The sequence below is a fragment of the Bradyrhizobium betae genome, from assembly GCF_050632175.1.
Classification (GTDB): domain Bacteria; phylum Pseudomonadota; class Alphaproteobacteria; order Rhizobiales; family Xanthobacteraceae; genus Bradyrhizobium; species Bradyrhizobium betae_B.
The window spans coordinates 782,395-891,379 of record NZ_CP192576.1 but is presented as its reverse complement, the minus strand read 5'-3'; the positions used below and the strand labels follow the sequence as shown (position 1 = coordinate 891,379).

General features: G+C 61.4%; 121 protein-coding genes and 5 pseudogenes (2 of these 126 running past the window's edge). 90 read left to right on the top strand and 36 right to left on the bottom strand.

Annotated features, from left to right (window positions below; all coding sequences use genetic code 11):
* Both ACQ86E_RS04560 and ACQ86E_RS04555 read left to right on the top strand, forming a co-directional pair.
* Positions 1 to 13, top strand: partial view of a GcrA family cell cycle regulator gene (locus ACQ86E_RS04560; protein WP_431204395.1) — the 3' portion only. The gene continues 521 nt to the left of window position 1, outside the view; the window shows 13 of its 534 coding nt (coding positions 522–534); the start codon falls outside the window, past its left edge; its stop codon occupies positions 11 to 13.
* A gap of 60 nt (positions 14 to 73) precedes the next feature.
* Positions 74 to 649, top strand: coding sequence for a hypothetical protein (locus ACQ86E_RS04555; RefSeq protein ID WP_431204394.1), 576 nt, complete (start codon positions 74 to 76; stop codon positions 647 to 649).
* 46 nt (positions 650 to 695) lie between these two features.
* On the opposite strand, the gene ACQ86E_RS04550 is transcribed toward ACQ86E_RS04555, so the two are convergent.
* The gene (locus tag ACQ86E_RS04550; RefSeq protein WP_431204393.1) at positions 696 to 1,052 is read right to left on the bottom strand and encodes a hypothetical protein; all 357 of its coding nucleotides are present in this window, start codon (positions 1,050 to 1,052) and stop codon (positions 696 to 698) included.
* Positions 1,053 to 1,704: 652 nt separating this feature from the next.
* On the opposite strand from ACQ86E_RS04550, the gene ACQ86E_RS04545 reads away from it, so the two are divergent.
* A complete protein-coding gene (locus ACQ86E_RS04545; protein ID WP_162006213.1) occupies positions 1,705 to 1,890 on the top strand; it encodes a hypothetical protein in 186 nt (61 codons plus the stop codon).
* A gap of 152 nt (positions 1,891 to 2,042) precedes the next feature.
* Positions 2,043 to 2,384, top strand: coding sequence for a phasin (locus ACQ86E_RS04540; RefSeq protein WP_431204392.1), 342 nt, complete (start codon positions 2,043 to 2,045; stop codon positions 2,382 to 2,384).
* A gap of 195 nt (positions 2,385 to 2,579) precedes the next feature.
* On the opposite strand, the gene ACQ86E_RS04535 is transcribed toward ACQ86E_RS04540, so the two are convergent.
* The 3 genes and pseudogenes from ACQ86E_RS04535 to ACQ86E_RS04525 form a co-directional block, all read right to left on the bottom strand.
* Positions 2,580 to 2,897, bottom strand: coding sequence for a c-type cytochrome (locus ACQ86E_RS04535; RefSeq protein WP_431204391.1), 318 nt, complete (start codon positions 2,895 to 2,897; stop codon positions 2,580 to 2,582).
* A 277-nt stretch (positions 2,898 to 3,174) separates the two neighbouring features.
* Positions 3,175 to 4,005 carry an alpha/beta fold hydrolase gene (locus ACQ86E_RS04530; protein WP_431204390.1) on the bottom strand — a complete coding sequence of 277 codons (831 nt, stop codon included), beginning with the start codon at positions 4,003 to 4,005 and terminating at the stop codon, positions 3,175 to 3,177.
* A 153-nt stretch (positions 4,006 to 4,158) separates the two neighbouring features.
* Positions 4,159 to 5,956, bottom strand: a pseudogene (locus ACQ86E_RS04525) (ShlB/FhaC/HecB family hemolysin secretion/activation protein).
* Between the two features lie 131 nt (positions 5,957 to 6,087).
* Here ACQ86E_RS04525 and ACQ86E_RS04520 point away from each other — a divergent pair.
* Positions 6,088 to 7,325: pseudogene (locus ACQ86E_RS04520) on the top strand (FecR domain-containing protein).
* A gap of 62 nt (positions 7,326 to 7,387) precedes the next feature.
* Entirely contained in the window at positions 7,388 to 10,132 is a 2,745-nt protein-coding gene (locus tag ACQ86E_RS04515) for an EAL domain-containing protein (protein ID WP_431204389.1), read from the top strand.
* A gap of 20 nt (positions 10,133 to 10,152) precedes the next feature.
* On the opposite strand, the gene ACQ86E_RS04510 is transcribed toward ACQ86E_RS04515, so the two are convergent.
* Positions 10,153 to 10,413: a hypothetical protein gene (locus tag ACQ86E_RS04510; RefSeq protein WP_015684712.1), complete on the bottom strand. Its 261-nt coding sequence runs from the start codon at positions 10,411 to 10,413 to the stop codon at positions 10,153 to 10,155.
* 252 nt (positions 10,414 to 10,665) lie between these two features.
* Here ACQ86E_RS04510 and rocF point away from each other — a divergent pair, with 252 nt between their 5' ends.
* The gene (rocF, locus tag ACQ86E_RS04505; protein WP_431204388.1) at positions 10,666 to 11,649 is read left to right on the top strand and encodes an arginase; all 984 of its coding nucleotides are present in this window, start codon (positions 10,666 to 10,668) and stop codon (positions 11,647 to 11,649) included.
* 211 nt (positions 11,650 to 11,860) lie between these two features.
* A complete protein-coding gene (locus ACQ86E_RS04500; protein ID WP_431204387.1) occupies positions 11,861 to 12,145 on the top strand; it encodes a hypothetical protein in 285 nt (94 codons plus the stop codon).
* 6 nt (positions 12,146 to 12,151) lie between these two features.
* On the opposite strand, the gene ACQ86E_RS04495 is transcribed toward ACQ86E_RS04500, so the two are convergent.
* Positions 12,152 to 13,366, bottom strand: coding sequence for a mandelate racemase/muconate lactonizing enzyme family protein (locus tag ACQ86E_RS04495; protein WP_431204386.1), 1,215 nt, complete (start codon positions 13,364 to 13,366; stop codon positions 12,152 to 12,154).
* Positions 13,367 to 13,461: 95 nt separating this feature from the next.
* On the opposite strand from ACQ86E_RS04495, the gene ACQ86E_RS04490 reads away from it, so the two are divergent.
* Together ACQ86E_RS04490 and ACQ86E_RS04485 are read left to right on the top strand one after the other, a co-directional pair.
* Entirely contained in the window at positions 13,462 to 13,731 is a 270-nt protein-coding gene (locus tag ACQ86E_RS04490; RefSeq protein WP_431204385.1) for a hypothetical protein, read from the top strand.
* A gap of 642 nt (positions 13,732 to 14,373) precedes the next feature.
* Entirely contained in the window at positions 14,374 to 14,547 is a 174-nt protein-coding gene (locus ACQ86E_RS04485) for a DUF3606 domain-containing protein (RefSeq protein WP_431204384.1), read from the top strand.
* Positions 14,548 to 14,576: 29 nt separating this feature from the next.
* Here the strand turns inward: ACQ86E_RS04485 and ACQ86E_RS04480 are convergent, their stop codons facing one another.
* Both ACQ86E_RS04480 and ACQ86E_RS04475 read right to left on the bottom strand, forming a co-directional pair.
* Complete coding sequence (locus ACQ86E_RS04480) at positions 14,577 to 14,762, bottom strand: hypothetical protein (RefSeq protein WP_431204383.1); 186 nt, start codon at positions 14,760 to 14,762, stop codon at positions 14,577 to 14,579.
* A 188-nt stretch (positions 14,763 to 14,950) separates the two neighbouring features.
* Positions 14,951 to 15,202: a hypothetical protein gene (locus ACQ86E_RS04475; RefSeq protein WP_431204382.1), complete on the bottom strand. Its 252-nt coding sequence runs from the start codon at positions 15,200 to 15,202 to the stop codon at positions 14,951 to 14,953.
* 326 nt (positions 15,203 to 15,528) lie between these two features.
* Between ACQ86E_RS04475 and ACQ86E_RS04470 the strand changes: the two genes are divergently transcribed.
* Complete coding sequence (locus ACQ86E_RS04470; protein WP_431204381.1) at positions 15,529 to 15,777, top strand: hypothetical protein; 249 nt, start codon at positions 15,529 to 15,531, stop codon at positions 15,775 to 15,777.
* 151 nt (positions 15,778 to 15,928) lie between these two features.
* Here ACQ86E_RS04470 and ACQ86E_RS04465 read toward each other — a convergent pair whose 3' ends face one another.
* Together ACQ86E_RS04465 and ACQ86E_RS04460 are read right to left on the bottom strand one after the other, a co-directional pair.
* A complete protein-coding gene (locus ACQ86E_RS04465; protein ID WP_431204380.1) occupies positions 15,929 to 16,357 on the bottom strand; it encodes a hypothetical protein in 429 nt (142 codons plus the stop codon).
* On the bottom strand, positions 16,350 to 17,507 hold the full coding sequence (locus ACQ86E_RS04460; RefSeq protein WP_431204379.1) for an ImmA/IrrE family metallo-endopeptidase: 1,158 nt from the start codon (positions 17,505 to 17,507) through the stop codon (positions 16,350 to 16,352). The genes ACQ86E_RS04465 and ACQ86E_RS04460 overlap by 8 nt, the downstream gene beginning before the upstream one ends.
* A gap of 23 nt (positions 17,508 to 17,530) precedes the next feature.
* Here ACQ86E_RS04460 and ACQ86E_RS04455 point away from each other — a divergent pair, with 23 nt between their 5' ends.
* Entirely contained in the window at positions 17,531 to 18,025 is a 495-nt protein-coding gene (locus tag ACQ86E_RS04455; protein ID WP_431204378.1) for a hypothetical protein, read from the top strand.
* Between the two features lie 14 nt (positions 18,026 to 18,039).
* On the opposite strand, the gene ACQ86E_RS04450 is transcribed toward ACQ86E_RS04455, so the two are convergent.
* The 3 genes from ACQ86E_RS04450 to ligD form a co-directional block, all read right to left on the bottom strand.
* Entirely contained in the window at positions 18,040 to 18,735 is a 696-nt protein-coding gene (locus tag ACQ86E_RS04450) for an SOS response-associated peptidase (RefSeq protein WP_431204377.1), read from the bottom strand.
* Between the two features lie 36 nt (positions 18,736 to 18,771).
* A complete protein-coding gene (locus ACQ86E_RS04445; RefSeq protein WP_431204376.1) occupies positions 18,772 to 19,197 on the bottom strand; it encodes a hypothetical protein in 426 nt (141 codons plus the stop codon).
* A 145-nt stretch (positions 19,198 to 19,342) separates the two neighbouring features.
* The gene (ligD, locus tag ACQ86E_RS04440) at positions 19,343 to 20,260 is read right to left on the bottom strand and encodes a non-homologous end-joining DNA ligase (RefSeq protein ID WP_431204375.1); all 918 of its coding nucleotides are present in this window, start codon (positions 20,258 to 20,260) and stop codon (positions 19,343 to 19,345) included.
* A 136-nt stretch (positions 20,261 to 20,396) separates the two neighbouring features.
* On the opposite strand from ligD, the gene ACQ86E_RS04435 reads away from it, so the two are divergent.
* Entirely contained in the window at positions 20,397 to 20,600 is a 204-nt protein-coding gene (locus ACQ86E_RS04435) for a DUF3606 domain-containing protein (protein WP_431204374.1), read from the top strand.
* 141 nt (positions 20,601 to 20,741) lie between these two features.
* Here ACQ86E_RS04435 and ACQ86E_RS04430 read toward each other — a convergent pair whose 3' ends face one another.
* Positions 20,742 to 21,086 (bottom strand): response regulator, encoded by a 345-nt coding sequence (locus tag ACQ86E_RS04430; protein WP_431204373.1) that lies wholly within the window; start codon positions 21,084 to 21,086, stop codon positions 20,742 to 20,744.
* A gap of 123 nt (positions 21,087 to 21,209) precedes the next feature.
* Complete coding sequence (locus ACQ86E_RS04425; RefSeq protein ID WP_431204372.1) at positions 21,210 to 21,530, bottom strand: hypothetical protein; 321 nt, start codon at positions 21,528 to 21,530, stop codon at positions 21,210 to 21,212.
* Positions 21,531 to 22,188: 658 nt separating this feature from the next.
* Between ACQ86E_RS04425 and ACQ86E_RS04420 the strand changes: the two genes are divergently transcribed.
* Together ACQ86E_RS04420 and ACQ86E_RS04415 are read left to right on the top strand one after the other, a co-directional pair.
* Positions 22,189 to 22,572 (top strand): hypothetical protein, encoded by a 384-nt coding sequence (locus tag ACQ86E_RS04420; RefSeq protein WP_431204371.1) that lies wholly within the window; start codon positions 22,189 to 22,191, stop codon positions 22,570 to 22,572.
* A 212-nt stretch (positions 22,573 to 22,784) separates the two neighbouring features.
* The gene (locus ACQ86E_RS04415) at positions 22,785 to 23,174 is read left to right on the top strand and encodes a hypothetical protein (protein WP_431204370.1); all 390 of its coding nucleotides are present in this window, start codon (positions 22,785 to 22,787) and stop codon (positions 23,172 to 23,174) included.
* Between the two features lie 324 nt (positions 23,175 to 23,498).
* Here the strand turns inward: ACQ86E_RS04415 and ACQ86E_RS04410 are convergent, their stop codons facing one another.
* A complete protein-coding gene (locus tag ACQ86E_RS04410; RefSeq protein WP_431204369.1) occupies positions 23,499 to 23,888 on the bottom strand; it encodes a hypothetical protein in 390 nt (129 codons plus the stop codon).
* Positions 23,889 to 24,216: 328 nt separating this feature from the next.
* On the opposite strand from ACQ86E_RS04410, the gene ACQ86E_RS04405 reads away from it, so the two are divergent.
* On the top strand, positions 24,217 to 24,630 hold the full coding sequence (locus tag ACQ86E_RS04405) for a hypothetical protein (protein WP_431204368.1): 414 nt from the start codon (positions 24,217 to 24,219) through the stop codon (positions 24,628 to 24,630).
* A complete protein-coding gene (locus ACQ86E_RS04400; protein WP_431204367.1) occupies positions 24,627 to 25,001 on the top strand; it encodes a hypothetical protein in 375 nt (124 codons plus the stop codon). Before ACQ86E_RS04405 ends, ACQ86E_RS04400 begins: the two co-directional genes overlap by 4 nt.
* Before the next feature lie 145 nt (positions 25,002 to 25,146).
* Here ACQ86E_RS04400 and ACQ86E_RS04395 read toward each other — a convergent pair whose 3' ends face one another.
* Complete coding sequence (locus ACQ86E_RS04395; protein ID WP_431204366.1) at positions 25,147 to 26,061, bottom strand: hypothetical protein; 915 nt, start codon at positions 26,059 to 26,061, stop codon at positions 25,147 to 25,149.
* A gap of 626 nt (positions 26,062 to 26,687) precedes the next feature.
* Here ACQ86E_RS04395 and ACQ86E_RS04390 point away from each other — a divergent pair.
* The 32 genes from ACQ86E_RS04390 to ACQ86E_RS04235 all read left to right on the top strand — a co-directional run bounded on the left by ACQ86E_RS04390 (position 26,688) and on the right by ACQ86E_RS04235 (position 52,114).
* Entirely contained in the window at positions 26,688 to 27,974 is a 1,287-nt protein-coding gene (locus ACQ86E_RS04390; protein WP_431204365.1) for a PBSX family phage terminase large subunit, read from the top strand.
* A gap of 191 nt (positions 27,975 to 28,165) precedes the next feature.
* Positions 28,166 to 28,438: a hypothetical protein gene (locus ACQ86E_RS04385; RefSeq protein ID WP_431204364.1), complete on the top strand. Its 273-nt coding sequence runs from the start codon at positions 28,166 to 28,168 to the stop codon at positions 28,436 to 28,438.
* A 26-nt stretch (positions 28,439 to 28,464) separates the two neighbouring features.
* On the top strand, positions 28,465 to 29,031 hold the full coding sequence (locus ACQ86E_RS04380) for a portal protein (RefSeq protein WP_431204363.1): 567 nt from the start codon (positions 28,465 to 28,467) through the stop codon (positions 29,029 to 29,031).
* A gap of 58 nt (positions 29,032 to 29,089) precedes the next feature.
* On the top strand, positions 29,090 to 29,464 hold the full coding sequence (locus tag ACQ86E_RS04375) for a hypothetical protein (protein ID WP_431204362.1): 375 nt from the start codon (positions 29,090 to 29,092) through the stop codon (positions 29,462 to 29,464).
* 12 nt (positions 29,465 to 29,476) lie between these two features.
* Positions 29,477 to 30,232: a hypothetical protein gene (locus ACQ86E_RS04370; protein WP_431204361.1), complete on the top strand. Its 756-nt coding sequence runs from the start codon at positions 29,477 to 29,479 to the stop codon at positions 30,230 to 30,232.
* Positions 30,233 to 31,599: 1,367 nt separating this feature from the next.
* Positions 31,600 to 33,222: a portal protein gene (locus ACQ86E_RS04365; RefSeq protein WP_431204360.1), complete on the top strand. Its 1,623-nt coding sequence runs from the start codon at positions 31,600 to 31,602 to the stop codon at positions 33,220 to 33,222.
* A 312-nt stretch (positions 33,223 to 33,534) separates the two neighbouring features.
* Positions 33,535 to 34,209: an HNH endonuclease gene (locus ACQ86E_RS04360; protein WP_431204359.1), complete on the top strand. Its 675-nt coding sequence runs from the start codon at positions 33,535 to 33,537 to the stop codon at positions 34,207 to 34,209.
* A gap of 13 nt (positions 34,210 to 34,222) precedes the next feature.
* Positions 34,223 to 34,678 carry an SMI1/KNR4 family protein gene (locus ACQ86E_RS04355; RefSeq protein WP_431204358.1) on the top strand — a complete coding sequence of 152 codons (456 nt, stop codon included), beginning with the start codon at positions 34,223 to 34,225 and terminating at the stop codon, positions 34,676 to 34,678.
* A gap of 217 nt (positions 34,679 to 34,895) precedes the next feature.
* Entirely contained in the window at positions 34,896 to 35,570 is a 675-nt protein-coding gene (locus ACQ86E_RS04350; RefSeq protein WP_431204357.1) for an HNH endonuclease, read from the top strand.
* 14 nt (positions 35,571 to 35,584) lie between these two features.
* Positions 35,585 to 36,043: an SMI1/KNR4 family protein gene (locus tag ACQ86E_RS04345; RefSeq protein ID WP_431204356.1), complete on the top strand. Its 459-nt coding sequence runs from the start codon at positions 35,585 to 35,587 to the stop codon at positions 36,041 to 36,043.
* Positions 36,044 to 36,364: 321 nt separating this feature from the next.
* Positions 36,365 to 36,520, top strand: a complete 156-nt coding sequence (locus tag ACQ86E_RS04340) for a hypothetical protein (protein WP_431204355.1) — start codon at positions 36,365 to 36,367, stop codon at positions 36,518 to 36,520.
* Positions 36,521 to 36,977: 457 nt separating this feature from the next.
* Positions 36,978 to 37,229 carry a DUF4926 domain-containing protein gene (locus ACQ86E_RS04335; RefSeq protein WP_431204354.1) on the top strand — a complete coding sequence of 84 codons (252 nt, stop codon included), beginning with the start codon at positions 36,978 to 36,980 and terminating at the stop codon, positions 37,227 to 37,229.
* A 158-nt stretch (positions 37,230 to 37,387) separates the two neighbouring features.
* A complete protein-coding gene (locus ACQ86E_RS04330) occupies positions 37,388 to 37,687 on the top strand; it encodes a hypothetical protein (RefSeq protein ID WP_431204353.1) in 300 nt (99 codons plus the stop codon).
* Complete coding sequence (locus tag ACQ86E_RS04325; RefSeq protein ID WP_431204352.1) at positions 37,641 to 38,738, top strand: HYD1 signature containing ADP-ribosyltransferase family protein; 1,098 nt, start codon at positions 37,641 to 37,643, stop codon at positions 38,736 to 38,738. The genes ACQ86E_RS04330 and ACQ86E_RS04325 overlap by 47 nt, the downstream gene beginning before the upstream one ends.
* Positions 38,735 to 39,010, top strand: a complete 276-nt coding sequence (locus ACQ86E_RS04320; RefSeq protein WP_431204351.1) for a DUF6881 domain-containing protein — start codon at positions 38,735 to 38,737, stop codon at positions 39,008 to 39,010. The genes ACQ86E_RS04325 and ACQ86E_RS04320 overlap by 4 nt, the downstream gene beginning before the upstream one ends.
* A 459-nt stretch (positions 39,011 to 39,469) precedes the next feature.
* Complete coding sequence (locus ACQ86E_RS04315; RefSeq protein ID WP_431204350.1) at positions 39,470 to 39,880, top strand: hypothetical protein; 411 nt, start codon at positions 39,470 to 39,472, stop codon at positions 39,878 to 39,880.
* A gap of 299 nt (positions 39,881 to 40,179) precedes the next feature.
* On the top strand, positions 40,180 to 40,479 hold the full coding sequence (locus ACQ86E_RS04310; protein WP_431204349.1) for a hypothetical protein: 300 nt from the start codon (positions 40,180 to 40,182) through the stop codon (positions 40,477 to 40,479).
* A 103-nt stretch (positions 40,480 to 40,582) separates the two neighbouring features.
* Entirely contained in the window at positions 40,583 to 41,695 is a 1,113-nt protein-coding gene (locus ACQ86E_RS04305) for a WD40 repeat domain-containing protein (RefSeq protein WP_431204348.1), read from the top strand.
* Positions 41,696 to 42,071: 376 nt separating this feature from the next.
* Complete coding sequence (locus ACQ86E_RS04300; RefSeq protein ID WP_431204347.1) at positions 42,072 to 42,911, top strand: hypothetical protein; 840 nt, start codon at positions 42,072 to 42,074, stop codon at positions 42,909 to 42,911.
* Positions 42,912 to 43,744: 833 nt separating this feature from the next.
* Positions 43,745 to 44,707: a DUF5309 domain-containing protein gene (locus tag ACQ86E_RS04295; RefSeq protein WP_431204346.1), complete on the top strand. Its 963-nt coding sequence runs from the start codon at positions 43,745 to 43,747 to the stop codon at positions 44,705 to 44,707.
* A 67-nt stretch (positions 44,708 to 44,774) separates the two neighbouring features.
* On the top strand, positions 44,775 to 45,137 hold the full coding sequence (locus tag ACQ86E_RS04290) for a hypothetical protein (RefSeq protein WP_431204345.1): 363 nt from the start codon (positions 44,775 to 44,777) through the stop codon (positions 45,135 to 45,137).
* 1 nt (position 45,138) lies between these two features.
* Positions 45,139 to 45,450 carry a hypothetical protein gene (locus ACQ86E_RS04285; RefSeq protein ID WP_431204344.1) on the top strand — a complete coding sequence of 104 codons (312 nt, stop codon included), beginning with the start codon at positions 45,139 to 45,141 and terminating at the stop codon, positions 45,448 to 45,450.
* Positions 45,450 to 45,782, top strand: coding sequence for a hypothetical protein (locus ACQ86E_RS04280; RefSeq protein WP_431204343.1), 333 nt, complete (start codon positions 45,450 to 45,452; stop codon positions 45,780 to 45,782). The genes ACQ86E_RS04285 and ACQ86E_RS04280 overlap by 1 nt, the downstream gene beginning before the upstream one ends.
* Entirely contained in the window at positions 45,779 to 46,432 is a 654-nt protein-coding gene (locus ACQ86E_RS04275; RefSeq protein ID WP_431204342.1) for a phage adaptor protein, read from the top strand. Before ACQ86E_RS04280 ends, ACQ86E_RS04275 begins: the two co-directional genes overlap by 4 nt.
* Positions 46,433 to 46,441: 9 nt before the next feature.
* Positions 46,442 to 46,873 (top strand): hypothetical protein, encoded by a 432-nt coding sequence (locus ACQ86E_RS04270; RefSeq protein WP_431204341.1) that lies wholly within the window; start codon positions 46,442 to 46,444, stop codon positions 46,871 to 46,873.
* A gap of 10 nt (positions 46,874 to 46,883) precedes the next feature.
* A complete protein-coding gene (locus ACQ86E_RS04265; RefSeq protein ID WP_431204340.1) occupies positions 46,884 to 48,119 on the top strand; it encodes a glycine-rich domain-containing protein in 1,236 nt (411 codons plus the stop codon).
* Complete coding sequence (locus ACQ86E_RS04260) at positions 48,082 to 48,483, top strand: hypothetical protein (RefSeq protein ID WP_431204339.1); 402 nt, start codon at positions 48,082 to 48,084, stop codon at positions 48,481 to 48,483. The genes ACQ86E_RS04265 and ACQ86E_RS04260 overlap by 38 nt, the downstream gene beginning before the upstream one ends.
* A 3-nt stretch (positions 48,484 to 48,486) precedes the next feature.
* Positions 48,487 to 49,110, top strand: coding sequence for a hypothetical protein (locus ACQ86E_RS04255; RefSeq protein ID WP_431204338.1), 624 nt, complete (start codon positions 48,487 to 48,489; stop codon positions 49,108 to 49,110).
* Positions 49,110 to 50,582, top strand: coding sequence for a hypothetical protein (locus tag ACQ86E_RS04250; RefSeq protein WP_431204337.1), 1,473 nt, complete (start codon positions 49,110 to 49,112; stop codon positions 50,580 to 50,582). Before ACQ86E_RS04255 ends, ACQ86E_RS04250 begins: the two co-directional genes overlap by 1 nt.
* Positions 50,579 to 50,893 carry a hypothetical protein gene (locus ACQ86E_RS04245; protein ID WP_431204336.1) on the top strand — a complete coding sequence of 105 codons (315 nt, stop codon included), beginning with the start codon at positions 50,579 to 50,581 and terminating at the stop codon, positions 50,891 to 50,893. Before ACQ86E_RS04250 ends, ACQ86E_RS04245 begins: the two co-directional genes overlap by 4 nt.
* Positions 50,894 to 51,227: 334 nt before the next feature.
* Positions 51,228 to 51,611, top strand: a complete 384-nt coding sequence (locus ACQ86E_RS04240; protein WP_431206393.1) for an HNH endonuclease — start codon at positions 51,228 to 51,230, stop codon at positions 51,609 to 51,611.
* A gap of 5 nt (positions 51,612 to 51,616) precedes the next feature.
* Entirely contained in the window at positions 51,617 to 52,114 is a 498-nt protein-coding gene (locus ACQ86E_RS04235) for a DUF4265 domain-containing protein (RefSeq protein WP_431204335.1), read from the top strand.
* Positions 52,115 to 52,298: 184 nt separating this feature from the next.
* Here the strand turns inward: ACQ86E_RS04235 and ACQ86E_RS04230 are convergent, their stop codons facing one another.
* Positions 52,299 to 52,775, bottom strand: coding sequence for a hypothetical protein (locus ACQ86E_RS04230; RefSeq protein ID WP_431204334.1), 477 nt, complete (start codon positions 52,773 to 52,775; stop codon positions 52,299 to 52,301).
* Between the two features lie 348 nt (positions 52,776 to 53,123).
* Here ACQ86E_RS04230 and ACQ86E_RS04225 point away from each other — a divergent pair, with 348 nt between their 5' ends.
* From ACQ86E_RS04225 to ACQ86E_RS04205, 5 genes are all read left to right on the top strand, one after another.
* On the top strand, positions 53,124 to 53,495 hold the full coding sequence (locus ACQ86E_RS04225; RefSeq protein WP_431204333.1) for a hypothetical protein: 372 nt from the start codon (positions 53,124 to 53,126) through the stop codon (positions 53,493 to 53,495).
* 146 nt (positions 53,496 to 53,641) lie between these two features.
* Complete coding sequence (locus tag ACQ86E_RS04220; protein ID WP_431204332.1) at positions 53,642 to 54,136, top strand: hypothetical protein; 495 nt, start codon at positions 53,642 to 53,644, stop codon at positions 54,134 to 54,136.
* 202 nt (positions 54,137 to 54,338) lie between these two features.
* A complete protein-coding gene (locus ACQ86E_RS04215; RefSeq protein WP_431204331.1) occupies positions 54,339 to 55,202 on the top strand; it encodes a tail fiber domain-containing protein in 864 nt (287 codons plus the stop codon).
* 2 nt (positions 55,203 to 55,204) lie between these two features.
* Positions 55,205 to 55,882: a hypothetical protein gene (locus ACQ86E_RS04210; protein WP_431204330.1), complete on the top strand. Its 678-nt coding sequence runs from the start codon at positions 55,205 to 55,207 to the stop codon at positions 55,880 to 55,882.
* A gap of 92 nt (positions 55,883 to 55,974) precedes the next feature.
* Positions 55,975 to 56,400 carry a hypothetical protein gene (locus ACQ86E_RS04205; RefSeq protein ID WP_431204329.1) on the top strand — a complete coding sequence of 142 codons (426 nt, stop codon included), beginning with the start codon at positions 55,975 to 55,977 and terminating at the stop codon, positions 56,398 to 56,400.
* 596 nt (positions 56,401 to 56,996) lie between these two features.
* Here the strand turns inward: ACQ86E_RS04205 and ACQ86E_RS04200 are convergent.
* The gene (locus ACQ86E_RS04200) at positions 56,997 to 57,149 is read right to left on the bottom strand and encodes a hypothetical protein (protein ID WP_431204328.1); all 153 of its coding nucleotides are present in this window, start codon (positions 57,147 to 57,149) and stop codon (positions 56,997 to 56,999) included.
* A gap of 574 nt (positions 57,150 to 57,723) precedes the next feature.
* On the opposite strand from ACQ86E_RS04200, the gene ACQ86E_RS04195 reads away from it, so the two are divergent.
* The 4 genes from ACQ86E_RS04195 to ACQ86E_RS04180 all read left to right on the top strand — a co-directional run bounded on the left by ACQ86E_RS04195 (position 57,724) and on the right by ACQ86E_RS04180 (position 59,889).
* Positions 57,724 to 58,155 carry a hypothetical protein gene (locus ACQ86E_RS04195; RefSeq protein ID WP_431204327.1) on the top strand — a complete coding sequence of 144 codons (432 nt, stop codon included), beginning with the start codon at positions 57,724 to 57,726 and terminating at the stop codon, positions 58,153 to 58,155.
* Positions 58,152 to 58,640 carry a hypothetical protein gene (locus ACQ86E_RS04190; protein WP_431204326.1) on the top strand — a complete coding sequence of 163 codons (489 nt, stop codon included), beginning with the start codon at positions 58,152 to 58,154 and terminating at the stop codon, positions 58,638 to 58,640. Before ACQ86E_RS04195 ends, ACQ86E_RS04190 begins: the two co-directional genes overlap by 4 nt.
* Positions 58,612 to 58,827: a hypothetical protein gene (locus ACQ86E_RS04185; protein WP_431204325.1), complete on the top strand. Its 216-nt coding sequence runs from the start codon at positions 58,612 to 58,614 to the stop codon at positions 58,825 to 58,827. The genes ACQ86E_RS04190 and ACQ86E_RS04185 overlap by 29 nt, the downstream gene beginning before the upstream one ends.
* A gap of 180 nt (positions 58,828 to 59,007) precedes the next feature.
* Complete coding sequence (locus ACQ86E_RS04180) at positions 59,008 to 59,889, top strand: phage tail protein (protein ID WP_431204324.1); 882 nt, start codon at positions 59,008 to 59,010, stop codon at positions 59,887 to 59,889.
* Between the two features lie 116 nt (positions 59,890 to 60,005).
* Here the strand turns inward: ACQ86E_RS04180 and ACQ86E_RS04175 are convergent, their stop codons facing one another.
* Complete coding sequence (locus ACQ86E_RS04175) at positions 60,006 to 60,671, bottom strand: hypothetical protein (RefSeq protein WP_431204323.1); 666 nt, start codon at positions 60,669 to 60,671, stop codon at positions 60,006 to 60,008.
* A 97-nt stretch (positions 60,672 to 60,768) separates the two neighbouring features.
* On the opposite strand from ACQ86E_RS04175, the gene ACQ86E_RS04170 reads away from it, so the two are divergent.
* The 9 genes from ACQ86E_RS04170 (at position 60,769) to ACQ86E_RS04130 (ending at position 66,423) form a co-directional block, all read left to right on the top strand.
* The gene (locus tag ACQ86E_RS04170; RefSeq protein WP_431204322.1) at positions 60,769 to 61,455 is read left to right on the top strand and encodes a hypothetical protein; all 687 of its coding nucleotides are present in this window, start codon (positions 60,769 to 60,771) and stop codon (positions 61,453 to 61,455) included.
* A gap of 2 nt (positions 61,456 to 61,457) precedes the next feature.
* Positions 61,458 to 61,607: a hypothetical protein gene (locus ACQ86E_RS04165; RefSeq protein ID WP_431204321.1), complete on the top strand. Its 150-nt coding sequence runs from the start codon at positions 61,458 to 61,460 to the stop codon at positions 61,605 to 61,607.
* On the top strand, positions 61,604 to 61,858 hold the full coding sequence (locus tag ACQ86E_RS04160; RefSeq protein ID WP_431204320.1) for a hypothetical protein: 255 nt from the start codon (positions 61,604 to 61,606) through the stop codon (positions 61,856 to 61,858). Before ACQ86E_RS04165 ends, ACQ86E_RS04160 begins: the two co-directional genes overlap by 4 nt.
* Positions 61,849 to 62,232 carry a hypothetical protein gene (locus ACQ86E_RS04155; protein ID WP_431204319.1) on the top strand — a complete coding sequence of 128 codons (384 nt, stop codon included), beginning with the start codon at positions 61,849 to 61,851 and terminating at the stop codon, positions 62,230 to 62,232. Before ACQ86E_RS04160 ends, ACQ86E_RS04155 begins: the two co-directional genes overlap by 10 nt.
* Positions 62,233 to 62,234: 2 nt before the next feature.
* Positions 62,235 to 62,528 (top strand): hypothetical protein, encoded by a 294-nt coding sequence (locus ACQ86E_RS04150; protein ID WP_431206392.1) that lies wholly within the window; start codon positions 62,235 to 62,237, stop codon positions 62,526 to 62,528.
* Between the two features lie 64 nt (positions 62,529 to 62,592).
* Positions 62,593 to 63,021: a GNAT family N-acetyltransferase gene (locus ACQ86E_RS04145; protein ID WP_431204318.1), complete on the top strand. Its 429-nt coding sequence runs from the start codon at positions 62,593 to 62,595 to the stop codon at positions 63,019 to 63,021.
* A gap of 246 nt (positions 63,022 to 63,267) precedes the next feature.
* Positions 63,268 to 64,536 (top strand): CaiB/BaiF CoA transferase family protein, encoded by a 1,269-nt coding sequence (locus tag ACQ86E_RS04140; protein WP_431204317.1) that lies wholly within the window; start codon positions 63,268 to 63,270, stop codon positions 64,534 to 64,536.
* A 108-nt stretch (positions 64,537 to 64,644) separates the two neighbouring features.
* Complete coding sequence (locus tag ACQ86E_RS04135; protein ID WP_431204316.1) at positions 64,645 to 65,850, top strand: acyl-CoA dehydrogenase family protein; 1,206 nt, start codon at positions 64,645 to 64,647, stop codon at positions 65,848 to 65,850.
* A 9-nt stretch (positions 65,851 to 65,859) separates the two neighbouring features.
* Positions 65,860 to 66,423, top strand: coding sequence for a flavin reductase family protein (locus ACQ86E_RS04130; RefSeq protein WP_431204315.1), 564 nt, complete (start codon positions 65,860 to 65,862; stop codon positions 66,421 to 66,423).
* Between the two features lie 26 nt (positions 66,424 to 66,449).
* On the opposite strand, the gene ACQ86E_RS04125 is transcribed toward ACQ86E_RS04130, so the two are convergent.
* Positions 66,450 to 67,358 carry an NAD(P)-dependent oxidoreductase gene (locus ACQ86E_RS04125; RefSeq protein WP_431204314.1) on the bottom strand — a complete coding sequence of 303 codons (909 nt, stop codon included), beginning with the start codon at positions 67,356 to 67,358 and terminating at the stop codon, positions 66,450 to 66,452.
* Positions 67,359 to 67,526: 168 nt separating this feature from the next.
* Between ACQ86E_RS04125 and ACQ86E_RS04120 the strand changes: the two genes are divergently transcribed.
* The 6 genes from ACQ86E_RS04120 (at position 67,527) to ACQ86E_RS04095 (ending at position 73,885) form a co-directional block, all read left to right on the top strand.
* On the top strand, positions 67,527 to 68,510 hold the full coding sequence (locus ACQ86E_RS04120; protein ID WP_431204313.1) for an ABC transporter substrate-binding protein: 984 nt from the start codon (positions 67,527 to 67,529) through the stop codon (positions 68,508 to 68,510).
* A gap of 79 nt (positions 68,511 to 68,589) precedes the next feature.
* Entirely contained in the window at positions 68,590 to 70,284 is a 1,695-nt protein-coding gene (gene ilvD / locus ACQ86E_RS04115) for a dihydroxy-acid dehydratase (protein ID WP_431204312.1), read from the top strand.
* A gap of 125 nt (positions 70,285 to 70,409) precedes the next feature.
* Positions 70,410 to 71,255 carry an ABC transporter ATP-binding protein gene (locus tag ACQ86E_RS04110; protein WP_431206391.1) on the top strand — a complete coding sequence of 282 codons (846 nt, stop codon included), beginning with the start codon at positions 70,410 to 70,412 and terminating at the stop codon, positions 71,253 to 71,255.
* The gene (locus ACQ86E_RS04105) at positions 71,252 to 72,037 is read left to right on the top strand and encodes an ABC transporter permease (protein ID WP_431204311.1); all 786 of its coding nucleotides are present in this window, start codon (positions 71,252 to 71,254) and stop codon (positions 72,035 to 72,037) included. Before ACQ86E_RS04110 ends, ACQ86E_RS04105 begins: the two co-directional genes overlap by 4 nt.
* Positions 72,034 to 72,801 (top strand): ABC transporter permease, encoded by a 768-nt coding sequence (locus ACQ86E_RS04100; RefSeq protein WP_431204310.1) that lies wholly within the window; start codon positions 72,034 to 72,036, stop codon positions 72,799 to 72,801. Before ACQ86E_RS04105 ends, ACQ86E_RS04100 begins: the two co-directional genes overlap by 4 nt.
* A gap of 37 nt (positions 72,802 to 72,838) precedes the next feature.
* Entirely contained in the window at positions 72,839 to 73,885 is a 1,047-nt protein-coding gene (locus ACQ86E_RS04095; RefSeq protein WP_431204309.1) for a peptidase M29, read from the top strand.
* Here the strand turns inward: ACQ86E_RS04095 and ACQ86E_RS04090 are convergent.
* The 5 genes and pseudogenes from ACQ86E_RS04090 to ACQ86E_RS04070 form a co-directional block, all read right to left on the bottom strand.
* Positions 73,882 to 74,874 (bottom strand): 3-hydroxybutyryl-CoA dehydrogenase, encoded by a 993-nt coding sequence (locus ACQ86E_RS04090; RefSeq protein ID WP_431204308.1) that lies wholly within the window; start codon positions 74,872 to 74,874, stop codon positions 73,882 to 73,884. The two genes, ACQ86E_RS04095 and ACQ86E_RS04090, sit on opposite strands and share 4 nt — an antisense overlap.
* Positions 74,875 to 74,877: 3 nt before the next feature.
* Positions 74,878 to 75,966, bottom strand: coding sequence for an NAD/NADP octopine/nopaline dehydrogenase family protein (locus tag ACQ86E_RS04085; RefSeq protein WP_431204307.1), 1,089 nt, complete (start codon positions 75,964 to 75,966; stop codon positions 74,878 to 74,880).
* A complete protein-coding gene (locus ACQ86E_RS04080) occupies positions 75,963 to 77,489 on the bottom strand; it encodes a class I adenylate-forming enzyme family protein (RefSeq protein WP_431204306.1) in 1,527 nt (508 codons plus the stop codon). The genes ACQ86E_RS04085 and ACQ86E_RS04080 overlap by 4 nt, the downstream gene beginning before the upstream one ends.
* 2 nt (positions 77,490 to 77,491) lie before the next feature.
* On the bottom strand, positions 77,492 to 78,781 hold the full coding sequence (locus ACQ86E_RS04075; protein ID WP_431204305.1) for an acyl-CoA dehydrogenase family protein: 1,290 nt from the start codon (positions 78,779 to 78,781) through the stop codon (positions 77,492 to 77,494).
* Between the two features lie 12 nt (positions 78,782 to 78,793).
* Positions 78,794 to 79,608, bottom strand: a pseudogene (locus ACQ86E_RS04070) (alpha/beta fold hydrolase).
* A 200-nt stretch (positions 79,609 to 79,808) separates the two neighbouring features.
* Between ACQ86E_RS04070 and ACQ86E_RS04065 the strand changes: the two are divergent.
* The 4 genes and pseudogenes from ACQ86E_RS04065 to ACQ86E_RS04050 all read left to right on the top strand — a co-directional run bounded on the left by ACQ86E_RS04065 (position 79,809) and on the right by ACQ86E_RS04050 (position 85,207).
* A pseudogene (locus ACQ86E_RS04065) lies at positions 79,809 to 80,569 on the top strand (SDR family NAD(P)-dependent oxidoreductase).
* Positions 80,570 to 80,613: 44 nt separating this feature from the next.
* On the top strand, positions 80,614 to 81,450 hold the full coding sequence (locus ACQ86E_RS04060) for an enoyl-CoA hydratase family protein (RefSeq protein WP_431204304.1): 837 nt from the start codon (positions 80,614 to 80,616) through the stop codon (positions 81,448 to 81,450).
* A 99-nt stretch (positions 81,451 to 81,549) separates the two neighbouring features.
* Positions 81,550 to 83,901 (top strand): bifunctional salicylyl-CoA 5-hydroxylase/oxidoreductase, encoded by a 2,352-nt coding sequence (locus ACQ86E_RS04055; protein ID WP_431204303.1) that lies wholly within the window; start codon positions 81,550 to 81,552, stop codon positions 83,899 to 83,901.
* A 55-nt stretch (positions 83,902 to 83,956) separates the two neighbouring features.
* Entirely contained in the window at positions 83,957 to 85,207 is a 1,251-nt protein-coding gene (locus tag ACQ86E_RS04050) for a flavin-dependent oxidoreductase (RefSeq protein ID WP_431204302.1), read from the top strand.
* Between the two features lie 9 nt (positions 85,208 to 85,216).
* Here the strand turns inward: ACQ86E_RS04050 and ACQ86E_RS04045 are convergent, their stop codons facing one another.
* Both ACQ86E_RS04045 and ACQ86E_RS04040 read right to left on the bottom strand, forming a co-directional pair.
* Positions 85,217 to 85,672 (bottom strand): cupin domain-containing protein, encoded by a 456-nt coding sequence (locus ACQ86E_RS04045; protein WP_431204301.1) that lies wholly within the window; start codon positions 85,670 to 85,672, stop codon positions 85,217 to 85,219.
* A 29-nt stretch (positions 85,673 to 85,701) separates the two neighbouring features.
* Entirely contained in the window at positions 85,702 to 86,877 is a 1,176-nt protein-coding gene (locus ACQ86E_RS04040; RefSeq protein ID WP_431204300.1) for an ABC transporter substrate-binding protein, read from the bottom strand.
* Between the two features lie 248 nt (positions 86,878 to 87,125).
* On the opposite strand from ACQ86E_RS04040, the gene ACQ86E_RS04035 reads away from it, so the two are divergent.
* The 3 genes from ACQ86E_RS04035 to ACQ86E_RS04025 all read left to right on the top strand — a co-directional run bounded on the left by ACQ86E_RS04035 (position 87,126) and on the right by ACQ86E_RS04025 (position 89,962).
* The gene (locus ACQ86E_RS04035; RefSeq protein WP_431204299.1) at positions 87,126 to 87,644 is read left to right on the top strand and encodes a MarR family winged helix-turn-helix transcriptional regulator; all 519 of its coding nucleotides are present in this window, start codon (positions 87,126 to 87,128) and stop codon (positions 87,642 to 87,644) included.
* Between the two features lie 148 nt (positions 87,645 to 87,792).
* Positions 87,793 to 89,484 (top strand): benzoate-CoA ligase family protein, encoded by a 1,692-nt coding sequence (locus ACQ86E_RS04030; RefSeq protein WP_431204298.1) that lies wholly within the window; start codon positions 87,793 to 87,795, stop codon positions 89,482 to 89,484.
* Between the two features lie 19 nt (positions 89,485 to 89,503).
* Positions 89,504 to 89,962 carry a RidA family protein gene (locus ACQ86E_RS04025; RefSeq protein WP_431204297.1) on the top strand — a complete coding sequence of 153 codons (459 nt, stop codon included), beginning with the start codon at positions 89,504 to 89,506 and terminating at the stop codon, positions 89,960 to 89,962.
* A gap of 8 nt (positions 89,963 to 89,970) precedes the next feature.
* On the opposite strand, the gene ACQ86E_RS04020 is transcribed toward ACQ86E_RS04025, so the two are convergent.
* Complete coding sequence (locus ACQ86E_RS04020; RefSeq protein ID WP_015684744.1) at positions 89,971 to 90,699, bottom strand: CBS domain-containing protein; 729 nt, start codon at positions 90,697 to 90,699, stop codon at positions 89,971 to 89,973.
* A gap of 212 nt (positions 90,700 to 90,911) precedes the next feature.
* On the opposite strand from ACQ86E_RS04020, the gene ACQ86E_RS04015 reads away from it, so the two are divergent.
* Positions 90,912 to 92,738: a PHA/PHB synthase family protein gene (locus tag ACQ86E_RS04015; RefSeq protein ID WP_431204296.1), complete on the top strand. Its 1,827-nt coding sequence runs from the start codon at positions 90,912 to 90,914 to the stop codon at positions 92,736 to 92,738.
* On the opposite strand, the gene ACQ86E_RS04010 is transcribed toward ACQ86E_RS04015, so the two are convergent.
* From ACQ86E_RS04010 to ACQ86E_RS04000, 3 genes and pseudogenes are all read right to left on the bottom strand, one after another.
* Positions 92,735 to 93,709, bottom strand: coding sequence for a CHAD domain-containing protein (locus ACQ86E_RS04010; protein WP_431206390.1), 975 nt, complete (start codon positions 93,707 to 93,709; stop codon positions 92,735 to 92,737). The two genes, ACQ86E_RS04015 and ACQ86E_RS04010, sit on opposite strands and share 4 nt — an antisense overlap.
* A gap of 25 nt (positions 93,710 to 93,734) precedes the next feature.
* A pseudogene (locus ACQ86E_RS04005) lies at positions 93,735 to 95,257 on the bottom strand (AAA family ATPase).
* 8 nt (positions 95,258 to 95,265) lie between these two features.
* Positions 95,266 to 96,249 (bottom strand): zinc-dependent alcohol dehydrogenase family protein, encoded by a 984-nt coding sequence (locus tag ACQ86E_RS04000; RefSeq protein WP_431204295.1) that lies wholly within the window; start codon positions 96,247 to 96,249, stop codon positions 95,266 to 95,268.
* Between the two features lie 173 nt (positions 96,250 to 96,422).
* Here ACQ86E_RS04000 and ACQ86E_RS03995 point away from each other — a divergent pair, with 173 nt between their 5' ends.
* Complete coding sequence (locus tag ACQ86E_RS03995; RefSeq protein ID WP_431204294.1) at positions 96,423 to 97,259, top strand: universal stress protein; 837 nt, start codon at positions 96,423 to 96,425, stop codon at positions 97,257 to 97,259.
* A gap of 70 nt (positions 97,260 to 97,329) precedes the next feature.
* Positions 97,330 to 100,023 (top strand): GNAT family N-acetyltransferase, encoded by a 2,694-nt coding sequence (locus ACQ86E_RS03990; RefSeq protein ID WP_431204293.1) that lies wholly within the window; start codon positions 97,330 to 97,332, stop codon positions 100,021 to 100,023.
* 19 nt (positions 100,024 to 100,042) lie between these two features.
* Here the strand turns inward: ACQ86E_RS03990 and ACQ86E_RS03985 are convergent, their stop codons facing one another.
* The gene (locus ACQ86E_RS03985) at positions 100,043 to 100,531 is read right to left on the bottom strand and encodes a phage holin family protein (RefSeq protein WP_431204292.1); all 489 of its coding nucleotides are present in this window, start codon (positions 100,529 to 100,531) and stop codon (positions 100,043 to 100,045) included.
* The gene (locus ACQ86E_RS03980; protein ID WP_151649115.1) at positions 100,532 to 100,807 is read right to left on the bottom strand and encodes a hypothetical protein; all 276 of its coding nucleotides are present in this window, start codon (positions 100,805 to 100,807) and stop codon (positions 100,532 to 100,534) included.
* A 180-nt stretch (positions 100,808 to 100,987) separates the two neighbouring features.
* Here ACQ86E_RS03980 and ACQ86E_RS03975 point away from each other — a divergent pair, with 180 nt between their 5' ends.
* The 3 genes from ACQ86E_RS03975 to ACQ86E_RS03965 are packed head-to-tail and all read left to right on the top strand — an operon-like array spanning position 100,988 to position 104,001.
* Positions 100,988 to 102,124, top strand: a complete 1,137-nt coding sequence (locus tag ACQ86E_RS03975) for an ABC transporter permease (RefSeq protein ID WP_431204291.1) — start codon at positions 100,988 to 100,990, stop codon at positions 102,122 to 102,124.
* 2 nt (positions 102,125 to 102,126) lie between these two features.
* Positions 102,127 to 102,894, top strand: coding sequence for an ABC transporter ATP-binding protein (locus tag ACQ86E_RS03970; protein ID WP_431204290.1), 768 nt, complete (start codon positions 102,127 to 102,129; stop codon positions 102,892 to 102,894).
* Positions 102,895 to 102,897: 3 nt separating this feature from the next.
* Positions 102,898 to 104,001, top strand: coding sequence for an ABC-type transport auxiliary lipoprotein family protein (locus tag ACQ86E_RS03965; protein WP_431204289.1), 1,104 nt, complete (start codon positions 102,898 to 102,900; stop codon positions 103,999 to 104,001).
* Between the two features lie 6 nt (positions 104,002 to 104,007).
* Here ACQ86E_RS03965 and ACQ86E_RS03960 read toward each other — a convergent pair whose 3' ends face one another.
* Positions 104,008 to 104,325, bottom strand: a complete 318-nt coding sequence (locus tag ACQ86E_RS03960) for a c-type cytochrome (protein WP_431204288.1) — start codon at positions 104,323 to 104,325, stop codon at positions 104,008 to 104,010.
* Positions 104,326 to 104,476: 151 nt separating this feature from the next.
* On the opposite strand from ACQ86E_RS03960, the gene ACQ86E_RS03955 reads away from it, so the two are divergent.
* Complete coding sequence (locus ACQ86E_RS03955; protein WP_431204287.1) at positions 104,477 to 105,190, top strand: helix-turn-helix domain-containing protein; 714 nt, start codon at positions 104,477 to 104,479, stop codon at positions 105,188 to 105,190.
* A 502-nt stretch (positions 105,191 to 105,692) separates the two neighbouring features.
* Entirely contained in the window at positions 105,693 to 106,421 is a 729-nt protein-coding gene (locus ACQ86E_RS03950) for a Crp/Fnr family transcriptional regulator (RefSeq protein ID WP_431204286.1), read from the top strand.
* Positions 106,422 to 106,430: 9 nt separating this feature from the next.
* Here ACQ86E_RS03950 and ACQ86E_RS03945 read toward each other — a convergent pair whose 3' ends face one another.
* Positions 106,431 to 107,207, bottom strand: a complete 777-nt coding sequence (locus tag ACQ86E_RS03945; protein ID WP_431204285.1) for a cyclase family protein — start codon at positions 107,205 to 107,207, stop codon at positions 106,431 to 106,433.
* Between the two features lie 263 nt (positions 107,208 to 107,470).
* On the opposite strand from ACQ86E_RS03945, the gene ACQ86E_RS03940 reads away from it, so the two are divergent.
* Positions 107,471 to 108,442, top strand: a complete 972-nt coding sequence (locus ACQ86E_RS03940; RefSeq protein ID WP_431204284.1) for a TRAP transporter substrate-binding protein — start codon at positions 107,471 to 107,473, stop codon at positions 108,440 to 108,442.
* Between the two features lie 64 nt (positions 108,443 to 108,506).
* A protein-coding gene (locus ACQ86E_RS03935) for a TRAP transporter small permease (RefSeq protein WP_431204283.1) crosses the window boundary here: on the top strand, positions 108,507 to 108,985 show its 5' portion. Its footprint extends 70 nt past the window's final position; the window shows 479 of its 549 coding nt (coding positions 1–479); its start codon is at positions 108,507 to 108,509; its stop codon lies off the right edge, out of view.

The window sequence follows — 108,985 nt, the reverse complement described above, 5'->3', positions numbered from 1 at the left end:
CTCGGCGGCCTGAGGAGGCTGCCACCCGTTCAATCGTCAATCTCCAATCGTCAATTTTGCAAGGAGTATCCGAGTGGCACGTGCCCGACGCAACAAATCCTACAGATTGGCTGAGATCTACGACCGGCGGTCGCGCGAGGTGCCGTTCAATGCCGAAGTGGCGGAGGTCGAGGTCGACAATCCGCTGGCGCTCGATCCCGGCGAGAAGATCGTGGCGATCCGGTCGGTCCGCAGCGATCCGCTCGGGCGGCTGCACGCGCATCACCAGATCGACGAGGCGCAATATCGCGGTGGGCGCGCCTTCCAGAGCGATTGGGAGACGGCGGAGCGCGGGCCCCAGGCGGTGGACCCGACGCGCGAATATGTCGATGGCGCGCGTTCGCGCGAGCCCGTCACCGAGAGCCAGCGGCAGGCGGTGCTGCGCCTGAACCGGGTCGAGCGGGAACTCGGCACCGACGGCGCGGCGCTGGTGCACGACGTGCTGGTGCTTGGGTTGACCATGGACCAGATCGGGCAGCGCCGCGCCGTCCGGACCCAGCGCTGGAACGACTATTTTGCGCGCCGCTTTCGCGAATGCCTTGACCGGCTGGCGCAGGTCTACGGTTTTGCAACGGAGGGGATGACTCAGCGCGGGGAGCGGCGCCGATGATGGCGGCGCGCCAGCGGTCCCGGCCGCCGGCGCGCCGATTCGCTGCTTACGGGTGCGGCACGATCTGGTAGGGCGTCGTATAGGGCTCGACACGGAGTGAGGCGTTGGCCAAGAGCCCGATCTTGGCAGTCGGCGCCTGCTGCATTTCGCCGTTCGGGCCGCGATGTACGTTGTATTGCCAGACCGTGAGATCGCCCTTCTGGGCGAGCGCGTGGGCAACCGCGCTCGCATCGTTGCCGCCGAGCGCTTTAAGCTCCTCTGCCGACAATCCGACGACGATTTCGTCCTTGATGGTGACGATCTTGAACAGGTTCATCTTCGTCTCCTGCGCCCATGCGCCTTGTATCGAGAAGGTGAGAAGCGCGACCGCGGCGCCCTTGATGAGATCGCAGCGAGAAAGCATGCCGTCGTCCTTTGGTGCTGAGGTGCGCCCGAATCGAAGAGTCCGTCAGCCAGGGCGCCCGTGGTCTGCGTGGCCGTGTCGCAACCGCTTGGTCGTTCGACCTCGAACATCGGTTCACCGGCGGAGGCATATCGGAGCGATGAACTCCGGCGCCCCGGATCGGGACCTTGGAGACCGGCTGCGAGATGGATGTTCAATTCATCGGCGGCACAACCGCCGAGGCTGCACTCAACAATTACGTGTATACTCTGAAGAAACCTTAATCTGCGTTTGCCGATCTCCGTTCATAGCGGAAACACGCCGAAACGCTGTGCCGGTTGACAGTGATCGAGGCTTTAAGCTTGGGTGATGCTGCTTCTTGACGCAGGCGGGTGACGGCAGTCCATATTCCTGTTATCCGGAATTGCCGTGGTGCGATGCAGATGAAGCATCGCTGCAGCGACGGCTTGGGCTTGCCGGAGGGGTTGTTCCTTGACATAGTTGCAACCTGTTCTGGTTGAGCCTGTCCTTCTGGAGATGTAGTTCAACGGGGTGGCTCTCAGGGTATCCCGACCGAGATGTTCGTTCTCACCATGGCGGCCAGTCATGGTGGTCGGCTTGGGGACCGACCAGATGTCTGATCAGGAAGCCCGATGCTTGTCATAGGTGCGAGATGAAGAACCTCAATTTCGCGGCCGAACTGCACCTTAAGCTCGGCGCGCCTGCAAGCAGCACGGTCGAAAGTCTGCGCCTGCTTCGCGCGTTCCTGAAACTCGCGCCGCGACAGCGTTTCGAGGTCATCAAGCTCGTCGAAGACCTCGCTAGCGAAGAAACGCTTCCCGAGCATCCCCTGTTCTGATCCGGCTGCACCCAGGCCTTACGCCTTCTGCCTTGTTTTCCTGCCAGATCTGGCCGCTGGGTGAAGCTTGTCCCCGAGTATCTTCGCGGCTGACCGCTGGAACGAAATCCCGCAAGTGTGGTATTCAGTTGGAAAAGGGGAGGAGTGCGACCATGATCGAACCGAAACTCGAAGTTCCAGCTGAACTGCGCGACCTGGCCGAGAAGACGATCGACCAGGCCGAAAAGGCATTCGGCATGTTTTTTGACGCCGCGACCAAGTCGGTGACGTCGGTTCCTGGGGCCGGCACCGAGGTCTCGAAGCAGGCGCTTGCCTTTACCGAGCAGAACATGAAGTCGGCTTTCGAGCACGCGCGCAAGCTGGTGCATGCCACCGACATTCAGGAGGCGATGCGAATCCAGTCCGACTTCCTGCGCAGCCAGTTCACCAGCGCGGGGGACCACATGCGCCAGATGACCGGCAGTTTGATGCAGCCCGGCAAAGGAAAGCCCTGATTTCCGGTGCTGACGCTGTGTGCCCACAAATTGATCTTGCGCGGCGTGGAGATCCGCTCTTCGCTGCTAGCGCAGGTCCATGATGGGCCACCGAATGGACTTCATTCGCCGTCCATCATCCTTTCTGCTGATCCCTGTCGGTCCTCCGGCAGGGATTTGCATTTGGGGCATCTGTCGCCACTGATCGGCACGCTCCTAACGCAGTGATCCGATGTAGGCTGCGATGTCGCCAGCTTCGGTGCGGCTCAAGGGAAAATTCGGCATCTTCGGATGCGGATCGAGAAGGAAGAAGGCGAGCCTCTCCGGACTGAAATCCGGCCTGCGTGCAACCGACGCAAAAGAGGGAACGTCGGCGCTCGCCGTGGCTTGGCCGTTCGCCACGACATGGCAGCTTGCGCACCAGCGTTTGGCGAGATCGGCGCCGTGATCAGCATCGGCGGCGAGGGCGGAGGACTTGCCGAAGCTCGAGGCGGCAGCAAGCAACAGGCAAATTCGTCTCAAATGCTGACGCATGGGCATCCCTCATGTATTGGCTTGCGGCTGCGGGCTCACCCGCAGCACGACCCCGGAAATTGCGACAGATCGATGCGGGCGATAATCGATCGCAGCAGCCTGCGGGTCGAACGATAGAGATGCCGCGCGAATCCCGGCGCCCTTGCCGCAGGCAGGCCAAGACTTTTCATATCAAGGCGTTCAATATACTGCGGCACGTTTCTCTCCGGGAGATTGTAAAGCCCTGTTTAGCGTAGCAGGTCCGGAGCCTCCTTGATCTGCCGCAAAGCGTTCCGGGCTAGTAGTCGCCGGGGTTCATGATCATGGGGCTTTTCGTATCGGCCGGCGCGAGCGCGCTGCTGGCGCTGTCACGCAGGAAGCGGTCGAGCGTCGCCTGGATCTTCTCCTTGACCGCATCGGGACCGCGATCGCTCATCTCGGTGTGCTGCGCACCGGTGTGGACGATATCGATGCCGCGCGCCTTGGCCTCTTCCGGCGTCGGCAGCACGCCGGGATCGGTCTGGAAATGCGGATCCTTGGAGCGAAACGACAGGATCTTCATGTTGTCGCTGATCACGAAGGGGACCCGCAGGTTGTCGAGCGTGATCACCTTCGACACCAGTTCCGGATGCTGATGGGCGACATACATGGAGACATCGCCGCCATTGGAATGACCGACGAGGGTAACGTGGTCGTAATCGGCGTTTTCCTGCCGCCTCTTCAGTTCGGCCAGGGTGAAAAGGATGTTGGCCTCGCAGCGGATATAGACTTCGCGCCGGCCGACATATTGCTGGCCGACATGGGTCATCAATGGCGGATCGCTCGGAAGGTCCTGCTGGATGCTGGCAACCAGATAACCTCGCGCAGCGAGCACGTTGGCGAGAAAGGAATACTCGGTGGCCTTGACGGTGTTGCCGTTGCTGATGATGGCGAGCGGCAGCTTCCACAGGCCGAGATTGGCCTTGGTCTCGTAGTCGCGCCGCACCGCGATTTCGACCGAGATCGGGCGCTGCCGCGAGGCATCGAACAGGAGCAACATCTCATGGCGGATCGCGAACCGGCTGACGACAAAATACTGGCCTACGCCGAGGACGCAGAGAAAAGCCAGGATTGCAAACACCCTTTTCATGGTCCCGTCTCAAATCACTTTAGGCTGAACATGGTCATTGGAAACTCCCCAATCGAGCGATCGTGAGCAGGTTAGGGGATTAAATTTCGGCAAGTCTGTGCGCAAGGCCGCACATGCAGCGCATCGGGCGCTGCAGCGGCCAAGGCCGCGCGGCTAGAGGCAGCCACCCCTACCGCGCTCCGGGCAAAGCCGGAACGGGCTCGACAACGTGAAGAGGAAGCGAGGGCCGCGGCGCGCGTTGTCCGGCGCCCGATAGCTCAAAGGGGCGGCCACGCCGAGATCGAGCTGGAGTTCGTCCGGCAGGAAGAACCGCACGCCGGCTCCAGCGGAGGTCAGCGACAGGCCGTCGCTCAGACGGTACCCGTCATTCCAGACAACGCCCGCGTCGCCGAAGGCGTAGAACTGATAGCCGGTCCAGTAGCGGAAATTGAGCTTCTGATCGAAACGCAGCTCGAGCCGAGCCGGCAAGGCCATTGTCGCCGCTGATCTCGGCCGCACCATAGCCCCGGCCAAAGGCCGCACCGCCGAGATAGAATTGCTGCGAGGTGAACAACGGCCGCGATGCGGTCTGGCTCGCCGCCGAGAGTTTGAGCGACCAAGCGTCGTTGAGTGTCTGGTAGCGCGTGAACCAGACGTTCAGCACCGAGAAATTCGACGAGGCGCCATCGCGCGACAGCAGATCGTCGTCGAAATCCGAGGCGCCGAAGATGTCGAGCCCCTGGCGATAGGTCAGCGTCGCGAAATTGGTGCCGCCGAAGCGATCCAGGAGCCGGTAGTCGGCGGTCAGGCTCGCGGTCCTGATGTGGTCGTTGTACCAGGGACCGTAGATGTCATGCTCGGACACGTTGCTGAAGGTCCCGGCGACGGTGAGCGTCAGCCCCGAGGATTGCGACATGAAGGGCACGGTGCTGGCGCGCACCTCGAAAGCTTCGGTCGTGGTGATATCACTGTCGAGGCGGCGGGCATCGCCGGGCCGCACCGCGCTATAGAGGATGGAAGCTCCAAGACGCACGCCATCGACGCCAACGGGCGCGTCATAGGACAATCGTGCAAAGCCGAGCTCGCGAGGATCGTTGCCGATGGTCGACAGGTTGACCGCCAGCGTGTCGCCCGGCCTGAGGTAGGAGTTGAATGCGCCGGTTGCATAGGTCTGCCAGGGGCCGACCGAGGACGAGCCGAGGTTGTCCAGACCGAACGACGAGAACACGTGCCAGGTCTTCAAGGAGACGATGAGGCGGAAGCGACCGGTCGCGCCGCCAATCTCTTCCAGTGCAGTGTCGGTGATGCGGACGCCCGGCCTGCCGTTGACGAGGAAGAGTTGGCGTTCGAGCGTTGCCAGGCGCGACGGCTGCTCGGCTAGGACGGGCCCGAGCATCGGCCGCACGCCGAATTGCTCGGCGCCGTCGCCTTTCAGCTCGGCTTGCACGATCGCGCCCTCAATCACCTGGATCCGGACGTGGCCGTCCGCAATGTCCTGCGGCGGAACGATCGCCCGGCTCAGATGAAAGCCGTCGGCGCGGTAGAGATCGCTGATCGCGCCGGCGATCGCGGCGAGGTCCGCCTGCGAGACCTTCTTGCGGAGATAGGGCTGATAGGCCGCGGCGATGCGGTCGCGCGAGACGGCATGAGCTCCGCTGACATTGACGCCGCGCAGCACGAATTGCGGCTTGGTGTCGCCGCCGGTGTTGGGTTGGCCGACCGCCGGCAGCTTGACCGGAGGACGGCTCAGCGTCTCGTGCTCGGATTGGTTCTCAAAGTATTTCTCGGGCTGACGCGGATCGAAACCCGGCTGGTTCGCCTGTTGCGCGAGAGCCTGCGCAATGCCCCCAAACGTAGCGGCGAGAAGCACCAGTGCGGCAACCAGACACCGTGCGGCTACGCCCCGCGCGAGCCGTTCTCCGTAGTTCGACGGAGAGGTCCCCAAGGGACGGTAAGGAAACGTTAGCCGCATGATTTCTCTTAAGTTTTTATGGTCAATGAAAGGTTAATGCGGTCGTTCGGATTGCCCCTTCCGGCTAATCGGATCTTGAGTGATTTCGGATACGCCTCATGTCCGGCTGTTAAGCGGGACTGAGGATCGTCATGTTCGGCAAGATTGGACTGTTGCGCGCCTTGATGGCTGCGCTGGTGCTGGGAGCGGCTTCCGCCGCTTCTGCCGCCGACGATGGCGTCTGGTCGGTGAGCAAGGCCTCCGGCGAGGTCTGGGTTGCAACCGACGGCGCGCAGCCCGTATCCCTGAACCAGGAAGAGACGCTCAAGCCGGGCAATACCATTCGCACCGGACGCAGCGGCCGGGTGCTGCTGGTCCGCGGCGAGGAAACGATCCTGATCTCTCCGAACTCGGTGGTCGGCTTGCCGGCCGAGAAGAAAGAGGGGCTCTCGACCACCATCATCCAGCAGGCCGGTTCGATTTTGCTCGAGGTCGAGAAGCGAAACGTCAAGCATTTCGAGGTCGAGACGCCTTATCTCGCCGCCGTGGTCAAGGGAACGCAGTTCAGCGTCACCGTGGGTGCGGGCAGCACCAAAGTCGGCGTGGTCCGCGGCCAGGTCGAAGTCTCCGACTTCAAGACAGGACAGATCGCGCGGGTCATGCCGGGACAAGCGGCGACCGCTTTTGAGCACGGCAGGCCCGGCCTCAGCCTGAGCGGTGCCGGGACGTTCAATCCGATCGAGCACGGCAAGCCGCGCGCCTCGACGATCGAGCGTGTCCCGGTGCCGAAATCTGGCCTGTCCGCGCCACGCAATGCGGCCAACGGCCATGCGATCCACGCGCTCGGTCCGATCGACAAGGGTACCAAGTCGGCCGGTGTCTCGACGCAATCGCATCAGGCGGCGGGAGGGCAGGCGCCCAAGGGGGCATCGTGCGCATCTCCAGCTCGCTCGGCGAGGTCAAGCTGAACGTCCACAAGGTCACGAATGGGCTCGCCCATGGCGCCGTCGCGTCCAGTCGGGTACGCAATACGAATACCGGCGCCACCACCGCTACGGTGTGGAGCGATAGCGCGACGAGCACGACGACCACAGCCTCCAATAGCTCCAACGTAACGGCGGTCGCCATAAGCAGCGGCGCCTCGCCAGCCAGCGCCACGTCGGCGTCGTCAAGTGTGACGACCACCGCTGCGATCACTGCCGATTCAACCAGCAATGTGTCCAGCGGAAGCTCGGGAAGTGGCAGCAGCGGGACCGGTGCGACCGGCAACGGAAGCAGCGGCACCGGCAATAATGGCAACGGTGGAAACGGGAATAACGGCAACAACGGAAATGGCAACAATGGTCACCACTACGGCTGGTGGTGGGGCTGGGGTAGGGGCCATCACTAGGGCCGCGCCGTTGTCCTAGGGGGAGCATCCAGCGGTAAGCGCCGCGAGTGCAGGGGAGCAAAGTGAAACGTTATCGGCCGCATATCCTTGTCGTGATCGCGCTGGCGATCGTGCTGTCCACCGGATGGCATGGCGCGCTCCGCAATGCGCTCACCGATCTGCGGTTTGCCTGGAAATCGCGCGCCGCCGGCGGCAATGTCGTCGTGGTGGCCATCGATGCGCCGTCAATCGACCAGATCGGGGTGTGGCCTTGGCCACGCCGGCTGCACGCCGAGCTGTTGCACCGACTTGAAGCCGCGGGGGTGCAGGACGTAGCCTTTGACGTCGATTTCAGTACGCCTTCGGATCCCGCCTCCGATGAGGCGTTCGTCAATGCGCTTCGGGAGGTCGGGGGCTCGACGATCCTGCCGTCCTTCAAGCAGCCGATGCCAAATGGTGGCGCGGCTCACATCAATCGACCTCTCAAGCCGTTCAGCAACCAGTCGTGGCCGGCCGTCGTCAATGTCACGGTCGAATCCGACGGGCTTGTCCGCCGCTATCCGGTCGGCGAGAAGCTCGGTGATGCCGTGACGCCGTCGATGGCCGTCGTGCTGGCTGGGCAGGATGCGAATCGGCGGCCGCCCTTCCTGATCGATTTCGGCATTCGCACGGCCTCCATCCCGAGTGTCTCCTACTTTGACGTGCTGCGCGGCGATACCGCGGCACTGGACAAGTTGAGGGACAAGAAAGTCATCGTCGGTGCCACGGCACTCGAGCTGGGCGACCGGTTCAGCGTTCCAAACGGCAAGATCATCTCGGGTCCCGTCCTCCAGGCACTGGCGGCGGAATCGATCCTCCAGAATCGAATGCTGCGTTGGACCTCTGACGTCGGCATGATCGCCGGCCTGGGACTGATCTGTCTTCTGATGATGTATTCGTGGCGCCGTTTTGCACCGGGCATCCGTGTCGCGATCCTGGTTGCTGCGGGCGCGAGTGTCGAACTGACCGCGACCTTTGTGCAGGCAAGGTGGCCGCTGATCATCGACACGTCGCTGTTTCACATCGCCGTCATCGCCTATCTGACGGCGATCGCGCTCGACGAGATCGACTTCCGCGGCCTGTTGGGGCGCATTGCCGAGAGCCGATTTCATCGCATTGCGATGTCACTCGGCGATGGTCTGGTCTGCACCGACGAGGAACACCGGATCATCGTGTGGAATCCCGGCGCCAGCGCGATCTTCGGTTATATGCCGACAGAAATGATCGGGCGTCCGTTCGAGACTCTCTGTGCGTTGCCCGCAGCCGGTGGCGCAAGGCCGTTTGCCATGCGCGATGCTGCGCGCCAGGCGCTGTTGGTCCCCGGTGGCGCCGTCGTCGTCGAATTCGAGGGGCGTCGCAAGAACGGCGAGACGTTTCCGGTCGAGGCAAGCTTCTCGGGTTGGCAAGGAACTGAGGGGTTCCAGTACGGAGCGATCCTGCGCGATATCTCGGTTCGCAAGCGCGAGGCCGAACGCATCAGGTATCTCGCCGAACATGATGCATTGACGGGTCTTGCGAACCGCAACATGCTGCATGCGGGTCTCGCCAATCTGATTGCCGCGGCGGAACGACGCCCCTCCGACGTCGCGCTGCTCGTGCTCGGCCTCGACGGCTTCCAGCAGATCAACGACATGCTTGGGCATTCGGCCGGCGACCTCGTGCTACGGGCCGTCGCCGAACGTCTTCGGACCGAAGTCGATGGTCAGGCAATCGTCGCCCGGCTCAGCGGCGATGAATTCGCCATCGCCCTTGATTGCGGCGAGACTGGCCAGCCGATTGCGGAGTTCGCGGAACGGATCGCGCAGGCGTTCCAAGCGCCGCTCGCGACGGGCACACGGCAGCACCGCGTCAGGATCAGCATTGGCATTGCCCTTTATCCCGACGGAGGACATAGCGCCGACGATCTCCTGAGCAACGGCCATCTCGCGCTGAGCCGCGCCAAGACGACACGGCGGGGCAGCCATGTGATCTTCGAGAGTACGATCAGGCAGGCTCTGGAGAACCGGCTGACGCTGGAGACTGAACTGGCGCTCGCTGCGGATCGCTGTGAGTTCGAACTGTTCTACCAACCCCAGGTCCGTCTGGTCGACGGCGGCCTGGTAGGGGCGGAAGCACTCATCCGCTGGCGGCACCCGGTGCGCGGCTATGTGTCGCCCGGAGAGTTCATGCCGGTGGTCAATACCTCCGCACTGTCCGAGCGAATCGCGAACTGGGTGATGGAGACCGCTTGCCGTCAGGCGCGTGCGTGGGAAATGTCCGGCAACAGCGTGCGCGTCGCGATCAATCTGTCGCCGTCGCAGCTTCATTCCGGCGATCTCGCGCATACGGTAGCGGCACTGCTCGAAGCGACGGGGCTCACGCCGTCACTGCTCGAACTCGAGGTCACCGAAGACATCCTGCTGCACGACGAAAGTCGTGTGCTCGACATGTTCAAGCGGATCCAGCAACTCGGCGTCCGCGTCCTGTTCGATGATTTCGGCACCGGCTATGCCAGCCTGAGCTACCTGAAGAAGTTTCCGCTGGACGGGCTCAAGATCGACCGGTCGTTTGTGCTCGATCTGCTTTCCGATTCCGACGACGCTGCGATTGTCGGCTCGACCATCGGTCTCAGCAAACAGCTCGGACTTACGGTCGTAGCCGAAGGCATCGAGAATCGTGCCACGGCGGACTTCCTGGTGGCCATGGGATGCGAGGAAGGGCAGGGCTATTTCTTCGGTCGTCCTATGCCGGCCGAGGCGTTCGAGACGCAATTTCTGGCGTCCGAACTCGACGCTGTCAGCGCAGCCTGAGCCGCCTTGCTTCTGCTCGCTCAGCGCCGGCGCGCGACCGCCACACCTAACAGGAAAGCGACGAACAGGCTGGCCAACGGCGCTTCGCGCGTGATGGCCGCTACCGTCGATAGCGGTCGGCCGGGTTTTCGCGCTTCATCGATCACGGTGGTCAGGCGATCGACAGCCGCGCGGACGCCTCCGGCAACCTCGCCGATCGTATGGGATACGTCGGACGCGGCGTCGATGGCTCGTTCAGCCATGCCGGGCTGCGGAGTGGGCTGCGGAATTTCCGTGCTCAAGTTCGTGAACTCCGCTTCTGGTGATATGAATAAGGCCGGCACCTTTGGCTATCCGCGCGAGCGCTAGTTTTGAACAGCGGGCCCGAAGACCTTTGGCTATCCGCGACGGGCGCCGTTTTGAACGGCGGGTGCCGGCCTTGCAGAGAGAATGCGGCGTGCGGGAATTTGTTCCAGCATGAAGCATCCCCGTGAAACGACGGATGCGAATCTCTGTTAGGCTGGGCACAGCCTTGCTGATCTCAGGAGATTGCTATGCCCGATCGGATCGTGACGGATCGAGCCCGGCGCATCGCCCTGATCGGCGCGCCTATCGACATGGGCGCTTCGCAACGCGGCACCTTGATGGGCCCCGCGGCGCTACGCACTGCGGGTCTTGCGACGCTTCTGGAGGGCCTCGATTTCGAGGTCGTCGACTACGGTGATCTTTCGGTCTCCGAGGTTCGGGATCTTTCCGACCGGCCGCCCGGGAAAGCCAATCATTACCGCGAAATCCAGCGCTGGACGCGCATGCTAAGCCGCAGAGGCTATGAGATCGCCAAGACCGGCGCGCTGCCGATCTTCCTTGGCGGCGATCACTCGTTGTCGATGGGATCGGTGAATGCGATGGCTCGGCACTGGGAGGAGCGCGGTCGAGAGCTGTTCGTGCTCTGGCTCGATGCGCACGCCGATTACAATACGCCGGAGACGACGATCACGGCCAACATGCACGGCATGTCCGCGGCGTTCCTATGCGGCGAGCCCGGTCTCGACGGATTGCTCGGCGATGATCCGCGTGCCTCGATCGATCCGGACAGGCTCGATCTGTTCGGCGCGCGTTCGATCGACAAGCTCGAAAAGGAATTGATGCGCGCGCGCCGGATCAGGGTTGTCGACATGCGCCAAATCGACGAGTTCGGCGTCGCCGTTCTGATCCGCCGCGTCATCGAACGCGTCAAGGCGCGCAACGGCGTGCTGCATGTCAGCTTCGACGTCGATTTTCTCGACCCTTGTGTGGCCCCCGGCGTCGGCACCACGGTACCGGGCGGCGCGACCTATCGCGAGGCGCATCTGATCATGGAATTGCTGCACGATTCCGGCGCGGTGGGATCGGTCGACATCGTCGAACTCAATCCGTTCCTCGACGAGCGCGGTCGCACCGCGCGGACTGCAGTCGAACTGATCGGCAGCCTGTTCGGACAGCAGATCACCGACCGTCCGACGCCGAGCAATGCGATCGCTCCGGGCGAGTGTCAGTGAGAGCGGACACGCTGCGCGGTACAAATCGCTCGCGATTGGCAGGAGCGAACGTCTCCAGAATCGTCGGCGATGCGCGGGCTGGTCTCCAAAAAGTGAGCGCGTAAAGGCTATCGGGTTCCACCCGCTGGCTCGCAATTTGCTTAAGCGAGAGGCGGAACTCGCGGGACGCATTCGAATTGACCCGCGAGAGGAAAACATACGGGTCCCTTCGATGGCAACTGACCGCTTCGCAAACTCCATGTCCTCCGCGCTCCGCCATCCCGGCGTGATTGCGCTGATTGTGGCCGGCGTGACGATTGCCGCCATGTTGATCGTCGATCACGGGCCCTGGAACAAGGCCAAGACGCAGCCGGCTCATGTCGCAATGTACGCGAATACGGGCGAGGCTGCGCATGCTGTTGGTGCCAAGGTGCTCCCGACCGAACCGAGATCGTCGGTCGAGCCGGAACGGCCGGGGCCGAAGACGTCCCCGACCGTAAATCCCGTGACGCCGTAATACGCCTCAGCTCTTGCGGCCGTAGTTGAGAAGCCCGCCGCTCGTCTTTGGCGGATGTGCGCGGAGTGCTTCCTCGTTCGGCTCGGTACCCCAGCCGGGACGGTCGGGGATGATCAGGTGCCCGTTCTGAATCTCCGGCTCGTACGTGAAGAGCTCGCGGTCCCAGGCGAGGCGGTCGATGTCGATCTCCATGATGCGCAGGTTCGGCACGGCGGCGCAGAAATGCGCGTTCATCATCGAGCACAGATGGCCGTAGAAATTATGCGGCGCGACATTGACTTCGAAGGCTTCTGCGGCGGCCGCGATCTTCATCGACTGCCAGAGGCCGTTCCAGGGCGTGTCGATGATCGCGACGTCCATCGCCTGCTCGTGAAAATAGGGCAGGAATTCGCGCAAGCCCAATAGCGTTTCGCACGAGGAGATCGGATGCGGGCTTTGCCTCCGGATGTAGCCGAGCGCCTCCGGATTGAAAGTGTCGATCTCGATCCAGAACATTTCGAGGTCTGCGATGGTGCGCAGGATCTTCAGATAGCCTTCGGTCTTGGCGTTGAAGTTGCAGTCGAGCAGGATGTCGACATCCGGGCCTGCGCCGTCACGGATGGCCTCGAGATGCATGCGCAGGTCGCGCAGGATCTTTCGGTCCACATTGATCTCGGGCGCGAAAGGTGAGCCGAAACCCGGCCGCCAGCCGCTCGGCTTGCCGTCGTCATAAGAGAAGATGTTGGTCTTGAGCGCGGTGAACTTCTTCTCGCGCACCTCGCGTCCCATCGCCTTGACGCCATCCAGGTTCTCGATCGGCGGCTGGTACCAGGAGGGGTGATTGATCCGCCAGGTCGCGCAGTGCGACCAGTAGATCCGGACGCGGTCGCGGATCTTGCCACCAAGCAGCTCGTAGCAAGGCACGCCGAGAGACTTCGCCTTGGCATCGAGCAGCGCGTTCTCGATCGCGCCGAGCGCTTGCGCCACAACGCCGCCTGCGGCGGGGCGGGTGGCCGCGAACAGCTCGGCGTAAATGCGTTCGTGCTGGAACACGTTTTGCCCGATCACGCGAGCCGACAGGCGCTGGATCGCGGCGCCGACGCCGGGCGAACCAAAGCCTTCGTCGAACTCGCTCCAGCCGACGATGCCGTCTTCCGTCGTCAGCTTCACGAAGTGGTAGTTTCTCCAGCCAGCGTCGCAGGCAAGGATTTCAAGACTTGTTGCTTTTGAGGATTGGGTCATATCGCTCCCTGTCGCCCGGCCGGGCGTTGTTTCTTTTGAGGCCCGGATCACAAGCCCGAGGTCAGCCACAATTGTTAGGCTAACGGCCGATCACCGTGAAGCCCGCCCAGGTGCGGCAGCAAGCGTCATCCGACCGGGTTTGCTGGGCGACTCCGTGGAATCCGATGTGGATAGTCAAGATCATTCCCGGGATCGTCCCGAAATTGCGCCAGTCTCTGACATTTTTGGCCACAATCGGAATCGATCTTCCGGCCATGAAATTTCTGGCCGTGATTTCGTTCCTGGCGGTGCTCACAATGAGCGGGGCCGCTATTTCCGATCGGTTTCTGACGGCCGATCAGCGCGTCGCGCAAGGGGTGGAGTAGCGCGGCGGGCGCGGCCGTTTTGTCGTTGCAGCGTGTCTTGGGGAACAGATCTTGGGGGACGGATGCTTTCGATAGACCAGTTCTTGCGGTTCATCAGTGTGCCGGCCGTCTTCGCTGCCTTCGTCATCGCCTCGCAGATCTCGGCGGCATTGTCGCCGGTCTAGTCGATCCATCGGTATCCCGCCGCCTGCGAGCGCTGATGGTCCGGCGTTCGTTGACACGTCGGGCAAAACACCTGTAGAGTTGTATCATCACAGAAATCGTTGATGCCCGCGCCGCCGCCCGTCGCGGTTTTTTTGTTGCGTGTGTCCACAATGGCCTGCCGCCCACGAAAGGCGAGCCGCTGATGGCGGAGCACGCTGCCGCGCGACCGCTATCTCATCCTGCGAGGCGCGTCGTTCCGCGCCATCTCGATCAAAGCCATCGCGATCAGAGACCTCCTGATCAAGCCCAGCCGGAAGAGACCCCTTGCCTGACGACGGCGGGCGAGGCCGGAGACGTCCTGGTGTTCGCCTCCGATCGGCCGCATGAAGCGACCTGCAAGCACTCCGGCGCGCGGCGGCGTTCGCTGCTGCTGAGCTCGCCAAGGAACGGCCTGTCGCCAACGACGTTTTCTGTTCGAGCAAGCGAGGGAATTGGCCGATGGACAATCTGACGAAGCGCGAGCAGCCCGACCGCAGCAAGATCAACATGCACGAAGCCTTCGAGGTCAAGTACTGGACCCACGCGCTAGGCGTGTCGAAGGAGGAACTGCAGAAGGCCATCGACAAGGTCGGCAACTCCGCCGCGACCGTCCGCAAGGAGCTCGGCGTGTAGCGGCTTCGGCGGCGCCGGAATGGCCGCTGCTACTTGATGCTGACAAACATGCCCCAGGCGGCGGCCAGCGCCGCGCCGGTGAAGACAACCACCGGATTGTCGCAGAACGCGCCGCCATAGCTGCACATGTTCGCGCCGAACTGGCCGAGCTCGTGATGGCTCGCGGAATAGAACAGTCCCGACAGCACCAGCAATGCAGCGGCGACGTAGTACATCGACGTCTCTCCTCTTGCCCATGCACCCTTGCATGGGATCTGTCCCAACGTGGCGCGGAGAGATTTCAATCCGCCGAATCGGCTTCAGTGCATTTGGGTAAAGTTTGACCCGTCGGGCAAAAACACCGGCTGGAAGACGGCATCAGGCCTCGTCGGTGCGCGGACGCGGCTGCGAGACCGTCCATTGTTCAGGCAACAGCAGCATGCGCGATGGCAGCCCGCTCGTTCGAAATACAATGCTCCTGGCAGGATGCGCAGGCAGCACGGCCGTTCAGCGCGTTGCTTGTGGCGCACAGTTTGGCGGCTTCCCCGGCCAGCCACTGCCACCTGGCGGCCAGATCGATCATGTCCGAACGCGTTGTCCGGTCGAGGCCAGGCAGCCTGGCCTGGCTCTCGGTCTCGTCGGCGATTTTTCTCAGGCGTGCAATTGTCTCGATCATGCGGGTCTCTCCTCGCGTCTGCCTCAAGCTGTGCGGTCATTTCAAATTTGTCACAACTCCGGGGAAATGCGGAACCCGGCGTCATGGTGAATGATCTATGACGCGTGTGGGCGACTGCACGGCGAAACACGCCTGAAACAATCCTGAAACCCGATTGTCCTGAACGCCTTGTCCGCTGGCCTCGACCAACCAAGCGAAAAGGAGATCATCATGATCCAGATCGGTTCAAAGGAAGAAGTCGCGTTTCTCTTGGCGCTGTTCGGCACCCACACCCAGCCGGTCAGGCGTCCGAAGCCGACATCGCAGCAGCGCTGAAGGCCGCTGCCATGCCGGGTTTGGCCGAATGCCAGAGCCTGCTGCGGCTCCTGATCGCCAGGGGCGATCCGAAGGCCATCCCGCTCGCCAAGGGTGCGATCGATCAGTATCTCAACACGGCGCCGGCCAGCGCCCGCGGGCGCGGCCTGCGCGTGCTCCAGCGCGATGCGCTGGACCAGCACGGGTTTGCGGTCGGCGTGCAGCGCTCGTTCGCCGAGACGGTGGATGCGTATATCGAGGGGAAGCTGGCGGAGGAGTGAGGTCGTTATCTCTGCCGCGCGCGTTGCGTTGAGGCGGAGCAGCTGTCTAGGTTTGCTGACGGTCCGGGCTGCGGCCGGGCGGGAATTGGCGCTCGCCCGCCGAAACGGTCAGAGCCGACACGGTCCGCAAACTATACTATTTCGAAACGCATTAGTCGTGACCCTCGACGTACTCCGCAAAGGTCACGGCTTTTATGCCATCGATTTTTGAGTACCTTTTCTTTCCCCTCTCATCCGTAACGACGACTAGCCCCTCGCAAGCGGCCACCCCGGCAATCTGCCATTCTACAGTTTTGTCGTACGGCCCCTTCCATCCGAAGGTCGCTTTCGCGGTGTCAGCTATCGCGACCATGGTCTCCCGGTGCTCGTCGGACAACGGCTCTCGCTTGAAGTCCAAATTCTGAAACGCTTTAGCTTCGTCATCGTACACGGCATTCATCTCGTTCCAAGCGCAGCTAAAAATTCGCACTTGGCCGCTTTCAATATCGGCCGCGGGAATGGCAAATTCGTTGGCCGAGGCATGGCTCCAGGCAAGGAGTCCGCGCACGTCGAAAGTGTACCCGGGGCTCTTTTTAGGCATCGGCGCCGTCTTCGGCGTCGCTGAGGGCTGCTAGCGGGGCGTTCGTCAAGTAGTCCGACTGGTACTTGGGCTTTATTCCCGAAATTCGATAGAATTCATAATCGTCAATTCTATCTTGTTCAAAGGCGGCGGAATAGGCCTCGGCGAAACGCGTCCCATATTTGGAAAGCTTGTACTTCCACTCTTCGACCCGGCGTCCACCCTGCTTCTGCGAAAAGTCAGGGTTCGCGTTCGTCCTCAAATATGACATCCACTGGGCCACAGCGGTCTGTTTGTAGTGGCCAGTTTCAACTAGCCGATACAGACTCGCGGTGAGGGACAGCTTGATCAATGAAGAAAAGTTGCGGAGTTGTTCAAGGTCTAGGGTGTTGCTTTTTATAGTCTGGCCGGCGACCTTCTCGACTAGTGATTCAGGAGCGAGAAATTCGGCTGCAAACTGATTGCATTGCTGCTCGACATTGTTTCTGACTATTTCCGGGTCGGAGACGCCAGTCAGATTCAATTTGCAATGGTAAACTTCGTGAGCGAGCGTGAAGAGCCGACGAGCTGGAATTTGCGAAGTAGTATTTATGACGATGGAGTTGAATTTTGTCTTGCTTGTAAGGGCGAGGCCGATCCCGTCTTCTTTAGGAAAGTGCATCTGAAAGACAAGTGTCTCGCACTCCTCTACCTTGCGCCTGACATGAGCGTAGAAAAGGCGAGCATCCTTGAATTCTATCTGGTCAGTTTCGGATAGTTTAATGATATCGCGAAAAGCCGCGGCCGCCTTCGACGGAGTCTTATACTCCTCCAATTTGCTAGCCAGACTGTTCGAAGGCTTGATTTCGTTTTTGATCGCAGGATCATCCTGCACCTGACGCGCAAATTCTATTGCTCGGATTGTAGCCCGTTGATATCCATTGGGTGCCGGCTTCGCTAACCTGAAATCCGGTATGCTCTTCTCAGGCGTCAGGTTCTCGGCAAACAGATAGAAGTCCGGTACGACCAAAGCCGTGGCTATTTGCTTAATGATCCCTTCCTTACGCTTGGGAGGATCAACGAGCCACTCCGTCAATTCTCTCTTTGATTTTTTCAACCGACGCGCAAGTTCAGTTTCGCTGATGCCTCGCGCTGCGAGGAGCCGATCTACATTATTTCGGAGCGTAGCCACGACCTATCCCAAAGGTGATTCTTATGAGTTTAAGCGACTTCTCAAGTGTATTACAACTAGGAGTTGGCTTTCATGCGGGGACTGCCCTGCTTCAGCCTATCCTTGAGTTCGCGAGTGCGCCGATCGTTGCGCGCGCCGAACGGTTGGCGCGCGTTGCTGAGCTTCGCGTTGTGCGACTGCAGCGAACGGGAAACCCGCATTCTGGAGCGGAGGCATTGCTCAATGATCTGAACGACTTAAGGGGCGTGCTCGCACTCGACCGGGTTCTGTTTTTCCAAGAGTACAGAATTGCCGCGGGCGCGAATGCGATCTTCGCGCTTGTTTTGTATGGTCTGCTGTCGTGGGCGGCTATGAAGCCAGATCACAACGTCGGGCCCCTCTTGGCCATCTTTTTGATTGGACTTAGCGCGGGGCCAGCCTTGGCGTCGCTTTCAATTCTTTGGTGGAGGTGGCGGACTAACACATCTTCAATCGAAAAAAAGCTAGATATCATTCAGAAAGCGATTGGAAATTCTTAGCCGTGGTAGCCTCGTCATGCCTGCAAAGTCGAGCAGCAGGCGTATATTGAAGACGCTCTATCTTCCTTTTCAGTCCCCCGCGCAACAATCTTAATCTCTGCGTCTGGGAGCGGCCGTTGTAGAGCCTTTGCTTCATCCCACGGCGCCCTTAGCCACACATCTGTTTCTTCGCCTGTGGTCAGGATAACCGGCATGGCCTTCGGATGGATTGGCTCCACAACCGCATTCGGCGTCGTCGTGAGAAACCCATAAACCTTATGCGGCCCCGGAACGGGTTTTGATTTTGTGCCACGATCACCGTTAAACGTGGTCCAAATGCCGGCGAACGCGAACAACGGTCTTGTCTCTGTGAGTGCAAACCACACCACGTCCTTCTTCTTCGTCTCCGGGTTCGGCTCCGGCGCGTATTCGGCAAAACTGTTGGCTGGGACGAGGCAGCGATGCTCCGGCTTGAGCCAGCCGCGCCAGTGCGGCGATGTGGTGTTGCGGATGTTGGTCACGGGCGGACCGCCGGTGCGTGGCGGCGGCGGCATGCCCCATCGCATCATCACCATCTCTCGCTCGCCGTTGCCGGCATCGCGGATGACCGGTGCGGGGTAGTCCGGGAACACACCAGGCATCGGGGCCAGGTTGCCTTCGTAGCGACGAACGACGCGGAAGAGCTCCGCGATGGCTGCCTGATTGGTCGTGATCGAATAGAGATTGCACATAGCTCGCCTGCTTGAAGTTCTTAGGCCTTGTCGATACTAACGCTCTTCGCTCGGATGAACCCACTTGTATCGCGTGATGCTTTGCGTCTCGGTCAGCTTGATCATGTGGACCGGCGGCGCATAGCGACCTTTGCGGCATGACCGACATTTAAGCGACGCTTCCAGCTTCCAGATCGGCGTATCGCGCGGACGGCGGATCGCATCGAGCGGCAGGCTTGCGCGCGTCTTGCACTTGTTGCACTCGACCTCGAGCCAGCCCATGCCGCCGTTCAGGCATTGGCCGATGGTTGGAGACGGCTGCGAGGGACCGCCGTACCCCTCCATTCGGACCGACCAAGCTTGAGCCTCGGCACGATCGGCCTCGCGCACAGCTCTCGTGGCTTCTTCACGAGCGTGCTTGGCACGAATCTTCGCGCCCATGATCTGGCCGCCCCAGATGACTTCTCGTGATTTGGTCCCCATGCGCCCATAAAGCGACGTGCGAACGCGTTGGCAAATTGTCGATTCCTAGTGGGCTGGCATCGCGCTCAGCTACTGCCAGTCGTGGGTGTGGACAACTGATGGCATCGGACCGCCGGCCGCTGGAGGCCTGGGCTCAAAGCAACCGCTACAGATCTTCCCTCAATCCCTTGAAAAACGGGTGCCGTACCTTGCCCGCCGCAGATTTCGCGCGGTACTCGATCTCCGCGAGCAATTTCGGCTCAACCCAGATGCCCTTGTGCGCGATTCGCTTGGCGTAAGGTTGGGTCTTGCGGATAAGTGGCTTCAACCGCTTCTGCAGTTCGGCCGCTGACGTTTTGTCGAAGCCGTGATCGACCTTTCCGGCATAGATTAGATCATCGCCGTTGCGGCGGGCGAGATACATGCCGTCCCATCTGCCCTCGTCGAGCGAGAAGCCCGCAATAGTGAGTGTCTCGCGTTGGGCGCAAGTCTTCTTGACCCAGTTGTTGCCTCGGCCGCTGCCATATGCGCTCTCGCGAACTTTGGAGACGACGCCCTCCAGTCCAATCTTGCAAGCGTGGGCAAGCATTTCTTGGCCGTCAATTTCAAAGCTTTCGCTGAACTGCACATGGGTGCCGGAAATGATCTTCTTCAGCTCCGCCTTGCGCTCGATCAGCGGCTGGCTGCGAATGTCTCTTCCATTGAGATAGAGCAGGTCAAACGCGACAAGGACAATCTTCGAAGAGTCTCCCTTGAGTTCGTTTTGTAAAACTGAGAAATCGGTCGTCCCGTCAGGGGCAGGGACGACGATTTCGCCATCGATGATGGCCGAACCTGCCTTGATGTGCCAGCCATCGGCGGCGATCTTCCTAAAGCGTTTCGTCCAATCGTAGCCGCGGCGCGTGAAGATGGTGACAGCCTCGTTGGCCAGGTGGAGCTGGACTCGATAGCCGTCGAACTTGATTTCGTGAATCCAGCGTTCTCCTGAAGGCACGCGGTCGATCGCCGATGCAAGGGCTGGTTCTATGAAGCCGGGCAGGGGTGCCTTCTTCCCAATCACCCGCGACTTACGCTGCAACGCCACTGACAACCTCGCACACCGAATACCTTGATTCTGAATCCCAGGCGTCAGATTCGTTCCAGCGAATCCGGGGCGTCGAGCGGAAAAAGGAACCGATTGAATCGTCTCGCGTTTCAGAACTGCAAAGAGGAGATGCAAGATGGCTAAAAAGGCTAAGAAGCAAACAGCTCGGGGGCGTAAGCAGGATCGCGCGCGCGTTGCGGGCGGTCAGAAATACGAAGTCAGCTACGAGGCCAAGAAGACCCGTCGCTCAGCTTCGGCTGTTAAAAAGACGGTGAAGAAGGTTGGCAATAGCCGGAAGAAGGTCGAGAGCGGATTGGGTCGGGCAAAAAAGAAGAATTAGGAACGTCCGTCCCCGGCGTATGATATATGCCGGTATTCTCGCCGATTTGCCGGCTGAAACGCCCCGCGCGAAGTGCCCCCAGCAGCGCGCCGGGGCCGTTTTAGTCTGACGACGCAAGTAGCGGCACCCGTCATATGCGCGCTAGCAAACACCGGTGGTTTGCCGCATCTTCTGCGCGAGATCGTCGTGGTTAAACGGCTTCCTGATAATTGGGTAGCCGTCACGCCGCCGCTCACGACCGGATAGCTGCAGGATTTTCAGCTCCGGTCGCCGCCGCTTCGCGAGCTCGGCGAGCTCGTGCCCGTCCATACCGGGCATGTTGATGTCAGTGATCAGAATAGAAATGCGCTCATGCAGCCGGAGTTGTTCGAGAGCTTCCGATCCACTCCCGGCAGAGATGACGTCGCAACCGAGTTCTTCCAGCATTCCCGCGACGACTTCGAGAACGCTTGGGTCGTCGTCGACTACAAGGACCAAGTGGGTCATTGCAGGATCATCCTCTCAAAAACGATTAACATCTGTTTTGACAAACGGTTCCTGCGCTCGCGAAGGCACAATCTGCTGTCTGGGATCTATTGAGGGAGTGCGCGTTGGTCCAATGCTTGGGCTTCAGACCAAGCGCAAGCTGAACTGTCGCAAGTCCTGGGCGGCGTAGCGATCGACGAATTCCTGGAGATGCGAGGGTACATCGCTCAGTTGCAAGTCGCAGCGATGCTGGATTTCGCGCGCCACATCCGCGGAGACGTCTTCGGACCAACGTTCAGAGGTGTTGAAGGCAATAACCTTGATCGGCCTGCGATATTCTCCGGCAATCAGATCGCAAATGACGGTTTCGAGGTCCGTCGTTTCAAGGTCGGCCTCGCGCCATGCGCTGCCTGCACGGCCGAAATCGTCCGCAACAAGATAGACGCTGGGTTCGTCACCTGGCACCAGAGAGGGGACCCACCGAGACCGACGCATAAGCAACTCCACACACAGAACCGGGATTCAAGCGGACTTCAGCCGATTGGTTCCAGCGCGCGGTGACGTTTGCTAATCCGCTTTTCGGCGACCAGTTCGGGGATTTAGCGGGCTCGTGCGGGGCTTTCGAAGTCCATCAGGCAAAACGGGCTCCGTGCCCGGCAACGCTTCCGCCCTGACGTCAGCGCCCCATTGGCCCTTCTCGTGAGTGGTCGACTTATCTTTGACCTGGTCCGGTTGCGGCAAACCGTCCTTGCTGACGGGGTCGTAAGCGCCGCTGCGAATATCTCTGTTGTCTGCCATAGGCGTATAATGCAATCGGCGTGACCTGGTTGCTATCGACGCTTGGACCGCGGCAGCTAAAGTTGACACGTCGGGCAAAACACTGGCAGAATGTCACCATCGAAAAGAGTTGGTTCAGCCCGCACGGAGACATCCGAGGCGGGTTTTATTTTGTCCGAATGCTTGATGTCACCTGTTGGGGATTCAGCAGACGGGTTGGTAGTTTGTGCTTGAGGTCAGGTTCTAACCCAAAGCGGACCTTTGCGCGGTAGTTCCTCGGCAGCTATGATGCCAGCCCATGAGGTCACCACAGCAACGAGGCCTGTCGTCGATGAGACTAGTGTGCGTGTTCCTGTTGCTTGCATCGATGCAGTCCGTCGATGCGCAGCAGCAAAGCTCTAAAATAACTTTACGCTGCACTGGAACGAGTAGGTTTGTGGGTAAGCCCGGAGCAGAGTTGGAATTCACACCCCTCTCCAATCTTAGCATCATTGTGAGCGACCTCGATCAAACAGTGTCGTTCCAGGACAAGATCGTACCGATCACGAAGATTACTCCGTTGCTTGTCGGGTTCAGCAGCCAACACGCGAGTGGGAGGCCAACCATCTCTGGCCGGATCGATCGGCTGACCAAGAGCGTCGAAATCGATTGGAAGTACGAAAACGTCGGCGAGAACACCCATTGGGAGCTTGAGTGCAGTCCTGAAGGCCCCTTTCGTGATTGGGGGTGAGCAGCTTTACCTAGGGAGTCGGTTCATCCTGACCGGGCACCATTAGGCCGACGTGCCACTTTCCGCTTATGGCCCGAAGCGGACCGATCGCGGCTCGGCGCTCGACGACAGCTTTTGAGACAGAGCAGACCAGAGTTAAGCCCGCTCGGAGCGATCCGCTGCGGGCTTTTCATTTCTTAAGACGCAAATGCATATTGGGAAAGGATTTGGAAATGGCTAACCTGAAGAGAGAGATGCGGTTTTATCAGCCAGTCGCGGAGCAACCCAACAGCGAGCACTTTAGGACTCCAACACTCCTCGCAATTCAGGACTTGGCGCGGAGCAGGACGGAGAGCGCGATCAACGTGCTTTCAGCAATCATGCTGAGAGAGACCGCGAATGCCTTTGCGCGGGTGGCCGCCGCAAATGCCATTCTCGATCGGGGGTGGGGCAGGCCGGTGCAGCCGTTGGCGACCGATCACGGCCCAATGGAATTGCTTCATCGGATCGAGCGCGTGATCGTGCATCCGGACAATCCATCGGCAGCCGTCAATCAGATCGAGATATCCGATCTTTCGCAGGGATCACAATCGATCTCGCGGCTAGAGGAGGAATTGCGATGAGTGTTTTGACGCGAACAACCGTCGCAAGGCCCGTGACCGCATCGTCAGCAAAGCTTGAGCAGCAGTCGATTGCCTGGCCGCGATGGATGCAGGAGGCACGCGCGTATGAACCTGAGACGGGAACGCCACAGGCTGTCGCCACAGTTGGCGAGCCAGCATGTGCCAATCCCGCGAGCATTCGGATTTTAAGCCGAGTCTCTCCACGCTCCTGATGTGTACCGGACAGCTAGCGCGGCTTCGTTGACACGTCGGGCAAAACACTGGCAGAATGGCATCATCGAAAATCCGGTCATGCCCGCGCGGAGCAATCCGCAGCGGGCTTTTTCATTTCGGTGTCGGATCGGAACTGGCTTCGCGAAGCCCTTTGGCTTTGCTCTCGTCGATCCAGGAGTCCGGATCGCGCGAACAGCGGTGGTAGATCAGCCAGGCGTCGGCGACATCCACCCGGCGCAGGCCGATCTCGGCGTCCGACACGACCTTGAACTTCGGATCGCCGGCGATCGGCGTGTGAGCAATCAACGCCGGGCTGCCGCAACCGCCGGGGCCGCAGAAGGCGACCGAGAGCTGGTAGTCGTCGTTGCGCCAGATCTTCAGGCCATAGGTCTTCGCGCAGTCGCGCTTCCAGGCGCCGGAGAAATCCGGCGCCGCGGTCTCCGCGGCGACAGCCGGGGTGATCGTGATCAGGAGCGAGAGCAAGAGTCGAGGGAGGCGCATCGGTGAATTCCTGCCGCGTGTCCCTCTGAAGAGACGCGTTGCGCACGGTCGATGCCGTGATCGGAAGCGACGCTAAGGCAATTCGTTCTTCGCCTGCGTGACCGCCGGCACATTGCGATGTCTCGGTGACGAACGATCCTGCGCGACGCGGAGTTTGACACGTCGGGCAAAACACTGGCATAGTGTCATCATCGAAGAGTTCGTTCAGCCCGCGCCGGGACATTGGCCGCGGGCTTTTTCGTCCCGATCATTCGTTCGGCTGCTTGCTGGCGATGGGGCTTTGGTCGAACGCGGTGCCGCGTTGAGTTCGAAAAAATCGAAATAGAGGTTGACCCGTCGGGCAAAACACTGGCATAGTGGCATCATCGAAAAGTTCGTAACACCCGCGCGGGTCGCAGCCGCCGCGGGTTTTTTCATGTCCATTCGGGAATCGGACGGCGGGCGCGCATTGCGGCCACGCCTCGTTGAAACGCGTTCATGGAGCGCCGATCGGCGCGCCGCCGTCCGTACCATTGCTGGCCGTGCACGCGCGAACGTGCCGGCCCGCGGCGCTGAGCCGGTTGCTCGCGCCGCTGCGGTCTCCGGAATCACGGAGATAGGGTTCGCGCCCGAAACGATCGCGCGTCGCCGCGCGATCTGCCGCGCATTTGCTTTTTGGGAGGGAGAGACGATGACCGCCTATCTGATATCGCTCGCGCTTGCGGGCCTGGTTGCGATCGTGCTGTGGGAGATGTTTGCTTGAGCGACGAGATCGAAAGCGAATGCGTGCAGGAGCCCGTCCGTTTGCCCGCACGACGGACGACGTCCGGGGGAACATCCAAGGAAACGTCCAAGCGACCGTCAAGGGCGCGGACGCTGACTGAAATCCGATCGGTTGCGCGCAGCCATACCAGAACGGCCATCCGCGTTCTCGTCGGCATCATGCGCAGCGAGGACGCGACGCCTGCGGCGCGGATCTCGGCGGCGAACGCCATTCTCGATCGTGGCTGGGGCAAGGCCGCGCAGCCGATCGAGAACGACGAGGACGGCGTGCTCGAATTGATCCACCGGATCGAACGCATCATCGTGCGGCCGGGAGAGACGGGCGGTGGTGATGTAGGGCGCGATGCTTAAGGTGCGGCGATCCCGATCGGTCATTCGGTCGGCCTTGCCGTTTGACACGTCGGGCAACACACCGGCATAATGGCATCATCAGGAAGAGTTGGTTCAGCCCGCGCAGAGCAATCTGCCGCGGGTTTTTCGTTTCCCCTGCGGTGTTCTAGTTCTTCGTCTGCTTGCTGGTCCGGACTTGCCCGGCAAAGGCGCGCTGCACCTGGTCGCTGCAATAGGACAGCTTTCGGCCGTCGCCGGTGAAGTGTCCGTTGTTGATGATCCAGAGGATGACGGTCTTGTCGTCGATCTTCTTGAACATCAGATTCTCGCGATCCGGCGTAAGGTCCATATGTTGCACGCTGACGGCCTCCGGACCAGCAGCCGCCGGCGGTGTGCAGGTCGCACCGATCCGGACGGTGTCGGGAAGCTGGACGCGGGTCTTTTCGATCTTGCAGATGTTGGAGGCCGTCGTGATCGACTTTCCGGAGAATGAAACGGCAGTGTCGTCTGTCTTCGAGCAGCGCTGCTCGAAATCGGCGCCTGCCGCCGCATAGACTCCATCCCGGGGGTGGGCGTTCGCTTCTGCCTTGGCTCTCAGCTCGGGTTCGGCGAGAGCTTGCTGTGCCTCCAGGGGGCAGTAGGCGACACGCAAGGGAGGGCCTTTGAGCTTCCCGTTCAGGCTCTTCTGGACGGAGACCGTCGCATCATCGATCCGCTTGATGAACATGAATTCCTTGAACCTCCTGGTCTCCCAATCGGAACCGCGAGGGTTGACGTTCTGCGCCAGATTGTAGTCATCGCAAATCATGTCGAGCTTCATCGAACCGGGCGAGGGAGTCGTTATTTTTCTGACGTGGCAGCCCCATTCGTAACCGTGGACCGACTTGCTGCGAAGATCGAGTGTCATGTCGTTGAGTTCGTAGCACTCCGCCTGGAAGTCTTTGCCGGGCGAGGCATAGGCACCGTCCCTGGGACGCCATCCGTCGAACGCGGCCTTGGGAGTTTCCTGGGCGTCGGCAGACAGGCCGGCAGACGATAGCAAAAGCGTGGCGAGCATCGACAACGTGGTGAAACGCTTCATCCGATTCACTTTCAGTCTCACGTATCCATTCCTGAACAAAATATGTTGGTCGGTTGGCCGAGCGGCAACCTCAGAATAGTGGATCGATCACAGGTTGAGCAAGTGATGTGCAGCTTCAGATTGTCTGGTTCGCTTCAGTCCATTTGAAAAGGTAGGAAATTCATATGTCCTGGGAAGATGCGCTGCGACGCATATTGCCGCCGACCGACGGCTTTCAACCGCACACCACCAGCCCATACGCGATCCGGAGCGTCGGTGCCCGCTCCGAACCCTCCCGCGTACGTTTCGGAGCATCAGCGCTATCTCGAGGACGCGAACCTCGTCCCAGCGACCCGTGCCGAAGATGTGCGGGTTCTGAGGAGGGGCCTGCTGGAAAATCGGATCGATCCGCCTTCAATTCGAGCGATGCTGTGGCGGTGCCTTTCATTCCTCCCGACGCGTCGTTTCCGACCTCGCCGCACAGCGACTTCGAGCGACGTTTCGGATCGTGGCCCAGCTCTTCCGGCGGCGTCCTTGCTGGTCTCAATCAAGCTCCGCAAGGACAACCCGAAACCCCGGACAACGAAGACTGGTCCGCGATGTGGCAAAGGCGCACCGGCCTGCCCTGAGCCGAGCGAGCGCATCCATTGTCCACCTTGAAAATTCCAACCGCCAAGATCTTCGAACCGCTACTCGAGCCCGCGCGCTACAAGGGCGTCTACGGCGGGCGCGGCTCCGGCAAATCACATTTCTTCGGGGAGCTGCTGGTCGAGACCTGCCAGGCCGAGCGCGGCACGCTCGCGGTCTGCATTCGCGAGGCGCAGCGCACGCTGGCCCAATCGTCCAAGCGGCTGATTGAAGGCAAGATCGCGAGCCTCGGGCTCGGTCACGGATTCAAGCTGTTCAGCGACAAGATCGAGACGCCCGGCGACGGGCTGATCATCTTTCGCGGCCTTCAGGATCACACGGCCGACTCGATCAAAAGCCTGGAGGGATTCCGGATCGCCTGGATCGACGAGGCGCAGAGCTTGAGCGCACGCAGCCTCGCGCTGCTGCGGCCGACGATCCGCGCCAGGGAGTCCGAGCTGTGGGCGAGCTGGAATCCGCGTCGCAAGAGCGATGCGATCGACGATTTCCTGCGCGCGCGCCGGCCGGACGGGGCGCTCGTCGTCAAGGCGAACTGGCGCGACAATCCGTGGTTTCCCGACGTGCTGGAGGAGGAGAGGTTGCTCGACCAGAAACTCTATCCGGAGCGGTACGATCACGTCTGGGAAGGCGACTATGCACGCGCCTTCGAGGGCGCCTATTTCGCCGCGCTGCTGTCGGAGGCGCGGACGCAGGGACGGATCGGAAGGGTCGCCGCGGATCCGCTGCTGCCGCTGCGCGCCTTCATCGACATCGGCGGCGCAGGTGCCGCGGCGGATGCGTTCACGATCTGGATCGTGCAATGGGTCGGGAGCGAGATTCGCGTTCTGGATTATTACGAGAGTGTCGGCCAGGTTCTGGCGTTTCACGTCAACTGGCTGCGTTCGCGCGGCTATGACCGTGCCATTCTCCATCTGCCGCATGACGGCATCGCCGCCAACAACATCACCGGCAAGCGTTATGAGGATCATCTGCGCGAGGCCGGTTTCACGGTCGAACCTCCGGTGAAGAACCAGGGGCCTGGCGCGGCGATGATGCGGATCGAGGCGCTGCGGCGGCTCGGGCCGCAGCTCTGGTTCAACGCGGACACGACGGAGCCCGGGCGCGAAGCGCTCGGCTTCTATCACGAGCGCAAGGACGAGACGCGCAACATCGGCCTTGGTCCCGAGCACGACTGGTCGAGCCATGCTGCCGATGCGCTCGGCCTGATGGCGATCTGCTATGAGCAGCCAGGCAGGGTGGCCGCGTTCAACCGGCCGATCCGCTATGCCGAGCAGGGGTGGGTTTGAGGGACGGGGCTGCTTTCGATAAAACCTGTGGTTGACAATGTTCTTGTTATGTTCTATAGAGTGCAATCGCTACCGCTGCGTGAGTCTTGCAATGTCGGCGTTTGGAATACTGGTCGACCTGATTGGATATTCGATCGCGCGAGCTGCGTTGCCGTTCCTTTCATTCGGCTGGATTTACGTCGAGCCCTTCAATGCAGATCCGCAGCGATGGCCCTGCTATCGCCGCGATGCGTCAGGCCGGGTCGAAATACGGCAGGCAGTCGCTGGCTGGATCGGGCTTGGCATTTGTCTCGTCATGCTCGTTGCGATCGCGCTCCTCATCAGTGCATTTATCCGCCCACATCCCGCTTGAGGCTCTCCGCAAACGCCGTGTATCGCGGATGACCCTTGAGTCGATCGCCGATGCGACCATGAGTGTTCCGGCTGCTGCGTTGTCGATCCGCTTCCTGGACGAACTCAGATAACGAACCGAGAAGTTTAAATGCCAAAAATGTCGATCTCCGAAGTAAAGGCGATGCTCGCCTCCGAGAAGGCCAACGCGCTTGCCGCGATGTCGGCGGCGCGGCTTGCCGAGGAGCGAGCCGACGCGATGGACTATTATCTCGGTGACATGCGCAAGGACATGCCGGCGCAGGATGGCCGTTCGCGCGCGGTCTCGACCGATGTCGCCGACACCATCGAAGGCCTGATGCCGTCGCTGATGGACATCTTCGCCGGGTCCGACGAGGTGGTGCGTTTCGAGCCGGTCGGTCCGGAGGACGTCGCGGCCGCGCAGCAGGAGACGGACTACGTCAACCACGTCTTCATGCAGCAGAACGGCGGCTTCATGGTGCTCTACTCCTTCATCAAGGACGCGCTGTTGTCGAAGGCCGGCATCGTCAAGGTGTGGTGGGAGGAGCGGGAGGAGGAGAGCCGCGAGACCTACTACGATCTCTCCGATGACCAGTTCGCGCTGCTCGCCCAGGATGTCTCGGAATCAAACGGCGCGATGAAGATCGTCGCGCACACGGTGCATGACGGGACTGATCAGCGGGATACATCGCAGGCGACGTCTTAGTGTTCAAGGCGCGGCGAACGGGAGCCCACCGACGAGCCTGGTTTACCGAGAGGACATCATGACAGCTCTCTTCACGGTCTTGACGGGGATAGCCCTCATCTGGACAACCATCACGTACCTGCACGTCTCAAACGCCGTGAACGAGTATCTTCCGCCTCAGTTTCAGGACTACGAGAATTCGCGTTATGCATTCTCGGAATGGGCGCTCCGGCATCCGACGCCACTCTCTGTGCAGGCGGAGTATGTCCGGTTTGTCAAAGGATCCATCTTTATGTGGCTCGGCGGAGGACTAGCCCCTCCTTTCAACCGGAAAGCCGGCCAATATGGTCTTAGGCTGCGTGCTTCTGGTGGCTTTTCTCTGGGGCGTGTTTTTCGCAATCAGGTGTTCGAGAATTTACGAGCAGAATTGCAAGAGGGCCGAGGCCCAGAATGATGAGCAGAACCGATGAGCGACAAGGGGACTTATGGCGGGTTCACGGCGGGATTTCCGACGCCGCTGGGAGGAGTGGGCATTGGGGCCTATATAGATAATTCCGGCAGGCTTTATCCGCAGCTCTATTACGGTACCCCTCGCTTCGGTGCCTCGGCAGGATATACCAATGATCTGGGGGCTCTGCTGACAGGGCCGTCGGCCTCAGGGACCATTGGCGGAGGATGGATCGGAGCGAACGTGGCGACTGTGGGCAACGAGACGGGTGTCGGATTCGGCACGCCCGGCGTTGGCGTTACCTATGGGTATGGTCCCCTCGAGTTCTCGGAGGACTACTCGCAGCCATGGATCAAGGGTCTGATTGAAGACTCCGTTGATGGTGCAGGTCTGCCCAGTCCCCGCAAGGTGTGGGAATATGGCTACCCTGAACCGGAGAGCGGGAAGAGCCCGGAAACGAGTGCCATTCCCGTTCGTCGTCTCACGCGTGTGGGCACCTCAGATATTGGCGCTGTCTCCGCGTCGGGCAGCGCTCCAGCGCCGTATCCTTCGACGTTCAACGACCGATTTGGCGACTGGGGCGGATTGCCTGGCGAGCCTCGACCGCCGCAGGCGAGCCGGCCGATCGGCGTGTTCGCAAATGAGCCCACTTCTTCCATGGCATCGTCAATGCGAGGATTTGATACTCGCAGTGACACGAGGAGTGCGACAAGCGGCTCGGCCGGAGGCCTGCTCGGCATGATTCAGGACTATATGCGCAACAACGCCTACTAGCGCGATTTTCCGACCTGCGTCGGGCGCTGGCATACCGATTGAAAGCTCAATCAAACATGCCCGTTCCGCTGCTAGCCCCCGGCGCCGCCCGCCCCGATGGGGCTCGCGTCACGCACGACGTTACCATCGTCACCACGCGCAAGCTTGCGCAGGCGCGGGTCATGGGGATGCCCCGCCCGAAGGATTCGGCATCGAGCGCGGTGCGCGCAGCATCCGCGACTGCAATTACTGCTTCCATGAGGTCAGGGAGCAGGCCAGGACAATCGCCACGATGCCAGCGACCATCCAAGCGAGCGCGAAACGCTCGTGCCTGGCGGCGTTTGGGAGATGAAGGCGGCCGGCGTTGGTCAGGCAGCTGGGGTCGCATTGGAAGATGAGCACGACGCGAAGATCGTTGAGATACAGGCCTCAATAAGCAGGAGTCAAATACCCAGATCACATGTTGGAAATTGCTCGCATCGCGAAACTGCTTCAAGCATCGCCAAAGGCTGGACGGTGGTCAACATAGAGAGTTTGATGGCAGAAAGGTCCGACGTCGCCGGGCACGCCGAACTCTAGATCTGCACCGGCCTCGGCAAGCAGACGTAGGGCGTCGCCGCCGACGCGCTGCAACATTCAAGGGCGCGGCGAACCGGGAGGCCACCTGTGCAATTTCCCTTTTCCGTCCACACGAACAACCTCAGCGGGCCAGTCGACAAGTTCGGGATCCGAGCCGACGCGCCAGGTTACCTTTACCGATAGACGGTCGTCACTTCCCAGCGGACATACTCCCAAAGCTCGTAGCCCTCGGATCTGTAATGAAAGGCAGGCTCGTTCCAATCGCCGTTCGCGGGCAAGATGTCGATGCCGTTGTTTCCATCGGAAGGGCCATCGATCCAGAAGACTGATGCGAGCCACGTTTTGCCGGGCGAGTAGCGCGGGGAGCGACGATATTTTCTTCCTCTCCATCCTGCTGCCGGACCAAAACCCATTCGTCGCTTTCGTAGTACATCACATGGACAAGAAACAACCGGATGCATTGCATGCGCCAATCGATGCGAAGAGCATCCCAACGATCATTGTGCGAATCATGATCTCTCGAGCTGACCTGAGAGCGGCTGAATTGAATCGCAACGTGCTGTCTCCATGGGCGTGAGCGTCTTTGATGCGCACCGCGGCGGATGCCGTAAACAGAATGTGCCCGCAGTGCCAATTCTACGGTTGTTACAGTGAAAAATACTACCTGATGGCTCAGGACATCAAGCCCTATATGCGCAACAGCGGCCAATAGGCCGCCGCACTCTTTCTGCTGTCCGCATCACGCGGCAAACCCAAGAGTTCAAACAAACATGCCCGTTCCCCTATTAGCCCCGGCGCAATCAGCGCCGATGGGGTCTCTCGTCACGCACGACGTCACCATCGTCACCACGCGCAAGCTTGCGCAGGCGCGGGTGATGGGTGTGCCGCCGGAAGAATTCGGTATCGAGCGCGGCGCGCGCAGCATTCGCGATTGCAATTACTGCTTCCACGAGGTCGTGACCAAGACCGAGGCGCAGTTGATCGCGGAAGGCTTTGATGCCGGCCAGATCAGGGCCTTGCAGCCGCACACCGGCACGACCGAGATCGAAACGCTGGCGCGCGACACGGTGGAGGAGCATCTGTCTGCGACCGCTGGAGGCGGCAGCGCCAATTCGGCGGCGCGGCTGGTGCGCATCACCGAGCACTATGTGCGGATGGACTATGAAGGCTCGGGACGACCCTGCCTCTACCAGGTCATCACCGGTGGCGACCAGGCCGAGATCCTGCGCAAGGACGGCAAGGACTGCATCACGCCGTACGACGAGATGCCGTTCGCGGCGACCACGCCGGTGCCTGTGACACATCGCTTCTTCGGCCGCTCGATCGCCGATCTCGTGATGCCGCTGCAGCGCGAGAAGACGGCGCTGAAGCGCGGCGCGCTCGACAATCTCTATCTGCACAACAATCCGCGCGTGGAGGTCGCCGAACAGAATGCCGGGCCGAATACCCTGGACGATCTTCTGGTATCGCGGCCGGGCGGCGTGGTCCGCACCAAGATGGCGGGCGGGCTGAACTGGCAGGTGGTGCCTGACATCACCACGTCGATCTACCCGATGCTGCAATATATCGACGCCGAGCTCGAGATCCGCACCGGCCTCGGCAAGCAGACGCAGGGCATCGACGCCAACGCACTGCAGAACCAGTCGGCGACCGCGGTCGCGCAGGTGTTCTCGGCCTCGCAGATGCGCATCAAGCTGATCGCGCGCATCATGGCCGAAGGCGTCCGCGATATCTTCGCACTGCTGCACGGCACGATCCGCAAGCATGGCCAGCGCGAGGAGACGGTGCGGCTGCGCAACGCCTGGGTCGACGTCAATCCGCGCAGCTGGAAGACGCGGGACGACATGACCATCAATGTCGGCCTCGGCGCCGGCGGCAAGGCGCAGCAATTCGCCCAGACCATGGCGATCGCGAACGTGCAGAAGGAGCTTCTTGCCGGCGGCAAGATCAATCTGGTGGGCGACCGCCAGCTCTACAATACGGCCGCCGAGCTGACGCGGATCATGGGGCACCGGAATCCCGACCAGTTCTTCAACGATCCCATGGCCGTGAATCCGCAGACCGGTCAGTTGCTGAACCCACCGCCGGCGCCGCCGCAGCCTCTGCCCGACCCGAAATTTCTGGCGCTGCAGGCGCGCGTTCAGGCCGACCAGCTTGCCGCCGCGCACAGAGTGCAGATCGAACGTGAGAAGGCGCAGGCCGACGCGATCCATCTCCAGGTCAAGACGCAAGGAGAGATCGAGCTCGCCAAAATCAAAGCCGGGCTCGATGCAAAGATGACGGTGCTCGAGACGCATCTGAAGGCGGCGATCGAATCGGGGAGAGCGCAGCGTTCGTATCCGCCGGGCGCGCGCATGGCGAAAGACGGCCACCACTATCTGCCGGACCCGAACCGTCCCGGAAAGCATCTGTTGGTCGTTCATCGTGGCTGATCATTCTCTGGTGCCGGTCGAGCATCAGCCGGATTTCGAGAATGTCGCTCTCGTTCCAGTCGACCACGATCCGTTCAGTGACAGCGGCACGGTTCAGCCGGCGCAGTTTCAGCAGCCGCAGACTCAACCAGCGCAGCCTCCGCCGCGGCAGCCAGCGCCGGAAGTTCAGCGGCTCTATGTTGGCCCGGCGGCGAAAATCACACAGACGCCAGAGGAGGGCGAGTCCCGGGATCCGGAAAATGAAGCTAACGATACGCCTACACCGGATCGCCCGGCCGCATCGATACCCCCGCAGGGCAGGCCCCTCCTGATTTGTCGCACTTCATATCGCGTGGTGAGCTGAAGCCGGCGACATTCACGCCAACGCAGCAGATCGGCCATCGTGCGATCGACGCGATGCTAGCTCTCGGCGTGCCGCTGCACAATGCCCAAGAGCTGGCGACGCGTATCGGCAACTTACTGACCTTGACCCCGTTTGGAGTTGCTGGCTCCGCGCTTAACCTCATCGATGCGAAGCGTCGCGATGACCTCCCTGGAGTCATTGAGGCCGCGGTCGGACTGATACCGGGTGCGAAGGGCGTCGGACGTGTCGCCGGCCAAGAAGTCCGCGCGCTAACGAGTAAGGATCGACTCTCGCCGGCGGCCTGGGCGGCTAAGAAAGGATACGTCGGTGTCGGAACGACGGTGAACGGTGGGCCAACATTTGCCGGAACGAAGCATCTCTATCCTGCTGCACCGGGACGGCTAAGCGTCGTGAGAATAAAACTCACTGGCAGTCGGAGACGTGACAAGGAACTCGCGAACAAGTGGGGTGGGTTTTCTGAAACGCCGCGTGATTATCGGTGGCACCATGTCGACGACTTCGATCCGGAGAGTGGCGAGGCCTCGCTTGAGCTTATACATAAAGACGTGCACGATGCGACTTTACCGCATGCCGGATCGGTTGCACAGTACGAGGATCACCACGGAGTAAAGTACAAGCGTTGAAAGGAGACCGGCCATGGTTGTTTTTGAGCGGACTGCTTCACCACTTTCTGAGCTAGACATCAAACGCGTTGAGAACCGCCTGGGTATTCGCCTGCCGCAAGATCTCAAGGAACACTACCTCTTGTACAACGGTGGAAGCCCTCGTCCTGAGTTCTTCGTCAAAGATAGAGAGGCTTATGATGTCGACTGTTTCCTTCCCATGAACATTGGTGCGGAGGGAAGAAGCTTTGAGCGGACCTACGTAATGATGGTGAAGCAAACTCCACAGTTTCCTCAAGGGTATATTCCGTTTGCGGATACTACGGGTGCGGGGTTTTTTATGTATAGCGTGAACCCCGAATCTTTCGGGAGCATAATGTTCAATCAACCTGAATATTATGGAGACGACGAACGATATGTATTGTTTCTCGCCCCAACACTGAAGCAATTTATCAAGTCTCTCACCGAACTTCCTGACGGGATGGAGTGATGGTAATGCCCAGTGCCGCACGCCGTCCGACTCTGCGCCAGCTCGGATAGCTTGATCGAAGCCAAGATCGTGATCGTGTGGCTGATAGATTCAGCATCAAAATCACACAGACGCCAGAGGAGGGCGAGTCCCGGGATCCGGAAAATGAAGCTAACGATACGCCTACACCGGATCGCCCGGCCGCATCGATACCCCCGCAGGGCAGGCCCCTCCTGATTTGTCGCACTTCATATCGCGTGGTGAGCTGAAGCCGGCGACATTCACGCCAACGCAGCAGATCGGCCATCGTGCGATCGACGCGATGCTAGCTCTCGGCGTGCCGCTGCACAATGCCCAAGAGCTGGCGACGCGTATCGGCAACTTACTGACCTTGACCCCGTTTGGAGTTGCTGGCTCCGCGCTTAACCTCATCGATGCGAAGCGCCGCGATGACCTCCCTGGAGTCATTGAGGCCGCGGTCGGACTGATACCGGGTGCGAAGGGCGTCGGACGTGTCGTCGGCACCGAACTACGGGCGCTAACCAGCAAGGTTCGGCTCTCGCCGGCGGCCCGGGCTCCCAAAAAGGATACGCCGGTGTCGGAACGACCGCGAACGGCGGGCCGACTTTTTGCGGGAACGGAGCATCTCTATCCTGTGGCGCCGGGGCAGCGAAACATCGTCAAAATACCACTCACCGGCGGACGGAGAGCTGACTTTCGCCTCGCGAACAAAGAAGGTAAGTTCGCTAAAACGCCCGATGGTTATCGGTGGCACCACGTCGACGACTTCGATCCAACGAATGAAGAGGCCACGTTTGAGCTAATCACTAAGGGAGCGCACGAATCCACCAATCCTCATGCTGGTTCTGTTGCCCAGTACTCCAAACACCACGGTGTCTCGTATAGGCGTTGACGAGGAGAAAAGCATTGGTTGTTTTCGAAGGGACTGCTTCCCCGCTTTCCGAGTTGGACATTCGGCGCGTCGAGCACAAATTGCGCGTTCGCTTGCCGCAAGATCTCAAAGAGCATTACCTCCGCTATAACGGCGGAACCCCTCGTCCGGAATTCTTCGTCAAGGACGGAGAGGCTTATGACGTCGAGGAATTCCTTCCGATGAACATACTCAACGACAAAGGATTAACCTTCGAACGTACCTACACATTCCTGGTACATGAGAAGCCAGAATTTCCTCAGGGATATATACCCTTCGCATGCGATTCAGCAGGTGATTATTTCATCTATAGCGTCATTCCTGGATCCTTTGGGAATATCATGTTCAACTCAAGGGCAGATTACGGAGACGACGATCGATACATTTTCTTTCTTGCCCCAAGCTTGAGAGAGTTTATCAATTCTCTCACTGAATGCCCCGAAGGGATGGAGTGATAGGAAAGCCCAGCTGTTCATGGACTTGCTGCACGCAGCTGACTCTACGCTCGTCTAGTCCGTGATTGCTCGGCCAAGTGCATCCAAGCATGAAGGCGCGCTGCTGGGACGTTTGATCGGTTTGATCAACCACTCGCTATCCCCCTGCGGATTCGGCCGAAGTTATTTGTCGTAAAGGTTGAGCCCGGCTCGATTCGGCCGGCGCTCTTCGCCGAGTCCGATCAAGACAACAATAGGGCGCAGGCCGACGCCATCCATCTCCAGGTCAAGACGCGAGGCGAGATCGAACTCGCCAAGGTCAAGGCCGCGCTCGACGCCAAGATGGCGGTGTTGGAGACGCATTTGAAGGCGGCGATCGAAACGGGGGCGGCGCAGCGTTCATATCCGCCGGGCGCGCGCAAGGCGAAAGACGGACACCACTACATGCCGGACTCGAGCCGTCCCGGCAAATACCTGCTGGTCGTCCACCATAGCTGATTATTCCCTGGTGCCGGTCGAGCATCAGCCGGACTTCGAGAATGTCACGCTCGTTCCGGTCGACCACGATCCGTTCAGTGACAGCGGCACGGTTCAGCAGGACCAGTTTCAACAGCCGTAGACTCAATCAGCAGCCGAAGAGTCCGCAGCCGGTGTGGCGGATAAACTGGATCGCTATCTGCTCGATCCGGATCGCGCCAGGGGTGGTTAAAAGGCAAAATGGTTCGAACAGGCGCTTGGCTTCACCCGGGGAAAATGCGGAAGACCTTGCAAAACAGTTGGTCTTCGACAAATCTCAAGCAGTCCAAAAGCTGTTTCGCAACATGGAACGCACTTCAATCAGACCATCCACGTCACTGGTACCAACGGTCGCACGATCCCAGTCGTCACGGGTTGGACGGTTGGACCGGATGAGGTGCCGCGACTCTCAACAGTTTTGCCGAGGAGTAAGTAGTGAATGTTTGAACTGTATGATGTGGTAAAATTGAAAAGAGCGATACCCGAGATTCCGCTGCCGGCGGGTTCAAGTGGGACTATTGTGATCGTGCACGATGCCCATCCAGCAGCCTACGAGGTCGAGTTTCCCGACGCGGTGGATGCGAACGGAGTCGACGCGAACGGGCTGGAGTCGCTGGGGGTCTACACGGTGCACGCCGCAGATCTGGAGCAAGGCGATAACTCCTGGAAGGATGCCAGGAAGCATCGCTGAGCCAGAGATTCTTGGACTCGCTATGGTGAATGTGGTGGCATGTAACCGAGGACGCACGCTGCGGCCGAGCTGACGCGGATCATGGGCCAATCGAACACCGGTCCATTCCTCAGCGATCCCAGTGCGATCGATTTCACGCCAGATTAGGGTTATTGGCCGTGCCGGCGCAGGCCGACGCCGTGCTCGCAGCGCATCAGGCGCAGCTCCAGCAACAAAAGGCGCAGAACGACGCGATCCATCTCCAAGTTAAGACGCAAGGAGAGATCGAGCTCGCAAAGATCAAGGCCGCGCTCGACGCCAAGATGACGGTGTTGGAGATTCACCTGAAGGCGACGATCGAAGCGGGGAAGGTGCAACGGTCATATCCGCCGGGCGCACGCAGGGCGAGAGACGGCCATCACTATCTGCCTGATGCCAATCGTCCCGGCAAATATCTTCTGGTTGTTCATCATGGCTGATTATTCTCTGGTGCCGGTCGAGCATCAGCCGGACTTCGAGAATGCCTCTCTCATTCCAGTCGACCACGATCCGTTCAGCGCCGACGGCGTATCGCAGCAGGCTCAAAGCCCGCAAGTGCAGGCGCAGACTCAGCCGGCACAATTCCAGCAGGCACAAACTCAACAGCCTACGATCGGAGAAGGCCGATCCAGCGCACCGATACTCGGCGACGTTACAACAGAACCCACCGGATCTGTTTTCAGGGCAGGGGCCAGCGACTTCTTCAGGTCCATCCCTCGCGGGGTCGTCTCTGGCTTCAACAGCGCGGCGAGCGCATTGGGACGTGCCACGCAGGCCGAGATGGGGCAAGACGTCGACGCGCCGACTCCACAGCAGGGAATCCAGATTCTCGAGAAGGAAGTCACCGGACCGATGTACAGGCCGGAAGGCCGGGCGGGCCAATTCGGTGCATCAGTCGGGGAATTTCTCGGCAATCCCGCTTCCTATATGGCGCCTGGCAGCGCGCCTCTCAAAGTCGGGGCGGCTGTGTTGGGAGGCCTGGGAAGTGAAGCTGGAGGTCAGCTTGGCGAGGGGACTCCTTGGGAAGGACCTCTCCGCTTCGCCGGCGGCGCGCTCGGCGTGCTCGGTCCGCTCGGTGCAGCCAGGTTAGGAACGGGAGCGCGCGCCGCAGAGACTGTCGCGCACGCCGCGACGGAAGGCGTCCGAGCGGGCCGGACCCTCTATCACTACACCGATGAGGCAGGTCTAAATGCTATCCTGAACGAACAAAAGCTTAATCCTTCTCTGAAGGCTTTAAGACCACGCGATGTCCGGTATGGAAACGGTCAGTACCTTACCGATATTGAACCGGGTGCTACGAGTGCTAAGGAACTTTCGAAAGCCCTCGTAAACAATCCCCACCAAGTAGATAAATTCAGTCATTACCTTGAAATTGACCCGGCCGGTCTGAACGTCATTGAAGGCCGGCCCCGTGTTCATGTTATCCCAAATGAGGTACCTCTGGATTTGAACAACAGAATTCTCAGCCATGGAAAGGTGCCTTACAGATGACCTATCTTAAGGTAAAATGGATTCACGCGCATCCCAATCAACCAGTGCTCATCTACAGCGAGTTAGATCACGACCGTTGGGAGCTTCGTAAGGTCGAGATATTCCCCGACGGAAGGATGTTGTATGCTGATCCTGAAGTCGAATTCAAGGAGACGGGTCTGAGCATGGAGCCATTGCCGTCGCTTGAGAAGATTGCGGCCGATCCCGAATTCGAGCCGGAGGTCATATCAAAAGCGGAGTTCGAAAAAATCTGGGAAAAGGCGACAGCGTGAACTGACAAAATCAAAGGTACGCTTCCGTAGGTTCAGGTGCGACATGCCGACATTTCCATTGCCTCCGTTTCCAGCATACATCCCGACGAAAAGTCTCGAGCTATCTGATGTGCCGAACGAATCAGAGTCGTTGCGGGTCATCGGACGGTTCGCACTGACGTTTGATCGGTCCGAGGATGACCCATACAAGCTTGACTGGCGGGACCTGCCCGCCTTGTCAACCGATAGCGGGCTGGTGCGGCTTCGGGCGCACCTGTTCTTGGCGCAACGGCGCTGGAACAATATGAGCGGCGAGCCGGACGCTAGCACCATCTCGGCCATCCGAAGAGTTGTTGCTTTAATTCGCGCGATCTTGTCTGAGCAAAGCAAAGATGCATCGGAGACCGAAGCATCAATTACCCCGCGCCCACTTGGCGAGGACTCACCCGCGCGGAAGCGCCGGCTTGGTTTGTCGATCGGATGGCGCATTACACGGACCGGCAGAAGAGCTTTCTGGTCTACGAGCATGGGACTGCGGTTTTTGATAATGACTCATCCGAACCGGATATTGCTAAATGTAACGCGGCGTTGCTGGACGTCGTAACGCATGCGCCTGACGTTTCGGTCAGGCCAATGCGCGACGGTAACTTCGTCGTCGATTTCAAAGGGGCGGTATACGGCCTCGTCGATGGTGCGTTCTTCAAGCAGAATCGACAGCAGCTATCGCTAGATGCGAAGAAGTTTGGTCTGTTTCCTACCGAGAGACTTTTGGCTCCGAATGAAGATAGCGTTAAAGCTGGTGAGCATGTCATCGGTCTCTACGCACGCGCAAATCTGTTTCTGGATGTCGAGTACCCGGTTGTCGTAGGACGGTTTACTCCGCCTGTCTGAACCTTGCCGAAGAGCAGCCGGGCGCAAGTCGACGCCGCGCTTGCGGCGCATCAGGCGCAGCTCCAGCAACAAAGGGCGCATTCCTCAACGATCCGCGAGCGATTGATTGCACGCCGGATAATTACAGTATGCACCGCGACGCCCGCCTCGAAATTATTGGCAGTGCCGGCGCGGGCGCAGATCAATGCCGCGCTTGCAGCGCTTCAGCCGCAGCACCAGCAAAAAAAGGCCGCAGAACGACGCGTTCCGTCTCCAGGTTAAAGCGGGTGACGCGACGGCCGAAAAACGAGGATGAAACCATGTCTGAAGAGAGAACACTGGAGACGGCGGCCGCGCGGGCGGCTCGAGCCGAGGCGCTGCTCGATGACGAACTGCTGAGCGAGTCCTTCGACACGCTCGAGAAGAACTACATTGCGGCCTGGCGCGCCACCACGGTCGACGATGCCGCTGGCCGCGAGAAACTGTTCCTCGCCATCAACGTCGTCGGCAAGGTGCGCGATCATCTCGCGGGCGTGGTCGCCAATGGCAAACTGGCGCGGGCGCAGTTGAAGGAGCTTGCGGAGACGGCGGAGCGGCGGAAGCGGTTCGGGATCATTTAGTTGTTGCAACCAAGGCGAGAGTAGTCAACAATGTTCCGTGTTTGTTCTTTACCGAGTGACGGGTCTTCGTACATTTGGCCTCGCCCAACGATTGAGTGACCGCATGCGGTTCTGGCCGATTGATCTTGATCTGCGTTTTTCGTTCTTTTGGATTGCGTTTGGGTGGCTCGCTACGACGACCGCCTGCCACGCCGAGGGAGCTTTGCCTGCGCCGTCAGCGAAGCCTCCAGTCGTTCCGACCTTCGAAAAACTGCCGCACATACCGCTGCCGAAAGGCGACTTCATCGCGTGGTGCGGGGATCGGGAGCGCTATCTGTTCGCGACAGATGGTGAGTATATTGACGCATACGATAGAGGCACGAAAATCTCCGCGCCATCTCCTACGGGGTCCAGGTGGGTCCAATGCGGAACGGATGGCCAGTACGTTGTTTTTCCTGAGGATGATGCCGGGCGCGTGAGGAGGTTCGAGCTCGAGACCGGCAAGAGCGCGATCCTGGCGACGTTCGACGGCCGCTCAGGTCCGGGCATCGGCATAGCATTCTCCCCGGACATGAAGACCGTGGCTTCGGACAAGCCGCTGCAATTGACGGCCGAAGCCGGAGAGTTGCGCACTATCAGCGTCCCCGTGACCACGAGGCGGCCGGTCTCCAAAATCGTTTGGTCTCCCGACAGCTCGAAGTTCTTCGTGGGCTACTCCGATACAGTCGATGTAATGGACGCGCAGGGCAAGAGAATCGGAGGAGGCAAGGTTCGAAAAGATTCGGTTGTCACCGCCGGGTGGTTCGACGCTGAACAGAAGTCACTGTTTCTGTTTCTCTTCTCGGACGATATTCAGGGCATCGGCTCTTTTGTAAGATGCCGCATCGCGGATTGGCGATGTGTACAACTGAAGGAGCGGGTCGAGCAGGCCGCGAGCGGTGGCAAGGGCTTGATCGGCATCGTCGGTCCGATCGATCGACCGAAGCTGCCCGACGACGATTCAAGCGTGCCCTATGCGCGCTACGCGGCGGAGCTTCGCGACAATTCATTTCGTCTGCTGTTCCGGCAAGAGTTTGCCCTGGCAGCCGGTCAAACCAGCCCTCGGCTTTATGTGTCCCCATCGGCTGCCACGGCGGTGCTGTCGTGGCGGCTGACGGAACGCGCGAAATGCCCCGATCCGGCCAACGACAAGTGCCAGCCCGGATGGATACTGGATATTGGAAAGGCCATTAAATGAGTGATCCCTTGGGTTTTCCAAATCGCGACGGTGTCGTTGCCTATCGCTATGGAGCCTGGATGTCCTTTCCGGGTAACTCGACGACTGATCCAGCGGCAATGACACCGCGGCCCGGAGGGTTGCCGGGAATGATCGCCGACAGTTTGCGCCAGAGCCCGGATATAGCGGGCAACTTGCGGGCGTCCCGCGGCTTGCCCGTCGCACCGGCGGTGCCATTCGTGAATGCCAGTGATCCACTGTCAGAGGGTGAGCCGGCCACTTTCCAGGATCGCTTCGGCGACTGGTCTGAAATTCGCAGGTTGTCGTCTCGCCGGGAGTCAAGGTGATGTTTCGCGACAATCCCGTGGCGAACTAATACGAACTTGAGGGTTCGAGAATGGTCCAAATCCGCAATGTGCTCTTGCGCTTGCTTGAACCGGTGCCGTTCCTTGCCTTGTTGTTCCTCTCTTGTGGCCCGTCCCGTGCGGAGGAGAAGTCGTTCGACAGGGAGGTCTTCCATCAAGCGGCTGATTATTGCCGCAGCGTTGCCGCGCGGCCCATCGTGCTCAGCGACGACCAGGCAATCCTGTGCCTCGATGGTCGGGTCGAAAAGGATACGGATCTGTCGCCGGCTGCGAGACTGAAGGAGAGCGGGCTCTTCGTCGTTCGAAGTAGCGGAGGCGACATCGTATCCACAACCTCGCTCTCCAACCTCATTCACAGGCGGCGCGCAACGGTCGTTGTGTATGACCAGTGTCTGTGGAACTGCGCCAACTATCTTCTGATCGCATCCGATCGGGCCTATGTGCTCGAGGGCTCTCTGGTCGCTTGGGACTATGAAAGTAGCGATCCCGCGCTTCCGTCATGCGCCCAATTTGCGATGGAAAAGACGCGAGATGGAGATTACCGCCTGCAGCGTGGCTCCTGTCGGCCTTTGCCGGCTGACGAGGCTCAATGGCGGGAGATCTTGCTGGCCCAGACCGGGTTTTACAAGGAACGCATGGTCGACCCGCACTTTGAGCCGCCGCCGGACAATCGCTATCTACGAAAGATCGTTAAGTCCCTCTATCCCGATACTCGTGCTTATCATCATATCGGGTGGACTCTTCACCCCAGATATTTTGCGAAGTTGTTCAAGACCAGGATTGTCTACGAGTCGTATCCGGAAGGGCAGGCCGAGGTGGACGAGATGGCGGCCCAGCTGCGTCTCGACATGAGGGTCATTTACGATCCTTAGACCGGTACTCGCTCGGCGGCCAATTCGTTTTCCATTCCGTGAATCAGAAAGCGTGGCGTATTGACGATGAATGAGACACCAGCCGACAGCGATCGGCAGAATCCGATCCTCGACGACCCCGGCTACTACATGCCTGGCTTTTCTCATGGCTGCTGGGCGCGATCCCTAAATTCAGTTTGCCGGATTGGGGGCCCATCCCGCAACTGCCGCGTGAGCGGCCGGTTACGCCGCCGTCCCGGAATCCGAATCTTCCGCCGGCGCGCGAAGTCGATCCTCCGGATCGGCCTCCTGAATGGCTGTTCGGTCCGCCGCGCATCGTCCAAGCCTCGCCTGCCTCGCGCAAGGCCATTGCCCAGGCTGTTCCCTCGACTGCGATACGACAGTCTACGGCGCCGCTAGCCGATCTCATCATCGACGGCCTTCGGAGCCTGCAACGCAAAGCTCGAGTCAGACGCAATCTTCTGCTTTCGATACGGGATCTGCGCCACTGCCATTCAGTCCCGCGGCGCCGCTCGCACCGCATGGATACCAACCGCTTGAAGGCGATCCCTTTGAAGACAAGTCGCCCGCCCGGCGCCTAACGCGCGTCCGGCCAGGTTGACGCCGCGCAACAACGCCGATCTGGTCAACCATCGTAATTAGGCCGACCCTGCGTGATACGCGCGGGCGCCCGGCAGAGACGTCTCGCGGATCCGCGAACCGGAAATTCAAATTTCCGCGCTATCGCGTGGGCGAGAACGGAAGACGCCAGCAACTCAGGCCGCAGTTTCCAGGAGAGTCGCGACGACATCGTTGCGCTGTCGGAACAGCTCGGCCATCACAAGGAAACATCGATGACTCTACCGACCTCCACTTTCGTCACCTACTCCGCGGTGGGCAACCGCGAAGACCTCAGTGATATGATCTATCGCATCGATCCGGTCGACACGCCGTTCATGAGCGGCGTCGACAAGGAGAAGGCGACTGCCGTCAACCACGAATGGCAGACGCAGGCTCTCGCCGGCGCCGACGCCAACAACGCCCAGCTCGAGGGCGACGATCCCAACACCAACACGACCACGCCGACTGTTCGCCTCGGCAATCTCTGCCAAATCTCCTACAAGGTCGCGCGGGTCTCGGGCACGCAGCAGGCGGTGGATCACGCCGGCCGCGACAATGAGCTGGCGTACCAGGAGATGCTGAAGGGTCTCGAGCTCAAGCGCGACCTCGAAACCATCCTCTGTGGTGCCAACCAGGCCAAGGTCGTCGGCAACACTACGACGGCGCGCAAGACCGCTTCCGTCCTCTCTTGGATCGTCTCGAACACCTCGAAGGGAACGGCCGGCGGCGCAGCAGACCCCGCCGCCGCCGATGGCTCCGGTACGCGGACGGACGGCACCCAGCTCGCCTTCACGGAGGTGCGGCTGAAGACCGTGCTGTCCTCGATCTGGACCAATGGCGGCAAGCCCGGCACGATCATGACCGGCGCCTTCAACAAGCAGGTTTTTTCGACCTTCACCGGCCGGTCCACCGCGATCGAGGAGTCGAAGTCGAAGAAGATCGTCGCCTCCGTCGATGCGTATGAATCCGATTTCGGCAAGCTCAAGGTGGTCGCCAACCGCTTCCAGCGTCCGCGCGACGTGCTGGTGCTCGAGCTCGACAAATGGGCGGTCGCCTATCTCAACGGCCGCAACATGATTTCCATCCCGCTCGCCAAGACCGGCGATTCCGATCGCCGGCAGATCCTGGCCGAATATGCACTGGTTGCCCGCAACGAAAGGGCCTCCGGCGGCGTGTTCGACAACACCACCACCTGAGCGATCAGGATCATCCGTTTCATCCTCGGGCGGCCTTCGGGCCGCCCTTTGCATTTTGGAGAGCCCAATGCCGCTTCCCGGCAATCGCACCCTCAATACAGCCGATCTCACGGCCTATACGCCATCCTGCGGCGCGAGCCCCGTCGCCGCCTATGTCCGCGTTCCCTTTCGTTGCCGCGTGCTCAAAGTCTCCGGCATCCTGGGCGGCGCGATCACGACGGCTGATGGCACCGTCACCGTCTCGGCCAATGCTACGACGCTGGCGACGTTCACCGTAACGCAGGCGGGATCCGCTGCCGGGCAGCTGTTCTCGACCGTGCCGCCGTCGCCGACCTATCTCAACGAGGACGATGTGATCGTGCTGACGCCTTCCGGCGCTTCCGGCGCGACGATCCCGATGCATTTCTCGATCTCCGTGAGGACCGCCTGATATGGCTTTCTTTTCCAAGCAAAATTCCTCGCGTGTCGGCTCCACCCAGACGATCGCCTATGACGCCAGCGTCGGCGCCTCCAATGCTTTCGGGCCGGAAACCTACCAGCTGCGCTTGGTCACCAACTCAGGCTGTTGCTTCCGGATCGGCGATGGCGCGCAGACGGCGACCGTTTCCGATCCTTATCTGCCGGCCAACACCGTCGAATACGTCACCGTCAGTCCCGGCCAGCGCATTGCCGCGCTGAAGGCCGCGACCAACGGCCTGGTCACGGCGACGGCCGGCACTCTGTGGGTAACGGAGATGTCGTGATGGACGGCGTCCTGATCAGGTCGCATCTCGACAGCAACGGAACCGGGCTTGCGATCGAGCATGTCCAGGACGTGGCGCCGATCCTGGAATGGAACAAGCAGGCGCGCCAGGACGAGCAGCACGGCGACTGGGGGCGGCATGTGGCCCGCATTCCCAACGTGATCTACGTCCAATGGCTCAACGAAGCGCATGCGAGGGGCAACACTTCGCTGCGGCTGTTCACGCCCGAATTCGACGCGATCGTGCAGCGAAAGCTCGACGATCCCGAATGGGCCTATTTGCGAACCGACAGGCCGAAATTGCAGGCCGGCTGGTCAGCGGAGCTCAAATGACCGAGATCACCGACTACACGTCGCTGCAGCTAGCTGTGACCGAATATCTTGCGCGCGACCAGGATACGACGCTGATCGCGCGGATTCCGACCTTCGTCCAGTTCGCGGAAGCCAAATTCAACCGCCAGCTCTTCGTGCGGCAGATGGAGCTGCGAGCGACCGCACTCGTCGACCCCGGCTCGAACGAGCCGGAGTTCATTTCGCTGCCGTCGGATTTCCAGTCCATGCGCAGGGTCCGATTGTCGAGTTTGACGGGAAAGCCGTGCCTTGAATTCAAGTCGGGAACGCAGATGGACGAATACCGCTTCGCGACGTCCGATGTCGCCGCGCGGCCGCGTTATTTCACCGTGTTCGGCAACGAGCTCGAGCTCGCGCCGACCCCCGACGCAGCCTACACGATCGAAATGGTCTATCGGCAGAACATTCCGGCGCTGGCGTCGAACGGCAGCAACTGGCTGCTGACCATGGCGCCCGACGTCTATCTCTATGCAGCTCTGCTCGAGTCCGCGCCGTACATCAAGGAAGACGCGCGCATCCAGACCTGGGGGCTCGGATTCACGTCGGCGCTTGCCGATCTCAACAATCTCGGACTGACGTCGACATTCAACGCCGGGCCGATGACGGTCCGTGTTTCCGGACAAGTCATCTAGGAGGCGACAATGGCAAGCTTCAACAAGTTCTACTGCTTCGTGCAAGACGTCGCCAACGCGCTGCACGACATGAAGACCGGCACGGCGCAAGTGTACAAGGTGTATCTGACCAACGCGGCACCGGTCGCAGCCAATACGGTCTACAACACGCCGGCCGATCTCGGAGCCGGCAATGGCTACACGTCAGGCGGCAACAGCATCGGGACCATCACGGGTGCGCAAACGACGGGGACGTTCAAGTTCACCGGGGGCACAGATCCATCCTGGACGGCCTCGGGCGGTTCGATCGGACCATTTCAATACGCGGTGCTGTACAACGCGACGTCGTCCACCAAGCCGCTGATCGGCTGGTGGGACTATGGCGTTCCCATCACGCTGACCAATGGCAATTCGTTCACTGTTGATCTGGACCAGGTCAACGGCGTTCTGACGATCACCTGAGTGAGGGCGCGTGGTCATTGATCATGTTGGTACCGAGTACCGTGCCCGTCGCGTCGTCCTCTCGAGGGATTGGCTGCGTCGTCCGAATGATCCGCTGTGGTGGGAGCCGCAAGGCGATCTGACCCACTACAAGATCGTTGCGCACGGTATTGGCGGCCGCATCCTGTGGCAGGGCCGTTTTGACGATCTCTCGGACGCTCTGCGTTTCTGGTCGGACCTGCTCGATCTCGGGCCAGCTCCGTCGATTTGGGATTTGCCCACGCCGTCGTGGTTTCCGGGACTGCTGATCCCAGGCGTCGTGTATGCGTTCGCGACTGTCCAGACCTTCTCGACTGTCGGGACCACACAATGGAACGTTCCGGGTTTCGTTTATTCGACCTCTTACCTTGCCGTTGGTGGCGGGGGCGGTGGTGGCGGCGGTCCAGGCAACTCGGCCGGTGCAGGCGGAGGCGGGGCCGGTGATGTTGCGCCTGGCAGTGCTGCGCTCGCGCAAGGAACGAAGCAGGTCTCCGTCACGGTTGGCGGCGGCGGCGCAGGCGGCTCGACCCGTACGTCGCCCGGCAGCAACGGCGGCGCGTCGTTGTTCGGTGGCTTCGGCACGGCGCCGGGTGGCGGCGGTGGCGGCGCGCAAAGCGTTACCGCGAGTAGCGGCGGATCGGGCGGCGGGGACGGGCGCGGCGGTGCGGGCGGAGCAGCGGCTGGGTCTGGCGCGAACGTGCGTGCCGGTGGAGGCTCCGCCAGTTCCGGCACGCTTGGCGGCGGCGGTGGAGGTGGCGCTGGGGCAGTCGGCGGCGGCGGAAGCAGCACACAAGGCGGCTCGGGCGGCGGCGGCATCGCCAACGCGATCTCCGGCTCGTCTGTCGTCTACGGAGGCGGCGGTGGGGGTGGCTTCTACACCGCGGGCAATCCTGGACCAGGCGGTGCGGGTGGCGGCGGCGCGGCCGGAGCATCGGGCGTTGGTAGCAACGGCAATGCCGGCACGAATGGTCTCGGCGGCGGCGGCGGCGGAGCCAGCTTCGGTACAGGCGCGGGCACATTCTTTGGCGGCACAGGGGGCTGGCGTCGTCATTCTCAGTTTCACGCCGGGGCCGGCGATCATTCCCGGAAAATTCATACGTCCTTTGTTGCGGAGGTGACCCTTGGGACAGCGTGTCTATTCAACCATGTTCGAGAACGTGACGATTGCGGCCGTGCAGGATGTCGTTGCGTTGAAGGCGGGTGCCGCGAACGGCATCGAGCTTCATGAAATCGATCTGTCTGCAGGTGGCGTCACAGCACCGGCGGAAATCCGCCTGCGCCTGAAACGCTTGCCTGCGACGGTCACGCTCGGCTCCGGCGGCAGCGCGCCGACTGGTAACGCGATCGATTCCGGCGACACCAAGGCAGCGACGGCGACCGCGCGCGCCAACGATACGACGCAGGCGACGACGTCAGGCACGCCCGTGCTTCTCGCCGCCTGGCAATGGAACGTCCTCACACCCTGGCAATATTTGCCCGCGCCTGAGGATCGCGAAACCATTCAGGCCGGCGAAGCGCTTGTTCTCGACATTCCCGGTACTCCGGCATCGACGATCGTTTCCGGTACCGTCAAGTGGCGGGAGCTGCCCTAAGCCATGGCATATGTGTTTCGGCGTGGCTGGTCGAAGGCGTATCGGCGGCTGCGGCCGCCAGTCGTTGTTTCGGGCGCAATCCAGATCACACTCAATGCGGCGATCGGTTCCTTCGTCGCCGCAACCATACCCGCGAAGTTCAGCGGCAGTCTAGCTCTCGGCGCCGGCGCGTTCGATTTCGCAGCCAACGCCGCTGCGCTGAACACCTGGGCGATCGGCGGCCCGGCAACTTTCGCTTTCATTGGCACGACGGCGGCCTTCAACGTGGCAGAAGCCGCCACGTCCGGGAGCTTTGCTGTTGCAGGGTTCGGGAGCCGAAACGCGCTCAATGCGGTCGCTGCGCCCGGCGGCTTCATCCTGTCGGGCCTTGCAAGTTCGGGTTCGGTAGCGCTCAGCGCCGAGCCGATGGTGCTCGCCGTCGCCGGCACGGCTTCGAACTATGAACGAGATTTCGAGGCCTGGGTCAGACGACCATTTGATGCCGTGACGTGGCAGCCCGATGTGACGACTTCCTCTTCCGAGTGGAGCGACCGTGGCTCTTCCGTCCGTACATGGATGGAAACAGCCGCTGCTGAAACTCCTTGGGCGGCTGCTGCGGTTCACTCAGAGTCATGGACGAACGAATAATGCCCCTCCTATCCTATGGCGAATACCGCCCCGACGTCAGCGACTATGAGGGGCAGGCCACGCGCAACATCCTCAACGTCATTCCGCGCGGTGACGGCTATGGGCCGTTTCCATCCTTCTCGGCCTATACATCGGCGCTGCCGGCGCCGTGCCGGGGTGCGTTCTATGCGCTGAAATCCGACGGCACTGTCATTACCTTTGCCGGGACGAGCACCAGGCTTTACCGGCTCAACAACATCGATTTCACCTGGGTCGATGTCTCCAAGGGCGGGGCGTCCTATTCGGCGCTCTCCGCGACCGCGCAATGGCAGTTTGCCCAAACCGGCAACTTCGTCTTTGCGACGCAGGCCAATGCGGTGCTGCAAATCTTCGACCTCTCGTCGTCGACGGCCTTCGCTGACGCGCTGGGTTCGCCGCCCCAGGCCGCCTACATTAGCGTGGTCGGTCGTTTTCTGGTGCTGTCCGGACTGCTCTCGACGCCGTACCGGATCCAGTGGTCCGGGCTGAATAATTTCAACGCCGCGGATAGCTGGACCAGCGGCATCAAGTCGTCTGACTTCCAGGACTTTCCAGACGGCGGCATCGTTCGCGGCGTCGCCGGAGGCGAATCCGGCGTCATCTTTCAGGACCAGGCGATCCGGCGCATGTCCTACGTGCCGGGCTCGCCGATCATCTTCCAGATCGATCGCATCACCCAGGACAAGGGTCTCTATGCGCCGTACTCGATCATCCGCGCCGGTGAGCGCATCTTCTTCTACGCCGGCCAGGGCTTTCACAAGATCGAGCCGGGCGGCGTGCCGCAGCAGATCGGACGCGAGAAGGTCGATCGCAGCTTTCTTGCCGATCTCGACAAGGGCAACCTCCAACTCTTCATGGGAGCGGCCGATCCGCGCTCCACGCGCGTCTATTGGGCCTACAAGTCTGTGTCAGGCACCGTCGGTACCTACGACAAGCTGCTCGGCTATGACTTCCTGCTCGACCGGTTCTTCCCGGTCGAGGTGACGGGAGAGTATCTTCTGGGCATCTCGCAGACCGGTTTGACGCTCGAAAACCTCGACAGCATCACGTCATCGCTTGATGCATTGACGCTGAGCCTCGACGCTTACGCGACCGCCGTGCAGCCGGAGATCGCACAGTTTTCCAACGCGCATGTGCTCGGCTTCTTCCGCGGCCCCAGTCTCGAGGCGACGCTGGAGAGCCCGGAGCAGGGCACGGATGAGAACCGTATCACTATCCGCGGCTTCCGTCCGGTGACCGATGCGGCAACACTGTTCGGTTCGGTCTCGTGGCGCGACACTCCGGCTGCGTCGGCGATGCCTGGTGCGGAAGTCCTGGTCAATGCTCGCACCGGCCGCTGCGACGTCAGGCGCGACACCCGCTATTCCCGCTTCAAGGTGCGCATTCCGGCTGCGACGTCGTGGTCCTTCTGCGCCGGCGTCGTTCCCGATCTCACGTCGAGCGGCACGTTATGACGGCTTACGTTCCAGGAATCACCGAGACTGACCTGAAGAAGATCGTTCTAGCGATCCAGCAGCTCGCTGCCGGCAGATCGAACGCCGTCGGCAGCGTGACGCTGGCATCGGGCGCTTCGAGCACGACGGTGACGACTGCGAATTGCGCGGCAGGCTCGGTGCCGATCCTGGTGCCGGCGTCAGCGAATGCGGCGACGGAGGTCGGCAACGGCACGATGTTTGTGAGCGCGGTCGCGAACGGCGCGTTCACGATCACGCATGCGAACGCTGCGACGGCGGGGCGGGTGTTTTTGTGGGCGGTGGTGGGGTGAAGGACGGACGACGCGCGCAATCGCGCGAGTTCATGTGCTTCGCCCGGCAACCTAGACGAACGTTTCCATCAACTGCTCGTTTGCAGAGCTCACACTAGCTAGGAATTAGAAAGGCGAGATATTTCGTGCCCAGATCTGATCATCTTCAGTTCGATCCAAACTTCAGACAATTATCGCGAGTGCCCCCCTCGGTTTCAAATACGAGTGCTCCCCTTCCGATGCGTGGATCACCTATTGGTAGCTATGTTGAATCGCTCAGTTTGCCCGGGCCTAAGAGCAAAACTGAACAGCCGCTTTCGCTTGATTATCGGCCTTTCGCCGGCGTCTTTGGTTCATACCCGCCCAATGCGCGGGGATTGGAAGCGACACAGGACGGGCCGACGCAATTTGCGCAATTTTTCCCGCCGACGGTCTTTGTTCGGCCCTTCGTTATACCTCGCTTAGCAATACCGAGAGGCTCGAGCGGGGGGCAAATGCAGGCAAAGACTTTCCACGTTCGTTCGGCAACGAAGGGCCTGAAACGCCCCCTTGCTTCTACTGTGGTACGGAGACTACTCGAAAGCCTGGCCCGAATCAGTTCAATCGCGAGCACAATATTCCGAAGGTTCAGGGAGGGAATAACTCACCGGAGAACTATCTACCGTCCTGTCGGGATTGCAATCTTAACAAGGGAGGTCGATCGGCCGATGAGTGGTACTCCATAAGAGAGGGAGCCTAGAGAGTATGACGAGAGACAAGGTGCGGATCTTGTTTGAGCTAGACCCGAATGATTGGCACGGAGGGGGAAGCGAAAGCATGTGGGCAGAGCCGCTATTTTACAACGACAGGCTTGTGTTCAAGATCAATAACTCGCCGTTCTGTGCAAGAGAAGTTAGCTTTGGCGACATCGTGGCTGCGTCGCCTACGAAGAACAGGAGCGTTTACGAGTTCGCGGAAGTTATCAAGCGGAGCGGACATTCAACATTTGTGCTCCTTGTGAAACCTGGTGACGTTCGTGTCTCGAGCTATTGGCAGCCTATGGAGGACGCCGGTTGTACCTATGAGAGTGGCAACGAAAAATGGAGCGGTGAGATCTGGACTGTCTACTCTGTCGACGTGCCGCCGACGACCGATCTTGCCTTAGTATTCAAGGCTTTGGAGAAAGGTCTGGAGGACGGCATCTGGCTCGTTCAAGAAGGTTACGTGCACGATGCTCATCGCACGTTGCCGCCTTCGGCCTAAGAGCAACTCGGAATTCCCGGGAGGAGTCGTCACACGCTGCTCATATTGGAGCCTCGTTCGGAAGGCGAGGATTGCAACTAACTGGCGAGATTTGGAGTCGGCCAGCGCCTTGCGCCTCGGTCGACTGCGTCGCAGATGATCCCGACGATCCCATGGCTTAAACGATTTAGCGCGCGATCTCACATCACGCCCCGTTATCGCATTCGCGGATGATGGTCTTCTTCGCGGTCCCCAAAGTTTTTCGGAAGTCGAAGAGCGAAAACGTCTCCTGGGTCTGATACTTGGGGAATTCGACGACGAAGGATTTCTGTTTGGTCGTGGCCAGCGGCATGACCAGCTGCCTAAAATCCGATTGGTTCTGACCTCCCTCTGCCTTGAACCGGCTCCCGTCGAGCAGGAAGGGGTGGTTCTTGCCGTCCACGATGATCTGCGCGGTGACCGTCTCTTTGACCTGCGGCTTGATCCGCGTGACCATGATGAACATGCCCGGCGTTTTGTCGTCGCTGCCGGCTGGACAATAGATGCTGAAGGTGGATCCGGCGCTGTTCTCGATGTTGGCTTCCAGCGTGCCCTGGCCATAGCCGAGGGTCCAGCGGAAGTCGACGGCCAGAGCGGCGGTGTTGCTCAACATCATGGCGAACGCAACGAGTAGCAGCTTCATCTGTCACATCCGGCAGTGGCCGGCTCGATAGCTATAGATGGATCGTCCGGCATCGCAACCACGCTTGCTTGCTTCGAGTGGGCAAACTCCGTGCAGATCCCGAATTCTTAGATCCCGATATGGAGGTAGATATGGGTTTTCGCGACGATGATTTCTTTGCTCCGAAGACATACGCGGGCGTCGACGGTCTTCTTGACAGACTGTTGGCTATCACGGGGCGGAGAACCAATCCGGCAGGGCCGGTTCAGCCTCCGATTTTCTTTCTGTTTTGAAATGCCGGACACATGTGATCTCCGGCGCGATCAGTGCGCTGGCAACACGCGGCTCATCTGCATCGATCCGGAGCACGTGCACTCGATCTGGCCGGTGATGGCTCCTCTGCTACGGCAAGCGATTGCGAAGACGGGTCTGTCGACGTTCGCGACGATCGAGCGCGACATCCTCGATGGCACCTCGCTGCTCTGGGTCGCCTGGAACGGAACGACGATCGAGGCCGCCGCGTCGACCAGCCTCCAGCAGACGGAGGCGGGGAAGATCTGTGTCATCACGGCATGCGCCGGCGCTGGCATGACGCGCTGGCTATCACTGATATGCGGGATCGAAGAGTACGCCGCAGCGGAGGGCTGCCAGTGCGTGCGTATCTTCGGACGGAAAGGCTGGGGCCGCGTTCTCGATGGATACAACGAGACCTTTGCGATCATCGACAAGCGCTTGAACTAGCGGAGGGACGCGCGTCGGGGAATGTTGCCGACGCCGCCGGCCGCATGAAGGATTTTTTGCGCTCCACGCGCCACCAGGGGTTGCGCATGTTCTTTATTTGTTCTAGATAAAAAGGGCTGCTTGCTACGCAGGCGTAGAGGCCGAAAATGTCGTGGTTCGAGCGTCATCCGAGTGAGGGAGGCATCACGCGGTTCACGACAGTTGATGGATCGCGATACAGCCTGGCACGTGGAGCCGAGGCCTCGCTCTCCCAATGGTTTGCGAGATATGAGCTTGCGTTTCTCGGCTTGTCGATTTGCATAGGCGGCCATCGAGCAGCAGCACAAGATACGGACTTTGCCCCTTACGCTCGCGCGGCCGACTATCGCGGCGACTTGGCGCGGCCGATCGCGTTGTCGCAAGATAAGCGCATTCTTTGTCTTGATGGCTCGATCGTTTCAGACCTGAATGTTTCGGCCGCCGCAGACTGGCGCACCAGGGCATCGCCATCGTTCGTAGCCGTCGAGGTGCCCCCGCGCGCGCAGTCCAATTGGCGAATGTGCTCAGGTCGCAATGCGGCCGTTGTCGTGCGCGGGTTCTGCTTGTTTACCTGCGCCAGTTTCATCCTTTTTTGCTTTGTCCGAGGCCTGCGTCCTGGATAAGGCCCCAAGGTTGTCTACCAGCATTACTCCGACAGTCAGGAGGAGGTCGATGGGATCGCGATGCGATTGGGCCTGACGAATCGCGTGATCTACGATCCATGACTGACAGTTTCACATCGTTCTATCGGGGGCCGCGCCCTCGCTTATGCTCGCGCGAACGTCTCGGCACAGTACATACTCAAGTTCAAAAGGAATCTCGTCCATGGGCGGACAATCCACCTCCACAGAAACCAAGCAATCACAGACGGCGCCATGGGCCGCCGCGCAGCCTGCACTACAATCGATGTTGAATCAGATCGGTGCCGGGCTCAACAACACCGGCCTGACGTCGGCGGAGAGCTCGGCGCTCGACACGCTGAAGAACAACGCTGCGGCGGGCAATCCTTATGCGGGGCAGATCGCAAGCTACGCGCAATCTATGCTGAGTGGCGGCGGCGCCGCCGCGCAGGCCGCCAATGTGCAGGATAACCTCGCGGCCTATCGCAACTGGCTGACGCCCTATGCGAACGGCAGCATGGTCGGCAACAATCCGGCCCTGACCGCGCAGCTCGCGCAGATTCGGTCGGATGTCGGCAATGATGTCAACTCGCAGTTCGCCGCCGCGGGCCGCGACTTCAGCGGCGCCAACATGATGGCGTATGGAAGGGGTGTCGCGGCGGCCGAGGCGCCGGTGATCGCCGCGCAATACAATCAGGATGTGGCGAACCAGCTTGCCGCGACGAATGCGCTGTACAATGCCGGCAACACCACGGCCAACACGCTGACCCAGATGCAACAGAGCGATCTGGTCAATCGCGGCCAGGGTGTCACCGCAGCGCAGTCGGCGCTCGATGCACGGAACTACGGAGCCAACGCCACTCTGGCGGAGGAGGCACAACGCAGGGGCATTCCCGTGCAGGCGTTGAGCCTGCTCGCGCAGATCGGCGTGCCGATCGCCCAGCTTGGGACGCAGGGAAACAGCACAACGACGGGGACGCAGCAGAAATCCGGGGCGGATCAGTTTGCAACGATCGCCGGCGGCATCAATAGCCTGCTGACTCCCTTCAAGGGAACGTGGGGAGGCTAAACATGACTATTCAAGCCGATGCAGAACTGACTGGTGCAGCCTTTGATCTGGCGAATGCAGGTTATGCGGAAATGCCCGACCCGGGCAGGGAAGGCGAACGCCAGTCGATCGATAGCGATAGTACATCGCTACGTGAGGCCGCCGACCGGAGATCCGGCTCACAGCCTGAAATCGTCGTCAGGCAGTATACAAATTCGGAAGGTAAGCCCGCCGCCGCAAACGAGGCTGTAAGCCTTTCGCGCGCGGCGCGGGACTATGCAAGCGCAACGGCCGGTGACAGGCAGATCGCCGAGAGCGAGTCTTCGGAGGCGCTTGCTGCTAGGATCGATGCGCTGCGCGCTGAAGTGGCCGCCAACGATCCCGATGCTCCGGAGTTCTACGGGTTTGAGCAGCCCGAAGTCGGCGTCGGACGCGACGAGGACGTCGAAGCCTCGGCGAATACGACGACGGATCAAGCGAAGCGATCTACCGAGCTCGATCCCGATCTCGAGCAACTCATGCTTCATCCGCAGGTCCGCCTCGCGCTCGAGGAAAAGATAGGCGAGGTCGAACGCGCGCGGCGGAGCTATGCCGACGGGCTCGATGCCGCCATGCAGATTGCGCAAGTGAGCTTTGTCAGCCAGTTTCCCGAATTGGCCGGGCTCCCCCGGAGCGGCTTCCGGAAGCCCTCGCGCAAATAGCGCAGCAGGATCCTGCAAAGCTGGCACGTATCCAGTCAATTGTCGCGGGTAGCGAGCAGCTGCGCGCCCGGCAGAACGATGAGGCGCAGCGGATGGCGGAAGCCTCGCGGCGCGACTTTCAGACCTATGCAAGGGCAGAGGATGCCAGGCTGGAGACGCTGCTCAAGGAAGAGACGAGAGACGTCAGGCAGGCCGTCGCGCAGGAAATCATGGCTTCGGCGAAGGCCAGCGGCATCGAACCGGATCAATTGCGGCGTCTCTTCGACAGCGAGCCGCTGATGCGCAATGCGACGTTCCAGCGGATGATGTACGACGCCGGGAAGTATCGCTTGATGATGAAGGCGAGGGAGGCTGCCGTCGCAAAATCAGTCCCGCCGGTGATGCGACCGGGCATGTCCGCGACGCGGTCCGAACGTGAGCAATCGGATATGCGTTCGCTCAATGCTCGCCTTTCGAACTCCGGCGATCTTAAAGACGCGGTGGCGCTTTATCAAGCACGGAAGACGGGCAGGCGTTGAGTCCGGCCGACACATGGTGCAATCTGTGGCTGAAGGCAGGGCGCATTGAATTTCTCGGCATCCCAGTGGTTGGCTATCATCGTTCTCGATGTTTCATCAATTCCCGTTTGTGACGGGGGGCTTTATCGTCACCTTCGGGCTCATTACCTTATGATCTGCGCACGTCGAGCGCCCGACTTTCCAGCCCTGGCAACCTCAAGGACGCAGTCGCGCTCCACCGCGCGAAGACGGTCGGTCGACCGAACCTGGTGTGTAATGTCAGACCTTCGTCGGAAGGACAGATGTATATCATTTGCCTCTGAATTCGACGTCGTACATGCAAGATAGGATGTCCATGCTGAGATTTATCTTGTCCGCGATGCTTGTCGTGACAGGCCTTCTCCCGTCGGTTGCTGCATTTGGCGGTGATTATACCGTTTCCTACGCTTTCGACGGCGCGAGGGGGACGACGTCGCCGCCGATGCAACTGGGTTACTCAACGAAGCGGGGACGACGAGAGAATGCTGGTATGAGAAGTATTGTAGCATAAACCTGCCTAAGGCGGATCTGACGATAACGTTCACCGTTCAGCGTTCGAGTCGTCATGAGGTGGTCGTTTATGCCGATGGCGGGCGCAGCCGCAGTGCCGGTTGCTGCTTTTTTCCGGCGGGGAGCGTCGTGTTGCAGTCGAGCTTACCGAGCCACAGCTTTACCTGCGCATCTATGAAGGACACGCGCGCAAGCAAAACGAAGTTGTCCAGAACATTCATTTGGGGCTTCTCTATCTCCAGTTTTCGGACTTGAGATAGTTCGGCGTTTCTGCGCGCTGTCAGCTTTTTGTCCGTTAGCCGAATCCTCTTGCGATCATTCGTTGATCGCAGGACCGGACAGGCATGTTTCCAGAGGAACTCATCATGTCCACCATCGAGCGGCAGTATTTACCTCCTCTCAATCCCGATATCGCGATCGCGGAGGCTGATCGCACGCGCGTCTACGATATCGTTCGCAGGCAACTGGCCGATCTACTGGAGGGCGACCAGTCCTATTATTTGGATGGGGTCCAGAAGGATTGGCAGGCTCGAGCCGATGATCTTGACGGTTACATTGGATCGTTCGCTGGCTTGCAAGGACGTGTCAACGATCCTGCCAATATCCTGGGAGACGTGCTCAGACATCTCCGCGGGCATGCCAAAGAACTCCGGACCCAAATCGAGGGGGCAGGGCCATCCGATCCAATCGAGCTGCCTCCAGCAATGTCACCGACTACCCGAGACAGGAACGAACTGTATCTCTATCCAAATCCGTTTGCCCCGCCAATGGAGACTCTCCCCGGTCGCGGCAAGAGTGGCCGATCTCGTCGACCGATGGTGGCGCCCCGGGAAGTGCGACGACGAGGCCGGAGTGGCAAATCGCGCCACCGATATTTTTCCAGCCATAGGGAACCTCCATCGATCCAAGGGCCGCACCTATCGGCTAATCAAAGTGAATCTACGACAAGGCAACCTTACCATGAGCGAAGACGAACGAAATTTCATCGAACGCGCCGCCTCCATCACCGGCAATCTCTATGGCGAACCGATGTCGCCGGAGCGGATCGCGGAGAACTTCGCGCTCTACGGTTTGAAGAAGCGCGTGGCGGCACTCGAGAGGTTCGATGCCGAATTGGGCGGCGACATCGACTCGAGCCCTCACAGCTTGCGAAAGCGCGTCCAGCTGGTGGATCTGCGCCGGCGCATGGGCGGCCTCCATGAGGCACTGCGCAACGCGAAGCGATGACCCATCCGTTGCTCACGGCGCTTGCGCAGGCCCGATTGCGCGATGCGCCGATGTTCGTCAAATGGTGTGAGCTGAACGGCGTGACCGCATGTCCGGCGACACCCGCATCTGTAGCGCGTTTTGCGACCGACTGTGCGTCGCTCGGCATGAGCCGGCTTTGGCCAACCATGCAGGAGATATCGCGTATGCACACTGCGCTCGGCCTAGCCGACCCGACCCTCGGCGGCCCGGCGGCAGACGCGATGAGCGCAATTGCGGCGATCCCGCCGCCGCGGTCCTGGCCGACGCAGTTCAAGCGGCGGTTCGCCGCGTTACCCCACGATCTACAGGTTCATCTGGCCTCGCACGAAGCTCAGCGGGAGCGGGCGCTCCGGCGCGCGCAAAACGAGGCCGCATCCGTCCGCCAGAAGCTGGCGACATTCGAAGCCCAAATGAAGTACGAAAGAACAAATGGCAATGAAGCAGCAGCGCATGTCGAGGCTTGAAGATCGGATCGAGGAATTGCGCGCGGAGATCGACGGCATCATCGATGCACGCGTGGCCGAAATCGCGAGCGAGAGCCCCGGTGTTCCCGCAGGCGTGATCCGCAACCTTCTCACTGCCCGGGCGCCGTCCTGTCGCTGCGCACAGTACATCGAGCTCTGCGGCAAAGCGGCGAAAACGCCGGACTGACGGCCCGCAGCAGCGACTCCTCGCAACACGCGACGGCGACCCGGCGCCGCTCACATCAAGGATACAGGATGACTCTCTATAAATGGTCTCAAACGGCTTCGGCTGACGCCACGGCGGATCTCGACGATCAACTGGGCGGAGGGACAGTCCCCCGCCAGTGTCAACGACTCGGCGCGGGCCATGATGGCGGCGATCGCAAAGCACCGCGACGACGTCGCCGGCGCGATCGTGACGACTGGAACCAGTACAGCCTATGCGGTCAACACCTATCAGGTCTTCCAGTCGCTTGCGCAGCTGAACGGCCAGGTCGTCGCGTTCACACCGCATGCGACGAATGGGGCGACGGTGACATTGAGCGTTGACGGTTTGGCATCGAAGCCGTTGCGTTCGGCGCCAAGCACAGAATTGCCGGCTGGAACTATAATCCAAGGTACTCCCTACGTTGCCCTCTATAGCAATTCGGACGGGGTATTCTACCTTCGTGGACTATACGGAAATCCGTACAATATCCCGATAGGGGCGGGTTTCGATTATTGGGGCACGACAGCGCCGAACAGCTCGTTTGTGTTTGCGTATGGTCAAGCGATTTCGCGTTCAATATACAGCAATTTATTCGCACTGTTTGGTACAACGTATGGCGTGGGCGATGCATCCAGCACGTTTAATATTCCTGATCTCCGCGGTCGCGTAACAGCAAAGAAGGACGATATGGGGGGCTTGGCGGCGGGGAGATTGACATCGTCATATTTGGGCGCGATGGCCACCAGCCTCGGCGCGGCTGGGGGATCTGAGAGCCAAAATCTCACTGTTGCGCAGATGCCCGCTCACAGTCATGGAGTCACTGATCCTGGTCATACACATACACCCAACGGGGTCTCTGCCGGACTATGGGGCGACAACATCAGCGGTAGTGCTGCTGATGGTGGAAACGCCTTTCAGATGACGCACACGAGCATTCCAATTGCTACCACAGGGATTTCTATCCAGAACGCAGGTGGCGGTGGTGCGCACAATAACGTGCAGCCGACAATTATCTGCAACTACGTCATTCGAATCATTTGATGGGAATTATAGCTTACGGGACTTTCAATTTCCGCTCCGCGCTAGCATCTCAATCCGACGAGTAGCTTTTGGCTGTGCTGAGTAATCCTTCAGTCGATGCCATAGATCGGAGTTGCTTAGACCCTGATGAGCGGCATATCTCTCAATGACGCCCATTGCTGATCGTGAGCAATTCCTGAATGGCGTTCGCGAAACGAGTTCGCTTTCCATTCCTTTCCAGGATCTAAATCTCCTGTCGTTGTGAAAATGGCGTTCATGCCTCCGGAGGAGACGGCCGCCAGTCCATATCCATGTTTGGCGCAAAGCGAAGCAAGAGCAGTTATGGAGGCGCCGTGATACCACCCTCGGGTGTGGTACTTATGGCGGTCAAAATCGGAGTGGTAAGGAATAGTAACTGGCTCAAGTCCAAAACTTGAGTTGTATTCTACGCAAATAACAGTCGGTCTTGTTTCGATGAGACGTTCTAAAAACCAATAGTCGTTGCCGTCCACGTCAATCGAAAGTATGCCAAGTCGAGGAAAAAGGTCCCTTACAAAGTCAATGTTATCGAGCGTGATGAAGCGTTGAAGAGCTGTTACGTTCTTTGGCAGCAAGCGAGTTGCATCTTCGACTTGGTCTGCATTTCCATCGATCAACACACCTTGCCATCCATCCGTCTTAACCAGTGGCAGGCAATTGAACTCGACGGGATGGAATCCAAATTCAACGAAGGTCTTGGGCGCCTGGGTCGCTAGACGTTCGATAATCGAACCCTCGTTAGATTGCGAGGACGCTCTCAGCATCCGAGCCCAATAGATCGCCCGGCGCAATGTAGCGTTCTGTTTCAGTATGTTTCTCATTGTGGTTTGATACCACCCCAACCCCCAACCGAGTCAACCCATGGTAGACCTGAACGCCCTTACTCGGGCGAATGCGAAGCGCTGGGCGGATGCCCGGCCGACCCGGAAAGCCGAGGCCGCCAAAGTTGCTTTGCGTCTTTACAAGGCCAGGCAGCGTTACCAGGCCGTGGCGCGAGAGACCGGCGTTCCCTGGCCCGCAATCGCGGTCATTCACGAGCGGGAATCCTCCCAGGACTGGAGGGCGTCCCTGGCCCAGGGTGACCCCTTCGACCGCGTCTCGGTTCATGTGCCGGCTGGACGAGGTCCGTTCGTCTCGTGGGAGGCGGCTGCGATCGACGCGCTCGTGAAATGTCCGCCCTTCCTTGCCCGTCACAAGGACTGGTCGATAGCCGCGGCGCTGACGGCGCTCGAGACGTACAACGGTATCGGTTACGCCGCGCGCGGTGTGCCTTCGCCTTATCTCTGGGCCGGCACCAACCAATACCGCGCCGGGAAGTACGTGCGGGATGGCGTTTACGATCCCGGCAAGGTCGATCTGCAACTGGGATGCGCGGCACTCATGATCGCTCTCATGGAACTCGATCCCACGATCGGCTTTGCCGGAGCGAACATCGCGCAAAGCCCGATCGCCGGTAATTCGGCAAGGCCTTCGCTGACGAATCCGTCGAAGGGCTCGATCGGCGCGTTCGTGGCCAATCTGGTCAGAGCGATTATTGGAAGGAAGTGAACATGCTGACGATCCTCGACATCACTCTCTTTGCTGCTGGCTTTGCCGCCGGCTGGTTTTGCAGGGACCCGGTCCTCCGCCTCGTGACCGGCACGGATACGCTGATCAAATCGCTTGAGGCGAGGCTTGCTGCCCTGCGGGCCAAATCATGATGCTCGCAAGACTCAAGGCGGTCTGCCTGCACTCGGTGACTATCGCCTGGAGCTATTGCATCGCGTTTGCCGGTGCGCTCGCTTCGATCATCGACGACCTCGCCGACGCGCTGGGCGATCCCGGCGTCAAGGATCAGATCAGCTCCGCGATCGGTGACGTCAAGACAACGGGGCGCATCATGCTGGTGATTTCCGTGGTGACGATCATCGCGCGCCTGCGAACCCTTCGGAGAAAAGATCAATGTGGATGACGCTCATCTCGTTTCTTGGCGGCCCCGTCGTCAAGGCCCTGATCGACGCCTACAGCGCGAAGCTGAAGGCTGAAAATGTAGATGCCAGGATCGCGGCGGATCTCGCGGCGGGCGAGATCGCGTCACAGACGGCTGAAACCAAAGCCGTCATGCAGTACAGGATCGCCGAGCTCGGGCACTGGTACGAGCCGGATAAACTGATCGGCTACTGCGTCACGATCTATTTTGCCAAACTGCTCGTGTGGGACAAGGTTCTCGGCTTCGGTACCACTGATGCTCTGGCGGGGTTCGCGGCGATCACCGCCAATCTCGTCGTCTCGTTCTACTTCGCCAAACGAGGCTTCGAGAATGTCGCGAGGATCATCAAGCGGTGAATATGCAAGACAACGAAATCCGGGCCATCGTCGCCGAGACGCTGGCCGAGCAGCAGCGACACCAGCAGGAGAGCGTCGATGCGATCGTATTGAAAGCAGTCGCTTCGGTGCTGGCCTCTTTTGGAATCGAAGACGACGACCGGAAGGAGCTGAGGGCCGATTTCCAGCATTTGCGGCGGTGGCGAAAGAGCGTGGAGCAAGCGCAGACCTACACCTTCAAGGCCGTGATTACGGTGATCGCGACGGGTCTGATGGGGGCCGTTTGGCTCGGCGTCAAGGTCGTGTTGGGGAAGTGAAACCTGGCAGCGAAAGAGCGCGATTGCCCGCGCTCAGGACTATTCCTGCGGACGAGCTATTCAAATGTATAGAATTCGTATTGTCGATGCGGACGATGATGAGAGCGCAGAGGTCCTCGGCGAACTGCACCGGCTGACTTTCTTTGATGGGGCTCCGTTGCCGCAATTCGAGATCGGGGCGTGGTGGCTCGCCTATCACAATGACGAGGCGGTCGCCTTCGCCGGCGTTGTGCCGTCAACGCATGCTCGAAACAGCGCATATTTCTGCAGAGTCGGGGTCTTGCAACGGCACTGGGGGCAGGGACTTCAGCGCAGGCTGATGCGGGCGATCGAGGCGCGGGGGCGGCGTAGCGGATGGGATGGCATCGTCTCTGACACGACGGACAATCCGGTATCCGCGAATAACTTCATCCAGGCCGGTTATCGGCTCTACGAACCCGAAATACCCTGGGCCTGGTCACATACGCTCTATTGGCGGAAGTGGCTTCGCTGAGCAATTGGCGCATGGTTTCCCGTAATGCGGAACGCCACTGTCGCGCCGCAGAGCGGTCGGCGGGGGACGCAGGCGGCTATTGTACGCCCGGAATGTTCAGGGGCCCGGCAGCTTAGCGGCTGCCGGGCCCCTTTTGCGTATTGAAGCGATGTGGCTGAAGCACTTGCGAAGTCGGCGGCACCGGGCTTTAAGTTTGCTCCTGCAGGAAAATCGGCGGCCATAAGCCGATGTAAGGGAGCGCTACCGATGCCCACCAAGCCTCAATTGCCGGAACGTTCGTCGCGGGCGGCGGGCGCGCCTACCGCGCTGGATGGTCTGCTGGTCGTCGATTTCACGCGCGTCGTGGCGGGACCGGCCTGCACTCAGACGCTTGCCGATTTTGGTGCGCGCGTCATCAAGATAGAGAATCCGGACGGTGGCGACGACACGCGCGCCTATGAGCACGCCGAAATCGGCGGCGAAAGCGCGGCCTATCTGAGCCTCAACCGCAACAAGCGCGGCATTGCGCTCGACCTGACTGTGCCGGAGGCCCGGGAGATCGCGTTGGATCTGATCCGCAAGGCCGACGTGGTCGTGGAGAATTTTTCCAGTGGGGTCATGAGGAAATTCGGTCTCGACTATGAGGCTGTCGCGCCGCTCAATCCTCGGTTGGTCTATTGCTCGATCTCGGCCTACGGGCGCTCCGGACCGTTTGCTTCGCGTCCAGGCTTTGATCCGATTACGCAGGCCGAAAGCGGCTTCATGTCGCTCAACGGATTTGCCGACGGGCCTGCCGTTCGTACCGGCCCGCCCATCGTCGACATGGCTACCGGGATGTCTGCCTGCAATGCCATTCTGCTGGCGCTTTTGGCGCGGGATCGGCTCGGCCGCGGTCAGCATGTCGAGGTCGCCCTGTTCGACATCGCCATGGGGATGACCGGCTTCTACGGCATGGCCTATCTGATCAGCGGCGAGAACCCTGGCCGGTTTGGCAATTCGCCGAGCGGGTCTCCCTCCGTCGGCGTCTATGAGGCTTCCGACGGACCGCTTTACATAGCCTGTGCGAACGACCGGCTTTTTCGCAGGCTGGTGGTCGAGGTGCTGAACCGGCCAGATCTGATCAACGGTCCGCAGTTCGCCACGCGCAAAGCGCGCTCCGAGAACAAGGAGCTCCTGCGGGCAGCGATCGCGGAGGTCTTCGCCAGCGATACCCTCGAGAACTGGATGGCGAAGATGAAGCTGGCCAATATTCCGGTCGGCTATCTCCGGACGGTTGAGGAGGGGTTCAATGCGCCCGAGGCCCGCGAGCGCCATCGCCTGAGCCGAATTCCGCATCGTACAGCAGAGTGGGTCCCCAATATCGAGCCGCCGATCAGTATGAGCCTGACCGGCGCGATCGATCCCGTTGCCGCCCCCTTGTTAGGCGAGCATACTGAAGATGTCTTGCGTGATACGCTCGGCTACGACGCGCGTCGGATCCTGGAGTTCACCCAAAAAGGCGTCTTTGGATCAGGCAAGCCATCGACACGAGCTTGAGACCAGACAATTGTCCTGTTGACACTGCCCAGCTTGATTTGGCGAAGGTCCCGCCGCATAAATGTGTGAACGCGAGGGACACGGATGGTGCCTGGTCAGGAGCCGAGCATGGGTCAACACACCGGGTCGGAAGCCGGTGAACGGGCCTATGCGGCAATGATCGCCAAGGCCGGGGCGCTCGCACCGCGGCTTCGAGAGCGAGCGGTGCGGACCGAGGAACTGCGGCATCTTCCACCGGAAACCGAGAAAGATCTCCACGACGCCGGCCTGTTCCGGATGCTTCAGCCGGCACGCATTGGCGGCTCCGAACTCGACTATGTCGCCCTTGTCGACTGCGCTGAACTGCTCGGGCGGGCAGATGCGTCGGTGGCCTGGAATCTCGCCAACCTGGCGAGCCACCACTGGATGCTCGGAATGTTCGAGCAGAAGGCCCAGGATGTCGTCTGGGGCCGCGATCCGGACGCGCTGATTGCCTCATCGTTCATCTTTCCTGCAGGCCGCGCGACGAGGATGGAGGGCGGGTACCGTCTGCATGGCAGCTGGCCGTTCTCCTCAGGCGTTGCGTCCTGCGAATGGAACATGCTCGCAAGTGTCGTCTATTCCGACGACGAAGCGGACGGCATCGAGTATCGAATCTTCCTGCTGCCGAAAGGCGACTACAAGGTGCTCGATACCTGGAATGTTACGGGACTGCGTGGCACCGGTTCCTGTGACGTCGAGGTCAGGGACGCTTTCGTCCCGGATCATATGACCGTCGCCGTCGGTGAGCTTGCCGGCGGTCCGACGCCTGGCAGCAGGGTCAATCCCAATCCGTCGTACACTCTGCCCGTGTTTTCGTTGTTTCCCTACGTCCTGTCGGGCGTTGCACTCGGGAACGCGCAGGCATGCCTCGACGATTACGCGGAGGTCGCGCGTCATCGCATTTCGACCTACAACCGCGCCAAGCTGAGCGACTTTCAAAGCACTCAGATCAAGATCGCCGAAGCTTCAGCCAAGATCGACGCTGCGCGCCTGATCATGCGTTCGGCCTGCATCAACGCCATGGACGATGCAAAGCGAGGTCGTATTCCTGACATGGCGACCAAGACCAGATACCGGCGCGATGGAGCTTTCTCCGTGAATCTGTGCACGGATGCGGTCTCGATGCTGTTTGCCGCGAGCGGGGCGCGCGGCCTGTTCACGACGGGCGTGTTGCAGCGGCAATTCCGCGATGCGCACGCGATCAACTCGCATCTTGCGTTCAACTTCGATGCGGCCGGAACCAATTATGGACGAGTGGCTCTGGGCCTGCCGTCCGAGAATCTCACGCTGTGAGGCCGGCCGATGAATGATCTGCCGAAGCAGCCGGCCGTTCCCGACCCAGCCAATGAACTCGCGAGTGACAGCTCACCGATCGATCCCCGGGATTTTCGCAACGCGCTTGGAACTTACGGAACGGGCGTAACGATTATCACTGCCACGGCCGCCGATGGAAAGCCCTATGGCATCACCTGCAATTCGTTTGCGTCGGTCTCCTTGAATCCGCCTCTGGTGCTCTGGAGCCTCGGAATCTATTCCTCGAGCCTGGCTGTGTTTCAGAACGCCAGTCACTTCACCGTCCATGTGCTCGGCAATTCGCAGCAGGCGCTCGCGAACAAGTTTGCCAAATCGACCGAGGACAAGTTCGCTGGGGTGGATTGGAGGCCGGGCCTCGGCAATGCTCCGGTGCTGGCCGAGAGCGTCGCCAATTTTCAGTGCCGGTCCGTCAATCGTTATTATGGCGGCGATCACGTGATCTTTCTCGGCGCGGTCGAGGCCTATGCCTACAACTCCGGGGAGCCGTTGCTGTTTGCGCGCGGAACGTATGGCCGGTTCCTGTCCGACGACCAGCGCGGCAAGTCACCGTAAGCGCGCTTCAGTATGCCCCAGATGACTCAACGCTCCGCTGCTGAAAGCTTGTAGATCTCCAACGCGTCCGCATCGGCTCCCCGCGCAGCCTTGGCCAGCCTGAAGATCTGCCCGGCCAATGATGCCATCGGCACGGGCGTCGACGTCGCCTGCGCAACGTCGGCAACCGTATCGAGGTCTTTGAGCATGGTGGCGATGTGACCGAGTGGCGGTGAGTGAATGCCTTGAGCCATGCGGGGCACAAACAGCTGAAGGGGAATGGAATCGGCGAAGCCGCCCGAGAGTGCTTCAGGCAACCGGTTTGCGTCAATTCCCGCGTTCACGGCAAGGCGTGTTGCTTCCGCCAGGACGGCCATCGTGCATCCGACGATCACCTGGTTGCAGAGCTTTGTGGTCTGGCCGGCGCCTGTCGGACCCATGTGGGTGAACCTGCGTGCCATGGCTAGCACATACGGCCGCACCCTCTGGATGTCGCCGGCATTTCCGCCTGCCATGATTGCAAGCGTGCCTTCTTCGGCGCCCTTGGTGCCGCCGGACACCGGTGCATCGATCAGGCCGGCGCCATTCGCAGCCTTCAGCCGCGCAGCAAGATCGCGCGCGGCGTCAGGGTGGATCGATGAGAAGTCGACTACGAGCTTGCCTGCGCCAGGAGCCGCTGCAAGGCCGTCGGTTCCGAAAATGACTTCCTCAACGGCGGCCGCGTCCGTCACGCACATGAACACAATGTCCGAGTTGGCCAGCACGTCGCGTGGCGTGTTGGCGCGCCTGGCGCCCTCCGTGACGAGCGGAGCCAGCTTGCCTTCCGAGCGATTCCATATGCTGACTTGATAGCCGGCCTTGAGCAGGCGACGGGTCATGGGTGCGCCCATCAGCCCAAGGCCGAGATAGCCGAGCCTCTCGACGCTTGGCGGGTTTGCCTTGCTCGCATCAGCCATAGGTTGCCTCCTTCTGTCGCAGCGCGACGGCGCTTTACCATACATTGCAGACAGGACGGTGAAACCGCTCGGTTCGCATGGCTTGCCTGATTGTTTGAACCATGAAACAATTTGAGCCGGCCGGGTTGGGTGGCGCCGGTTTGGCGCCGGAGCAGCGGAGTGGGCACGATGCGAACCGTTTCGAAGTGGATTCTGGCTTTGGGGGCGGCAGCGGCCGTGAGCGTGGCCTCAAGCCTGTCTTGGGCGCAGCAGACGATCCGCGTCGGCTGGACGATTCCGGCTGAGGAGTCCAAGTACTGGATGATGCGCCGCCCGGCTGAATTTCCCAATATCGGTAAGGCCTACAACATCGAATGGACCCAGTTTCAGGGCACGGCACCGATGACGCAGGCTTTGGCAGCCGGTGCTCTCGATTGCGCGACGCAGGCGCCGCTTTCGCTCGCCAATGGCGTGGTTGGCGGTAATCTCAAAGCCTATATCGTGGCGCAGCACGTCTTCGAGAAGCCGGGCGGCTTTTCCGTCTACTGGGCTGTGATGAATGACTCGCCGATCAAGGCGATTGCCGATCTCAAGGGCAAGACGGTCGGCATTTCCGTGATCGGCGGCGGCACGCAAGGTCCGTTTAACCTGCTTCTCAAGCAGAATGGCGTCGATCCGGCCAAAGATATCAAGCTGGTCGAGGTCGGTTTTGCCGTCTCCGAAGATGCGCTGCGCCAGGGCCGTGTCGATGCGGTCAACATGAACCAGCCGTTTGCCGCGCGCGCGGAGGCAAAAGGCGGCACAAGGAAGCTGTTCTCGCTGTCGCAGGCCATGCCGAACATCGTGCACATCCTGGAGGCCTGCCGCGCCGATTTCGTCGACAAAAATCCGGATCTGGTGAAGGCTTACGTCCGCGACATCACGTCAGGCATGAAGAAGGCGCTGGCCAACCGTGAAGAGACCTTGAAGGTCGTCAATGAAGTTCTGAAGGCGCCCATTCCGGTTCTCGAGACTTACCTGCTCAAGGACAATGATTTCGGTCGCGATCCAGGCGCGGCGCCGAACTTTCCCGCGATCCAGAAGATGCTGGACATCTACGCAGAGACGGGAATGCTGCCGAAGCTAGACGTCGCGCAGTTCAAGCATCCGACGATCGTCGCGCCGCTGGAGTAGGCAGCCGGACACAGTTATCCGAGCAGGGAGATTGCGGCGTCCCGGTTGATCCGGGACGTTGCATGCGGAAGATGCACGTATGAAGAAGTTGCGATCACGGATAACGACAGACGGCCTCGACCGGGCACCGCATCGCGCTTTCATGCGCGCGATGGGGCTTGACGACGCAGCGATTGCGAAGCCGATGGTGGGCGTCGTCAGCATGAAGGGCGAGCAGACGCCCTGCAATATGACCCACGATTTCCAGGTGGCAGCGGCCAAGACGGGAATCGAGGAGGCGGGCGGCACGCCGCGCGAATTCTCGACCGTGTCGGTTTCCGATGGCATCAGCATGAATCACGAGGGGATGAAGTTTTCCCTGTTTTCGCGCGAGCTGATCGCCGACTCGATCGAGGCTGTCGTCCATGGTCTGGCTTATGACGCTCTGATCGGGTACGGTGGATGCGACAAGACGCTGCCCGGTGTGATGATGGGCATGGTTCGTTGTAACGTGCCGTCCATTTTCATCTACGGTGGCAGCTCGCTGCCGGGGCGCGTGGACGGCCGGACCCTGACGGTGCTCGATTCCTACGAGGCCGTCGGCAGCTTCATGACCGGTGAGATCGACAGCGCTACGCTCGAGCGGATCGAGCGGGCCTGCCTGCCGACCATAGGTGCTTGCGCCGGGCAATTCACCGCAAATACGATGGGCATGGTGTCTGAGGCGATGGGCCTCACCATTCCCAATGTCTCGATGGTGCCCGGTGTTTACGCCGAGCGCGCCCAGATTTCGCGCCGCGCCGGCAGACTGGTGATGGAGATGCTGAAGCGCGGCGGTCCGCTGCCTCGCGACATCGTGACGCGGAAAGCTCTGGAGAATGGCGCGGCGATCGTTGCCGCGACGGGCGGTTCGACCAACGCTGCGCTGCATCTCCCGGCGATCGCGAACGAGGCCGGTATTGCGTTCACGATCGACGACGTCGGCGAGGTTTTTACCAGGACGCCGCTGATCGGAAATCTGCGACCTGGGGGCAAGTACACGGCGAAGGACGTCTACGACATCGGCGGCGCTGCGGTGGTGATCCGCGAGCTGATCCAGAGTGGTCATATCGATGGCAATTGCATCACCATCACGGGCCGCACGCTTGCCGAGGAATATGGTTCGGCCAACGCGCCCGATGGCGAGGTCGTTTACGCCTCCCGTGCGCCGATCATGCCTGATGGCGGCGTAGCGGTCCTGAAGGGCAACCTTTGTCCGGACGGTGCCGTGATCAAGGTCGCAGGTTTGAAGAGCCAGTTCTTCGAGGGCGTTGCGCGCGTCTTCGAGGATGAGGAAGCGTGTGTCAAAGCGGTTCGTGATCGCAATTATAGGGCCGGCGAGGTTCTCGTCATCCGCAATGAAGGCCCCGTCGGAGGCCCCGGCATGCGCGAGATGCTCGGCGTCACCGCGCTTATCTACGGGCAGGGCATGGGTGAAAAAGTAGCGTTGATCACCGATGGCCGATTTTCCGGCGCGACCCGCGGCATGTGTATCGGCTATGTGTCTCCCGAAGCGTTTGTTGGCGGTCCGCTGGCGCTCGTCCGCGACGGCGACAGCATCCGGATCGATGCCGCAAACCGGCGAATGGACATGCTGGTCGATGAGTTGGAACTCTCGGCGCGTCGACGCGATTGGAAGCCACGGCCGCCACGGCACCGCGCCGGCGCACTCGCGAAATATGCGCGGCTTGTTGGCCAGGCGCCCGGCGGAGCCGTCACACACGAAGGCCCGGCGGAATGGCCATGGTTCGAATGACGCGCCGCACTCCTGCGAAAACGACCGATCGTCTGGCAGGTTTCTTGCTAAGCTCAAGCCGCTGAAGGAGGACATTCAGCAGTTCAACAACGCGGTAGTTGCAGGCGAGCGAAGTGAGAGGCGGGATGAAGGTAATGCCTTCGAGATCGAGCGAATGGGTGAAGCCGGTGACGTCACAAATGCCGGCTTCTAAGATCATCGAGATCGACCGCGTTTCGCAGGTTTTTCAGACCTCGGCGCGCAAGGATCATTTGGCGCTGTCGGACATCACGCTGACGATCGAAGAGGGCGCTTTCGTCTCCATTCTTGGGCCTTCCGGTTGCGGCAAGTCGACACTTCTTTACATCGTCGGCGGCTTCGTTAGCCCGACTAGCGGCGTGGCGAAGATGAAGGGACGAACGATCACGGGGCCGGGTCCGGATCGCGGGCCAGTGTTCCAGGAGTTCGCACTGTTTCCGTGGAAGACCGTGTTGGGGAATGTGATGTATGGTCCGCGCCAGCAGGGTGTGCGGGCCACGGAGGCGGAATCGCAGAGCCGAGCCCTGCTAGAAATGGTTGGCCTCAAAGGTTACGAGAATTTCTATCCCAAAGAGCTGTCAGGCGGGATGAAGCAGCGCGTCGCGCTTGCCCGGACGCTTGCCTACCATCCCGAAGTCCTGTTGATGGACGAGCCGTTCGGCGCGCTCGACGCGCACACCCGGACCCGCCTGCAGAACGATCTTCTGAACATCTGGGAGCGTGACCGCAAGACGGTGTTGTTTGTCACCCACTCCGTCGACGAAGCAGTGTTCCTGTCCGACAAGGTCGTGATGATGTCAAAATCTCCCGGCCGCATCCGGCAGGTCATCGACATCGATCTGCCGCGGCCGCGCCGCCGCAATGAGCTGTTGCTGGATTCGCGCTACCAGAAATATATCGTCGACATCGAACGCATGTTCGACGAGGTCGACGTGACTGGATCGCCATTATGACATCGCCGGCCGCTTTGGCCAAACGGGCCGCTCCCGTGTTTGCCTGCATCGGCCTGTTGGCGGTGTGGCAAGTCGCGTCGCTCGCGCTGAAGAACGACAGCTTTCCGACGGCGCTTGAGGCGATACGGGCGATTCCGGACATCCTTGGCGACAAGGAGGCCTTGATCAACATCCTGGCCTCGCTCCGTCGTATGGCAATGGGATTCGGTGTAGCCGTGCTCGTCTCGATTCCGCTCGGCTTGTTGATGGGCCGTAGCCGGGCAGTGGCTGCGTTCTTCAACCCGCTTCTGATGGTGATCTACCCGGTTCCGAAGGCAGCCCTGATGCCGATCATCATGCTTTGGCTGGGGGTCGGTGACATCACGAAGACGCTGGTGATATTCCTCGGTGTCAGTCTTCCGGTGATCTATCACAGCTTTGAAGGTGCCAGGGCGGTCGAAGAGAAGATGGTGTGGTCAGGCGCTGCGATGGGACTCTCATCGCTGCAACGTCTGGTCCGGATCGTGCTGCCTGCCGCGCTACCGGAGATCCTGACAGGATGCCGCACAGGCCTCGTGCTGGCGCTGATCACGATGATCACCAGCGAGATGATCGCCCGCCAGTCCGGCGCAGGCAACATCCTGTTCAACGCGCTCGACATGGGTCAATACGACACCGTGTTCGCAATGATCATCATCGTGGGGGCGATGGGAATCTGCCTCGATGCGATCTTCGAGCGGGTCCGCGCAAGCCTTGTACGCTGGTCTGAGCCTCAGTTCGACATGCCGTTGAGCTTCTCATGACATCACGCATTCTCCCATCAAGTATCTTTCTCGGAATCGCGCCGATCGTTCTGGTGATCGCGCTGTGGCAGGGCCTCGTGTCTTTCGGCTTCGCACCTGCGGTCTTGCTGCCGCCGCCGGGATTCGTCTTCAGCAGACTGCTTCAGCAACTTGTGACCTGGACGTTTCAGCAGGAGATCGCGGCGACCCTGATCCGTCTGTTTGCTGGCTTCGCGATCGCTGTCGTGCTCGGCGTCAGCATCGGCATTGCGGCTGCTGCCAATCCCGCGATCAATGCAGTGGTCCGCCCGATCGTGCGTGTTCTCGCGCCACTGCCCAAGGTCGCGCTCTACCCGGCGTTACTGCTGCTGCTCGGCTTTGGACACGGCTCGAAGATCACATTGGTGGCTGCCGATGCCCTCTTTCCCATCCTGTTGTCCACTTATTACGGGGCGTCAACTGTCGAGCAAAAGCTGATCTGGTCGGCTATGGCAGCTGGAACGCCGCGCCTGGAAATTCTGTTCAAGGTGGTGCTGCCGGCGGCGATGCCGTCTATCCTGACCGGCTGCCGGATCGGCCTTGTCATTTCCTGCATCGTGGTGTTTCTGGCCGAGATGATCACATCGACAGACGGGCTGGGCCATGCGCTGGTGACAGCGGCCCGAACCTTTCAGGCCGTCGACATGTTCGTGCCGCTGATTACGATCTCGCTCTTGGGGTTAATCCTGAACGGCCTGTTGGGCGTCCTGCGATCGTACCTCTTGCGGGGCTTCCCCGAGGCGTGATTTGACTGACAAGAAACCAGAACACCGGGAGTGAGGCATGCTGGCGGATCGCATCGAAGCGAAATGGATCGACGCATTTTGCGAGATCTTTGAGCGTTGTGCCGTCAAGGCCGGCGATACTGCCGCAATCCTCTCGGAAACCCAATCGCGCGCGCTGAATGTGCATCTAGCAGAGCTCGCTCTGCTGCGGATGGGCGCGCGGCCGTTTCACGTGGTGATGCCGACACCGCGTAACCGGAATGTTGTTCCGGTTCGCTCGACAGGAGCAAGCGAGGCGATCCAGCGGCTCGGCCCGGTCATCACCGCGCTTCAACAGGCCGGCTTCGTGGTGGATTGCACCATCGAAGGGCTGATGCATGCGGTGGAGACGCCTGAAATCCTCAAGGCTGGCGCGCGGATACTGGTGATCTCCAACGAACATCCCGAGGCGCTGGAGCGGATGGTACCGGATTCCGCGCTGGAAAGGCGTGTACGGGCGGCGGCGAAGATGTTGCGTGGGACCAAACGCATGCGAGTCAGCTCGAAGGCCGGAACCGCGCTTGATGTCGATATGGTCGGTGCGTCAACAGTCGGAGTGTGGGGCTGGACCGACAAGCCCGGCACGTTGGCACACTGGCCTGGCGGCATCGTCGTCAGTTTCCCCAAGAGCGGAACGATTAACGGCACGCTGGTCATGGCGCCCGGCGACATCAACCTGACCTTCAAACGCTATCTGACCTCGCCAGTGAAGATGACGTTGAAGGATGACTACGTGGTCGAGTTGGAAGGTGACGGGACGGATGCCGCGATGATGCGCGCCTACCTCGCCGCCTGGGGCGATCGTGAGGCCTATGCGGTATCTCATGTCGGCTTTGGTATGAACCCGGGGGCGCGCTACGAGGCGCTGTCGATGTACGATCAGCGCGACACCAACGGCACGGAGATCCGTGCCGTCTCCGGCAACTTCCTGTTCTCGACCGGCGCGAATGAATTCGCCGGCCGCTATACGGCCGGCCATTTCGACTTGCCAATGATGGGAACGACCATCGAGCTCGACGGTGTCGCGGTCGTTCGCGACGGCGTGCTTCAGGACGTCTTCGGTTAGCTGCGATCGAGAACGGGCGGGCGAGCCAGATCGAAGTGACGGAGCAGGTCGACCATGGCCTGAAGCCGCTTTGCCCGATAGGCATCGACATCGAGCCCGGAATAATCGAGGAATCCTGCGCCCGTCCGCAGACCGATCCGGCCCTCCTGCATGTTTCGCGAAATGACGTCCGGCGCGCGATAGCGGTCGCTGCCGAGCGCGCCTTCGAGATAGCGGCTGGCATAATACAGGATGTCGCCCCCGCCCCAGTCGATGAATTCGAGTAGGCCCAGCACGGCGTAGCGGAAGCCAAATCCGTAGCGAATCGCCTTGTCGATTTCTTCTGCGCTGGCGACCCCTTCCTCGACCATGCGTGCGGCTTCGTTCATTGCAAGCGCCTGGATGCGTGGGACGATGAAGCCGGGCGTTGCAGCGCAGACCACCGGCACCTTGCCAATGCCTTCGAGCAGCGCTTTAACCTCGTCGATGATAGCGGGATCGGTCGCTTTGCCCGGGGAAACCTCGACCAGCGGAATCAGATAGGCCGGATTGAGCCAATGCACGTTGAGGAAGCGGCGTGGGTTTTCGATCGCGTCTGAGAGGTCGTCGACCAGAATTGTCGATGTCGTCGATGCGATGATCGTGTCCGGTCCGACCTGCCTTGAAGCAGCGCCCAGCACCTCGCGCTTCAGCTCGACGACCTCGGGAACGCCCTCGAAGACCATTCCGGTCTCGGACAGCACTGCACTGCTTTGACCGGAAGGCGCCACCGAGACCCGCGCGATGAGCGGCTCGACATCAGCCTCGGCGAGCAGCCCAAGCTTCGATAGGCTGGCAAAGGTCTTCCTGACTTCGCCGAGTGCGTCCGTCTCCAGCTTGACGAAGTCTGCGGGGGAGCGAGCCTTGACGTCGATCATGGTGACCCGGTGGCCCGCGTAGGCGAACGCGACAGCGATGCCGCGTCCCATGCGGCCCGCCCCGAGACAGGCGATATTGGCGCGAGTGGTCATCAGTTAGAACCCCCTGCGAAGAAGCGCCTGCAATTCGGCCCTGCCGAGATTGCCAAGTCCCAGCGTCTCAAGGGTTCGCCCGCCTTGCGCAAAATCCTCCCCGCAGACCGCGCCTCCAATGGCCAGAAACGCCTTTGCCAGCGGCGTCGACACACCTGCCAGGCTAGCGATGGAAACCAGCAGCGAAAGACCCAGTCGCAGGTCCTCGCGCATATAGCGGTGCTCGGTCAGTACGATGCGTTCACGCCAGTCGCCGGAATCGGTCAACCGATCATGCGAGCCGCGGCCATACATCCAGATCTCGCCCTCCCTGGCGTAGTGGTGAGCGAGCGGAAAATGCGGCGCGCCGTATCCAAGCGCCTCGCGTACCGCGATCCGCTCAGCGTCGAGCGCGTCGGTAACCCGCCGGATCGCGGCCTGGGTTCCTTCCTTGTGAATGTCCCATTGCTCGAAATGCTCGATCGGCCCCGCGTTCATCACGATCAGTGGCGGATGAATGATCGGGCCTGCATTCATCAGTGCGCCGGACAGGGCGTCTCCACACGGTTCGATCACATCAGGGAATGCGCGTCCAATCACCTCTAGCGCGCGCGGCGCCTGGTCGAGCGGGAAGACGCCGACCGGGAGTCGCTTGGCCCGGATGGTGATCGCGACTTCGAATGGCCCGTGCTTGCGGGTCAGCCAAGGCAATGTGCCCGTCTCCGCGAAGCTTGCCTTGGCGGGATTGCCGCCATCCCGTGCAGCTTGTGCGAAGATCATCGAGCCGAATGTGGCAGGCGGCACAAAAACGACCTGTCCGTCCCGCAGATGCGGGGCAAGGAGCCGGGCAATGTCCCGTTGTGCGAAAGCGGGGGCGGGGCACAGGATCAGCTCGGCGCCGCTGACGGCGTCGGCGATATCTGTCGTCACCAGCGCCAGTTTTACGTCGTGACGGCCATTGTGGTCTTTCACCAGGATGCGCGATCCGGCGGCGCGGTGCGCTGCGATCGCCTCTGCATCGCGGCGCCAGAGCCGGACCTCATGCCCGGACAGCGCGAAATCGCCTGCGGCCGCGAAAGAGCCGTTTCCCCCACCCAGAACCGCAATCTTCAAGATGACTCTCCTTGCGCGCGCGCCTGCGCATCAAGCTGCTTCAGCAGAAAATGCTGGACCTTGCCGAGCGCGGTACGCGGCAGGTCGGTGACGAAGACGATGTCGCGCGGAACCTTGTAACGGGCGAGCTGTATCTGAAGATGTCCCCTCAACTCGTCTGCCTCGAGCTTGCACCCAGAGCGCCGGATCACGTAGGCGATCGGCACCTCGTCCCAACGCGGGTCCGGCCTGCCGATCACGGCGCACTCGCTGACATCGGGATGTTCGAGCAGGACGCGTTCGACCTCGGCAGGATAGACGTTTTCGCCGCCGGAAATGATCATGTTCTTCTTGCGGTCGCGAACCCAGAAATAGCCATCTGCGTCGCTCATGCCGATATCGCCGGTACGGTACCAGCCGTCGTGCAGCGCGTCGCGCGTGGCGTCCGCATTGCCCCAATATTCGAAGAACACGTTGGGGCCCCGCACCGCGATCTCGCCCGGTGTGCCTGCGGGCACTTCAGTCCCGGCCTGGTCGATGACCTTTGCTTCGCAGCACAGACCGGCGAGGCCCGTCGACCCTACACGTGAGAGATCGCCACCAAGTCGTGTGTAGACAGCGATGGGGCAGGTTTCCGTCGAACCGTAGACCTGGAGCACCGGCACTCCGCGCGAAACGATACGATCGATCAGATGCGGCGGTACGATAGTTGAGCCCGTGGCCATGGCCTTTAGCGATGAAAGATCGGCGGCAGCCCAGGCCGGATGCTCGCTCACGGCCTGGATGATCGCCGGCACCATAACCGTCAGCGTCGGTCGTTCGCGCGCGATGGTTGCGAGCGCGGTGTCCGGTGTGAACCGAGCGTGGATCGTCACAGTCGCGCCCAACTGAAGCGCCGGGGTGGTCTGGATATTGAGGCCGCCGACGTGAAAGAACGGCAGTACGGTCAGCACATGATCGTCAGACGTCATGTTGTGCATGTGCTGGCTCATGACGCCGTTCCAGAACAACGCTTCCTGGCGCAGCACCGCGCCCTTCGGCCGCCCGGTCGTTCCGGATGTGTACACGATCAACAGCGGGCAGGAGAGATCGGTATGCGGGTTGCGGCCGCTACCTTCGCTGCGAGCCAGCAAAGCTTCGAATGTCGTGCCATGAGGTGGGGTGAAATCGAACCCGATGGCAGCTGTTCCCGGCGCAAGCCCGGGAAGAACGCCCTCGAATGCCTGCTCGAGCACGAGCACCTTGGCGCCAGCATCGGTGAGAATGAAGAGCTGCTCGGCGACGGCGAGCCGCCAGTTCAGTGGCACCAGCATCGCGCCGAGTCGCGCGCATGCGTAGAGTAGAACCAGATAGTCCGGCCGGTTCAAACTCAGGATCGCAACGCGGTCGCCTCGGCCGACACCGAGCTCCTCCTTCAAGGCCGTTGCAGTCCGCCCGATGCGTGCTGCGAATTCGGCGTAGCTCAGCCGTTGCCCCTCGAAGGAAATGGCCGTCTTATCTGGCGCGAAGGCCGCGTTGCGATCGATCAGACTACAGAGGTCCACCGTCAGTCGTCCGTTTCGCCGGCCTCATACAACGCCTCGCGGCCGATCCGGTCGAGGCAGAGCTCGGCCGTCCAGGGCAGCATCAGCGAGCCGCAACGGCTGTCGCGATAGATGCGCTCCAGCGGCAGCGACCTGAGCATGGCTTGGCCGCCGCAAGTGCGGATCGCGAGTGCCGCGAGCTCGTTGGCGCCTTCCATCACTGAATATTGCGCGGCATAGGCACGCAGCACCTGCTCCTTGCTCGGATTGGCGCAGGCTTCGGTAACGGCCTGAAACCAGATCGCCTTGATCTGCTCGAGCTTGATCTGCATCTGTGCGACTGCAATCTGCTTGGTCGGATACATCCGGCGCTTGACCGCCGGCATGCCCGGCACCTCGCCACGCAGATAGCGCACGGTGAAATCGTAGGCGGCTTGCGCAAGGCCCATATAGGTCGGCGACAGCGTCAGGAACATGTGCGGCCAGCGCATTGCGGCCTGGAAATAGACGCCGCGCGGCATCAGCGCAGAATCCTCCGGCACAAACACGTCCTTGAACAGAAGCGTCCGCGAGACCGTTCCGCGCATGCCGAGCGGATCCCAGTCCCCAACGACAGAGACTCCTTGCGATTTCGCGGAGATGGCGAGGTAGAGCGTGTTGCGGCGCGAGGCCTTCTCGCCTTCCTCGATCTCGGTGCAGAGCACGCCGTAATAGTCGGCATGGCCGGAGAGCGATGCAAAGATCTTCTTCCCGTTGACGATCCAGCCGCCCGCGACCGGCTTTGCTTCCGTGCCGAAGGCAACGCCACCCGCGGCGGCAGCGCCGCCCTCTGAAAAGGGCTGCGAATAGATCGCGCCGTCCTCGACGATGCGCTTGTAGTGGATGGCCCGCCGCCGCTCGTGCTCGGCGCGGGTCTCAGCGTCCATGTCGAGATCATCGGCAAGCGGGCCCGACCACAGTGTCGAACAGACATGCATGTTCCAGGTGAGCGCGGTCGCGCCGCAATACCGGCCGATCTCGGCGGCCGCTAACGCGTAAGTCTGGTAGTCCGAGCCAAGGCCGCCATGTTTCTTGGGAACTGCAATGCCGAGCAGGCCGACGCGGTGCAGGTCGCGATAGTTTTCGCTCGGGAAGATCGCCTCGCGATCGTAGGTGGCTGCGCGACCGGCGAACACGCTCTGACCGATCTCCCGTGCGCGCGTGATGATCCCGGCCTGCTCGTCGCTCAGGCGAAATGCAACGGGATCGAAGATCGGCGCATCCAGCGCGACCGTGTCGGTTGTACTGATGGTCTTGCTGACTTGCATGGTCATTGCGCAGTCACCTTACGCTTTGGTCGCGATGGAGTTCAGGAACCGGCCGAGAGCCTCGTCAAAGGCATCGGGACGTTCGAGGTTGGCAAGATGGCCGACGCCAGCGAGCTCGACATATTCAGCCGAAGGAATGTAGGTCGCCGTCTTAGCCATCATCGGCGCAGGCGCATTGTTGTCCTTTGAGCCGGACAGAAGCAGCGTCGGCGCGGAAATGTCCTTGAGCGTGCTGCGCTGATCGAATCCGATCAAGGCGAGCATCATGGCGCGATAGCTCGCCTCCGGCACGGCCGCCATGCACTCGCGCGCAAGCTCCATCCCCTCGGATCGGGATCGTCACCGACGAGTTCCTTCACCAGGGAAGGGGCCAGCGACTTCATCGTCTCCCCGCGATCGAGCGGCCCGAGCCGTGCGGCGATGAACGATTTCTGCCAGTCGCCGTCGGCTTTGCCGAAGGCCGGGCTGGTCTGCGCCAGCACGACCGCCCGTGCAAGTCCCGGCGATTGCACGAGCCACTTCTGAACGATCATACCGCCGATCGAATGTCCCACCAGAATAGGCTTCGCCGCGCCGATTTGCTGGATGAATTGCTGAAGGGCATCTGACAGGGCGGCGATGCTGACGTTGGCGAGCGGCGCAGATCCGCCATAGCCCGGCATGTCCCATGCGATTGCGCGAAAGCGGTTGCCGAATGTGGCAAGCTGCTGCCGCCATGCCCGTGCCGCGCCGCCGATGCCATGCAGGAAGATCAGAGGTGTCGCGTCCGGCTCGCCCGCAGCTTCATATGCGAAGCGTCCGTCCTTTGTTATCATTGGCACAGGCTGCGACACGCGACATCCTTTTGCTCGGCCGGGCGATGCTAACAGGCCTGCGGACGATGGGAAGAGATAATTTTATACTTAAAGCAATTTTCAGGCCGGTCTTCGGCGGGATGTCCCTTTACGGTGGATCAGAGGACGCTTCGTTGCAAAAGCTTGAAGTTTAAAATATATCGAAGCATAAACCCGCAGCTTCGTCAGGGAGTCAGTGCATGTCCGGATTGCCGCATTCGCCGCACGCACTGGTAACCGGTGGCGGCCGCGGCATCGGCCGCGCGATCGCGGCCTCTCTCGTCGGAGCCGGTGCCACCGTCACGGTGCTTGGACGGAATCCCACCCCCTCGAAGAGGCGGTCAACACAGGCGCCGCTCACTTTGCGGCCGTCGCCGATGTGTCGAACGAAGCCGCTGTAAAGGCTGCCATTGCCGAGGCGCATGCACGAAAGCCGATCGACATTCTGGTCGCTAACGCGGGCAGCGCCGAATCCGCGCCGTTCTCAAAATCGGATAGTGCGCTGTTTGCGCGCATGATGGATGTCAATTTCATGGGCGTGGTCCATGCCGTACACGCTGTGCTGCCGGGGATGAAGGACCGTCCTTATGGCCGCATCGTCGCGGTCGCGTCGACAGCGGGCCTGAAGGGCTATGCCTATGTCAGTGCGTACAGTGCCGCAAAACATGCCGTGGTCGGTCTTGTACGCTCGTTAGCTCTCGAGATGGCGGGGAGCAATGTGACCGTGAATGCGGTGTGTCCGGGATTTACTGATACCGATCTTGTCGCTGGCAGCATCGAAAATATCATGAGGAAGACGGGACGGACCCGCGAGCAGGCCATCGCCGAACTGGCCAAGCACAATCCGCAAGGACGGCTGATCGCGCCTCAGGAGGTGGCAGACGCAGTTCTTTGGTTGTGCGGCGCTGGCGCCAGCGCGATCACCGGGCAGACAATTGCCGTGGCCGGTGGTGAAATCTAGCGCATACGGCACAGGCGCCGAACAAGGAAGCTTAAGGAGATCGCATGAGCAGACCAGCCAATCCCGTGACCTTGCCGCTGGCGGACTATTTGCCGCAGCACTTCCTGCTCGCCGTGGTCGAAGGTGTTGCCACCGTGACGCTCAACCGTCCCGAGCGCAAGAATCCGCTGACTTTCGAGAGCTACCGGGAGCTGACGGACTTCTTCCGCGCCTGTGCGTTCGACGACGCGGTCAAGACTGTCGTCATCACCGGTGCCGGCGGCAATTTCTCGTCCGGCGGCGATGTGTTCGAGATCATCGGCCCGCTCGTGAAGATGGATACCAAGGGGCTGACTGCTTTCACGCGGATGACCGGCGACCTCGTCAAGGCGATGCGGGCCTGCCCGCAGCCGATCGTGGCCGCGGTCGAGGGCATTTGCGCTGGCGCCGGTGCGATCATCGCCATGGCTTCGGACATGCGCCTCGCGGCGAGCGGCGCCAAGGTGGCGTTCCTGTTCAACAAGGTTGGTCTTGGCGGCTGCGACATGGGCGCCTGCGCGATCCTGCCGCGGATCATCGGACAGTCCCGTGCTTCCGAACTGCTCTACACCGGCCGGTTCATGACCGCAGAGGAGGGCGAACGCTGGGGCTTCTTCAGCCGCATCGTCACGCCTGAGCAGGTGCTGCCGCAGTCGCAACTGCTGGCCAAACAGGTCGCGGACGGCCCGACCTTCGGCAACACCATGACCAAGCGCATGCTGGCCATGGAATGGGCGATGTCGGTGGAAGAGGCGATCGAGGCGGAAGCCGTTGCCCAAGCGCTGTGCATGACGACGGCCGATTTCGAGCGCGCCTTCGAAGCCTTCGCCAACAAGGTCAAGCCGGTCTTCAGGGGCGACTAGGTCAGCGGGCTTTGCTCGCAGCCCAGCTAGCGGCGGGGACTTGCGCGAAATTATTTTAGGGTTAAAATAATTTCCGCCGGGTCAATTGGCGAGGCTCCCATGAAAGTCGCGATTATCGGTGGTGGACCTGCGGGTCTCTACGCAGCGATTCTGCTTAAGAAGCAGCGCCCCAGCGCTGATATCGCCGTGTATGAGCGCAACCGTGCCGACGACACGTTCGGTTTCGGCGTCGTGTTCTCCGACGCGACGCTCGACAATTTCGAGAAACACGATCTTCCGAGTTACCAGCGCATTACCCAGGAGTTCGCCTACTGGGACGACATCGCCGTGCATTTCCGCGGCACCGTCCATCGGGTCGGCGGCAACGGCTTTTGTGGCTGCTCGCGGCAGAAGCTGCTCCTGATCCTGCAGGAGCGCGCGCGTGAGCTCGGCGTCACCTTGCATTTCGATGTGGATATCGAGGACGAATTCCGCTTCGTCGATGCGGATCTCGTTCTGATCGCCGATGGCATCAACAGCCGCTTTCGCGAAAAATATGTCGATCATTTCCAACCCGAGATCGATCTCCGCTCCAACAAGTTCGCCTGGATGGGTTCGACCAGGCCGCTCGATGCCTTCACTTTCATCTTCCAGGAGACGGAGTGGGGCCCGTTCATCGCCCACGCCTATCAGTACGAGGCCGGGCACTCGACCTGGATTTTCGAGACTGATCCGGAGACGTTCGAGCGCGCGGGGCTGACGGGGCTCAACGAGACTCAGTCCGCCGCGCGCATGGCCGACATCTTCGGCTGGTTCCTCGACGGGCATAAGCTGCTCACCAACCGCTCGATGTGGCGTAATTTCCCGATGATCCGCAGCAAGCGCTGGGTCAAGGACAACATGGTGTTGCTCGGCGACGCCAAGGCAAGCGCGCATTTTTCGATCGGATCCGGCACCAAGCTCGCGATGGAAGACGCGATTGCGCTGGCTGAAGCGATGGCGAAGGCGCCCGATATCCGGGCCGCGTTGGAAATCTACGAGCACGGCCGCCGTGAAGAGGTCGAGAAGACGCAGCATGCCGCCGATGTCTCGCTGGTCTGGTTCGAGCATGTCGACCGCTTCTGGGAGTTCGATCCCGTGCAGTTCGCCTTTGGCGTGATGACCCGCTCGAAGGCGATCACCTATGATAATCTGAAACTTCGCGCTCCCGACTTCGTGGCCGAGGTCGAGAAGTCGTTTGCCAGGCAGGTTCACAGCAACGGCTTCGACGTCGACACCGAAGAGCCGATGGTGCCGATGTTCCAGCCGTTCCGTCTGCGCGAGATGGAGATCGCCAATCGTGCCGTGGTGTCGCCCATGTGCATGTATTCGGCGAAGGAGGGCGTGCCGACGGACTTCCATCTGGTGCATTACGGCTCGCGCGCGATCGGTGGCGCTGGTCTGATCTTTACGGAAATGACCTGCGTCAGCCGCGATGCCCGGATCACGCCCGGTTGCGCTGGACTGTGGAACGACGAGCAGGAGACCGCGTGGCGGCGTATCGTGGAGTTCGTTCACGCCAACTCCGCTTCGAAGATTTGCCTGCAACTGGGGCATGCGGGCCGCAAGGGGGCGACCAAGCTGATGTGGGATGGCATCGATCGTCCCTTGGACGAGGGTGGCTGGGAGGTGGTCTCGGCGTCGCCGCTGCCTTATTTTCCCGACAGCCAGGTGCCGCGCGAGCTCGACCGTGGCGGCATGAACGCGGTGAGAGAGTCTTTTGTCGCGGCGGCGGAGCGTGGTGAGCGCTGCGGCTTCGACATGCTCGAATTGCATTGCGCCCACGGCTATCTGCTTGCGAGCTTCATCTCGCCGCTGACCAACACCCGCACGGATGAGTACGGTGGCTCGCTCGCCAACCGCCTGCGCTTTCCTCTCGAAATATTCGAGGCGTTGCGGGCGGTATGGCCGTCACACAAGCCGATGTCCGTCCGCATTTCCGCAACCGATTGGGCGGACGGCGGCATCACCGGCGACGATGCCGTTGCGATCGCGCGCGCGTTTGCCGAGGCCGGCGTCGATCTCGTCGATGTCTCGACCGGCCAGACCGTACGGGATGCACAGCCGATCTACGGGCGCATGTTCCAGACCCCGTTCTCCGACCAGGTCCGCAACGAGGCACGCGTCGCCACCATGTGCGTCGGCAACATCACGACGGCGGATCAGGCCAACACCATTCTGGCCGCCGGCCGGGCGGATCTCGTTGCGCTCGGGCGGCCGCATCTGGTCGATCCTTTCTTCACCATGAAGGCGGCGGCGTGGTACGGCGCCGACGGGGCGTTCTGTCCGCCGCAATATCTGCCCGGCAAGGACCAGATTTTCCGCAACAGCGTACGCGACAGGCAGGATCTGGAAGAGCTGAGAATTAAGGCTAAGCCCAGGACCCGGGCGGAGCTCAAGGCGGAGGCCACAAAGCCGCTTGCGGCGGAGTGACCGCCCGTGCGACGTTAACCCATTGCCTGGCGTGTTTTGAGTGGAGTTGAGGGCGATGAAGGCGATTATCGTCGGTGGCGGCATCGGTGGTCTCACTACGGCATTGATGCTGCGGGCCCGTGGCATCGGTTGTGAAATTTTCGAGCAATCGGACACCATCCGCGAGCTTGGCGTCGGCATCAACACGCTGCCCCATGCGATGCGCGAGCTTGCCAGCCTCGGCCTGCTTCAAAATCTCGACGACGTCGCGATCCGCACCGACCAGCTCTACTACCTCAACCGCCACGGCCAGGAGGTCTGGCGCGAAGCCCGCGGCGTTGACGCGGGGCATGATGTGCCGCAATTCTCGATCCACCGCGGCCGCCTCCAGGGCGTCATCCATCGTGCCGTCGAGGAGCGGCTCGGGCAGGGAGCGATCCACACCGGCTGCCGGCTCGGCGCGTTCACGCAGGATGAGGGCGGCGTTACCGCTTATTTCTTCGATCGTGCCGGCGCACACATCCACACCGCGCGCGGCGATATTCTGATCGGTGCTGACGGCATCCATTCGCGCGTGCGCGACACGCTGTTCCCCAACGAAGGGCCGCCGTGCTGGAACGGCCTGATGCTGTGGCGCGGTGCACGCGACTGGCCGCTGTTCCTGACCGGCAAATCGATGATCGTGGCGGGTGGCCTCAACGCCAAGGTGGTGATCTATCCGATCGCGGAAGGATCGAGCCCCGCGAGCCGACTGACCAATTGGGCAGTGCTGGTGAAAGTAGGTGAGGGCAATGCGCCGCCGCCGCGGAAAGAGGACTGGTCGCGGCCGGGCCGGCGCGAGGAACTGATGCCGCATGTGGCGCGCTTCTCGGTGCCGTACATCGACGTGAAGAGCCTTATCTCGGCGACGCCCGAATTCTACGAATATCCGACCTGCGACCGCGATCCGTTGCCTTATTGGTCGTCCGGGCGGGTTACGCTGCTCGGCGACGCCGCGCATCCCATGTATCCGGTCGGCTCGAACGGTGCCTCGCAGGCAATCCTCGATGCGCGTTGCCTTGCCGATGCGTTGGTGCGTGCCGAGCACCCGCGCCAGGCGCTGATGGAATACGAGAAGAAACGCCTGCCGATGACCGCGGACATCGTTCGCTCCAATCGGCGCGGCGGCCCTGAGGGCGTCATCGACGCCGTCGAGCAGCTTGCGCCCGACGGCTTCGACAATGTCGATAACGTGCTGAGCTACTCCCAGCGCGAGGCGATCGTGCGCGGTTACGCCACCAAGGCCGGCTTCGCCGCCGTGCCGGGCCTCGCGGCAGTGCGGGCCTGATATCTGCTGCTAGCCGCCGGGAGGCGGCGGCAGGAAGTGGATGTTGAACTCGGCGGCCATCGCCACGACGTCCTCCGGCTTCTGTTCCTTCATGTTGTGAAGGCCCCAGAACAGGTCGAACAGTTTCTTGGTCGGCGACACCCAGAACAGCACCTTTGCGGTCTGGTCCGACTTGTTAAAGATGCCGTGCGGCACGCCCATGCCGAGGCGGATCAGATCGCCCGGGGTCGCTTGCGCCTCGGAATTGCCGAGCACGAAGTCGAGCTTGCCCTCTAGCATGTAGAGATACTCATCCTGGTCCGGATGGATATGCGGCGGCACGAACGTGCCCGGCGGCAAGGTGGCGTGCCAGGAGAAGCTGTGCTCGGTATTGCTCTTCGGCACATAGGTCTGGCCGAGAATGTTCCAGGAAATGCCCTGGATGCCCTCGTTGGCCCGCGTGATGCCGGTGATTTCGCTTGTCATGCAGTCCTCCCTAAACGCGACGCGCAGCTTTAGTTCGCCGCCTTGCAGTCCTTGGCGTAGCGGTCGCCGTAATTCTCAAACACTTTCTGGACGATCTCGGTCTGGAACTTGCCATCCGGACGCTTGGCGACCTTGGTCAGGTAGAAATCCTGGATCGGATAGCCGTTGGTGTTGAACTTGAACGCGCCGCGCAGCGAGGTGAAGTCGGCTTTCTTCAGGGCGGCCGCGACCGCATCCTTGTTCGAGAGGTCGCCCTTCACGGCCTTGATGGCGCTGTCGATCAGCATTGCGGCGTCATAGGCCTGGAAGGCGTAGGTGCCGGGCACGACGTTATAGGCGGCCTCATAGGCGGCAACGAATTTCTTGTTCTGCGGATTGTCGAGATTGGGCGCCCAGTTCGCGCCGCCGAACATGCCGACCGCGGCATCCTGCTGCGCCGGCAGCGTCGATTCATCCACGGTGAAGGCTGAGAGCACCGGAATGCTGTCGGCCAGGCCGGCCTGCTTGTACTGCTTGACGAGATTGACGCCCAGGCCGCCGGGCATGAACGTGAAGAGCGCGTCGGGCTTCTGCGAGGAAATCTTGGAAAGCTCCGGCTGGAAGTCGAGCGTGTTCAGCGGCATGTAGGACTCTTCGACGATCTCGCCCTTGTAGTCGAGCTTGAAGCCGGCCACTGAATCCTTGCCGGCCTGATAGTTCGGAACCATCAGGTACATGCGCTTGTAACCGCGATCCTGTGCGACCTTGCCGAGGATCTCGTGCACCTGGTCGTTCTGGTAGGACGTCACATAGAAGAATGGGTTGCAGTCCTTGCCCGCAAAGGTCGACGGTCCGGCATTGGGGCTGATCAGGAAGGTCTTGGATTCCGTGACGGGCCGATGGATGGCCTGGAGAATGTTGGAAAAGATCGGGCCGATAACGAAGTCGACTTTGTCGCGTTCGAGCAGACCCTTGACCTTGGTCACGGCCGCGTCCGGCTTGAGTTCATCGTCGACCACGACGACCTCGACATCGCGGCCGCCCATCTTGCTGCCGAGGTTCTTCACGCCCAGCGCAAAGCCGTCGCGGACCTGCTGTCCAAGCGCGGCTGCAGGTCCCGACAGGGTCACGATCACGCCCAGCTTGATCTTTTCCTGCGCGAGGGCAGGGCTGATCGCGGTGCCAAGCAGCAAGGCCGCTGCGGTCAAGGTCAATTGCGTCTTCATGATCCGTCCCCGTGACTTCAGGGCTTGCGTCGCAAGCCGCGTACTCCGATCCAAGCTTATGCCGATGATGGCTGCCGCGGCAAGCAAGGCTGCGCCATCGCGCCATCGCAGACGGCGTTCATGCAAGCACCGCGCCAATTGCTTGAAGCTTAAAGAAATTGCCGTGCGGTCGATTGTTGCAGCTTTAGGCTTGCGGTCTCTGCGGATTTATTTGAAGCTCAAAACGTTGGGAATCCGAGCCGGCGCCAATGCCGGCCGTGCGTGACTGCATCAAGATGCTCGATTCCGAGACCAAGGCCGTCGAGACGCCGGAGGACCATGCCGAAGAGCTTCGGCTATGGCTGCGGCTGCTCACCTGCACGACGCTGATCGAGGGCGAAGTGCGCGGCCGGCTGCGGCAGCGTTTCGATGTCACGTTGCCCCGCTTCGATCTGATGGCGCAGCTCGACAAGGCACCCGACGGCATGACGCTGTCCGACGTCTCCAAGCGCATGATGGTGTCGAACGGCAACGTCACAGGCCTCGTCGAAAGGCTCGTCGAATCCGGCCATCTCGACCGGCGGACCTCGGAGACGGACCGCCGGGTCCAGGTGATCCGCCTCACAAAGCTCGGCCGCGCCGAGTTCCGCAGGATGGCTGCGGAGCACGAGACATGGATTGCCGATCTGTTCGGCGAACTGACCCCGAAGGATGTGCGCGAGCTGATGAGGCTCCTCGCCAAGACCAAGGCGTCGGCGCAGAAATCGGCTGCCCGCCGCAGGTCCTGAGCCCGCCAGCGGGCTGGCTTGCCAATCCACGTTGCCGCAGGAAAATGCATGGGATGCCCAAAATCCACTATTGCGCCGAATTGCTTTAAGCCTAAAATGTTTCCCAGATAGTGCTGCCGGGTGCTTTCCATGCGCAAAGGAGCGTGCGATGGCCAACGCCGCCAAGGTTCTAGTCTCGGGCTCGCATGACGGCAACGCCGTGACGGCCCATGTCGATACGTTCGCGCGGCAGCACCTGCCGCCGCGGGAGTTTTGGCCCGAGTTCATCTTCACGCGGCCGGAGCTGCAATATCCTCCGCGACTGAATTGCGTCCGCTATTTCCTCGACCGCTGGGTCGAAGAGGGCCATGGCGATGCGCCCTGCGTCATGAGTCCCGCCGTCAGCTACACCTATCGCGAGCTGCAGGCGCTTGTGAACCGCATCGCCAACGTGCTGGTCGACGAGCTTGGTCTCGTGACCGGCGGCCGCGTGCTGCTGCGCTCGGCCAATAATCCGATGATGGTCGCGACCTATCTTGCGGTGATCAAGGCAGGGGGCATTTGCGTTGCGACGATGCCGCTTCTGCGAGCCAAGGAGCTGTCCTATCCGATCCAGAAGGCGGAAATCACGCTCGCGCTCTGCGATGGCAAACTTTCCGACGAGATGGAGAAGGCGAAGGCCTCGGCGCCCGGGCTCCAGCGCGTGGTCTATTGGGGCAATGGCGCCGCTGACTCGCTCGAGGCCTTGATCGCCGACGCAAGCCCCGAGTTCACTGCTGTCGATACCGCCTCCGACGACATCTGCCTGATCGCCTTCACGTCCGGCACGACCGGCGATCCCAAAGGCACCATGCATTTTCACCGGGACATGCTGGCGGTCTGCGACGGTTATGCGCGCAACATCTTGCGCGCGGAGCAGAAGGATCGCTTCGTCGGCTCGGCACCGCTCGCGTTCACCTTCGGCTTCGGTGGCGTGCTGTTCCCGATGCACATTGGCGCCTCCTTCGTCGTGCTGGAGAAGACGACTCCAGACGACATCCTGACCGCGATCGAGCACTACAAGACCACGGTCTGCTTTACGGCGCCGACCGCATATCGCGCCATGATCGGCAAGCTTCCGGGCCGCGACATTTCCTCGCTGCGCAAATGCGTCTCTGCCGGCGAGACCCTTCCCAAGCCGACATTCGATGCCTGGCTCAAGGCCACCGGCATCAAGCTGATGGATGGCATCGGCTCGACCGAGATGCTGCACATCTTCATCAGCGCCACCGAAGATGAGATCAGGCCGGGCGCGACCGGCAAGCCGGTGCCGGGCTACGAGGCCAAGATCGTCGATGACGCCGGCGACGACATGCCGCCGGGTACGATGGGCCGTTTGGCCGTGCGTGGACCGACCGGCTGCCGCTATCTCGCCGACGATCGCCAGCGTAAATACGTCCAGAACGGCTGGAACATCACCGGCGATACCTATCTGATGGATAGCGACGGCTATTTCTGGTACCAGTCGCGCTCCGACGACATGATCGTGTCGGCCGGCTACAACATCGCAGGAACGGATGTCGAGGCGGCGCTGCTGACGCATCCCTCCGTCATCGAGTGCGGCGTCGTTGGAGCACCGGACGAGGCGCGCGGAATGATCGTGAAGGCTTACGTCATTGCCGCGCCCGGGGTGACGCCGGATGCTCAACTAGCGGCCGAGTTGCAGGACTATGTCAAACGGGAGATCGCGCCGTACAAATATCCGCGTGCGATCGAGTTCGTGACGCAGCTACCCAAAACCGAGACCGGGAAGCTGAAGCGCTTCGCCCTGCGGCAATTGGCCCAGACCGCGGTGACGTCGTCGGGCGTTGCGGCAGAATGAAAAGGATCGAGATTTGTCCGTGACGACGCCGAAAGGTCCGCAGCTTGCGGTACTGCCAACCGCAGCCGAGGATGGCCTTCGTCCTGGAGCGCAAGTGCTCCAGCCTTCCGGCTGGCCCGTGCCGAAGGGCTATGCCAACGGAATGGCGGCCGAAGGGCGCATCGTCGTCACCGGCGGTGTGATCGGCTGGGACGCCGAGGAGCGTCTCGCGGACGGCTTCGTCGCGCAGGTGCGTCAGACCCTGAGCAACATCGCCGCGATTCTGGCTGAGGCCGGTGCCCGGCCCGAGCACCTCGTTCGCCTGACCTGGTATGTCGTCGACATGGACGAATATCTGGCGAACCTGAAGGAGCTGGGCAGGGTCTACCGAGCCACCTTCGGTGCGCACTATCCCGCGATGGCGCTGCTTCAGGTCGTGCGCCTCGTCGAGAAGACGGCCCGCGTCGAGATCGAAGCCACCGCCGTCATTCCCAACTGAACAGAGCCTCAGCCCGCCTTGGCGAGATCGTCGTCCTCGGGCGAGTTCAGATAGACGCCCGACATGGTGTCGACCCAGCACAGATGGTCGTGCACCTTCTTCACGCCTTCCACGTTCTCTGCCGCGACGACCGCGGCCTGCCGCGTGCGTTCCTCGGTGATGACGCCGCTGAGATGAACGATGCCGTCGCGGACGATGACGTTCAGCCCGAACGGGCACCAGTCGTTCTTCTCCATCGTCTCGATGATGCGGCCGCGAATGTGATCGTCGTTGGCGGTCGGATCCGGCACCTCGCGGGCGAGGCCCGCCACCGCCTGGAGCAGATTGGCGCGGGAGACGATCCCGACCACCTTGTCGCCGCGCACCACCGGCAGGCGTTTCACGTTGTTCCGCTCCATGAGATCGACGATCTCCGCAAGCGCCGTATCCTCGGTGATGGTGACTGGCTTCGCGGTCATCACTTCCGAGACCTTGCGGCCGTGCTCGTGCACGAAGTCGCTGGCGGACTTCCCGGGGCCAAGGATGAACCGCAACCAGCGTCCGCGCTTGCGCCCGGTGCCGATTTCGCTGCGGCGGATGAAGTCTCCTTCTGAGACGACGCCGACCAGCTTGCCACTATCGTCAACCACGGTAAGGCCGCTAATGTGCCTCTTCAGCATGATGTTCGCCGCCTCGACGATACTGGTATCGGGGGTAACCGAGATGACCGATCGGGTCATTATCTGGTGGGCGCGCATGGGGAACTCCGCAAGTTCGATAAACTTCGATAGATCCAAGTTTAGTTCACGCATCGAGGTCCGTTTTGACCCAGGTCAAGCGGGCGAAGCCGGCCAAGACGATGCAGCAGGCGTGATTGCGGGCGGAAGTTGATGCAGCTCAACGGCACCTGAAGCGGGTCGCTATATCGTGGCGAAGTCCGAAACCGTAAAGCGCGCAGGAAGATTCAGCCATGAGCATCGTGCAGCTTGTCCCACGAGCCGAACAGCTGGCAGGAGAGCCCTCCATCAACCCTGTCGCGAGCGTCGCTCCTTCGGCCGAAAAGCCGGCGACGCAACCGGCGTCAGCGCCAGAGCCATACCCACTCGACCGCGCATTTCACGCGATGCTGGCGCAGTTCACGGGCGGGATTTCGCCGGTGGCCCTGTCACTTGCCTGGCTCGATTGGAGTTCGCATCTCGCCGCAGCGCCGCAGCGGCAAACGGAGATCATCAAGAACGCCGTTCGCGACACCGGGCGATTCGTGGAAGCCGCGCTGCACGCGACGTCGCCGGATCGGAAGCCGTGGTCGGTGATTCAGCCGCAGCGACGGGATCGCCGCTTCAGAGAGCCTCAATGGGAGACCGCGCCGTTCAACCTGATGGCGCAGGCCTTCCTGCTCGGAGAGCGCTGGTGGCACGATGCCGCGACTGGGGTGCGTGGCGTCGCGCCTGCCAATGAAGCCGTCGTCGAGTTCGCAACCCGCCAGATGCTCGACATATTCGCGCCGTCGAACTTCGCGGCGACAAATCCGGAAGTGCTCGAAAAGGCCTTTCAGAGCGGCGGCGAGAACTTCGTCTTCGGTTTGCAGAATTGGTGCAACGATCTGATGCGGATGCTCTCCGGCGCGAAACCGGCTGGCGATGGACAATTCGTGGTCGGCAAGACGGTCGCGGCGTCTCCCGGAAAGGTCGTCTACCGCAACGAGCTGATCGAACTGATCCAGTATCATCCGACGACGGCGCAGGTGCGGCCTGAGCCGATCCTGATCGTGCCGGCCTGGATCATGAAGTACTACATCCTCGATCTGTCTCCGCATAATTCGCTGGTGCGCTATCTCACCGGTCAGGGCTTCACCGTGTTCGCAATCTCATGGCGCAATCCGGATGCCGGGGATCGGGATGTTGCCTTCGATGACTATCGCAAGTCAGGTGTCATGGCCGCGCTGGACATGATCGGCCGGATCATGCCGGACCGGACGATCCATGCGCTCGGCTATTGTCTGGGCGGCACGTTGCTGTCGATCGCCGCTGCGGCGATGGCGCGCGACGGCGACAAGCGATTGGGCACCATCACCTTGCTCGCCGCGCAGACGGATTTCACCGAGGCCGGCGAGCTGACGCTCTTCATCAACGAGAGCCAGGTTGCGTTCCTCGAAGACATGATGTGGAAACGCGGTTATCTCGATACGACGCAGATGGCTGGCGCGTTTGCGCTGCTGCGATCCAACGATCTGATCTGGTCGCGGCTGTCGCATGACTATCTGATGGGAGAGGCGTCGTCGTCGAGCGACCTGATGGCCTGGAACGCCGACGCCACGCGACTGCCTTATCGCATGCACTCGGAATATCTGCGCAAGCTGTTCCTCGACAATGATCTGGCCGAAGGCCATTATCGTGTCGATGACAGGAATATCTCGCTTTCCGATATCCATGCGCCGATGTTCGTGGTCGGCACGCTCGCCGATCATGTGGCGCCGTGGCGATCCGTCTACAAGCTCCACTATCAGGTCGACGCCGACGTGACATTCCTGTTGACCAGCGGCGGTCACAATGCCGGTGTCGTCGCGGCTCCGGAGGAACCCGGCCACAGCTATCAGGTGATGACCAAGGCCGCGGATGCGCCCTATGTCGGTCCCGATGAATGGCTGAAGCGGGCGCCACATGTCGAGGGATCGTGGTGGCCGGAGTGGAGCAAATGGCTCGCCGCCCGCTCGGGCGAGCCCTGCGATCCGCCGCAAATTGGGCTGGGGGACGGCTCCGGCCTGCCCGACGCGCCTGGAGACTACGTCCACACCTAGTCCTCGGGCTCCGCATTCGGCGCGAGGTCCGAAGAGCGGAACGGCTTGGCCTTGTCCAGCTTTCGATAGGCTTCCGCGGCGGTTCGCAGCAGCTTCTTCTCCCGCTTGCGGCCGAGGAAGCGAATGCCCGCCCCGGGGATGGCCTCGTTCAATGATGCTGCCAGGATCTGCCCGCGCGCGTCGTCGTTCAACTGTCCGAGAGACTTTTGCGCCTTGCGCAATTGCTTGAGGATCGACTTCTGCTTCGCCAACGATTCATCGGCGAACAGGTCCCCGAGCGACTCGATCGAATAGGTCAGCCGCTTGTTGAGAAGCCGCAGCTTGTGCCGCTTCTCGACGTCGAGCCTGTGAAGCTTCCGCGCCTTCTTGAGCAGCGTCGTTTCCCATGCGGTGAGTTGCGCCGTCGCGTGGTCGGCAAGCGTCCGGCGTCGCAATCTGATGGCCTCCTTGCTGCGCCGGGTCGACCAGGGACCGCTTTCGATCCAGTCCGAAGTCTGCTCGACCAGGCGCCGATAGCGCGCGGAGCGCAGCGCGCGCGACAGCAGGCGATGGCTCTCGGCGCGCTTGTCGTCCCAGTGCCGCAGCTCGGCGATCACGGCGAGTTCCTCGCCGCTCTCGGCGACGACGCGTTCAATCGCCACGTCGAGGTCCCGCACCATGCCGAGCTGGCTGTTCAGCCATTTCAGTCCGGCCCAGACCGCCGGTCGTCGTGTGTCATCGACCATCGGCGAGAAGAAGCGGATGGCGGTGCGCAGATGCGTGAGTGCGATCCGGATCTGATGCAGCGCTTCCTGGTCGCCGCGGCAGGTACCGTCGTGCTGGGCCAGGACGGCATCGAGATGACGGCGGGCGATGATCCGGAACGCGGTGTCGCAGGCCATGCCGGGGCTGAGGCGACCGGGCAGGGCATTACGGCGCATCGCCGGATTGGCGCGGGCGGTCGCGGTCGAGCGCGTGGTGGGGCGCGATATCCTTGTCCGCGTCACTCAGATTGCCTTACCTGCCCTCAGCGATCGCGTCCCGGCAATTCTGGAGCGTTTGCCCTGGTGTCCCGGATGCATCGATGGTCGCCCAACCGATATGGCCGATATTATAGTGCTCTTGCCGCGCGGCAACCTCTTGCGTGGCGTCGGATGCGTCCCCCGGCGGTTGCCGATCCGCGCCTGGCGGGTCGCGAGGTCTGCGACCAGGAAGAGTCCGTTGAGCGGCACGCCGCACGCGCGCGCCAGCGCAGCCAGATCGTCCCGTTCGGATTCGCGTGCAAACACAGCATCGACGATGACGGAATGGCCTTGCGCCAGCACCTGCCGGGCGCGCTGCATCAGCACCTCGTACACGCGCGCTGTCACGTCAGGCCGGTACGTGGAGGGGGGCAACCGATCGGTGTGCCCTACCTGAAACAGCTGCTTGCGAATGACGTCGCTGCGCAGCACGATGGCGCCCGGTTGCGGCGCGACGGTGGGGGCCAGCGCGCGGGCAAGCACGGACTTGCCGGTGCCCGACAGTCCGCCAACCGCGATCAGGCGAGGGGCGGGCGGATGAATCAAGGTTCGGGCGAGCTCGAAATAGGAGCGCGCCTCGTTGAGAATTTCGGGACGGTCGGCATTGGGCCGGTTCAGCTTCGCCAGCGTCACCTGAGCGCGAACCGCCGCACGGATGGACATGAACAGCGGCAACGCGGCCAGCGAGTCAAGTGTCTCGACGGGTGCGTTGATCAGATATTGGTTGAGGACCGCATTGGCTGCGTCTGCCTGATCGTAGCGCAGCAGATCCATCAGGGTGAACGCGAGATCGTAGAGCACGTCCACGGTTGCCATCTGCGCGTCGAATTCGATCGCGTCGAACAGGATGGGCTGCCGGTCGATCAGCACGATATTGGCAAGATGCAGATCGCCGTGACAGCGGCGCACGAAGCCGTGGAGAGCGCGTTGCTCAATCGTGGCACGAAGGTTCAGGAAGGCCAGATGGGAGGCCTTGCCGAGCTGTTCGATGGCTGTCGCTTCAAGATGATCGCCGTTGCGCAGGCCGGCGCCGTTGCCGTCGATCAGGGCAGGAATGGAATTGATCCACGCAGCGCCGTCGGCGACCGTCGCCTTGGCATGCGATAATGCAATCGCATCGGCGATGGCCAGGGCCAGCTCGGCGCCCAGCGGGCCAGCCTTCGCCAAATGGTCCAGCGTCCGGTTCTCATCGAAGCGCGACATGTCGACCGCATATTCGATCGGCGGTCCACGGCCGTCGATCTTCACCGATCCATCCGGCTCCTCCGTGATCGCCACGACACGGTGATAGATTTGCGGGGCGAGCGGGCGGTTGATCCTGATCTCCTCCTCGCAGGCCGCCTTGCGCTTGTCGAGCGTCGAATAATCGAGGAATGGAAACTTGACGGCGCGCTTGATCTTCAGCGCACGATCGCCGTCCAGGAATACCGAGGCGCCATGCGTGTCGATCCGCGCGACGCCAGCGTGTCCGGCAAGGGCCTGAAAGATCCGTTCCTGAGTCGCAGTTTCATCTGTCATCAAAGCACTCAGGGCGTCAGCACGGCCGCGCCGAGAATCTGGCCGGCGCGCAGCATGCTCAGAACCTCGTTGGCCTGATCGAGCGGAAATGCCGTGGTCTCGGTGCGCACGCCGGCTTGCGGGGCGATCTTGAGAAAGTCCAGGCCATCCTGCCGCGTCAGATTGGCGACCGAGACCAGCTGCCGTTCCTCCCAGAGCAGATCATACGGAAAACTCGGAATGTCGGTCATGTGGATGCCGGCGCAGACGACGCGGCCGCCTTTGCGCACGGCGCGCAACGCGGCGGGTACCAGCTCACCGGCCGGTGCGTAGATGATGGCGGCGTCGAGTGGTTCGTCGGGCATTTCGTCAGAAGCTCCCGCCCAGGCAGCGCCGAGACGTCGGGCAAGACCCTGTGCCGCGGCGTCACCGCGCCGCGTGAATGCATAAACGGATCGCCCCTGCCAGACCGCGATTTGCGCGATGATGTGGCCGGCGGCGCCAAAGCCGTAGACGCCTAACCTCTCCGCGTGGCCGGCCAGCACCAGCGAACGCCAGCCGATCAGCCCTGCGCACAACAGAGGGGCCATTTCCACGTCATTGCCGGCCTCGCCGAGCGGAAATGCATAACGTGCATCGGCGATGGTGTGGGTAGCGTAACCGCCGTCGCGCGTGTAGCCGGTGAACATCGGGCTGTCACACAGGTTTTCCATGCCTTCCCGGCAGAACCGACAATTTCCGCAGGTGAACCCGAGCCAGGGGATGCCGACCCGGTCACCGGCCGCATGTGTCGCAACATTGGGACCGACGACATCAACCCGGCCAATGATCTCGTGGCCGGGCACGATCGGATAGCGAATATCAGGCAGCTCGGCGTCGATGAGGTGAAGATCGGTCCGGCATACCCCGCAAGCGGTGATCTTCACCCGGATCTGTCCCTCGCCGGGCACCGGATCGGGTCGTTCCTCCATGCGGAGCCGCGCTCGTGGGGACGGCAACACCATCGCACGCATAAGTCTCTCCGAGGCGAACCGTTCCGACACGATTATCCATAGAACGGCCCAGTGGCCAGTCCTTGACTTCGGTCAACGCGTCTCGCCGGCAGGCCGCACGGAATTGCAATGGCTTGAGGAGGATCAAGCGTTCCGACGAGATCCTGCCTATTCTGCTCGGCAAGGAGAATCCCATGCCTATCAAGGACGTCTTTCTACCCCTTGTCGGCCAGCCGCGCGGGCAGGCTCTCGCTGCCATCGAGAAATGCGTCGCTGTGGCCGCCGATCTCGGCGCCAGGATCACGGCGCTCGCGCTGGAGGACGATGTATTCGTGCGTCCGCAGGTGGTGTTTCCGGCCGATCGGGAAGCCGCCGAGGCGAGCGCGCCCGAGGTGGGCGACATGCAGCAACTCCTGAATGCATTCACCCTTGCAGCCTCCCGCGCCAACATTCGCGCCCAAAGTCGGTCAGGCAAGGTGCCGGCGGATCAGATCGCGTCGGTCCTGGCCGAGCACGCGCGCTTCAGCGATCTTACGCTGGTTCCCGTGAAGCCGCATGACAGCCGAACGGAGCACATCATAGAAACGCTCCTGTTCGAATCCGGACGGCCGCTTTTGCTCTGTCCGGAGCAGCATGTGGACGCGCTACGTCCCGAATTCGAGAATGTCATGATCGCCTGGGATCACTCCGCCCGTGCCGCGCGGGCGGTCGGCGATGCCCTGCCCATTCTTCAGGCTGCGGCATCGGTTCGGGTGATTACGGTCGCGGACGACAAGACCGAAGCGATGGTGCAATCCGGAACTGCGCTCGTCGACCATCTGAGGGAACACGGGGTCCACGCCTCGTTCGAAACGGCGAAGGGCGCTGGCAGCTCGATCGGTAAAGTGCTCGGAAGCTGGGCGAACTCGCATGCCATTGATGCCATCATCATGGGCGCTTACCATCATTCGCGTCTGAATGAGATCGTTTGGGGTGGTGTGACAAAGACTGTCATTGGCCAGCCACCCTGCTGGGTTATGATCTCGCACTAGGTGCGTCGCCAATTTTTCGGCCTGATCCTCAACTGTCGGAATCGCCCCCCGACCGGGTGCATTTAGTTTCATGTCCACTTATCGCCTGAAGAATCTGCTGTCGCCACGTTCGGTCGCGCTCGTCGGGGCGAGCGCCCGTCCGGCTTCTGTGGGGCGCGCCGTTCTGGAGAACATCCGCAAGGCCGAATTCAAGGGAAAGTTCGGCCTCGTCAATCCGCGCCATGCGGAGATCGGCGGCATCGCCGCGGTAAAGAGCCTGGACAAGCTGGATTTCGTGCCCGAACTGGTGGTCGTCACCGCGCCGGTGCAAGAGGTTCCCGGCATCATCGACCAGGCTGGCCATCTTGGCTCGGCGGGCGCGCTGATTGTCTCGGCGGGGCTCGGCCACGGGCCGGGATCCCTGCAAGAGGCCGCTATCGCCGCGGCCCGCAAATACGGCATGCGCCTGATCGGCCCGAACTGCCTCGGCATCATGATGCCCGGCGTGAGCCTCAACGCGAGTTTTGCCGCGCACATGCCCGGCGCAGGAAATCTCGCGCTGGTTTCGCAGTCCGGCGCGATCGCCGCCGGCATGGTCGATTGGGCTGCACAGCGTGGTGTCGGCTTCTCCGGCATCGTCTCGATCGGCGATCAGATCGATGTCGATATTGCGGACCTGCTCGATTACTTCGCGATGGATCACAAGACCCGCGCGATCCTGCTCTATATCGAAGCCATCAAGGACGCGCGGAAGTTCATGTCGGCCGCGCGCGCCGCTGCACGTGTCAAGCCCGTGGTCGTGGTCAAGTCCGGCCGCATGGCGCAGGGCGCAAAGGCAGCCGCAACCCATACCGGAGCACTCGCAGGCGCGGATGCCGTCTATGACGCGGCGTTCCGTCGCGCCGGCGTCCTTCGGGTATCGGATCTGCGTGAGCTGTTCGATTGTGCCGAGACGCTCGGCCGCGTCGAATCGCCGGCGGGAAAGCGTCTCGCGATCCTGACCAATGGCGGCGGTATCGGCGTTCTCGCCGTCGATCGTCTTGTCGAGCTTGGCGGAATCCCTGCATCCATATCGGCGGAAGCGCGCAAGAAGCTCGATGAAGTGCTGCCCGCGACCTGGTCCGGCGCCAATCCCGTCGATATCGTCGGTGACGCCGATGCGTCGCGCTACGCAGCGGCGCTGGAGGTGCTGCTCGCCGATCCGGACAATGACGCAATTCTCGTCCTCAATGTGCAGACCGCGATCGCCTCCGCCGCCGACATCGCAACGACCGTGACCGAGCGCGTTGGCAAGTACCGCGAGCAGCAGCGTCGATGGGCAAAACCCGTTCTGGCTGCCTGGGTCGGAGCCGACCAAGAGATCATTGCAACGCTGTCCAGCGCCGGCATTCCCAACTATCCGACCGAAGACGACGCGGTGCGCGGCTTCATGTACCTGGTGAGGCATCGCGAGGTCGTGGAGGAACTCAGTCAGGTGCCGCCCGCGATGCCCGATACGTTCGTGCCCGACGCCAAAGCTGCCCGGCAAATCGTCGCCGCGGCGATCGCCGATGGCCGCAAATGGCTCGAGCCTGTCGAAATCAAGCACCTGCTCGAAGCCTACGACATCGCGATGGTGCCGACTTATGCTGCGACGGATGTCGAGCAGGCGGTGGCCTACGCGAACGAGATGTTCGCGCAAGGCTCGACCGTCGTGCTCAAGATCATGTCGCGCGACATCGTCCACAAATCCGATGTCGGCGGCGTCGTGCTCAATCTGACAACGCCCGACGCGGTGCGTGCCGCTACCTCCGACATTCTCGCCCGGGCAAGGAAACTGCGCCCCGAAGCCCGGATCGAGGGCGTCATCGTGCAGGCGATGGTCGTCAAGGCGAAAGCGCGTGAGCTGATCCTGGGTCTTGCCGACGATCCGACCTTCGGCACCGTCGTTGTGTTCGGCCGGGGTGGCACGGCGGTGGAAATCATCAACGACAAGGCGCTCGCGCTGCCGCCGCTCGATTTGCAGCTCGCCCGCGATCTCATCGACCGCACGCGCGTGTCACGGCTGCTGAAGGCCTATCGGGACGTGCCCGCCGTCAAGCAGGATGCCGTCGCCATGGTGCTGGTCAAGCTCGCCCAGATGGCAGCCGACATTCCCGAAATCCGCGAATTCGACATCAACCCGCTGCTGGCGGACGAAACCGGCGTGACGGCGGTCGATGCTCGCGTTGCGGTCGGGCCGCCGCAACGGAAATTTGCAGGCTCCGGCCCGGCCAATTTCGCCGTTCGGGCGTATCCGTCGCAATGGGAGCGTCGCCTCAAGCTCAAGGACGACTGGCGCATCCTGGCGCGGCCCTTGCGCCCCGAGGATGAGCCGACCATTCACGAATTCCTGCGTCACGTCACGCCGCACGACCTCCGCCTGCGCTTCTTTGCACCGATGAAGGAGTTCACCCACGAGTTCATCGCGCGTCTGACCCAACTCGACTATGCGCGCGCGATGGCCTTCATTGCGTTCGACCAGGCCACAGGCGAAATGGTCGGCGTAGTACGGCTTCATTCCGACTCGATCTATGAGAGCGGCGAATATGCGATCCTGCTGCGGTCGGACCTCAAGGGCAGGGGACTCGGTTGGGCCTTGATGCAGTTGATCATTGACTACGCGAGGTCTGAAGGGCTGAAGGTCATGTCCGGTGACGTGCTCAAGGAGAACACCGTGATGCTCGAGATGTGCCGGCAGCTCGGTTTCGAAGTCAAGCCGGACCCGAGCGAACCCGATATCTGCGACGTCCGGCTCAAGCTCTAAGCACCTCTGCTGGCTTTGGCTATGAGTGAGCTTCGCGTGATGTCGCTGCGGCGGAATCCTTGGCTGTCTTCCGCAGGCTCTTGATGATGATCGCGATCAGCGGCAGCAGCACTGGCACGATCGTGCTGAGCGGATGGTGGACGGCGCCGGACACCTGAGCCTGCAGCGCGCGCGCCTCGAGCTGCAGCGCCTCGATGGATGCGCTGTGAATCTCGTTGGCCAGTTCAATATCGCGGCCGGACGGAGAACGGCCGGCGATGATGAAGAGAATCCCCGCGATGGCAAAATTGACGGCGCCGAGGATGGCTGCCGCGACTATCGCGCTCCAGATCTGGACCAGCGCGAAATAGGCCGACAGTTCCAGCATCAGGAGGCCGAATGCTGCAATCAGGGCTGCAAAGGCGCGCAGGCCGAGGCCGACCAGCAGGTGGCGCAACCTGATGTCTGCGATGATCCTGTCGGTACGCCACAGCACGCGCAGATGTTTGACGACATTCTCCGTATTCACCTAGTGTCTCCTCAGCATGAAGCCGACGACCACGCCGAGCGCGAAAGCCGATGCGAGCGACGTGATCGGGCGATCCGCAATGATACCCTGGAGCTGCTCCTGCTCGTCGCTGACAGTCTCGCCGAGTTCGGCAAGCGCGATCTTGATCTGATCAGCCAGGGCTTCGGCCCTGTCCTTCGAGCTGTCGAATATCTCCTCGCCGGCGGTGCTCAGCAGGCGGGTGACATCGACCTTGAGGGTCCGCAGTTCTTCGCTCATCCTGTCGCTGTCGAACATGAATGTGGTGCCTCCGTTAACTGGAAGCGAACCTAGGGCCGGCCAGCGCAGCCACGCTTGATTTGCGTCAAGTGGCGGGCGTGCGAAGTCCTGGTCTTGAGACAGGTCAAACCGGTCGCCACATGCTGGCCTAGAAGTGCCGTCTGAATGGGGACGGATTGTCCCGATGAGGTGAAAAGCGTGAACTCCGAACCGCTGTTGCTGGCGACGCCCTCCGGCGAGGTGCTGAAATTGCGCCCGGAAGGGTCGTGGACTGCTGCCAATGTGTCGGCGCTCGAGACGCTGTCCCGCTCGGTCGGGGCGGATGTGGATCGATTCAACGCCGTGACGCTGGACATGTCGGGCGTCAGCGCGCTGGACACGCTTGGTGCCTGGGTCCTGGAAAAGCTGTCGCGCAGGGCCGCGTCTTCCGGCAGGTCGGCGGAATTCGTCGGAGTTGCCGATCATTTCAGCGGTCTCCTGGACGAGGTGCGTCAGGTCAATCGCCACACGCCGGCGCCGACGGCCCCGCCCAATCCGATTTCGCTCAGGCTGTACGACCTCGGCAAGGCCACGGTCGGTGCGCGCGAAGACATTACGATATTCCTTCAAATGCTCGGCGCATTGTTCATGGCCGTGATCGGCGTGTTGCGCCACCCGCGATCGCTGCGGCTGACGTCGCTGGTCTATCAGCTCTACCGCATCGGCTGGCAGGCCATCCCCATTGTGGCGCTAATCACCTTCCTGATCGGCGCCATCATCGCCCAGCAGGGATTCTTCCATTTCCGCAGGTTCGGCGCCGAGTCCTACACGGTCGACATGGTCGGCATCCTCGTACTGCGCGAGCTCGGCGTGTTGATCGTCGCCATCATGGTCGCGGGACGTTCGGGGAGTGCCTACACCGCCGAACTCGGCTCGATGAAGATGCGCGAGGAGATCGACGCGCTCTCGACCATGGGCCTCGACCCAGTCCACGTCCTGATCCTGCCGCGAGTTGCGGCTCTTGTTATCGCTCTGCCGATCCTGGCCTTCATTGGATCGATCGCTGCGCTCTATGGCGGCGGCCTGGTCGCGCAGTTCTATGGCGACATGGGGCCGGCGATCTACATCGCGCGGCTGCATGAGGCTATCTCTGTCACTCATTTCGAGGTGGGCATCCTGAAGGCGCCGTTCATGGCGCTGGTGATCGGGATCGTCGCCTGTAGCGAGGGCTTGCGCGTCAAGGGGAGCGCCGAATCGCTGGGGCGGCAGACCACGACGTCGGTGGTGAAGTCGATCTTCCTGGTGATCGTGCTCGACGGTCTGTTCGCGATCTTCTTTGCCTCGATCGGAATGTGACGATGGACCAATCGCAGGACCTATGCGCGATCCGAGTCCGCGACCTCGTGGTCGGCTTCGGCCGCCAGACGGTGCTCGATCATCTGTCGCTCGACGTCCGCAGGGGCGAGATCCTCGGGCTGGTGGGCGCGTCCGGTGGCGGCAAGTCGGTGTTGATGCGCACCATCATCGGCCTCATCCCGCGCCAGGGCGGGACCATCGAAGTCATGGGACAGCCCATCAGTGGCCGCAGGCAAGGCGCAGCCTCGACATGGGGCATTCTGTTCCAGCAGGGCGCGCTGTTTTCCTCCCTGACCGTTCGCCAGAACGTCCAGTTTCCGCTGCGCGAAAATCTCGTCCTGTCGCCGGAACTGATGGACGAGATCGCGATCGCCAAGCTCGAAATGGTGGGCCTGCGTCCGCAGGACGCTGACAAATATCCGGCAGAGCTCTCCGGCGGCATGACCAAGCGTGTCGCTCTGGCGCGCGCGCTCGCGCTCGATCCGCCCATCCTGTTCCTGGACGAGCCAACCTCCGGCCTCGATCCGATCGCCGCCGGCGATTTCGACGCGCTGATCAAGACGCTGCAGAAGACTTTGGGCCTCACCGTGTTCATGGTGACCCATGACCTTGCGAGCCTGACCACGGTCTGTGACCGCGTCGCGGCGCTCGCTGACGGCAAGATCGTCGCGATCGGCCCGATGCGCGAACTGCTGCAATCCGAGCATCCCTGGGTGCGCGCCTATTTCCATGGCAAGCGCTCGCAGATGCTGCAACACGAGATGAGATGAGACATGGAAACCCGCGCTCCCTACGTGCTGATCGGCACCTTCGTGCTGGCCGCGATCCTCGCGGTGTTCGGCTTCGTCTATTGGCTGAACAACACCGGCGGCATCGGGCCGCGCACGAACTATCATGTGCAGTTCCAGGGGCCGGTGCCGGGCCTATTGGTCGGCGCGGGTGTGCTGTTCAACGGCATCCGCGTCGGCGAGGTGACGCAGCTTGGCCTTGCGCCCGACAATCCGCGCTTCGTCAACGCGACGGTCTCGGTTGCCTCGTCGACGCCGGTGCGCACCGACACCAAGGTTGGGCTCGATTTCCAGGGGCTGACCGGCGTGCCCGTGGTCACGCTGGAGGGCGGCACGATCGTCGCCAAATCCGGCGAGCCCCCGGTCTTGATCGCCGAGGCCGGCGCCGGCCAGAGCATGACGCAGGCCGCGCGAGACGCGCTGCGGCGGGTCGACACCGTGCTGCAGGACAATTCCGGTCCGCTGAAGGACACTATCGCCAATTTGAAGACGTTTTCCGAGGGGCTCGCACGCAACACCGGCAAGGTCGACGGCATTCTGGCGGGTCTTGAGAAGATGACTGGCGGCGGGACGCCAGCGCAGAAGGTTACTCATGACCTGCGGACGCCGCAGAACCTTGGACCGGTCGGCAAGACGCTCTCGGCGTCGCTGGCCATTCCCGAGCCGACCGCGGTCGCGATGCTCCAGACCCAGCGCATGCTGTTTGCGCCGGTTGGCGACAATCCCGGCTTTGCGGATTTCGTCTGGGCCGACAGCATTCCCAAGCTGGTGCAGGCGCGGCTGATCGACAGTTTTGAGAACTACGACATCGCCCACGCGCCCTTGCGCACGACCGATCTCGGGCAAGCGGACTACCAGCTCCTGATCGACATCAGGCGCTTCCGTCTTGCCACCGACGGCGGACCAAGGGTCGAGATCGGACTAACTGCGCGGATCATCGACAAGAACGGCAAGGTCATCGCGTCTCGCCCCGTCGAGGCCAGCGAGAAGCTCGACAAGCTCGAGCCGGCTGCGGCAGTCGCAGCCTTCGATGCGGCCTTCGCCCGTATCGCCAAGGAGTTGATCGGCTGGACGGTGCAGGCGGTGTAACGCCGGCTATTCCAGGGTCTTCAGGTAGGACAGCAGATCGTGGATCTGGTCCGGACTGAGTTCGAACACCGGCATGTCGGCGTGGCCGGTGTTGATGCCTTCAGCCAGCGCCTCTTCGAGGGCTTCGACCGGATAACGCCGGTGCAGGGTCCGCAGCGGCGGTGCGCTCTTGAGCGGGCTCTTCGACGTACGGTCGACCGCGTGGCAGCGAGCGCAATTGGCCCGCGTGAAGGCCTTGCCGCGTTGCTCGGCGGTCGGGGCCGCCAAGGCGGGCGTGATCAGAAGCAGCCCGATCAGGCCGTGGCGGAACGCGCTTGGCAGCATGGAAGGTATCCCCTTGAACTCTGGAAGCAGAATAAGGCGGGGATGTCCGCCAAAATTGATTTGAGTCAACCGCCTGTGGCGCAGTGCAGTAAAATGCAGCCCGCGCGGTGGACCCGGCCTGATGCGGGGACGGCCGTAGCTTGGAGCGGTGATGAAGGGTTCCGGGGTGACGATCGAGCCAAACGGGCATTTCTGTAGTGATTGTGCGGTCCGCGATTTCGCGGTTTGTTCGTCGCTGGACCCGGCCGAGCTCCGGGAATTCGAGCATCTGGGGCGTCGCGTCCAATTCAGCTCGGGCGAGACTGTGTTCTCCGAGGAGGACATCACGACCTCGTTCTACAATCTCCTCGAAGGCGTCATGCGGCTCTACAAGCTGCTGCCCGACGGCCGGCGGCAGATCGTCGGGTTCGCGTTGTCAGGTGATTTCCTGGGGATGAATATTTCCGGCCGCCACAATTTTTCAGCCGATGCGATCGGCACGGTGACCGTGTGCCAGTTCGCGAAGGCGCCCTTCGGACGTTTCATCGAGGGCCGACCGCATCTTCTGCGGCGGATCAACGAGCTGGCCATCCGCGAGTTGAGCCAGGCACGCGACCACATGGTTCTGCTCGGCCGGCGCTCGGCGGACGAGAAGATCGCGACCTTTCTGCTCGGTTGGCGGGAGCGGCTGGTTTCGCTCAAGGGATTGTCCGACATGGTTCCACTTCCGATGAGTCGACAGGACATCGCCGATTACCTCGGCCTGACCATCGAAACCGTCAGTCGCACTTTCACCAAGCTGGAGCGCCATGGGGTGATCGAGATCATTCATGGCGGCATAAGCCTGCTCGATCCTGCTCGCATCGAGGCGCTGGCGGCGGCCTGACCCTCGATCCTGACGCCGCGTCCTCCGATTTTTGATCCCGATCAATGACGCCCGCCGCGTGCTGCCAATAATGCCCAAAACAGCAGGGGAGGGCATCATGCCGACGGACGCGGTGCTGATGAGTGTCGTAGTTATAGCTATCTTTGTCGTATTCGCCGTGGCTCTGGCTTGGGCAGACCGGCAGACCAGCGCAGGCCGACTCGACCCGAGCGCCAAGCGCCGAAGCTCCTGAGATCACCATCGCATTTGCAGTGGCCACCGGGGGCTTGCCTGATCGGCTCGTGGCCGTGTGGCAGCGCCTTGACGCAATACGACGTGCGCTGGCTGCAACTCTGCATCAACTGGGTCGCATCGGCGCATCCTTCGGATGACGGCTTGCTGACCGGTCGTGGCATTTTCGCCGCATTTGCCTAAAATAGCGCGCATGCTTTCCGGTTGAAAAGCCGGGCAACACTGACTACGCAGGAACTCCAGTGCCTCGCAGTCTTAGGAGCCCAGCGGCGTGCCTCAGGACAAGACCGGCGATCCCCGACAAGCGGCGGGCAACAAACTATCGGTCCTTCGCAAGCACCCGATCTTCGCGGATCTGGAACCGGAGGCTCTCGACCAGCTTTGCCGCTACGCCAAGCACACCACGGTGAAGCGCGGTGCGACGATCGCCGCCAAGGGCGATCCTGGCAACAATTTGTTCGCGGTGATCACGGGGACAGTGAAGATATCCTCTTCATCACCAGATGGCCGGAATGCCATTCTCAATCTGATCGGTCCCGGAGAGATATTTGGCGAGATCGCGGTTCTGGACGGGGCGCCGCGCTCGGCCGACGCGACGGCCAACACCAATTGCGAACTCTACATCATCGACCGCCGCGACTTCCTTCCGTTCGTGAAGAGCCAGCCGGCGCTGGCGATGAAATTCATCGAGCTGCTCTGCGCGCGCCTGCGCTGGACCAGCCAGCAGGTCGAGCAGGTGATCCTGCAGAATCTTCCCGGCCGGCTCGCAAGCGCGCTGCTCGGTCTCACCGAAGAGCGCAAGTTCGACTCCGGTAGCGGCACGCTCACCATCACGCAGCAGGAGATCAGCGAGATGGTCGGGATGACGCGCGAGAGCATCAACAAGCAATTGCGCGCCTGGGCCGGACGCAACTGGGTTCGTCTCGAGCATGGCGCCATCGTCGTGCTCGATATCGAGGCGTTGCGCGAACTGATCGAAAGCGGTCTGGACGGCAACTGACGGTGCGGCTTAACTGTCGATGATGGCAACCGCGCGGGTCCAGCCCGCGGAGGCGCGTTCGATCTTCACGGGGAAGCATGAGACCGTGAATCCGGTCGAAGGCAGCTGGTCGAGATTGTGCAACTTCTCGAGATGGCAATAGCCGATGTGCCGGCCCGCCTTGTGGCCTTCCCAGATCAGGCCGGCGTCTTTCGTTTCGGCATACTTCTTCGCAGTGTAGACGAACGGTGCATCCCAGCTCCAGCCGTCGGTGCCGGTCAGCCGCACGCCGCGTTCGAGCAGGTACATGGTGGCCTCATAGCCCATCCCGCAGCCGGAATTGACGTAACCGGCCTGGCCGAATTTTGCGCCGGCGCTGGTGTTGACCACCACGATCTCGAGCGGCGACAGTGTGTGCCCGATGCGCTCAAGCTCTCTTTCGACGTCGTCGGCGGTCGCGACGTATCCATCCGGCAGATGCCGGAAGTCGAGCTTCACGCCAGGCTGAAAGCACCATTCCAACGGCACCTCATCGATCGTCCATGACCGCTCGCCGCGGTTCATGGTCGGGTGGAAGTGCCAGGGTGCGTCGAGATGCGTGCCGTTATGGGTGGACAGCGAGACCTGTTCGACCGCCCAGCCCTGGCCATCCGGTAAATCCTGGGCCTTGAGGCCCTCGAAAAACTGCAGCATCCGCGGCAGTCCCTGCTGGTGGTCGATATATTGGATCGTCGGGTGGTTGCCCGGCGGATCGGCCGTCACGTCGTTTCGGAGCGGCACGGAAATATCGATCAGCTTCCGCGGCATGGGGATTTCCTCGATGTTTCGGGCATCTTGAGAGGCCTGCGGTGGGGACGTCAAGAGAGGGCCTGCGGAGATGATTTCGGATAAGCGGCTTCATTGAGCCGCTTGCCGTCTCGGCGCGCCGCCGGCTGATCGATGCAACTCCAGTATTGATCGATGCCGCATTTGGCTTGGACTCGGCTTGGCTTTATACCTGAAGTGGAGCGACCCAAGGCGGCTCTTCGCACCGCCCAACAACGACATAATCAATCAGGAGGAAAGCCCAGATGAAGACGCTCATTGGTATCGTCGCGGCCGTTGTGCTGGCGGTCTCGGCACCGCTTGCGACCGCACGCGATTTCCGTTCCGCCGACATCCATCCCGCCGACTATCCGACCGTCGAGGCGGTCAAGTTCATGGGCAAGCAGCTCGCGGCGGCGAGCGGCGGCAAGCTCGGCGTGAAGGTGTTTCCCAACGGCGCCCTGGGTTCCGAGAAGGACACCATCGAGCAGCTCAAGATCGGCGCGCTCGACATGATGCGCATCAACGCATCGCCATTGAACAACTTCGTGCCGGAAACCATCGCGCTGTGCCTGCCCTTCATCTTCCGCGACACGCAGCACATGCGGACCGTTCTTGATGGGCCGATCGGTGACGAGATCCTGGCGGCCATGGAGCCTGCAGGGTTGGTCGGCCTTGCCTATTACGACAGCGGCGCCCGGTCCATCTACACGGTCAAGGCGCCGGTGAAGTCGCTCGCGGACCTCAAGGGCTTGAAGATCCGCGTTCAGCAATCCGACCTCTGGGTCGGCATGATCCAGAGCCTCGGGGCCAATCCGACCCCGATGCCGTACGGCGAGGTCTACACCGCCCTGAAGACCGGCCTGGTCGACGCTGCCGAGAACAATTGGCCGTCCTACGAGTCGTCCCGTCACTTCGAGGCGGCCAAGTTCTACAACGTGACCGAGCACTCGCTCGCGCCCGAGGTTCTCGTGATGTCCAAGACGGTCTGGGACAAGCTGAACAAGGAGGATCAGGCGATGGTGCGCAAGGCGGCCAAGGAGTCGGTGCCCGTCATGCGCAAGCTCTGGGACGAGCGCGAGCAGGCCTCCCGCAAGACCGTCGAGGCGGCCGGCGTTCAGGTCGTCACGATCGCCAACAAGGCGGAATTCGTCGACGCGATGAAGCCGGTCTACGACAAGTTCGCCGGCGACGAGAAGCTGAAGGGTCTCGTCAAGCGTATCCAGGACACGAAGTAAGACCGGGGCGTCGGGTCTGGCGTCGCCGATTGGTGGCATCGGACCCTCGCAAGGAGCCGCTGGAATGACAGACCCACATGTCGCAAGCCACGAGCAGGACGAGGACGGGCGTCCGTCGACCGGCCTGCTGTCGCGGATCAACGCCGTCGTCGCTCGCGCGGGCATGTATCTGTCCGTGACCGGCCTGCTCGTCATCGTCACCATCGTGTTCTACCAGGTGTTCGGACGGTACGTGCTCAATTCCAGCCCGACCTGGACGGAGAACCTGGCGCTGGTTCTGATCCTGTATGTCACGCTGATCGGCGCCGCCGTCGGCGTGCGCGATGCCGGGCACATCGGAATGGACAGTCTGCTGGTGATGCTCCCGGACCATGTGCGGGAGAAAATCGAGCTTGTGATCCACGTTCTGGTGGCCGTGTTCGGGGTTGCGATGGCTTACAATGGCTGGATTCTCGGGGCTTCGGTCGGGACCGTGAAGATCCCCAATCTCGGTCTGCCCGAGGTGATCCGCTACGTGCCGCTGATCGCTTCCGGCGTCCTGAT

Bases quoted from the DNA above. Each gene is read 5' to 3' on its own strand.
- ACQ86E_RS04445 (WP_431204376.1), bottom strand. From the start codon at position 19,197: ATGGGGACCAAATCACGAGAAGTCATCTGGGGCGGCCAGATCATGGGC.
- ACQ86E_RS04325 (WP_431204352.1), top strand. From the start codon at position 37,641: ATGCCAATCGTCCCGGCAAATATCTTCTGGTTGTTCATCATGGCTGAT.
- ACQ86E_RS04140 (WP_431204317.1), top strand. From the start codon at position 63,268: ATGCCCACCAAGCCTCAATTGCCGGAACGTTCGTCGCGGGCGGCGGGC.
- ACQ86E_RS04365 (WP_431204360.1), top strand. From the start codon at position 31,600: ATGGGGTCTCTCGTCACGCACGACGTCACCATCGTCACCACGCGCAAG.
- ACQ86E_RS04015 (WP_431204296.1), top strand. From the start codon at position 90,912: ATGAGCATCGTGCAGCTTGTCCCACGAGCCGAACAGCTGGCAGGAGAG.
- ACQ86E_RS04160 (WP_431204320.1), top strand. From the start codon at position 61,604: ATGATGCTCGCAAGACTCAAGGCGGTCTGCCTGCACTCGGTGACTATC.
- ACQ86E_RS04475 (WP_431204382.1), bottom strand. From the start codon at position 15,202: ATGATCGAGACAATTGCACGCCTGAGAAAAATCGCCGACGAGACCGAG.
- ACQ86E_RS04545 (WP_162006213.1), top strand. From the start codon at position 1,705: ATGAAGAACCTCAATTTCGCGGCCGAACTGCACCTTAAGCTCGGCGCG.
- ACQ86E_RS04495 (WP_431204386.1), bottom strand. From the start codon at position 13,366: ATGACCCAATCCTCAAAAGCAACAAGTCTTGAAATCCTTGCCTGCGAC.
- ACQ86E_RS03995 (WP_431204294.1), top strand. From the start codon at position 96,423: ATGCCTATCAAGGACGTCTTTCTACCCCTTGTCGGCCAGCCGCGCGGG.
- ACQ86E_RS03940 (WP_431204284.1), top strand. From the start codon at position 107,471: ATGAAGACGCTCATTGGTATCGTCGCGGCCGTTGTGCTGGCGGTCTCG.
- ACQ86E_RS04095 (WP_431204309.1), top strand. From the start codon at position 72,839: ATGCTGGCGGATCGCATCGAAGCGAAATGGATCGACGCATTTTGCGAG.
- ACQ86E_RS04125 (WP_431204314.1), bottom strand. From the start codon at position 67,358: ATGGCTGATGCGAGCAAGGCAAACCCGCCAAGCGTCGAGAGGCTCGGC.
- ACQ86E_RS04130 (WP_431204315.1), top strand. From the start codon at position 65,860: ATGAATGATCTGCCGAAGCAGCCGGCCGTTCCCGACCCAGCCAATGAA.
- ACQ86E_RS04480 (WP_431204383.1), bottom strand. From the start codon at position 14,762: ATGTACTACGTCGCCGCTGCATTGCTGGTGCTGTCGGGACTGTTCTAT.
- ACQ86E_RS04100 (WP_431204310.1), top strand. From the start codon at position 72,034: ATGACATCACGCATTCTCCCATCAAGTATCTTTCTCGGAATCGCGCCG.
- ACQ86E_RS04295 (WP_431204346.1), top strand. From the start codon at position 43,745: ATGACTCTACCGACCTCCACTTTCGTCACCTACTCCGCGGTGGGCAAC.
- ACQ86E_RS04150 (WP_431206392.1), top strand. From the start codon at position 62,235: ATGCAAGACAACGAAATCCGGGCCATCGTCGCCGAGACGCTGGCCGAG.
- ACQ86E_RS04040 (WP_431204300.1), bottom strand. From the start codon at position 86,877: ATGAAGACGCAATTGACCTTGACCGCAGCGGCCTTGCTGCTTGGCACC.
- ACQ86E_RS04415 (WP_431204370.1), top strand. From the start codon at position 22,785: ATGGCTAACCTGAAGAGAGAGATGCGGTTTTATCAGCCAGTCGCGGAG.
- ACQ86E_RS04485 (WP_431204384.1), top strand. From the start codon at position 14,374: ATGGACAATCTGACGAAGCGCGAGCAGCCCGACCGCAGCAAGATCAAC.
- ACQ86E_RS04500 (WP_431204387.1), top strand. From the start codon at position 11,861: ATGGCAACTGACCGCTTCGCAAACTCCATGTCCTCCGCGCTCCGCCAT.
- ACQ86E_RS04450 (WP_431204377.1), bottom strand. From the start codon at position 18,735: ATGTGCAATCTCTATTCGATCACGACCAATCAGGCAGCCATCGCGGAG.
- ACQ86E_RS03960 (WP_431204288.1), bottom strand. From the start codon at position 104,325: ATGCTGCCAAGCGCGTTCCGCCACGGCCTGATCGGGCTGCTTCTGATC.
- ACQ86E_RS04395 (WP_431204366.1), bottom strand. From the start codon at position 26,061: ATGAAGCGTTTCACCACGTTGTCGATGCTCGCCACGCTTTTGCTATCG.
- ACQ86E_RS04550 (WP_431204393.1), bottom strand. From the start codon at position 1,052: ATGCTTTCTCGCTGCGATCTCATCAAGGGCGCCGCGGTCGCGCTTCTC.
- ACQ86E_RS04165 (WP_431204321.1), top strand. From the start codon at position 61,458: ATGCTGACGATCCTCGACATCACTCTCTTTGCTGCTGGCTTTGCCGCC.
- ACQ86E_RS04430 (WP_431204373.1), bottom strand. From the start codon at position 21,086: ATGACCCACTTGGTCCTTGTAGTCGACGACGACCCAAGCGTTCTCGAA.
- ACQ86E_RS04190 (WP_431204326.1), top strand. From the start codon at position 58,152: ATGACCCATCCGTTGCTCACGGCGCTTGCGCAGGCCCGATTGCGCGAT.
- ACQ86E_RS04245 (WP_431204336.1), top strand. From the start codon at position 50,579: ATGACGGCTTACGTTCCAGGAATCACCGAGACTGACCTGAAGAAGATC.
- ACQ86E_RS04075 (WP_431204305.1), bottom strand. From the start codon at position 78,781: ATGACCATGCAAGTCAGCAAGACCATCAGTACAACCGACACGGTCGCG.
- ACQ86E_RS04315 (WP_431204350.1), top strand. From the start codon at position 39,470: ATGGCGCATTACACGGACCGGCAGAAGAGCTTTCTGGTCTACGAGCAT.
- ACQ86E_RS04175 (WP_431204323.1), bottom strand. From the start codon at position 60,671: ATGCTGAGAGCGTCCTCGCAATCTAACGAGGGTTCGATTATCGAACGT.
- ACQ86E_RS04200 (WP_431204328.1), bottom strand. From the start codon at position 57,149: ATGAATGTTCTGGACAACTTCGTTTTGCTTGCGCGCGTGTCCTTCATA.
- ACQ86E_RS04335 (WP_431204354.1), top strand. From the start codon at position 36,978: ATGTTTGAACTGTATGATGTGGTAAAATTGAAAAGAGCGATACCCGAG.
- ACQ86E_RS04285 (WP_431204344.1), top strand. From the start codon at position 45,139: ATGGCTTTCTTTTCCAAGCAAAATTCCTCGCGTGTCGGCTCCACCCAG.
- ACQ86E_RS04000 (WP_431204295.1), bottom strand. From the start codon at position 96,249: ATGCGTGCGATGGTGTTGCCGTCCCCACGAGCGCGGCTCCGCATGGAG.
- ACQ86E_RS04455 (WP_431204378.1), top strand. From the start codon at position 17,531: ATGAGTTTAAGCGACTTCTCAAGTGTATTACAACTAGGAGTTGGCTTT.
- ACQ86E_RS03980 (WP_151649115.1), bottom strand. From the start codon at position 100,807: ATGTTCGACAGCGACAGGATGAGCGAAGAACTGCGGACCCTCAAGGTC.
- ACQ86E_RS04270 (WP_431204341.1), top strand. From the start codon at position 46,442: ATGGCAAGCTTCAACAAGTTCTACTGCTTCGTGCAAGACGTCGCCAAC.
- ACQ86E_RS04185 (WP_431204325.1), top strand. From the start codon at position 58,612: ATGAAGCAGCAGCGCATGTCGAGGCTTGAAGATCGGATCGAGGAATTG.
- ACQ86E_RS04320 (WP_431204351.1), top strand. From the start codon at position 38,735: ATGACCTATCTTAAGGTAAAATGGATTCACGCGCATCCCAATCAACCA.
- ACQ86E_RS04180 (WP_431204324.1), top strand. From the start codon at position 59,008: ATGATGGCGGCGATCGCAAAGCACCGCGACGACGTCGCCGGCGCGATC.
- ACQ86E_RS04355 (WP_431204358.1), top strand. From the start codon at position 34,223: ATGGTTGTTTTTGAGCGGACTGCTTCACCACTTTCTGAGCTAGACATC.
- ACQ86E_RS04210 (WP_431204330.1), top strand. From the start codon at position 55,205: ATGACTATTCAAGCCGATGCAGAACTGACTGGTGCAGCCTTTGATCTG.
- ACQ86E_RS03965 (WP_431204289.1), top strand. From the start codon at position 102,898: ATGGAAACCCGCGCTCCCTACGTGCTGATCGGCACCTTCGTGCTGGCC.
- ACQ86E_RS04220 (WP_431204332.1), top strand. From the start codon at position 53,642: ATGTCGTGGTTCGAGCGTCATCCGAGTGAGGGAGGCATCACGCGGTTC.
- ilvD (WP_431204312.1), top strand. From the start codon at position 68,590: ATGAAGAAGTTGCGATCACGGATAACGACAGACGGCCTCGACCGGGCA.
- ACQ86E_RS04205 (WP_431204329.1), top strand. From the start codon at position 55,975: ATGGCGGAAGCCTCGCGGCGCGACTTTCAGACCTATGCAAGGGCAGAG.
- ACQ86E_RS04215 (WP_431204331.1), top strand. From the start codon at position 54,339: ATGGGCGGACAATCCACCTCCACAGAAACCAAGCAATCACAGACGGCG.
- ACQ86E_RS04120 (WP_431204313.1), top strand. From the start codon at position 67,527: ATGCGAACCGTTTCGAAGTGGATTCTGGCTTTGGGGGCGGCAGCGGCC.
- ACQ86E_RS04135 (WP_431204316.1), top strand. From the start codon at position 64,645: ATGGGTCAACACACCGGGTCGGAAGCCGGTGAACGGGCCTATGCGGCA.
- ACQ86E_RS04465 (WP_431204380.1), bottom strand. From the start codon at position 16,357: ATGCCTAAAAAGAGCCCCGGGTACACTTTCGACGTGCGCGGACTCCTT.
- ACQ86E_RS04530 (WP_431204390.1), bottom strand. From the start codon at position 4,005: ATGAAAAGGGTGTTTGCAATCCTGGCTTTTCTCTGCGTCCTCGGCGTA.
- ACQ86E_RS04300 (WP_431204347.1), top strand. From the start codon at position 42,072: ATGGTCCAAATCCGCAATGTGCTCTTGCGCTTGCTTGAACCGGTGCCG.
- ACQ86E_RS03990 (WP_431204293.1), top strand. From the start codon at position 97,330: ATGTCCACTTATCGCCTGAAGAATCTGCTGTCGCCACGTTCGGTCGCG.
- ACQ86E_RS04030 (WP_431204298.1), top strand. From the start codon at position 87,793: ATGGCCAACGCCGCCAAGGTTCTAGTCTCGGGCTCGCATGACGGCAAC.
- ACQ86E_RS03955 (WP_431204287.1), top strand. From the start codon at position 104,477: ATGAAGGGTTCCGGGGTGACGATCGAGCCAAACGGGCATTTCTGTAGT.
- ACQ86E_RS04230 (WP_431204334.1), bottom strand. From the start codon at position 52,775: ATGAAGCTGCTACTCGTTGCGTTCGCCATGATGTTGAGCAACACCGCC.
- ACQ86E_RS04020 (WP_015684744.1), bottom strand. From the start codon at position 90,699: ATGCGCGCCCACCAGATAATGACCCGATCGGTCATCTCGGTTACCCCC.
- ACQ86E_RS04045 (WP_431204301.1), bottom strand. From the start codon at position 85,672: ATGACAAGCGAAATCACCGGCATCACGCGGGCCAACGAGGGCATCCAG.
- ACQ86E_RS04470 (WP_431204381.1), top strand. From the start codon at position 15,529: ATGCCGGGTTTGGCCGAATGCCAGAGCCTGCTGCGGCTCCTGATCGCC.
- ACQ86E_RS03945 (WP_431204285.1), bottom strand. From the start codon at position 107,207: ATGCCGCGGAAGCTGATCGATATTTCCGTGCCGCTCCGAAACGACGTG.
- ACQ86E_RS04410 (WP_431204369.1), bottom strand. From the start codon at position 23,888: ATGCGCCTCCCTCGACTCTTGCTCTCGCTCCTGATCACGATCACCCCG.
- ACQ86E_RS04170 (WP_431204322.1), top strand. From the start codon at position 60,769: ATGGTAGACCTGAACGCCCTTACTCGGGCGAATGCGAAGCGCTGGGCG.
- ACQ86E_RS04275 (WP_431204342.1), top strand. From the start codon at position 45,779: ATGACCGAGATCACCGACTACACGTCGCTGCAGCTAGCTGTGACCGAA.
- ACQ86E_RS04105 (WP_431204311.1), top strand. From the start codon at position 71,252: ATGACATCGCCGGCCGCTTTGGCCAAACGGGCCGCTCCCGTGTTTGCC.
- ACQ86E_RS04385 (WP_431204364.1), top strand. From the start codon at position 28,166: ATGCAGATCCGCAGCGATGGCCCTGCTATCGCCGCGATGCGTCAGGCC.
- ACQ86E_RS04435 (WP_431204374.1), top strand. From the start codon at position 20,397: ATGGCTAAAAAGGCTAAGAAGCAAACAGCTCGGGGGCGTAAGCAGGAT.
- ACQ86E_RS04540 (WP_431204392.1), top strand. From the start codon at position 2,043: ATGATCGAACCGAAACTCGAAGTTCCAGCTGAACTGCGCGACCTGGCC.
- ACQ86E_RS04310 (WP_431204349.1), top strand. From the start codon at position 40,180: ATGTCTGAAGAGAGAACACTGGAGACGGCGGCCGCGCGGGCGGCTCGA.
- ACQ86E_RS04035 (WP_431204299.1), top strand. From the start codon at position 87,126: ATGCCGGCCGTGCGTGACTGCATCAAGATGCTCGATTCCGAGACCAAG.
- ACQ86E_RS03970 (WP_431204290.1), top strand. From the start codon at position 102,127: ATGGACCAATCGCAGGACCTATGCGCGATCCGAGTCCGCGACCTCGTG.
- ACQ86E_RS04110 (WP_431206391.1), top strand. From the start codon at position 70,410: ATGAAGGTAATGCCTTCGAGATCGAGCGAATGGGTGAAGCCGGTGACG.
- ACQ86E_RS04380 (WP_431204363.1), top strand. From the start codon at position 28,465: ATGTCGATCTCCGAAGTAAAGGCGATGCTCGCCTCCGAGAAGGCCAAC.
- rocF (WP_431204388.1), top strand. From the start codon at position 10,666: ATGCCCGATCGGATCGTGACGGATCGAGCCCGGCGCATCGCCCTGATC.
- ACQ86E_RS04370 (WP_431204361.1), top strand. From the start codon at position 29,477: ATGAGCGACAAGGGGACTTATGGCGGGTTCACGGCGGGATTTCCGACG.
- ACQ86E_RS04305 (WP_431204348.1), top strand. From the start codon at position 40,583: ATGCGGTTCTGGCCGATTGATCTTGATCTGCGTTTTTCGTTCTTTTGG.
- ACQ86E_RS04340 (WP_431204355.1), top strand. From the start codon at position 36,365: ATGGCGGTGTTGGAGACGCATTTGAAGGCGGCGATCGAAACGGGGGCG.
- ACQ86E_RS04060 (WP_431204304.1), top strand. From the start codon at position 80,614: ATGAGCAGACCAGCCAATCCCGTGACCTTGCCGCTGGCGGACTATTTG.
- ACQ86E_RS04535 (WP_431204391.1), bottom strand. From the start codon at position 2,897: ATGCGTCAGCATTTGAGACGAATTTGCCTGTTGCTTGCTGCCGCCTCG.
- ACQ86E_RS04145 (WP_431204318.1), top strand. From the start codon at position 62,593: ATGTATAGAATTCGTATTGTCGATGCGGACGATGATGAGAGCGCAGAG.
- ACQ86E_RS04255 (WP_431204338.1), top strand. From the start codon at position 48,487: ATGGCATATGTGTTTCGGCGTGGCTGGTCGAAGGCGTATCGGCGGCTG.
- ACQ86E_RS04055 (WP_431204303.1), top strand. From the start codon at position 81,550: ATGAAAGTCGCGATTATCGGTGGTGGACCTGCGGGTCTCTACGCAGCG.
- ACQ86E_RS04235 (WP_431204335.1), top strand. From the start codon at position 51,617: ATGACGAGAGACAAGGTGCGGATCTTGTTTGAGCTAGACCCGAATGAT.
- ACQ86E_RS04155 (WP_431204319.1), top strand. From the start codon at position 61,849: ATGTGGATGACGCTCATCTCGTTTCTTGGCGGCCCCGTCGTCAAGGCC.
- ACQ86E_RS04090 (WP_431204308.1), bottom strand. From the start codon at position 74,874: ATGACCACTCGCGCCAATATCGCCTGTCTCGGGGCGGGCCGCATGGGA.
- ACQ86E_RS04050 (WP_431204302.1), top strand. From the start codon at position 83,957: ATGAAGGCGATTATCGTCGGTGGCGGCATCGGTGGTCTCACTACGGCA.
- ACQ86E_RS04290 (WP_431204345.1), top strand. From the start codon at position 44,775: ATGCCGCTTCCCGGCAATCGCACCCTCAATACAGCCGATCTCACGGCC.
- ACQ86E_RS04250 (WP_431204337.1), top strand. From the start codon at position 49,110: ATGCCCCTCCTATCCTATGGCGAATACCGCCCCGACGTCAGCGACTAT.
- ACQ86E_RS04280 (WP_431204343.1), top strand. From the start codon at position 45,450: ATGGACGGCGTCCTGATCAGGTCGCATCTCGACAGCAACGGAACCGGG.
- ACQ86E_RS04375 (WP_431204362.1), top strand. From the start codon at position 29,090: ATGACAGCTCTCTTCACGGTCTTGACGGGGATAGCCCTCATCTGGACA.